Below are 112,275 nucleotides of genomic sequence, written 5' to 3' on the forward strand. Positions count from 1 at the left end.
CTGACAGGGCTAGGGGCCCCACCAGGTTACCAACCCCTTTCAAACTCCGAATGCCGGTAAATGATGTGTGGCAGTCAGGCTATGGGTGCGAAGGCCCGTGGCCGAAAGGGAAACAGCCCAGACCAACAGCTAAGGTCTCCAAATCAATGCTAAGTGGGAAAGGTGGTGGAGTTGCTGATACATCCAGGAGGTTGGCTTAGAAGCAGCCATCCTTTAAAGAAAGCGTAATAGCTCACTGGCCTAGCGATTCTGCGCCGAAAATGTAACGGGGCTAAGCATTGTACCGAAGCTTTGGGTTCACAGCTTGCTGTGAGCGGTAGGAGAGCGTTCTCAGATGGGATGAAGGTATACCGTGAGGTGTGCTGGACTAATGAGAAGTGAATATGCTGGCATGAGTAACGATAAAATAAGTGAGAAACTTATTCGCCGTAAACCTAAGGTTTCCTGGGTAAAGCTAATCTTCCCAGGGTAAGTCGGCCCCTAAGGCGAGGCAGAAATGCGTAGTCGATGGGAAACAGGTTAATATTCCTGTACATGTATACGTGTGCGAAGGAGGGACGCAGGAGGATAGACGGTCCGGGTGTTGGATATCCCGGTGCAAGCGTGTAGGGTTGAGTTGCAGGCAAATCCGCAGCTCTGTGAGCCTGAGACGTGATGCCGTGTCATTAAACTGACTGAAGCCGTTAATTCCATGCTGCCAAGAAAATCTTCTAAGTTTAGCGTATGCATACCGTACCGCAAACCAACACAGGTAGGTGGGTCGAGCAGACCAAGGCGCTTGAGAGAACTCTGGTTAAGGAACTCGGCAAAATGACCCCGTAAGTTCGCGATAAGGGGTGCTCGATTCCGTGACCATTTAGCTATGTGAGCGGATTTGAGACGCAGGAATCGGGGGGGGCGACTGTTTACTAAAAACATAGGTCTCTGCTAAGTCGTAAGACGATGTATAGGGACTGACGCCTGCCCGGTGCTGGAAGGTTAAGAGGTGGGGTTAGCGTAAGCGAAGCTCTAAATCGAAGCCCCAGTAAACGGCGGCCGTAACTATAACGGTCCTAAGGTAGCGAAATTCCTTGTCGGGTAAGTTCCGACCTGCACGAATGGCGTAACGATCTCCCCGCTGTCTCAACCAGAGACTCAGTGAAATTGAATTACCGGTGAAAATGCCGGTTACCCGCGGAAGGACGGAAAGACCCTGTGCACCTTTACTGCAGCTTGACATTGGTATTTGATTAATAACGTGTAGGATAGGTGGGAGACTTTGAAGCGTGTACGCCAGTATGCGTGGAGTCGCCCTTGAAATACCACCCTTTATTACTTAGGTATCTAATCCATGACCGTGATCCGGTGTGGAGACAGTGTCTGGTGGGTAGTTTGACTGGGGCGGTCGCCTCCCAAATAGTAACGGAGGCTTGCAAAGGTTCCCTCAGGCTGATTGGAAACCAGCCGTTGAGTGCAAAGGCATAAGGGAGCTTGACTGTGAGAGAGACATCTCGAGCAGGAACGAAAGTTGGTCTTAGTGATCCGGTGGTTCCGAATGGAAGGGCCATCGCTCATAGGATAAAAGGTACGCCGGGGATAACAGGCTGATCGCGTCCAAGAGTTCACATCGACGACGCGGTTTGGCACCTCGATGTCGGCTCATCACATCCTGGGGCTGAAGCAGGTCCCAAGGGTACGGCTGTTCGCCGTTTAAAGTGGTACGCGAGCTGGGTTTAAAACGTCGTGAGACAGTTTGGTCCCTATCCTCCGTGGGCGTAGGAGAATTGAAAAGGGTCTGCCCCTAGTACGAGAGGACCGGGGTGGACGAACCTATGGTGTTCCTGTTGTCGCGCCAGCGGCATTGCAGGGTAGCTAAGTTCGGAAAGGATAACCGCTGAAAGCATCTAAGCGGGAAGCCCGCCTTAAGATAAGTTCTCCCTGGACGCAAGTCCCTAAAGATCCCTTGAAGACTACAAGGTAGATAGGCCGGAGGTGTAAGCAACGCGAGTTGTTCAGCTGACCGGTACTAATAGATCGTGCGGCTTATTTAACAAAATTAGGAATTCTCTCTTCCCCTATTGACTATATATTTGAACACCAAGTTCGCCAAATTTTCTTGGTGGCCAAGGAGGAGGGGGTACACCCGGTCCCATTCCGAACCCGGAAGTTAAGCCCTCCATCGCCGATGATACTGCATGGTAGCGTGTGGGAAAGTAGGTCGCCGCCAAGGAATATTTCAGCCCCCGGTCTTTTTGATCGGGGGCTTTCTTATGCGGCCCCATGTCAAGGACTCCCTATTTACTCGATTTCCCTATTTCTTAGGCCAGACTCCACCCTCACCATAACGGCTATTAGTTTGTATTCCTTTTCTTATTCGTGCTCTACGGCACCAAGTACCTATTCGGTACGTAAATCAGTTTAAGATCGCCATTTCTATTTTCGTGGTCTACGCCACCAAAGCCCCGCCGCGATCTTTGTTCACGACTGCGTTACAGGTAAGCTGAGCTTCCACAAAAGCGCGGCCAATTTACGAGCAAGCGCAGCTATTGCTTTTTGTGCCACACCATGTCGGCTATAAATTCGGTTGTAGAACTCCCTGGCCCACTCATCTCGCTGCTTCCACACCCAAGCTGCTTCAATCAGTAAACTTCGTAATCGCTTTTGACCGACCGGGCGAAGTGTTGCCTTACCCTTGCTGCCTCCACTTTGCCGCATCACTGGCGCAAGGCCCAGGTAAGCTGTCACCTCTTCGCTGCGATTGAAACGTTCCGGGCGGTAAACCTCTGCCGCAAAAGTCGTGGCCACGACTTCGCCAACGCCGGGAACGGACCTCATGGCGGCAATACGTCTTGCCTCGTCTTGTTCCCGGATGCTTATTCGCAAACGCTGATCCACTTTGCGTTGTGCACAAGCGAAGTACTCCAGTTCATCGAGCAAGCTTTCAAGAGTCTCTTTTGCCCCCGAAGGAAGTTCCACCTGATGAAGTGTGAGTATGGCAGCCTTGCTCCAATGGTCCAGATCGGCAGGCTCCTGCGCTCCAAGATAAAGAAGAAGTGAACGAATCCGTTGTTTAGCTCGACGAAGAGAGTCGGTGAGCTGATGCCTTCGACGCTCAAGAGCACGGAAGGCTTCAGCTTCAACGGAAGGAATGGCGATTGGTCTGATCAGGCCGGAGGCTGCCAGCTCTGCCAGTTTGCGGCAGTCCAGGCTGTCGGTCTTGTTGGTAGCGGTAATGGGGCGCGGGATTCGGCTTGGCGCAGCAACGACAACCGTAACACCTTCTGCTTCGAGGCTCCTGGCCAACTCAAAGCCAGTCGGTCCAGATTCATAGCAAACCGCGCCAACCTCAACAGGTAATGACATGACAAGCCGGGTGAGTGCTGTTGCATCAGCCGGACAAGTCCAGTCCTTCACGGCACCATCAGGTCTGAGCAAAGCCACGCTGAAACTCAGCTTATGGACGTCCACTCCTATCCATACCTTCTCGCCGGAAAACGCTTCAACAAACCGATGAACAGATGATACTTTGAGCTTTGCCATGTCGGCCTCCCTTGGTTTTGGGGTTCACTGGTACTGTTACCAGCAAAACTTGGGAGTGCCGACATGGTTTTATTGCCCAACCCCCGGCCTCCACAACCCCTCCCTCTTTTGTCCGTTCAAAGCCGCTCGCCCCGGCCAACACAATACGGTTTTGTTGATGGCCGCCAGCAGCGGGATAGATGTAAACTCACTCATCCATGGTGCTGGTAGCCCAACGTAGTCTCCCGTCGCCTCGGTGCATGACCCGGCGTGCCTTCCCTCTATTCCCTTTCCAACACACGATTAAACAATTTCCCCCTTGGCTCATACGCAAGCGTATGCCGGTTCCTAGCGTGTGCGAAAGCACACCAAGTCAGGCTGCACCGACTGGAGACAAAAGAGAGGCTTAAGAACGCTTGGAGGTGGATCGTGAGGCAGACGCTATCGGGCATGCCCCGCCAAGGAGAGCGTGCGCGGCGCGATGGCGGCCGCACACGCGCGTAGGTTTCGCGAGGCTAGAAGAAGAAAGGGGGGGCGCCGGCTAGAGGGGGGATGAACTGCGGAAGGAGATAATTCCCGCCGGGGAAAGATCAGTCATGTATGGCCCGGGTTTTGTGTGAGCGGAGCTGGCTGTCTCCGCTTTCGTCTAGGACGGATGTATTGGTCCGCGCATCGTTTGCATGTGCCATGGCGTGCGCGATTGGTGAAATGGCTATACGTTGGGAATGTTCTTGCGGGTGTGGTTAGGGTTTGAGATAGTATATTTAACCCAGATTCAGACTTGAAGGAGGGGCCGTGGCGAAGTTGAAGGCCGTACCCAAGGTCATACCCATCCGAAATAAGGAAATCACCAAGGAGAAGTTGGTCAAGGCCGTGGGAAAGGTCCTGGCCGAGGTGGGATTTCAGCGTTTGGGGGTGAACATGGTAGCCCGTGAGGCCGGTGTGGATAAGAAACTGATTTACCGCTATTACCACGGGTTGGAAGGGCTTGTCGCCGAGTACGGCCGAACGGTCGAGTTTTGGCCCACGGCTGAAGAACTGCTCGGTGGAGACGCTGAACGTATTCGGCAAATGGCTCCCCATGAGATTATGTCTCTATTTTTCAAACGGTATTTGCGGGCTATCCTGCACAGACCGCAGACTCTGGAAATATTGGCCTGGGAAGGGGTGGTGCGTAACGATCTGACCAAGGGGTTGGAAGACGTTCGAGTCAGGACGGCATTGGAATTCTTCGAACTGATGCAGACTGATCCGCCAGAGGAAGTGGATTTGACCGCGTTGGTCATGATTATGGCCGCCGCAGTCAATTTTCTCGCTGTCAGGTCTCGTATGCACGATAGTCTGGGGGGCGTGGATGTTCGTTCCGAGGCTGGCTGGAAGAGGATCGAGAATACGCTCGACTTGTTGCTTGAGCGGACGCTGCAACAATGACAAAGGCCCAGGTTACACAACCTGGGCCTTTATGCCGACGAGCCTATTTGGATTTGCCGCGCTTTGTCCAGAGCTTCATTTCCTTCATCTTCTTGCGGCGTTCGCGTTGCAGCGATTTGCAAACCAGGGGCAGTTTCTTTTTATAGCCGTACTGTTCGCGGTACTCTTCGGGAGTCATGCCGTGGGTAGCCAGATGTTTCTTGGTCAGTACCTTGAAGGATTTTCCACAGGCACAGCAGAGAATGGATTTCTCGCGGATGGCTTTTTGCGGATCCACGGCTGCCGGGGCTGCGCTGTCGACGGCCTCACCTTCGGCGATGGCTTTGATGCCGGCGGCCAGTTTCTGTACCATGGATGTGATTTCTTCCTCGGTCATGGTCCGAACGCTGGCCTGTGCCTTCACGATTTCCAACGCTTCTTGCAAATAATCTTCCATGGGAATCTCCTTAATTGTTCGGACCATCGGAAGAGGAGTGAATCCAGATATCGTTCCGCGTCCAATGTTATAATGCAAAACTTCACCGCAATTAAATTCTATTAAACATATGCTGTTCTGTGTCAAGATATTATAATTCAGCATACTGAGATGAATAATTGAGTCATGAATCAAATCACTCAAGAAGGTTCGGGACCAGTCGTTTATTCTCTATGGTCTTGATTCCTCAGCTTGTGTGAAGTATACGAAACAGTGTTGAGACGTTGTTTTTGAATAAAGTACAATCAATGGAGAGATGAATGAGTTCGGATGGCAATAAAATCCACAAGTTAGAGGCTGTGCACACTGAGAAGAGTGCCAATGATTCCGACGCGGAGCAGCCGGTGGCTCCCTCCGTGGCCGCCAATACCACCAGTCGCGACATGAGCAAGGTGGCGGTCATTGTTTCCCTGCTCGTCGTTGTTCTGTTGGTGATTTTCTTTTTTGGCATGAATCGTAACATCGCCGGACTGACTGAAGAGGTGAAGAGTTTGGGCGTGCTGCGACAGGATGTCACCAAGTTGGATGAGCGGATGCTGCAGATGGAGGAGGGGCTCCCCTCACAGATGAAGCGGATGCTCGCTCACGACATGGTCAACGAGATGGCCATGAAGGCTGCTTATCTTGGCAATACGCTTGAGGACCAAGCTCTTCGCGACAAGATGCAGGACATCATGCAGTCTCTCAAAGAGGTCCGCGGGGAATTGGAGAAGTAGTTTCCGTCTCGGACAGGAATGTGATCGGAGGTGTGGCAACTTGTTTGCCATACCTCTTTTTTTGAGCGTTGCATTGAACATGGTTGATCGTTAATGGTCAAAATTACCTTGACATTTCAATATATATTTAGTTTTGTCTAGTAGATTGATCAAATGCCAACAAGCGGTTGCAAGATGGGAAGGAAGTTTATCAGTTTGCGCGAAGTCGGGAGGCGGTTGGATATACCGCCGTCGACTGTCGTGTATTATAAGGATAAATTTGAAAAATTCATTCCGGTTGAGGGTGGGGATGGGCGCCGGGCGCGGTATCCAGTCGAGGTCTTGGAAATCTTCAGGAGGATTCGAAAGATGTTCAACGACAATTGGTCAACTGAACAAATAGAGCGAGAATTAGCCTTGAAGTTCGGTGTATTGATGGATGATTCTCGGTTTGATCAACCAATTGAACAAAATGTGTCCTCTCGTGTTGTGCAGGAGTTCGCCGGGGTGTTGTCCGGAATGGGCGATTTGTTGAACGATCAGTCGTTGTTTCGGAGCGAGATTCGTTCCCTTCGAGATGAGGTTGCGGCTCTTCGCGCGGAACGTGATGCTGATGCGGCCAAGCAGGAAGAGGCTGTCCGCTCGTTGCGTGAGGAGATCGCGTCGCTCAAACGCAGGTTGTCGGCTCGGGAGCGTGGCGGAACCATTAATTTCCCGTCAGCCGAATTCCTGTCCAGCCCGCTGGTCATCGCGTCCGGCGGCGAATACCTTGGTGTGCAGGGGAAGGGGCATAAACATTTTTCACTTGAGGATTTTGTTCAGCTCATAGAGCGCAAGGAGTCGGATACCGTGGCGGTGGAAACGTCCTGGAAACGGCAGGATGACCACTGGACGTTGGATGTTCGCACAGAGGATTCCGGCAGCGGGAGGGAGCAGAATATCGTACTGGAGGCGAGGAAGACGGTCACGCCGAGCCGGAACACGGTAACGGAGATAATTCGGCTTAATATAGACGGCAACGATGCACCCGACGCGCTTCTGCTGACGTTATTTCGCCAGTTGAAGTCTGTTTTCAATGGGTAACGAGCGTAATTGTTATAATCTTCTTCTAGAAAAACTCTTGATTGATTCGGTCGTTTCAATTATATAGCTACTGCCGAATATATTGTCAGGCACCAAGTTTCGCCGGTTCATGTGGAGGAGACGGTATGCCCCAGGTCGCTGCAAGAATTACTCATGATCAGGAAAAGTGGCTCAAGGACTATTTCAAGACCAAGAGTGCTGGAGCCGAATTTATCCTGCCCTGGGCAGTCGACGTCTTTTTCAAGTCCATTCGCAATGTTTCCAGTGATTTTTCCGTTGCCGAACTGAAGACGATTCTGGAATCCCACCGGGAAGTGAAGCTGTTGCCCAATCAGTCCAAGCAGGCGTACCTGCTGCTTCGGGTCGAGGAGGCGTGCGACGAGCACAACATCCACATCCAGCATGGGGCGAGCAAGAGCAACCTTGAGGTCAAGCTTCGCCGCCTAACCGATCTTCAGGCTACGGCCCTGATGATCTGGGCCACTGCATATTGGGTCAGCAAGGCCTGGAACGGCGTCTCTGTCGAAGACTACGTTAAGCTGTCCTGCGGTTGATCGGCGGCTTCAAGCCGCTTCCTTTTTTTTGCGATTGTCGGTTGTGGGTGATCTTACCCGCCGATGATCGTTGTTTTTTTGGAGGTTGAACCATGGAAAGACTTCCCTGCGTCCTGACCATCGCCGGTTCCGATTCCGGCGGGGGGGCTGGCATTCAGGCTGATCTTAAAGCCATAACCATGCTCGGCGGGTTCGGGGCGAGCGTTATCACCGCGCTGACTGCCCAGAATACCGCAGCCGTGACCGGCATTCATGCCCCTTCGGCCAGGTTTGTGGCTCTGCAACTCAAGACCGTGCTCGATGATATTCGGGTGGACGCGGCCAAAACGGGAATGCTCTTTTCCGCTCCGATCATCGAAGCCGTGGCGGACGGGTTGAAGAACAAGACTTTTCCCCTGGTGGTTGACCCGGTTTGCGTGGCTACAGCGGGCGGCAAGCTCCTGCAGGATGATGCCGTGGAGGCCATGGTGGACCGGATGTTTCCTCTTGCGGACCTGCTTACCCCGAACATACCCGAGGCCGAATTGTTCACGGGCATGAAGCTCAAGAGCAGGGAGGATGTCTTTCTGGCTGGAAGGCGACTGCTCGATATGGGGCCGAAGTCGGTGCTCATCAAGGGCGGACATGCCGATTCCCTGGCCGTGACCGACTGGTTCATGCGGCCGGGGGCCGAGCCGATTCCCTTCATGCAGCGGCGGGTCGACACGGATTGCACCCATGGTACAGGCTGTACCCTGTCCGCATCCATCGCCACCGGACTGGCCCGGGGACTGGATATGGAGGCGGCCATCCTGCGGGCCCAGGAGTATCTGAATCTGGCCTTGCGGGCCGGTTACCGGCTTGGAGAAGGGGGCGGCCCGCCCAACCATCTCGCGCCGAGGATAAAGGAGCGGGCCAGGGAGACTGTTTTGGCCGCGGTGGATGACCTGGGCAGACGGCTGGCGGCTGTTCCCGGGTTCGAAGCATTGTTGCCGCGCGGCAGGACCAATGTGGCCGTTGCCGTGCCTTTTGCTGATTCTTTTCGCGACGTGGCGGGTTTTTCCGGCGGGTTCATCGCCTTGGCGCGCGGTGGCGTGGATGTGATCGGATATCCCGATTTCGGAGCGCCTGAGCGTGCCTCGGCGTTGCTGCTGTCCGCTCGGATGGTGCTGCCGGAGGTTCAATGCGCCATGACACTGCGGGGCGGCGAGGGTGTCCGCGATGTTCTCGCCGAGCTTGGCATGGAGGTCGCCTGGATGGATTGGGAAGGGCGGCCCGAGTACGTCGACGGCGAAGGTCACGGGTTCGAGGAGTGGGGCGGATTGGAAGCCCTCAAGTCGCATCCGGTGCCGGGGGATGTCAGGGTGCTGGGCGATCCGGGCGGCACTGGCAGGGAGCCTGCCATTCACGTGCTGGCCGAAAACGTGGACGAGTTGCTGGTCGTTTTGCGCAAAATCACCGACAAGCTGGTCGGAAACGTCGATGAAATGTAGATTTCCGTCGCCGTACCGCCCCTATAGGTTGACATATGCGCGAGAGCTTGCTTAAACAGCACGTTCTTTTTGCGGGCGTGGCGGAATTGGTAAACGCGCCAGATTTAGGATCTGGTACCTCACGGTTTGGGGGTTCGAGTCCCTCCGCCCGCACCACAAAATGCCATATTTACGCGCCTGCCCAGGCGTTTGAGGAGGATACGTCTCATGGAATACAATGTTGAAGAACTTTCCCCGGTGAAACGCAAAATCACCGTGGATGTCCCTGCCGAAGAGGTCAATGCCGCTCTCTCCGCCACCGTTGCCCTGTATCGTATGCAGGCCGACGTCAAGGGCTTCCGCAAGGGCAAGGTGCCGTCCTCGGTCGTCGAGTCCAAGTACCACAAGCAGGTCTATGGCGAAGCGACCACCGATCTGATCAACTACCAGATCAACGAAATTCTGAGCGGCCTGGCCCTGCAACCCATGTCCCGCCTCGACGTGGATGCCGCGGAGCTGGTTCGGGACGAGGATTTCAGCTACTCCATCGAGTTCGAGGTCGCGCCCAAGCTTGACCTGCCCAAGTACAAGGGCCTTCAGGTCGACGAAGTGGACGTTGAAGTCTCTGACGACGAGGTCGCCGAAGTCGAGGAGCGCATCCTCGAAAACAACGCCGAAGTGAAGGTCATCGAGGACGTCCGCGCCCCGAAGGACGGCGAGGTTGCCTCCGTCAGCTTCGGCGCCTACCAGGATGGCAAAATCGTTGAGGGCATTCAGGCCGAGAATTTCGATCTGGTCCTGGGCCAGAATCAGGCCCTGCCTGAGTTCGAGGAGCTTATCAAGACCCTGACTCCCGGCGAAGGCGGCGAGACGGACATCACCTTCCCGGCCGACTTCATCAATGAGAATCTGGCTGGCCGGACCGTGACCATGAAGGCCAAGTTGCACGCGGTCAAGGAGCGCATCAAGCCCGAGATGACCGACGAAGTGGCCAAGAAGGCCGGTTTCAAGGATGTTGAGACCATGCGCAAGGGCATTCGCGAGTCCTATGCCTCCCAGCGCAAGCAGATGAGCAAGTCCGCCGCCCAGAGCGAGCTTCTGACTTCCATCATCGACGGCATCGATGAATTTCCCCTGCCGCCGGCCATGGTCGAGGATCGTATCGACCGTCTGCTGAAGGATCTGGAATACCGCCTGGATCGTCAGGGCAAGGGCTTCCAGTCTCTGGGCAAGACCCCCGAGGAGCTGCGTGAGGGCTTCCGCACCGAAGCCGAGGGCTCCGTGAAGACCGAAATTCTGCTGCTAGCCGTTGCCGCTGAGGAAGGACTGGAAATCTCCCCCGAGGAGATCGACGCCACACTGTCCCATCTGGCCATGCAATCCCGTCAGCCCCTGCACGAGCTGAAGAAGTACTATGAGGACAACAACCTCATCGTTCCTCTCAAGGACCGTCTGTTGTGCGACAAGGCTTCCGAGCTGATTTACGATTCTGCCGAGGTCAAGCTGATCGCTGCGCCCACCGAGGGTGCGGCCGCCAAGACCGAGACCGCTTCCGAGTCCGACGCGGACGGCGAGGCGAAGTCCGGCGGCATCCAGTTCAAGGACAAGGCCGAGGCTGTCGAGTGGGCCGTGAACACCTTGGGTCTCAAGGAATCCACCGCCAAGAGCTACTCCCTGTCCAAGCTCCAGGAGCGTGCCGACAAGTACGAGGCCGAACAGGCCTAAGCTTTCGGAAACGAAACAAGACGAGCGGCGGTCCGGGAACTTCCGGGCCGCCGTTTTTTTCAGCCGCTCTTGACCTTGCCTCGCGGATGCCTATTTGGTTCCGTGAGCGTGGGAAGTTTCCCCTTGTCCTCACAGGGGAAATATCTCATAATCAATGTCGTAAAACTGAGTGGATACGGGCCTTGGTCGCCCGTTTCGAGATAGCCGGAGAGCAATGATTTCCCTTCCGGCTTCCGATAAACCGCCCAATATCCTTCAAGGAGACATACATGGTCGCCATTCCGATGGTCATCGAAACAACCGGCCGCACCGAACGTGCGTACGATATCTATTCCCGGCTCCTCAAAGACCGGATCATCCTGCTCGGCAGCGCTATCGACGATCACGTGGCCAGCCTCATTTGCGCTCAGCTCCTGTTTCTGGAGTCCGAAGATCCGGAAAAGGAAATTTATATGTATATCAACTCGCCGGGCGGCGTCGTGACCGCCGGCATGGCCATCTACGACACCATGCAGTACATCTCCGCCCCGGTGGCCACCTTGTGCCTCGGCCAGGCGGCCAGCATGGGCTCGCTGTTGCTCGCGGCTGGCGAGAAGGGGATGCGTTACGCATTGCCGCACAGCCGAATTCTGATTCACCAGCCGCTGGGCGGCGCGCAGGGCCAGGCGTCGGATATTTCCATCCATGCCAAGGAAATTCTGCGCATGAAGGACGAGCTTAACGGCATCCTGGCCCATCATACCGGGCAGTCCCTGGAAAAGATCACTGCGGACACGGACCGCGATTATTTCATGTCGTCCGAGGAAGCCCTCGAATACGGACTCATCGACAAGGTCATGAAGTCCAGGGCGGACGTGGACGAAAGCATTAAGGGTTAACCGTCATGACGACTGAAAAGAAGAATAATTCACCGGATCTGTGCTGCTCGTTCTGCCGTAAGACGCAGGCGAAGGTGCAGCGGCTTATCGCCGGGCCGGACGTATACATCTGCGACGAGTGCGTCGCCCTGTGCAACGACATCATGGCTCAGGAGACCATCAGCGAGGAATTCGAGGATGGCCGCCTGCTCCCCCCGCAGGAGATCAAGGACCTGCTGGATCAGTATGTCATCGGTCAGGACCAGGCCAAGAAGATTCTGGCCGTGGCCGTGCACAACCACTACAAGCGTGTGCTGTATGCTTCGGCCAACACGGCTGCCGACGATGTCGAGATAGACAAGTCCAACATCCTGCTCATCGGGCCTACCGGCTCGGGCAAGACGCTGTTGGCCCAAACCCTGGCCCGGGTCCTCAAGGTCCCGTTCGCCATCGCCGACGCCACCACCCTGACCGAGGCCGGTTATGTGGGCGAGGACGTGGAGAACATCCTGGTGCAGTTGCTCCAGAATGCCGACTACGACATCGACGCGGCTTCCCGGGGCATCATCTACATAGACGAGATCGACAAGGTCGCCCGCAAGGGTGATTCCCCGTCCATCACCCGGGACGTTTCGGGCGAGGGCGTGCAGCAGGCTTTGCTCAAGATCATCGAAGGCACCGAGGCCAATATCCCGCCCAAGGGAGGCCGCAAGCACCCCCAGCAGGAGTTCATCCGCATGGACACCTCGAACATCCTGTTCATCCTGGGTGGCGCGTTCATTGGCCTGGACAAGATCGTGCAGCAGCGCAGGCAGGGCTCCGGAATGGGGTTCGGCGCCAAGGTCGAGGCCAAGAAGGAAATGGCTTTGGGCGAGCTTTTCGCCATGGCTGAGCCCATGGACCTCACCAAGTTCGGCCTGATTCCTGAGTTTGTGGGCCGTATCCCGGTTCAGACCGCTCTGGAGGAGTTGACCGAGGACGACCTGGTGCGCATCCTGACCGAGCCGAAGAATGCGCTCGTCAAGCAGTACCGAAAGCTTTTCGAGCTGGACAAGGTGGAGTTGACCTTCACCGAGAACGCGTTGCGGGCCATCGCCAAGAAGGCCATCGAGCGCAAGACCGGCGCGCGCGGTCTGCGCAACGTGCTGGAAAAGACCATGCTCGACATCATGTACAAGCTTCCGGCCATGCCCGACGTGCGCGAGTGCGTAATCAACACGGCCGTGGTCGAAAAGGACATGGATCCGCTGCTCCTGTATCATCAGGAAGTTAAGTCCGCATAGGACGCTTCGGATTGACATTCCGCCCGCGGGCCTTACTTTCACTGCATCGGCGGTAGCCCCCTTTTCGGGGGCGCACGCCTTATTTTAACCCTCGGAGGAATTAATGCCGACTTTCAGTTTCGACGGCAAGAAATCCCCTGATGCCATGACCCTCCCGATGATGTCGTTGAGGGAAGTGGTTATGTTTCCGAAATCCATCGTTCCGCTTTTCGTGGGACGTGAGGCCTCCATCAAGGCCATAGAGACCGCGGTAGCAGACTTCGGCAAGCAGATTTTCCTGGTCACCCAGAAAAGCCCTGAGAAGGAACACCCCGAAGCGGGTGACCTGTATCGGGTCGGTACGGTCAGCAAGATTTTGCAGATGCTCCGTCTGCCCGACGGCACCATCAAGGTGTTGTTCGAGGGCGTGTCCCGCGCTGAGTGGGACCCGGAAATCGACATGATCCCTTATGCCGAAGAGGAGGGCGACTACCCCAAGGCCCGGTTCCGGACCCTGGATGACGCCGGTGTGGATTCGGCCGAAGCCGACGCGCTTATCCGCGTGGTCCAGGATTCCCTGGAAGAGTTCGGCAAGGTCAACAAGAAGGTGGCCCCCGAGGCCATTCTGGCCATGTCCACCATCAAGGACGCGGGGCAGCTCGCCGACCAGATCATGCCGCACCTCAAGATCGATTTCTCTCGGAAGCAGGAGATTCTTGAAGAGCTGGATCCCAACCGCCGTCTGGAGCGCGTGTATGAGCTCCTGCTCGGCGAGATCGAGATCGTCTCCATCGAGAAGCGCGTCAAGGGACGCGTCAAGGAACAGATGGAGAAGAACCAGCGGGAGTATTATCTCAACGAGCAGGTCAAGGCCATCAACAAGGAGATGGGCCGAGAAGACGATCCTCAGGCCGAGGCGCAGGAGCTGGAGGCCCAGCTTGACGCCAAGCCCATGTCCGAGGAGAACCGCGAGCGGGTCCGCAAGGAAATCAAGAAGATGCGGACCATGCAGTCGTCGAGTGCGGAGTACACCGTGGTCCGCAACTATATCGACTGGGTGCTCGACCTCCCCTGGGACAATATCAAGGACGACAAGGATGTGGACATCTCCAGGGCCCGGGCCATCCTCGATGAGGATCACTATGGCCTGGAAAAGCCCAAGGAGCGCATCCTCGAATATCTGGCCGTGCAGACCCTGGTGGAGACCATGAAAGGTCCCATCCTCTGTTTCGTCGGCCCTCCGGGCGTGGGCAAGACCTCCATCGCCCGTTCCATCGCTCGTTCCATGGACCGCGAGTTCCTTCGCCTGTCTCTGGGCGGCGTGCGCGACGAGGCCGAGATTCGCGGCCATCGCCGGACCTATGTGGGCGCCATGCCCGGCAAGATCATCCAGTCGCTGAAGCGGGTGAAGTACAACAACCCGGTCATCTGCCTGGATGAGGTGGACAAGATGTCCGCCGATTTTCGTGGCGATCCGTCCGCAGCCCTGCTCGAAGTGCTGGACCCGGAGCAGAACTACGCCTTCAACGATCACTATCTTGATCTGGATTACGACCTGTCCAAGGTGTTCTTCATCACCACGGCCAACAATCTGGAAGGCATTCCGCTGCCGTTGCAGGACCGCATGGAGATCATCCGGCTGCCCGGCTACCTGGAAACCGAGAAGATGGAGATCGCCAAGGGCTTCCTTCTGCCCAAGCAGATCAAGCAGCACGGTCTCGGCTCCGAGAATCTCAAGATATCGGACAACGCCGTTCTGGACGTGATTCGCTACTACACGAAGGAAGCGGGCGTCCGTAACCTGGAGCGCGAGATCGCCTCCATCTGCCGGAAGACCGCCATGAAGATCGTGGATTCCCATGATCGCGACAAGTCCGTCACCGTATCCAAGCAGAGCCTGCAGAAGATGCTCGGCGTGACCAAGTATACCTACGGCGAGCGCGAGGAGGAATCCCAGGTCGGCGTGTGCAACGGTCTGGCCTGGACCCAGCTTGGCGGCGAGATGCTGCTCGTGGAAGTGGTACTTATGCCCGGCAAGGGCAAGGTGGAGATCACCGGCAAGCTTGGTGACGTGATGAAGGAATCCGCGAGAGCGGCAGTTTCCTACATCCGGTCCCGGTCTGACCTGTTGGGGCTCAAGCCCGACTTCTACAAGTTGGTGGATATCCACATCCACGTGCCCGACGGAGCCACTCCCAAGGACGGCCCGTCCGCAGGTATCACCCTGACCACGGCGCTTGTCTCCGCGTTGTTGAACATTCCGGTTCGCCACGACCTGGCCATGACCGGCGAGATCACCTTGCGCGGCCGCGTTCTGCCCATCGGCGGACTGCGCGAGAAGCTCCTGGCGGCCCATCGCGGGCTTATCAAGACCGTGCTCATTCCCGCGGAGAACGAAAAGAACCTCCAGGATGTGCCCAAGGAAATCCTCAAGGACCTTGAGGTGATCCCGGTCAAGACAATGGATCAGGTCATCGATAAGGCCCTGAAAGGGAGTTCCCGGAACGTCTGGGTTCGAAACCATGGCGAAGCGCCGGTAGCGGCCGGACTCCTCAAGGAGGAGTTCCAGCGGCCCGCACGCCAGTAAGCTTCCGCATCATTGTTTGAAATTAAAGCCCGACGGTTTTGCCGTCGGGCTTTTTCGTGTAGGCTGAAGAGAACATGGAGGTTTGTAATGAGCGAACTTACGAGAAAAGAACGCGCCATGGGCGCGATAGTCGGCATGTACGTCGGAGACGCCCTCGGGCTGGGACCGCATTGGTATTACGATCTCAACGAGTTGCGAGCCGCTTATGGCGATTGGATCACCGACTACATGCCGCCCAAGCCTGGGTGGTACCATGACGGATGCCTGGCAGGGGATGTTTCCCAGACCGGGCAGGTGTCCATGCTCCTGCTCGCTTCATTGGCTGAGCGCGGTGAATACGACGAGGCCGATTTCACAGGGCGTCTGGATGAATTCCTCGACACTCTGGACGGCACTCCTCATGGCGGACGGTATACGGATATCGCCATGCGCGAGGTCTGGCAGGCCCGCAAGGGGGGCGTGCCGTGGGCCGAGGCAGGCGGTTTGTCGGATTCGGGCGAGGCTGCCGTGCGCGGAGTCATGCTCGCCGCGCGTTACGCAGCTGATCCTCGCGGGCTGGCCGCTCATGCCATGTCCAACATTCATCTGACCCATGCGGAGCCCTTTGTGGCCGCTCAGTCGCTGGCCTTCATTCTGGCCGTTTGCAGGCTGATTCGGGGCAAGACGCTGGAAAATTCCGGCAAGTCGCTTATGGGGTGGGCGCAGAAGGAAGTGGACAGGGCGCTCATCGATGTGTTCCTGCAACCCGGACTGGTCCATCAGGCGGCGACCGATCCCGCAATCACGGTGGAACCGCCGGAGCGAATCGCCCAGATATACGGTCTGGCCTGTCAGCTCGGCTTCATGGTTCCTGCGGCGTACTGGCTTTCCAGCCGGTTTGCCGATTTCGAGACCGCTGTGCTTACGGCTGTGAACGGAGGCGGCAACAACATGGCTCGCGCCTGTCTGACCGGTGCTCTCTCCGGCGCGCTGGTCGGAATCGGCGGCATCCCGCAACGGTTCATCGACGGCTTGCGCGATCGGGACGAGATACTGGCTAACGCGGAAAAAGTTGCGTCTGTCCTGGAGTAGCTAGCCGGAAAGAGCCTGTCCCAGGTTGAGGGCGCTGATGGAGGTGAGCAGGGCGTTGTTCCTGAGCATCTGCATCCCCGGATTATCGCCTTTGGTGGTTGTCGAATTGTTGTTGTGCATCGCTTCCTTGGGATCGATGCCTCTCGGCTGGTAACCTTTTTCCCTTTCCTCTTCCTCTTTCTTGTCCGTTTTCCCGGGCATTTTGTCGGTCATTGCGGAGAGGTGGGATTTGGTCTTAACGCCCGTGATCTTTTCGAGTTCCTTCTCGATGTCGCGGATGCGTTCCTTTTGCTCGTCCGTGGGATTGCCTTCGGCCATGGCCATGGTCTGGGCCAGGAGGTTTTGCAGGAAGATTACCCGGCTCTGTTCTTCCGGGGTAAGCTCCTTCTTGAAAGAAAGGGCGGAGCCGGACGTTTCGTCCGCCTCTGCCTTGCCCGCTTCTTCTCCCACGGGCGATATGTTTCGCGATTGTCCTATCAGTCTGGCCGAGGCCTCCGGCCAGACGGTGGACATGTCCATTGATATCTGCATCTGTTCTCCTTGGGGGAAAGATATTCCGCCCACGGAGAAAATGCAGGAATCGTTCCGGAAAAATGCTCCTAAAAAAAACGCGGCCCGCTTGAAGCGGGCCGCGTTTTTTTAGGGAGTTAACGAATTTTCGATGTGATGTTGTGCTTGATCCAGGTGCCGTCCCACCATTCGATCGGTTGGGTGGGGATGCCCGCCACGATGATGCCGTAGTGGAGGTGATCGCCGCCTGCCAGACCGGTCGCTCCGGTGTGGGCGATGATCTGTCCTCTGGTGACCATGTCGCCGGGATGCACTTCGATGGATGAGAGGTGGGCGTAGAGGGACTGGAGCCCGAGACCGTGATCGAGGACCACCACGTTGCCGTAGATGCCCAGGAAGTCGGCGTAGACCACACGTCCGTCGTTGCCCGCCGGAACAGGGGCGTGCTTGACGCTGGCCAAGTCCAGGCCGAGGTGGGTCTGGTGGTCAACCTTTTTGCCTTTGTACATGTAGTCGCGCGCGTCGGCGAACCGGGCGCGGTTGGCGGCGTTGGGCAGCCGGACGAACGGGCCGGACCAGAGCATGGTCGGGCTGGTCTGGCGGCTGAACTCCACGAGCTTGGCGCGGTTTTCCCCTCGGATGGTGTTGTTGATGTAAAGGTATTGATCGAGCAGGGAGCCCTGGTTGGGAACCAGTCCCTGGAATTCCGGGATGGTCTGCTCCATGAAGTTGTCGGACAGGTTGATGCGGTCATGCCGGAAGGCACGCGGGTTGGTGTGGTAGTTGAAGGACCGCTTCGCGCTGTTGCCGGCTGCGTCCGAGGCGACGATGAACGGCTGGAAATCCTTGACCGCCGTGTCCCAGGGATGGGCGAACAGGCAGTAGTAAAGGAACCTGCCTTCGCCGCCGGGCTGCAAATGGCCCGGGAAGAAACGTTCGCCGACCTGAATGCCGGTGTTGGTCGCTTCCTCGCTCAGCGCGTAGACCATCAGCCCGGCTCCGCCCTGATTCAGGTTGTTGGTGGGGGACTCCACATAGATGCGCGGCGGGGTCAGGTCCAGGGAGTAGACTTTGCCGATTTTGGTCACGCCGGCTTCGCCAAAGGGATACAGGGAGGCGTCCCTGGCTGTGACTTCAATGGAGAATTGCCCCTCCGTGAGGGTACCTGCGCTCAGGGGAATGTCTTCCCGGACCTGCATGATGCCGCCGGGATAGCTCTTGGCGGCCAGAGGAACGCGCTTGTCGCCCTGGACAGCGTAAATTTCCAGGGATTTCAGCCCGCTGCCCGGATCGTCTATCTGGACGCTCAGGATGGATTCCTTGCCCAGTTGCGCCGCGTCGGGGGTGATGGATACCACCGGAGGAGTGGTGTCGCGGAAAATCATGAAGAGCCCGGCCGCAGTGGCCAGGAGGATGATGATGGCGAGAAGGCCGCCCAGGGGCAGCTTGCCGCCGCTTTTCTTTTTGGTCAATCTGGTATCTTTGCTCATGGTGCAATCCTAATGTAATTAATTCTAGACTATTTCTATAATAGAGAAGGAGAGGAGACAAGGGAAGAAGGTCGAAATTCGAAATGGGGGTGACAACCTGTCGGAATATGAAGAAAAAGCCGCACCTTGGAGTGCGGCTTCGTTTTGCCCGGTCCGACGCCTCAGGCGTCTTGCTCCAGTCCCTCCATGAGATTGATGGTCAGGCGCAAAAAGTCGGCTTCGGTGACGATGCCCACCAGTCCGCTGTTTTCGACGACGGGCAGACAGCCGTACTTGTTGTTGAGCAGGAGACGCGCGGCGTCCTTCAACGAGGTTTCGGGCTCCACCGAAACGATGTCCGCCCGCATGATCTCGCGGATGGGGATGCCGGAATCTATCTCCTTTTGCGTCTCCGGGTCGAGCCCCGCCAGTTTGGAGATGGTCGCGGACAGGATGTCCCGGTGGGTGATGAGCCCTGTGAAGGCGTTGTCCACCGTGACGATGGGGATGTGGCGGATGCGTTGCAGGTCCATGAGCTCCCGTGCGGTGTGCAGGGAGTCGTTCTCCTTGAGGGAGAAGACCGGCGACGACATGAGGTCCTTCACCTTCAGCATAGCTCCTCCTGGGTCTTAGGACATCCTCGGCCAAGGAAGGAAATGTGTCAAGATTTCTGCTCCCTTTTCGGGCATTCTTCGTCCCCCGAGTTGACTTGGCTGGTAAAATCTGTTCAGCATCCCGCAGGTGTTTCCGTTCATGGCGCACCGTATCCCCAGGAGAGACGATGGTTGACCCGGTAAGGCTCAGGGAGCGCATGGTGCGCGACCAGATTCAGGCGCGCGGCGTGACGGACAAGCGCGTGTTGGCGGCCATGCGCGAACTGCCGCGCCATACGTTCGTCGAAGAGGCTTTGGCCTACAAAGCCTATAGCGACGGGCCGTTGCCCATTGGCGAGGGGCAGACCATCTCCCAGCCGTACATTGTGGCGCTCATGTCCGAATTACTACAGGTGGAGCCGGGCATGAAAGTATTGGAGATCGGCACCGGTTCCGGCTATCAGGCCGCGGTTCTGGCGCATATGGGGGCCGACGTCTACACCGTGGAGCGCATCAAGAAGCTTTTTCACACCGCCCGCAAGCGGTTCATGGACATGCGCATGTTCTCGGTCAAGCTCAAGCTCGACGACGGGACGATGGGATGGCCCGAGGAGGCCCCTTTCGACCGGATCATCGTCACAGCGGGCGGCCCCGAGGTGCCTGAGCCGCTGGTGGATCAACTGGCCGATCCGGGCCGAATGCTCATCCCCGTGGGCGGGGCGCGCCGGAATCAGACCTTGATTCTGGTGGAGAAGAAGGACGGCCAAGTCACCCGCGAGGACAAGGGCGGCGTCGCCTTCGTGGACCTGGTGGGGAGCCACGGCTGGTAGGGGAGCGGAATATGGTCGGAAATCAGGCGAATCTCAGGACGGCCTTCATGGCCAGCCCCGGCCCGCGCAACCTGCGCGAGGCGGTTCTGCTGTGTCTCAAGGGCGTCTGCATGGGCGGAGCCGACATCATTCCCGGCGTGTCGGGCGGGACTATCGCCTTCATCACCGGCATCTACACCCAATTGGTGGACGCCATCCGTTCCGTGGACGCGCTTTTCGTCCGGCGGCTGCTGCGCCTGGATTTCACGGGAGCCCTGGCCGAGGTGCATTTTCGCTTTCTGGCCTGTCTGCTTTTCGGCATCCTGACCGCCGTGGTCAGCATGGCCGGGGTCATGAACTACATGCTCAACGTTCATCCCGTGGAGATATGGTCTCTGTTCTTCGGGCTCATCTTGGCCTCTATCTTCGTGGTCGGAAAGGAAATCAAGCCCCTCAACGCGGGCAACTGCGTCCTGATCCTGCTTGGCGCGGCGGGCTGCTATTTTCTGGTGGGCATGATTCCCGTGTCCACTCCCGAAACGTTGTCCTTTATTTTTCTGTGCGGGTCGATCGCCATCTGCGCCATGATTCTGCCGGGCATCAGCGGGGCGTTCCTGCTGCTCATGCTGGGCAAGTACGAATATGTGACGAGAACTCTCAAGAATCCGTTTTTGTGGGATAATTTTGTTATTCTCGTGGTGTTTGCCGCGGGAGCAGTGGTGGGCATTGTCCTGTTTTCAAGGGTGTTGCATTTTCTGCTGCATCGTTGGCACGCGGCCACGGTGTCCGTGCTGACCGGGTTCATGATCGGGGCTTTGCGAAAGGTTTGGCCCTGGAAAGAAGTCTTGGAATCGACGGTCATTCGTGAAAAGATACATATCCTGCGCACGCAGAATGTCCTCCCCGACGCTTTCGACGGGGGAGTGGCCCTCGCCATAGGGCTGTTCGCGGTGGGCGTGCTCGTCGTGATCGTCCTGGAGCGGTTGTCCAATCGCGCAAATTGAATAGGGTCTCCTTTGCGGGAGAAAGCAATAAAGAGAGAAGAGAATATGAGTGAGTGCAGTTCGGGCTCCTGCGGAGGCGGGGGCGACGGCAAGATCAGCGCCAAGATGAAAATTCAGGATGAGATGATCCGGTCCACCCTGGAGAAGATCAAGTACAAGCTGTTCATCATGAGCGGCAAGGGCGGGGTGGGTAAGAGCTCCGTTTCCGTCAACGTCGCCGCGGCGCTGGCCGCCCGGGGCTTCAAGGTCGGTCTTTTGGACGTGGACATCCACGGTCCTTCGGTTCCGACCCTGTTGGGCATCTCCGGCACCCTTGATATTGACCGAGGCTCCCTGATCGTTCCCAAGGAATACAACGAAAATCTCCACGTGGTCTCCATGGAGTCCCTGCTCAAGGACCCGGATCAGGCTGTGCTTTGGCGCGGTCCCATGAAGACTTCCGCCATCCGCCAGTTCATTTCCGACGTGCAGTGGGGCGCGCTTGACTTTTTGGTGGTCGATTCCCCTCCGGGCACCGGCGACGAGCCCATGACCGTGCTCAAGACCATTCCCGACGCCTTGTCGGTCGTGGTCACGACGCCGCAGGAGGTCTCCCTGTCCGATGTGCGCAAGTCCATCAACTTCCTGCAGTACGCCAAGGCTCCGATTCTCGGGGTGGTGGAGAATATGAGCGGGCTGATCTGCCCTCATTGCCACCAGGCCATCGACCTGTTCAAGAAGGGCGGCGGCAAGGACCTGGCCGAGAAGTACGGCCTGGATTTCCTCGGCGCCATTCCCCTGGACCCGGCCACTGTCGTGGCGGGCGATCTGGGGACCCCCGTGGTTTTGCTTGAAGAAGAGTCCTTCGCCAAGAACGCGTTCCTCAAGTTGGCGGACACCATCGCGGCGGCCGCCCAGAACAGCTTAGAGGCTGCCTCGACCTCAAACACATAAGGCGGGTGCGATGAATAAGAAGAACGTTTTCAACCTTCCGAACTGCCTGACCATGGCCCGAATCCTGGCGGCGCCCTTCATCGTGCTGCTGCTGTATTTCGAGATGTGGTTTCAGTCCCGTTTCGGCTCATACTTCGCCTTCGCCCTGTTTTTCCTGGCTTGCGTCACGGATTACTTCGACGGCAAGATCGCCCGCGGGCAGAACACCATCACCAACTTGGGCAAGTTTCTCGACCCTCTGGCCGACAAGCTGCTCATTGGCTCGGCCCTGATCATGTTGGTCAGGCTCGGGCCGGGGTGGGGCGTGCCTGCCTGGGTGGTGATAATCATCATCTGCCGGGAACTGGCGGTTACGGGAATGCGCGCCATCGCTGCGGAAATGGGCGAGGTTGTTGCCGCTGACAGGTTGGGCAAGGCCAAGACGCTGACCCAGTCCCTGGCCGTTGGCTTTTTGATCTTCCATTATCCCTTCTTCGGATGGGACCCCCGGTTTACGGGCGAGGTACTGCTGTATATCGCCCTTGCGCTGACCGTGGTGTCGGGCGGCCACTACCTGTACGATTTCTACAGGAAGTGGATCGTTTCTTCGGAAGAGGTCTGATCGGCCGAAAATGGCAGGAGCAGGGCGGTTCGGGCGAGTCTAGAATAAATCGAGAATCGTCCGCGCCGCCGATCAGCGTGCACATAACTCGTTGCCGTCCCGGGGGAAATTCCCTAATGACAGGGCAACGGTAACATGGTAGTTTTCAGTACGGCATAATTGTTCAAGATTCCGAAAAAAGGGTTAATACGCGAAGAGAGAAATATTAGAGATGCTTATGTCGGATTCCAGCTCGGTCAAACATCTTGTCCGCATAACCAACTGCCTCCAGACCATTCTCGATCTCGAGTCACAGCTGGAGCAGTTGGAAAACGGCCATTCCCTCCTGGACGAATTCGCCGTGCTCAAGTCGTTTCTCGAAAAGATCGACGAAGTTGAGCTGAGCGAATCGGATGTGGAGAGAATCGAGAGTGCGACATCGAATTTTCTCAAGGAATTGCAGGGGCCTTTGTCTCGTCGGCAATCCCGGGCCAGGGCGGAGCGCAGGCTCCAGTAGTCATGCGCGGCAGACTGATCTTTGCGGCGGTGCTGGTCTGTATCAACCTTTTTCTGTTTACCCGGTTGATATGGAGCGACCAGGGGGTTTTCGCCTACCTGGAGCTTAAGAACCGGTACGAGGTCCTGCGACAAAAGATCGAGTCCGTGGACGCCAGGAGTCTGGATCTCAGTCAGGAGATTCGTAAGCTCAAGTCGGACAAGGGGTACCAGGAGAAAGTCATTCGAGAGAGAATGAATTTTATCAAGAAAGACGAGCTGTTGTACATATTCCCGGACGAGAAGGACCAACCCCGCGGAGAAGGTGCCGATGTGCAAGAAAATTGAATGGTATCAGGAAGTTCTCTCCTTGGAGCCCGGCTCGCGGGTTTTTTTCCCTTTGGCCAAATTGTTTGTGGAGAACGGCCAGCCCGAGGACGCGGTCAAGACACTGCGCCAGGGGTTGGACAGGCATCCCGATTATCTCGAAGCGCGTATGCTCCTCGTGGAACTCCTGACCGAACTGGGGCGCGAGGACGAGGTGCTCGAACAGTTGGAACGGGTTATCAATCCCTTGCGGGATTATCCCGCGTTCTGGCGCGGCTGGGCCAGGAGTCTGCCCCCTGAGCAGCGCGACCTGGCTGTTTATCTTATGCTGGTGGCTTCCAATCTTTCCGGCGACATCATCAAATGGACCGATGTGGTCTTCGAGGGCATAGGCGCTTTGGCCGACCGCCTTGTGGGTGCGCCGCTGCCGCCTCCTGTCGACGCTCCGCCTCCCTTCACGCTGCCCGAATTGATCCGTCCCGGCTTTGACGACGACGGCGAGACTCGGGATTTCAGGCCGGGCACCGGCTCGTTCAGGACCAAGACCATGGCTGACCTGCTCGCGTCTCAGGGGGATGTCGAGGGCGCACTTGAAATCTATCGCGATTTGTTGCAATCAACCGTGTCCGACGAACGGCGTGCGGAATTGCAGGACAGGATCGTGCAATTGGAGCGTCGCCGGGACGGCCGAGGGCCGGACGGGGAAGGGGACGACGCCTTCGGCGCACAGGCCAAGGATCGATTGATAAGCACCCTTGAGACTCTGGCCGCCAGGTTCGAGGCCCGGATTCAGGGCTAGGCGAAACAGTAAGGGACGCCCGCCGCGTAACGGTGCGGAACGTCCATGCATGAAAGCGGGAATATGCGATATTTTATTTTGATTCTCCTGGCCGCCGCGTTGTTGCTCGGCGGTTGCGGCATGTGGGACACCACTGCCGAGTATACCAAGGAAACCTGGCAGACCACGCGCGATTTCGTGGACCCTCCGCCGACCATCGACACCGACAGCTATCAGTTCACCAATCCCAACCAGGAAAAGTTGGCCAAGCTCATTTCCCCTGTGGACGGGCCGCTGACTTCCCTGATCCGGTTCGTGAACGATACCGATACGCTGCCCGGCATTGACTGGCTTGATCTGCTCATGGCCCGCTTCCCATGGGTCGACCGGGTGCTGGTCACGGACGAGGAAGGGACCATTATCTTCATGCAGCCCGATCTGCCTGTGAAGCGCATCAGCAAGCCCCTTGTTTTCGAAGGGGTGTGGCGACAGGTTTCCCTGCTTACCGTGGTCGATTATTCCGACTTCGGGCCGGAAATGTATATCGGGCGGCCTTACTTTGAGGATACTCGGTTCAGCGGGCTGATCGGCGTGGGTTTTGATCCCAGGTCCCTCATGCGTCTGAGCCCGGATCCCAAGTCGCTGATTATCATTCACCCTGGGCACAATGTCTGGTCCCTGGGCGCCGATGTGGACAAGCAAGCCATGCTGGCCGTGGACTGGGAGGACATTCTCAAGAATGATGTCCATGGTCAGGTACAGGTGGGCAACCGTTATTATTCCTGGCTGACCCGTTATGTTGGTGAGGATCAATACGTCTACGTCACTGAGAGCGTGGACCCCAACGCAGAGGGAAGCTGGTGGCCGTTTTAGAGGCGCATAACAATCGAGGGGGCAAACAGATGTCGCAACAGGTAACCGTCACCGAGCATATCCTTCTGCATCAGAAGATGGTGCCGGGGGCAACCGGCCAGTTTACGCGACTTTTCAATGAACTCGTCCTGTCGGCGAAGATCATCGGCCGCGCCGTGAACAAGGCCGGTCTCGTTGATATCCTCGGGTTCACGGGCGACATCAACGTCCAGGGCGAAGAGGTCAAGAAGCTTGACGAGTACGCCAACCGCATACTCATCCACAGGCTGGCCCGGTCCGGCGTGCTTTGCGCCATGGCCTCGGAAGAGAACGCGGACATCATCGAGGTGCCCGAGTCTCTGCCGCGTGGTGATTATATCATTATTTTCGATCCCCTGGACGGTTCTTCCAATATCGACGTCAACGTCAATATCGGAACGATCTTTTCCATTTTCAAGCGCAAGAGCGATCCTGACGCTGCGCTGATGTCCAGCGACGTGCTCCAGAAGGGCAGCGAGCAGGTGGCCGCGGGCTACGTGCTCTACGGCTCCTCCACCATGTTGGTCTTCACCTGTGGCGACGGCGTTCACGGCTTCACCCTCGACCCGAGCGTGGGCGAGTTCCTGCTCTCGCATCCGAACATCCGCATTCCGGAGCAGGGCAAGATTTATTCCGTTAACGAGGGGTACGAGCGGTATTGGGATCGCCACACCAAAAAGGCGCTGGCCTATTTCAAGTCGCCCAAGAACGCTTTGCGTAAACCGTACTCCGGCCGGTACATCGGCTCCCTGGTGGCGGATTTCCATCGAAATCTGCTCTATGGCGGTATCTTCATGTATCCCGCCGACCTGCGCGATCCCAAGAAACCCACGGGCAAGCTCCGGCTGACCTGCGAGTGCAACCCCATGGCCTTCCTCGCCGAACAGGCGGGCGGCATGGCCGTGGATGGCGTCAACCGGGTCATGGATATCGAGCCGGATCACCTGCATCAGCGAATTCCCTTCTTCTGCGGCTCGCGCAACGATGTCCAGGTGGTGCAGGAAATCTTCGAATCCGAGTCCCGGAGAAAGAAGAACCGGTAATGCTCATCCTTGGAATCGAGACCTCCTGCGACGAAACCGCCGTGGCCCTGGTCGAGGACGGCTGCCTGCTGGGTCAAAAGCTGGCGACCCAGGTGGATACGCACGCCCTGTTCGGCGGCGTTGTCCCGGAGATAGCCTCACGGGAGCATCTGCGCGTTCTGCCCCGGCTCTATAAGGAGCTCTTGCGCGAGACCGGCGTGGCCGCCGAGAATCTCGACGGCGTGGCCGTTGCGCGAGGCCCGGGACTGCTCGGCAGTCTGTTGGTGGGAGTGAGTTTCGCCAAGGGGCTCAGTTTGGCGTTCGACACGAATTTGATCGGGGTCAACCACCTTTGGGCGCATTTGCTCGCGCCGGGCCTGGAAGGGGGCCTGCGGTTCCCGGCTCTGGGGCTGCTCGTCTCGGGTGGACACACCCACATCTACCTGATCTCGTCTCCGACGGAGTTCGAGCTGTTGGGCCGGACTTTGGACGACGCCGCCGGAGAAGCGTTCGACAAGACGGCGAAAATGTTGAATTTCCCTTATCCCGGCGGCCGCTTTATCGACGACCTTGCGCAGGAAGCAGAGCCTGATACCGAGCTGTTTCCCCGACCGTACATAGACAATCCGACCCTGGATTTCAGCTTCAGCGGTCTCAAGACGGCCGTGGCCAACCATGTGGCTGCTCATCCTGAGCTGGTGTTCGAGACCATGGCCGGTTCCGAGGCCGTTGAAAAGTTGCCTGCGGAGCGGCGTAAAGCCCTGGCGAAAGTCTGCGCCTCGTTCAACTGGAGCGTGGCCGATACCTTGCGTATCAAGGTGGAGCGGGCCCTGAAGAGGGTGGACCATGTTGAGAGCCTGATCGTGGCCGGGGGGGTGGCCGCCAACACCGGTGTGCGCGCGGCCATGGCCGGAGTGGCCGAGGCCAACGGACTTCGGCTGACTCTGCCCGGACTTTCCCTGTGCACGGACAACGGGGCCATGATCGCCTATGCGGGCTGGCAGCTCGCCAAGGCCGGTTTCCGGCACGGGTTGGACCTCGAAGCCATACCCCGGGGGCGTATTGTCCCGCTTGATTGGGAGAGGGTGGCTCCGGCCCCCCGGTAGGGGTGAAAATTCCCGGCACTCCTTGACAGTAGGGTACATGCGGACCTATTTTAAATAAATTGCAAAAACAATTGCGGCATTGCGCCGCACCGGCCCTGCCGGTGGATGGAATACAACGGCCGACGGCCGAGCAAAAAAAGGAGATCTTCATGGCGAATCAGATTACCGACGGTACTTTTGAGCAGGACGTTCTGCAGAGCGACATCCCGGTTCTTATCGATTTCTGGGCGCCTTGGTGCGGACCCTGCCGTGCCATGGGTCCCGTCATCGACGAGCTGGCCGAGGAATTTGAGGGCCAGGTCAAGATCGTCAAGATGAACGTTGACGAGAACTCCGCAACTCCCGGCAAATATGGCATTCGCGCCATCCCGACCTTGATCCTGTTCAAGGGCGGCGAAGTCGTCGACCAGTCTACTGGTGCCGTTTCCAAGAGCAGCATCAAGGAAATGATCACGAAAAAGGCGCTGTAATTTATGGAATCTTATGACGCCGTAGTCATAGGGGGCGGCCCGGCAGGAATGACGGCTGCCCTTTATCTTTTACGGGCCGGAGTGAAGACCGCCATGGTCGAGAAGCTGTCCCCCGGCGGACAGGTTCTGATGACCTCCGAGATCGAGAACTATCCCGGCTTCCCGAAGGGGCTTCAGGGATGGGAGTTGGCGGACAAGTTCGCCAACCATCTTGAAGAGTACGACCTCCATCGCATCAACGACGAGGTCCGTTCCATCAAGGTGGGCTCCCCCTGGCATACCATCGTGACCGCCGAGGGGGAGGTGCGCGCCAAGGCCGTCGTGCTGGCTACCGGTTCCCGGTACCGCAAGCTCAACGTGCCCGGCGAGGAACGGCTGATCGGACGGGGCGTCTCCTATTGTGCTCTTTGCGACGGCAACTTCTTCCGGGATCGGGATGTGGCCGTGATAGGAGGGGGCAACTCCGCTCTTGAGGAGGCCCTGTATCTGGCCCGTCTGGTGAACAAGGTTCACCTCATTCACCGGCGTCAGGATTTCCGTGGCCAGGCCTGCTATCAGGACAAGTGCTTCACGCACGAGAAGATTCAGATCATTCGCAACACTGTTGTGGACGAGATCGTTGGTGAAAGCGACGTGGAAGCCCTGGCTTTGCGAAACGTCGAGAATGGCGAGCTGTCCAGGCTTGAACTCGACGGGGTATTCATCTTCATCGGTTTCGAGCCGATCATCGACTTCGTTCCCGAAGACATCAAAATGGAGCGCAACGGCGTCATCACCGACGTGGAGATGCGCACGAACGTTCCTGGCATCTTCGCCGCCGGCGACATCCGATCCAAGATGTGCCGCCAGGTGGCTTCCGCCGTGGGCGACGGGGCGACCGCCGCTACCGCCGCTTTTTCCTACCTTGAGCAATTGGACTAGGAGTCCCCATGCGTCGAATATTGGCCCCCGTCCTTGTCGTCGTCCTGTTGTCCCTTGCGGGGTGCATCTGGATCGACAGCTATTTCCTGCCTCCGCCCGAGGATACGGCTCAAGAGCTGTACGAAGCGGGCATGGCGGCCATGGATGAGAAGGACTACGGCGACGCCCAGGAGTACTTTTCGAAACTCAAGGACCGTTTCCCGTTCAGTCCATACTCCCTCAAGGGCGAGTTGTCCTTGGGCGACGCCTACTTTCTGGACGAGGAATATACGCTTGCTCTCGAAGCCTACAAGGAATTCGAGGCCCTGCATCCCAGCAATGAGGAAATTCCCTATGTGCTCTACCAGGTCGCCAATGCGAACGTGAGCATGTTCAAGACCATCGACAGGCGGCAGGAGAACATCAAGGAAGCTCTGGAGTATCTCTACCGGCTGGTGGAGACCTATCCCGAGTCCCAGTATGCCGATGCGGCCAAGACGATGATTCTCAAAAGCCGTCGCATTCTGGCCGAACATGAAATCTTCGTGGCCGATTTTTTCTGGCGCACGGAGCAGTTCGGTCCGGCCTGGCACCGCTACCAGTACGTTGTGGAGAATTTTTCGGATATCCCCGATCTTCGCGATTACGCCGTGAAACGGGCCGAATATTCCTACTTCGAATATCAGAAAACTTTGTCCGAGGAAGAGCGCGAGCGCATCCAGGGAAGTTGGAAGCGCTGGCTCAAGAAGTGGCTCTAGGCCGCCGCCAACCCTTCAGCAACTGGCTGCTCCCATGTCTGACCCGGTGTTTTCCCTTTCCGACCTGATTGGCGAGTCCTTGGTTGACGATTCTCTTTTCGCGGAGGCCTACGGGCTTTCCGCGGACGGGGAGCGCGCCCTGATGAAGACCTGCATCGCACGGCTGTACGACTGGTACGGCCCGCGCAAGGACGCGGCCGGACAGGTCTCCATGCGCTGGCGGAGTGGAATGGAGTCGGTCAGGCGGTTCAGCCCCGTGGATTTCGCCCTGGTTCTGTTCGACGGCTCCTTTGTTGCGCCGGCCCGGCTGCTCGCCGCCCTTGTTCCCGCCATCGCCTGCGGGGTCGGGAACGTTCTGGCGGTGCGTCTGGACGGGCAGGGGGATTGGCCTCATCCGCTGCTTACGGCCATGGAATTGGCTGGTCAGGAGTTGGCCGCCGATCTTTCGTCGGAGGATGTGGCCGGGTTGCTCCGCGATCTGGCCGGGACAGGCGCCTCAGGCGTGGTTATTGATCTGGCCGGAAGGCCGGATGTCTGCTCCGATTTGAGCCGACTGGCCGTGTACAGGCCTCTTTTCGACTGTAGCGGCTCGATTTTTCTGGACAGGGAAGAGGATTTCGATCTTGAAGCCCTGTCCTTCGCCCAACCCGACACTGCATTTACGGTATTCGGGGCCGATTCTTCCCTGCCCGAAGGGTTCGCCCGTGGCGGGACGGACTTTGCGGCTTTTCTGGAGAATCTCCGGGATTTGGCCGTGGCGCCCGCGAACAGGATCGGCGACGCCCTCGGCAAGGCCCGGCTGGTGCTGGGCCCGGGGCAGGAAGGGTGCTGGGTCTGGCCTGACCTGCATCCCGAGTTTTTCCTTTTTCATCGCACCGCCTGGACACTCGGAGACTGAACGTGAGCAAGAGCAACGCCCCCTCGGCGAAGGTTCTCGGCAACCTCCGCAATATTGGCATTATCGCGCATATCGACGCCGGAAAGACCACGTTGTCGGAACGGATTCTCTATTATTCCGGAAAAATCCACCGCATCGGCGAAGTCCATGAGGGCACGGCCACCATGGATTACATGCCCGAGGAGCAGGAGCGCGGCATCACCATCACCTCGGCCGTGACTTCCTGCCGATGGGACCCGTGCATGGTAAACATCATAGACACGCCGGGCCATGTGGATTTCACCATTGAGGTGGAACGTTCCCTGCGCGTGCTTGATGGGGCCGTGGGCGTATTTTGCGGTGTCAGCGGCGTGGAGCCCCAGTCCGAGACCGTCTGGCGGCAATCCGAGTCCTACAGCGTGCCCAAGCTCGCCTTCGTCAACAAGATGGATCGTCTGGGCGCGAATTTCGAAGGCGTGCTCGATTCCATGGTCCGCAAGCTGCGGTCCAACCCAGTGGCCATTCAGTACCCTGACGGCGAGGGACAGGAATTTTCCGGTGTGTTCGATCTCGTGACCATGGAGCGGCTGGAGTTCGATCAGTCCACCAACGGGATCGAATACTCGCGGCGTGCCATGACCGAGGAAGAGGCCGATCGCCTTTCGGTCTGGCGGGAGAAGCTCATTGAGGCTGCGGCCGAGGAGGACGAGGAGATTCTCGATCTTTACCTGTCCGGCGAGGATGTGCCCGTGGACAGGATGCACGCGGCCCTGCGCAAAGGCACTTTGTTCAGGCGGTTTGTGCCCGTGCTGGTCGGTTCCGCGCTCAAGAACATCGGCGTTCAGCCCGTGCTGGATGCGATCTGTCGCTATCTCCCCAGTCCGTTCGATGTGCCGCCCGCCATCGGAGTGGATCCGGTCACACACGCGAAGAAGCATTTCGAAGTCGCGCCCAAGGAGCCTTTGTCCGCTCTGGTCTTCAAGGTGGCCATGGATTCCGGACGCAAGCTCGCCATGATGCGCATCTATTCAGGTCGTATCGACGCGGGCGGGACCGTCTACAATGTTACCCAGGACCAGGACGAGCGCGTGGCCAGGCTGTTCCGGCTGCACGCGGGTCGCAAGGAAAAGATCGATTCCGCATTCGCGGGCGATATGGTGGCCGCCGCCGGCATGAAGTTCGCCCGCACGGGCGATACCTTGTGCGACAGGCAGTCGCCGATTATCCTTGAACAGATTGCCAACTATAAGCCGGTCATCTCCCTGGCCATTGAGCCGCGCAACACCGAGGAGGGCGAAAAGCTCGACGAGGTGCTGGAAAAGTATCTTCTGGAAGACCCGACCCTGGACCTCAAGCATGATGAGGACACGGGGCAGATCATTCTGTCCGGCATGGGCGAGCTGCATCTGGAGGTCATTCTGGAGCGGCTCCGCCGCGAATACCGTCTTGAACCGCGCGCGGGCAGGCCGCAGGTCGTCTATCAGGAGACCATCGCGGGCAAGGCTTCGGGCAGGGGCGAATTCAACCGCGAGTTGGGCGAAGTCATGCATTTCGGCGCGGTTGAGCTTTCCGTGGAGCCGCTGGAGCGCGGCAAGGAGCGGACGATCTCTTTCGAGGTGGACACCGAGGCGTGGCCCGCAGCCTGGCTCGAAGCTGTGGAGGACGGCATTGCCGACGCCCTCCAGAGCGGCGTGATCCGGGGATACCCCGTGCAGAACGTTCGCGTGCGGGTTCTCGGCATGGAGCGGCGGGATGGCGAGTCCAGCCCGGTGGGCTATCGCATGGCGTCGGCCATGGCCTTGAAAGAGGCGTTGGCCCAGGCCGATCCCAAGCTCATGGAGCCCATCATGTGGGTGGAGATCGGCGTGCCCGAGGAATTCGTGGGCGACGTGGTCGGCCTGCTCGGTTCCAAGGGAGCAAAGATCGAGAACATGATCGATCGGGCCGGACTCAAGGTAGTGCAGGGGCTCGCCCCGCTCGGCAAGCTGTTCGGTTTTTCCACGGACCTTCGCTCGGCCACTCAGGGAAGGGCCGGGTTCATGATGAAATTTTCACGTTTTGACGTTCTGGAGTAAACCTTGACTCAGAGGAACCTCCGCCGGACGCCCTCCACTGACAAGCCGCCCAGGAAGTCTTTTCGCGAGCGGTGGAACGGCAGCAAGCGCTGGATGCGGTATTGGTACTTGCGTCTCATGCGTCAGAATTCGTCGCCCAAGAATTTGGCCGCTGCCTGCGCGCTCGGCATGTTTATCGGTGCGATGCCCATCATGCCGTTCCAGTCCGTGGTCGTCATCGCCTTGGCTTTTGTCCTGCGGGTCAACAAGCTGGCCGCGTGGCTGGCCACCTGTTATTCGAATGCGGCCACCATGGTCCCGTTTTATTATTTTCTCTTCGAGGTGGGCAAGTTCGTCATGCCGTTCGAGAACGTGTCCTTCGATCCCGCCAAGCTCAAGATGGTCGAGATGATCCATGCGGGTTGGCAACTGTTCGGGGTTATGTTCGCGGGCGGATTGGTCTTCGGCATCCCGGCTACCATCGTTACATATTTCGTCTCCTTGTTCGCCATCCGGCGTTATCGCAAACGCCGGGCAATTCGCGTGCTGCGCAAGCGCGAGGGATAGCCGGGCGCACCCCGTTCATTTCGGTTTGCCAGGAATCGTTACACCGTTTTCCGCCAGGCCCCGTTTCGGGCATGGAGGGTCTTGTTCGGCGCGCGGTTGCGGCGGGCGACTTCCCGTAACGCGGCGACACCTTTCCGCTCTAGAGCCGAATCATCTTTTCGGAAAGAATATAATGGTCTATTCCGTGCTTTCCGGGTGATATACTTTCAGTGCGACGCCAGGGGCCATCCATCCGGCTCATGCCGGTTTCGAATTCGAGTTTGACGCGAGGAGAGTTACGGGATGTCGGGAGACGACCTGAACAGGCAGATATTCAAGGAAGAAGCCTACGATCTCCTGATCGAGCTTGAAGGAGCCCTTCTCGAACTTGAGGAGGCCCCCGAAGACATGGACCTGGTCAATCGGGTTTTCCGGGCGTTGCATACCATCAAAGGGTCCGGCTCCATGTTTGGCTTTGAGGAGATCGCCGCGTTCACCCATGAGGTGGAGACGGTCTTCGACATGGTGCGCAACGGTGGCGTGCAGGTCACGCCTGTTCTGTGCGGCCTGGCCTTGCGCTCCCGGGACCAGATCAGGGCCATGCTCGACGCCGAGGATGACGAGCCCGTGGCCCCGGAGACCATGCGGGATATTCTCGATGGGGTGCGGGCGTTTGTTGAGGGGGATAACGGGGCCGAATCCAGCGGGGAAAGTCCGTCCATTGAGCCTGCGTCCGATTCCGGCGTTTCGGAGAACGAACCTTCGACCGAGGAAGGGTTTTTGTTCGACGCGGGAGCTTCCGAGGCGGTTCATCGTTATGCCGTCACGCTCCGCCCTGTCGGAGCAGAGGTCGACGTCGATGCCGTTGAAGGCTTTTTCGAAGAGTTGGAGCGTCTGGGAACCCTCAAGGTCGAATCCGGCCATCGTGATACCGGCAACGGTTGGGAATTGAGCCTTGAGACCGAAGCGTCCAGGGACGATGTCCTGGATGTCTTTTTCTTTTTGGACGCGAACTTGAAGATCGAGGTCGCCGAGGACGTCGCGGACGCCGTGGGCCCGGAGCCCGACTTGACCGAAGCCGAGCCTTTTTTTTCGGATGAAGATGATTCTGTGCACATTCCCATGCTCGGCGAGATGCTCGTGCAGAGCGGTGATCTGACCTATGCGGACGTGGCCGAGGCGCTGAATACGCAGATGGACGGGCTGGACAAGCCCATTGGCATGATCCTGACCGAGTCGGGCAAGGTAGCCCCGGAAAAGGTCGACATGGCGGTCAAGCGGCAGGGCGAGGCTCGCGACAGAGCGGTAGGGAAGAAGCGCACCGAAGCGCTTGGCAGCATCCGGGTGGCGGCGGAAAAGCTTGATTACCTTGTGGACCTCGTGGGTGAACTGGTCATCGTGCAGGCGCAGATAACCCAGGTCGTCAGCGAACGGCATGACTCCGTCCTGACGCTTCTGGCCGAGGAATTGGAGCGGCTGAGCGACGAGTTGCGCGATTCTACCTTGGGCATCCGCATGTTGCCCATCGGCACATCCTTCAGCAAGTTCCGGCGGCTGGTGCGCGATCTGTCGGCCGATCTGGGCAAGCAGATATCCCTGTCCACCTGTGGTGCGGAAACCGAGCTGGACAAAACGGTCATCGAACGACTCGGCGATCCGCTGGTGCATCTCCTGCGCAATTCCATCGACCACGGCATTGAGCTTCCGGATGAGCGCGTAGCCAAAGGCAAGCCGCCGCAGGGCAACATTACGCTCTCCGCCGAGCATTCCGGCGGCGAGGTGCTGATCCGCATTGTCGATGACGGCAGGGGCATGAGCAGCGAGATGATCCGCGAGAAGGGGATTGAGCGCGGATTGATTTCCAAGGATGCCGAGCTTACCGGGAAGGAACTGCTCAAGCTTATTTTCGAGCCCGGCTTCTCCACGGCCGAGGCCGTGACCAGCGTGTCCGGCCGGGGCGTGGGAATGGACGTTGTGAAACGGGCCATCGACTCCCTGCGCGGAATCATCGACATCGATTCCAAGCCGGACGTGGGCACTACCATCACTATTCGGCTGCCCCTGACTCTGGCCATCATAGACGGCCTCCAGGTTCGGGTGGAGGACGAGTACTACGTTATTCCTCTGTCTCTCGTGGAGGAGTGCGTGGAGCTGTCCCGCAGCGAGGTGGAGGAATCCGGTTCCGGACAGCGCATCCTGTATCTGCGGGGCGAAATCGTTCCGTACATCCATATCCGCGAATGGTTCAATGTGGAGGGCGAGAACCCGCCCATTGAGCAAATAGTCATCACCGGCGTGGAGGGAAGCCGCGTCGGCATCGTGGTGGATACCGTCATCGGCGAGCACCAGACGGTCATCAAGAGTCTCGGCCGCGTGTACAAGGACGTGGAAGGCATTTCCGGCGCGACCATCAAGGGGGATGGTTCCATTGCGCTCATTCTGGATGTGCCAAGCCTGGTTCGCAGGGTCGTCGCCGAATCCCGGTAGTATTTTCGAGAGGTGCACATGAAGAAGATCCGCGTTCTCATCGTCGACGACTCCGCCGTCGTTCGCCAGACTCTTGAGGACATCCTTTCCTCGGACTCTCAGATCGAGGTCATGGGCACGGCCGTGGACCCCTACGCGGCCGCCGAGCGGTTGAAAAAGGAAGTTCCCGACGTCATGACCCTTGATATCGAGATGCCCCGCATGGACGGGTTGACCTTTTTACGCAAGATCATGCAGCAGCGGCCCATTCCGGTGGTCATCTGCTCGTCGGTGGCCGGAGAGGGCACCGCCACCGCCTTGAAGGCATTGGAATACGGGGCTGTGGAGATTATCACCAAGCCCAAGGTCGGCACCAAGAAATTTCTCGAAGAGTCGCGAATCCGGCTCATTGATAAGGTCAAGGCCGCGGCTCTGGCCGGGGCCCGCCGCAGTCGGTCCGTGCCCATGTCAGTTGAGGTCAAGCCGAAACTCAGCGCGGACGCGGTTCTTCCCAAGGGCAGGCCCGCCACCCTGTCGTCCACCGAAAAGATATGCCTCGTGGGCGCTTCCACCGGCGGCACAGAGGCCCTGCGGGTTTTTCTGGAAGCGCAGCCCGTGGGGTGTCCGCCCATCGCCATAGTCCAGCACATGCCCGAGCATTTCACCGCGGCGTTCGCCAATCGGCTGAACTCGCTTTGCCGGATCAACGTCAGGGAGGCCCGTGACGGGGACGCCATGATGCGCGGTCAGGCGCTCATCGCCCCCGGCGACAGGCACATGCTCCTCAAACGGTCGGGCGCTAGGTATTATGTGGAGGTTCGGGAGGGCCCGCTCGTCTCCAGACATCGGCCTTCGGTGGACGTGCTGTTCCGTTCGGGTGCGCGATACGGCGGACCGAACGTCGTGGCCGCCATTATGACCGGCATGGGCGACGACGGGGCCAAGGGCATGAAGGAGCTCAAGGACGCCGGGGCCTACACCATTGCCCAGGACGAAGCGAGCTGCGTGGTTTTCGGTATGCCCCAGGAAGCCATCAAGCAGGGCGGCGTCGACAAGGTGCTGTCCCTGGAAAAGATCGCGCCTGAGATGGTTCGGGCCTGCGGATAAGGCCCGGGAAGGGATTGGTCTCTTGCGCCCCTGTGGGAAGGTTTCCCGCAGGGGCCATTTGCTCTCTAGCTGTGGCGATAGGCGATGACGTCGACAGGCTCGCGGGTGACCATGCCTTCATTGAGCATGGCGTCGAGCTTGTCGAGGAGGGGAGCGAGCCTGTCCGGATGGTCCACGATTTCCACCACCACGGGCAGGTCCTCGGACAGGCGCAGGATGCGGCTGGTGTGGATCAGGCTGTTGGCTCCGAAGCCCATCAGTCCCCGAAAGACCGTGGCTCCGGCCAGACCGAGCTCGCGTGCTTCGCGGACGATGACGTCGGCCAGGGGCTGGCCTTCGAACTTGTCGTCCTCGCCGATGTAGATTCGGATGCGTTCCGCATTTTCAAGTAATTTCATGGAGTCCCCCATGTGTGGATCAGAGCAGGCGGCCCAGGGCTATGCCGGTCAGAACCAGGGCAAGCCCGGCCACTGATTGGCCGACGACGTTGACCATGGCCATGGCCATTTGTCCGGACTTGACCAGCGTGCCGGTCTCGAACATGTAGGTGGAGAAGGTGGTGAACGCGCCCATGAAACCGGTGAGGATCAGAAGCCGGACTTCGCTGCCGGGCAACAGGCGGTTTTCGAAAATTCCCCAGACCGTGCCGAAAAGCAGGCAGCCTGCCAGGTTGACGGCGAAGGTGCCCGCCGGGAATGATCCGCCCGCCAGACGTTGCACCACGCCGGACAAAAAGTAGCGCGACAAGGTGCCGGCGGCTCCGCCCAGAGAAAGATAGAGAATTTTGGTCGGCATTTGGATATCCTTGAGCCGAGCTATACCAACACAACCGGAGAAAGCCAATGCCCCTTGAGTGCGAATTGAAATATCTGGAGGCCGACCTCAACGATCTGGCCGCGAAACTTGCCGCCGCCGGGGCCGAGACTTCGGGCCGGTACTTTGAGTCCAACATCGTCTTCGACCGGCCCGACCGCTCCCTCAAGGCTGCGGGCGTACTGCTGCGTCTGCGAGAAAGGCAGGGCCGGGGGGTGCTCACCGTCAAGCGCTTGCCCGAGAACCCGGAGCCTTCGGCACTCAAGATTTTCGAGGAGATCCAGACCGGGGTGGATGATCCAGGGGCCATGAGTGAGGCCCTTGCGGCCGTGGGCTTTGTCCCGGCTTTCCGCTACGAGAAGGTTAGGGAGAAGTGGCGGCACATGGGGTGCGTCGTGTGTCTGGACCACCTGCCTTTCGGCGATTTCGTGGAGATAGAGGGAGAAGAGGCCAAGGTCCTCGCATGCGCCGCCGACCTTGGCCTGGATTCCGCCTGCACTACCAAGGCCACCTACCACGGCCTGAATCTCGAATACAGGTTGGCCAAGGGGCTTGAACCAGACGAGAATTTCGTCTTCGAGCCCGGCAGACGGGCATCTTTGGTGGATCAAATCGAGAATCTTTGACCCTCTTCCCTCGACAGTGAGCTAAAACGAATTTATATTGTGAGTCAGGAAATACAAAGGATTGGTGGAGCAGAAACACTATGAGCGACCCTTTTACCGGGGACCGGTTCGATTCGGAGCTTCTTGGTCAACACCAAGTCAAGGAGCCGAAAAAGTACAAGGTCCTGCTGCATAACGACGATTACACGACCATGGATTTCGTGGTCGAGATACTGGTGCGCGTCTTTCGCCGGACAGAGGCGCAGGCGACGGCCATCATGCTTTCCGTGCACAACCAGGGGTACGGAATATGCGGCGTCTACACCGCCGAAGTGGCCGAAACCAAGGTGGACCTGGTGCACCGTCTGGCCAAAAGCGCGGGTTTCCCGCTCAAGTGCAGCATGGAAGGTGAATAGAATATGACGATGCTGAGCAAGGAACTGGAAAGTGCGTTGACCTCCGCCGTCAACGAAGTGAAGCGAAGGAACCACGAGTTCCTGACGCTCGAACATCTGCTGTACGCCATCTCCATTGAGGAGCAGGGCGAGGAAATCCTCGAAGCCTGCGGCGCGGAGATGGATCGGCTCAGGGATCAGCTTGGACGGTTCTTCGTCGAGAATATGGAAACCCTGCCCGAAGGCACCGAGTCCGAGGTCATTCAGACCCTGGGCGTGCGCCGCGTGCTGCAGCGCGCCGTGTGGCAGAAAAAGGCTTCGGGCAAGAACACCGTCGAGGTGGGCGATGTCCTGGCCGCCATGTTTGACGAGGAGGACTCCTACGCGGTCTATTTTCTGCGTACCCACGACGTGTCCAGGCTCGATATTTTGGAGTTTATCTCCCACGGCATGTCCATGCACGACGACTGGAGCGACATGGGCGACGAGCCGCTGTCCAAGCCCGACGGTCTGGATGGCCGTCCGGGAGAGAAGAAAAGTCCGCTCAAGGAATTCACGGTCAACCTGACCGACCGGGCCGCCCAGGGGCTCATTGATCCGCTCATCGGCCGCAGCGCAGAATTGGAGCGGACCATCCAGGTCCTTTCCCGTCGCCGCAAGAACAATCCCATTTTCGTGGGCGATCCGGGCGTGGGCAAGACCGCCATGGCCGAAGGGCTGGCCCTGATGATCGTGGAGGGCCGGGTTCCCAAGGAATTCATCAACGCCGAAGTCTATAGCCTGGACATGGGGTCGCTTTTGGCGGGCACCAAGTACCGGGGCGACTTCGAGGCGCGGCTCAAGGGCGTTCTTGGCGAGCTGAAGCAGAACCGCGACGCCATCCTGTTCGTGGACGAAATTCATACCATCGTGGGCGCGGGGTCGGTCTCCGGCGGCTCCATGGACGCTTCCAACATCCTCAAGCCTCTGTTGCAGTCCGGCGAAATCCGTTGCATCGGCTCGACCACCTTTGAGGAATACAAGAACCATTTCGAGAAGGACCGCGCCTTGTCGCGCCGGTTCCAGAAGATTGAGATAAGCGAGCCCACCGTGGAGGAGACCATCGCCATCCTCAAGGGATTGCAGTCCCACTACGAGGAGTTTCACGGCGTCAACTATACCCACTTCGCCCTCAAGGCGGCGGCCGAGCTGTCCGAACGGCACATTACGGATCGCTATCTGCCGGACAAGGCTATTGACGTCATGGATGAAGTCGGTGCGCTGTACAAGCTCTCCGGCCGTCCCCGCAAGGGCGACCGCATCAAGGTGTCGGACGTGGAGAAGGTCGTGGCCCGCATGGCCCGTATCCCCGCACGGCGGCTGACCATGTCAGACCGCGAGCGGCTGAAGAGTCTGGAGAGCGATCTCAAGTCCGTGGTTTTCGGCCAGGACGAGGCCGTGGCGGCCTTGGCCAAGTCCATCAAGCGTTCCCGCGCGGGTATGCGCCAGATTGGCCGCCCGGTGGGCAGTTTCCTGCTGACCGGCCCGACCGGCGTGGGCAAGACCGAGCTGGCCCGTCAACTGGCCCAGGTGCTCGGCATCGGGTTCCTGCGTTTCGACATGTCCGAGTACATGGAAAAACATGCCGTGGCGCGGCTCATCGGCGCGCCTCCGGGCTATGTCGGGTTCGACCAGGGCGGGCTGCTGACCGAAGGCGTGCGCAAGAAGCCGCACTGCGTGGTCCTGTTCGACGAGATCGAGAAGGCTCACCCCGACGTTTTCAATATCCTGCTCCAGGTCATGGACTACGCCACCCTGACCGACAACAATGGGCGCAAGGCGGACTTCCGCCATGTCATCCTGCTGATGACCTCGAACGCGGGCGCGCGTGAAATGTCCAAGGGCGCCATCGGGTTCAAGCGCGACGAGAACGCCGATCGCCAAGGCGAGGCCATGAAGGCGCTGGAACGGCTCTTCAGCCCCGAGTTCCGCAACCGTCTGGACTCCATCGTGACCTTCCGGTCACTGGAACAGCCGGTCATGGAGCAGATCGTGAACAAGTTCATCAAGGAGCTCAACGACCAGTTGCAGGATCGCCGCGTAGTGATAGCCCTGACCGACGCGGCCCGGGCGCGGCTGGCCGAACTCGGCCACGACGCCACCATGGGCGCGCGTCCCATGGGTCGGGTCATCCAGACCGAGATCAAGGACGTTATCGCGGACGAGCTGCTCTTCGGCGCGCTGACCAAGGGCGGCGTTGTCTCCGTGGATGTAGTTGGAAAGGGTAAGAAATCGAAGAAGCTGCCACTTGTCGGCGAGTCCGGGGAGTTTATGTTCTCCTTCGACGCCGCTGGTGCGAAACGATAGAGCAAATATCGGGGGCGGCTTCCGCCGCCCCCCTTTATTCCCGTCATGACCATCTACCGCCTGTTTGACGAACCCGTCTTCCCCGACCCTGAAGAGGCCGAGCCGGACGGTTTGCTCGCCGTGGGCGGCGATCTCTCTCCTGAACGGCTGCTCACGGCCTATGCAAATGGCATATTCCCTTGGTATTGTGAGGAATCACCTATACTTTGGTGGTCAACCAACCCCCGGCTTGCGCTTATCCCCGAAGAACTCCACGTGCCGCGCAGTCTGCGTCGGACGATCAACAGGGAAACCTTCACTTTCACACTGGATACGCATTTCGAAACGGTCATTCGGCGGTGCGCCTGTTGCCCCAGGCCGGGGCAGGAAGGCACCTGGATCGTGGACGAGATGATCGAGGCGTACAGCCTTCTGCATCGCCTGGGTTACGCCCACAGCGTGGAGGCGTGGCAGGGGGATGCGCTGGTGGGCGGACTGTATGGGGTGTCCCTCGGGTCGGTGTTCTTCGGCGAATCCATGTTCTACAGCGTGCCGGACGCCTCCAAGGCGGCCTTTGCCGTGTTCGTGGAGCAGTTGCGGAAGTGGCGGTTCACCCTCATCGATTGCCAACAGACCACCAAGCATCTCCTGCGTTTCGGCGCGCGGGAGTTGCAACGGTTCCGTTTCCTCGCCAAGCTCCGCGAGGGTATGGATGCGCCCACCCGCGAAGGGGTGTGGCGTTTCGACGACCGGGAGTGATCTCCGGTTAGTCCTCGTCTTCCGCCAGGGGTGGGTGCTGGCTCAGATCGAAGTATCCCTTGAGAGGGAACGCCAAGGGATAACTCGGGATTTTCTCGAATTCGATGAACCCGGCGTCCTTGCCCGGCTGGACCTCGGTGAATCCGGCCAACCCTGCCGGAACCGGGAAGGCCAGGGGGTTGGATCTGATGGCCGTAAGCCTTGTGGAATATTGTTCTTTCAGGTAATTAACGATGAGATCGCGTTCATCCGTTGTAAAGGATTCGAGGATGACCCTTCGGCTTTCCGGGACGCAGTCTTCCGTGGCTGGATTATGTTCGACCAGTCCGGTGAAGTCCGTCTCCGATTCCTCCTCGGGGTTCCAGCGGGCGCGAAAAAGATGCACTTCCACGTCGCGCCTCCCCTTGAAGCTCCTGATGACCATGGACAGGGAGTAGGCCCGCTCGCAGGGCGGGGGAGAGGCGGGAGTGTTGATGGTGATATCCATAGCTCTGACTCCGGAACGGGGTTGCAGGGTTTTTCTTGATTCTTACGTGTTTTGACGGGCTAGCTCAAGCCCGGGTGTAGAAGAATGCCGGATTTCAAACTCGTCAGCGAATATACTCTCAAGGGCGATCAGCCCCAGGCCGTTGCCGAACTCGTCGCGGGCCTGGGGGCGGGCGTCAGGGATCAGGTCCTGCTCGGCGCCACGGGCACGGGCAAAACCTTCACCATGGCCAATGTGGTGGCCGAGCTTAACCGTCCGGCTCTGGTTCTGGCTCCCAACAAGACCTTGGCGGCGCAGCTCTACACCGAGTTCCGGGCTCTTTTCCCGGACAATGCTGTCGAATATTTCGTCAGTTATTACGATTACTACCAGCCTGAAGCCTACCTGCCGCACTCGGACGTCTACATCGAGAAGGATTCGTCCATCAACGACGATATCGACAAGCTGCGTCATGCGGCCACCCATGCGCTCCTGACCCGCAAGGATGTGCTCATCGTGGCCTCGGTCTCCTGCATTTATGGATTGGGCTCGCCTGATTTCTACGCCAAGATGGTCATTCCCGTGGAGGAGGGCCAGACCATGGCCATGGAGTCCCTGCTCGAACGATTGGTGGAAATTCACTACGAGCGCAACGACTACGATTTCCATCGCGGCACCTTCCGGGTGCGGGGCGACGTGGTCGAGATCATCCCCGCCTACAGCCGGGAAAAGGCGTTGCGCATCGAATTTTTCGGCGATGAGATTGATTCCATCTCCGAGACCGATCCGCTCACGGGCGAGGTCAAGGACCGGCTGCGGAAGACCGTCATCTACCCCGGCTCCCACTTCGTTTCGGACCGCGACAACCTGGACCGGGCCGTGGCCGATATCCGCGACGAGTTGCAGTCCCGCCTGTCTTTTCTCCAGAGGAACAGTAAGTTGGTGGAGGCCCAGCGTCTGGAACAGCGGACCATGTACGACCTGGAGACCATTGAGGAACTGGGCTACTGCAACGGCATCGAGAACTATTCGCGCCACCTGGACGGCCGCGTCGAGGGGCAGCCTCCCGCGACCCTGCTCGACTATTTCCCGGACGATTTTATCCTGTTCGTGGACGAGTCTCATATCGCCCTGCCGCAGGTGGGGGGCATGTATCGCGGCGACCGCTCGCGCAAAACCACGCTCGTGGATTTCGGTTTCCGTCTGCCGTCCGCGCTCGACAACCGGCCTTTGAATTACGAGGAGTTTCAGGAGCGCATTCATCAGGCCGTGTACGTTTCGGCCACGCCCGGCCCGCTTGAGCTCGACTTGGCTCAGGGCGTTGTGGTGGAGCAGATCATCCGACCAACGGGGCTGCTCGATCCGCAGTTGGAGGTCAGGAAGACGCAGGGACAGATTGACGATTTGCTGGCGGAGTGCAAAAAAAGGCAGACGAAGGACGAGCGTGTCCTGGTGACCACGCTGACCAAGCGCATGGCCGAGGACCTGAACGATTATCTGAATCAGATGGGCGTTCAGTCCCGGTACCTGCATTCGGATATCGACACGCTGGAACGCATGGCCATCATTCAGGCGCTTCGGGCCGGTGAGTTTTTCGTCCTGGTGGGCATCAACCTTCTGCGCGAGGGGCTGGACATCCCCGAGGTGTCCCTGGTGGCCATTCTGGATGGTGACAAGGAAGGGTTCCTGCGCTCCACGCGTTCGCTCATCCAGACTTTCGGGCGGGCCGCCCGGAACTCGGAGGGGCGGGTTATCCTGTACGCGGACAAGGTCACCGATTCCATGGCCGAGGCCATGGGCGAGACCGAGCGCAGGCGGGCCAGGCAGGAGGAGTACAACCTGGAGCACGGCATCACGCCGACCACCATCCGCAAGAAGGTGGAGAACCTCTTCGGTGAACTTTCAGGCGGCGGCGACCGGAGCGGGGCCGTGGCCATGGCCGCCGAGGACGGCGTGTACTACGGGGCGGACCAGAAGACCCTGAACAAGACGGTCAAGCGGCTGGAGCGGGAAATGCGCGAGGCCGCCAAGGAACTGGAGTTCGAGCGGGCGGCGGAGCTTAGGGACCGCATCGCCCGACTTCGCGAGCGCATGTTGGAATTGGGGTAAGGGATGAAAGGCAATTTTCATCGACGGATGTTGCGTCTGCGCGCCCGGCTGGGCTCCTTCTGGAGCATTCTGCTCGGCGTGGTTTATCTCTGCATGATTTTCATGCTCGGCATCGGTTTCTATATGATTTACGAGCATTGGGACCTGGCCAGCTCATTCTACATGGTGGTCATCACTCTCTCCACCGTGGGGTTCATGGAGGTCAACCAGCTTTCTCCGGAAGGGCGCGTATTTACGGCTTTCCTGATTATGCTCGGCGTGGGCGGTTTCGTGTATATCGCGGGCGCGTTCGCCCAAGTGCTCATAGACGGGCGATTGCAAATACTGTGGGGTAAGCACAGAATGATGAAGATGATCAGCAAGTTGAGAAACCATTTCATCGTTTGCGGCCACGGCCGCATCGGCAGCATCGTGGTCCAGGAGATCATGGCCGACGGCCACGACGTGGTGGTCATCGAGAACGACCCGGCCCTCATCGACAAGATGGAACAGGACGGCATCCTGTGCATCGAAGGCGACGCTACCAGCGACGCGGTGCTTCTGAGCGCAGGGCTGCCCTATGCCAAGTCTCTCATTTCGGCCGTGACCAGCGAGGCGGCCAACGTCTACGTCACCCTGACGGCGCGGCAGCTCAACCCATCCATAATCATTGTGGCCCGGGCAGGGGACAAGTCACACATCTCCCGGCTGGAACTGGCGGGGGCGGACCGCGTGGTCATGCCGCATTTTATCGGCGGATTGCGTATGGCTCAGAACGTCCTGCGGCCCACCGTGACCAACTTCATCGAGCTGGCCGTACGCGGCGGCATTGATCTCCAGATGGAGGAACTGCCCGTATCGCCTGATTCCGAATTGGTTGGGAAGGACCTGATCGACTCCAAGATCCGGGCCAATTTCAATCTCATCATCATCGCCATCAAGAAGGAATCCGGGGAGATGGTCTTCAACCCCGGCCCCAAGGAGGTCATCAGGGCGAACGATACCCTGCTGGCCGTGGGCAAGAAGACCAACCTGGCTGAACTTCTAGAAATTTTGTAATAATATTCAGACAGAAGGAATACATGGTTTCCCAAAGCGTTGTCGAGCGCGTGGCATTTCTGCGCGAAAAAATCGAGTATCACAACCACTGTTACTACGTCCTGGACGCCCCCGAGATATCGGACCAGGAGTTTGACGAGCTGTTCCGCGAGCTGGCCGCACTTGAGGCGGAGTACCCGGAGTTGGATGATCCCAATTCGCCTACCAAACGGGTGGGCGGCGAACCTGCCGAGGGGTTCACCCCCTACGAGCACGCCCTGCGGCTTTATTCCCTGGACAACGCCATGGACCTGGATGCCTGGTACGCCTTTGCCGAGCGCGTGGCCAAAGGCGTGGACCGGTCCGACGTGGCCTACTGGGCCGATCCGAAGATGGACGGCCTGGCTCTTGAGGTCATCTACGAAGGCGGGCGATTCGTGCGCGCCGCCACCCGCGGCGATGGCCTGGTGGGCGAGGATGTGACCGCCAACATGCGCACGGTCATGAATCTGCCTCTGACCCTGCGCGGCGACAACGTTCCCGAACTGCTTGAGGTGCGCGGAGAGGTCGTCATGGCCAACAAGGATTTTGCGGCCCTCAATGCGCGTCAGGCCGAAAAGGGCGAAAAGGTCTTCGCCAATCCGCGTAACGCGGCCGCCGGAACCATCCGCCAGCTCGACCCCAAGGTGGCCGCTTCCCGGCCGCTGCGCTTCATGGCCTACGGCGTGGGCCGGGTGGAGCGGAGCGAAGCGGACGTCGAATGGGCCACCCAGCAGGAACTTATGGAAGGGCTGCGCGCCCTTGGGTTTGCCATTCCCTCCCAGGTCAAGCTCTGCCGTTCCGCACGGGAAGTGGGCGAGTACTTTCAGGAGTTGATGGATATGCGGGATACGCTGCCTTTTGAGATCGACGGCATGGTAGCCAAGGTCAACGACCGCGAGATGCAGGATGCGCTTGGCTACACCTCCCGCGCGCCGCGTTGGGCGTTGGCGCTGAAATTTCCGGCTCACCAGACCAAGACCCGGCTCAACGCCATCCGCATTCAGGTGGGGCGCACCGGTGTGCTCACCCCGGTGGCCGAGCTTGAGCCCGTCGAGTTGGCCGGGGTCGTGGTCTCCAACGCCACCCTGCACAACAAGGGGTATATTGAGGAGCGGGATTTTCGCGTTGGCGACACGGTCCTTATCCAGCGGGCGGGCGACGTTATTCCGCAGGTCCTTTCCGTGGCCCTGGAAGCGCGGCCGGAACATGCCGAATCCTTTGCCTTCCCCATGGTCTGTCCGGTTTGCGAGAGCAAGGCGGTGGAGGACGGAGAGCGAGTGGTCTGCACCAATCCCGCCTGTCCGGCCAAGACCGTGCAGCGGCTTATCCATTTTGTCTCCAAAGCGGGTATGGATATGGAAGGCGTGGGCAAGTCCTGGGTCCGCAAGCTGGCCGAGGACGGCGTTTTGAATAGTCCGGCCGATCTCTTTACCTTGAAGAAGACCGATCTGCTCAAGTACGGGGGCATGGGCGACAAATCGGCTGAGAATTTCATCGCCGCCATCGAGAAAGCCAAGACGGCGGCCCCTTTGTGGCGGCTTGTCGCCGGGCTGGGCATCCGCCATATAGGCGAACAGGCCGCCCGTACCCTGGCCGGCCGGTTCAAGGACCTCGACGAGATGTTCGGGGCCACTCTTGAAGACCTGACCGAGCTGGACGGAGTGGGCGAAAAAATGGCCGAATCCGTTCTGGATTTTCGGGTCGATCCCGCAAACCGCCGGATGGTTGAGCAGTTCCGTGAACTGGGCGTCTGGCCCCAAGGCGGGGAGGGCGCTGCCGCCGCCGAGCCGTCGGAAGGACATTCCCTGGCGGGCAAGGTCTTCATCTTTACCGGCACTCTGCCCGTGAAGCGCGATGAGGCCCAGGCCATGGTCGAGGCCCTGGGCGGCGTTTCGGTCAAGTCCATCTCGAAGAAGGTGGACTATGTGGTGGCTGGTGAAAAGGCCGGGTCCAAGGTCGCCAAGGCCGAGGCCCTGGGGCTGGAAGTCATTGACTTCGACGCCTTCCAGGCATTACTCGGAGGCAAGACCGCGAACAAGCCGAAGTCTCTTCTGGACTTCTAGCCATACAAACTTTCAACACGCAAGGAGTGACACCATGACAGTCGATGTCGTCATCCTGGGTGCCAAGGGCCGCATGGGCAACACCCTTATCAACATGGCCCTGGCCGACGAGGAACTGAATCTGGTGGGCGCGTGCGAGCGCAAGGGCAACACGGACGGGCTGGTCTACGAGAACTGCCAGGTCTCCGACAGTCTGGAAGACCTGCTGCCCAAGGTCCCGGGCGCGGTGATCGTCGATTTCACTGCCCCCGAAGCCTCTGTCGCGATGGCCAAGACCGCCGCCCGGTTCGGCAATCCCGCAGTGGTCGGCACCACGGGCCTGAATCCCGAGCAACAGGCCGAGTTGGCCGAAGCCGCCAAGCAGGTCCCGCTCTTCTGGGCACCAAATATGTCCGTGGGCATCAATGTCCTGCTCAAGGTCCTTCCTCAGCTCGTCCAGGCTTTGGGCGAAGACTACGACATGGAGATGGTCGAGACCCATCACAGGATGAAGAAGGATTCTCCGAGCGGCACCGCCTTGAAGCTGGCCCAATGCCTGGCCGAAGCGCGTGGCTGGGATTACGACGAGGTCAAGAAGCACTGCCGCGACGGCATCATCGGCGAGCGGCCCAAAAAAGAGATCGGCGTGCAGACCCTGCGCGGCGGCGACGTGGTCGGCGATCACACCATGTTCTTCTTCGGTCCCGGCGAGCGTATCGAAATCACCCACCGTGCCCACTCGCGTGAAACATTCGCCTCCGGCGCGTTGCGCGCCGCCAAGTGGCTGGCACGACAGAAACCCGGCAAGCTCTACGCCATGGCCGACATATTCTAGGCCGGAAGCGGCAATCGATCATTCAGGGGAGTCTCGAACGAGGCTCCCCTTTTTTGGTGTTTGCGGGAATGGCGGGTTGTTGGGGGCGTCGGCAGGTAATGCCGCCGTTCATTCCTACAGAATGGGCGACAACAGACGGGCGAAGCGGATGACGGTCTGTCGGACGAGGTCTTTTCCGTCGTATTCGCTGGGGCCGGTTTCGGTGCAATGGTTGAAGTCGTTGCGGAACATGGCTTCGACGGTCTTGGCGAAGGCGGGGTCCTTCACCAGCATGGTGAGTTCGAAATTGAGCCTGAATGAGCGGTTGTCGAGGTTCGCGGTGCCCACGGCCGACAAGGTGTCGTCGGCCAGGAAGACTTTCTGGTGGAGGAAACCCTCGTCGTAGCGGAAGACGCGGATGCCGGGCAGGGCCAGTTCCTTCAGACAGGCGTAGGCCGCGAGATGGACCAGGATGTGGTCCGGTTTTCTGGGGAGCATGATCCGCACGTCCACGCCGCGCATGGCGGCCATTTGCAAGGCTTTCATGACCGAGCTGTCGGGTACGAAGTAGGGGCTGGCGATCCAGAACCGCTCCTTGGCCGAGTCGATGGCCTGGATAAACATGAGCGAGCAGTTTTCCCGCGCGTCCACCGGGCCGGTGGGCAGGGCCAGTATTTGGGCTTGGCCTCGCTGGGGGGACATGGTCAGGTCGATGTCCGGCACCTCGCTGGTGGCCCAGTACCAGTCCTTGCCGAAGCAGACCTGGATCGGGAGCACGGCCGGACCGGAAATCCGGGCATGGGTGTCGCGCCAGCCTCCGTAGCCGTTATCCTTACCCCCGAGGTATTCGACGCCCACGTTGTGTCCGCCGACATAGGCAGTGTGCCCGTCTATGACGACGATCTTGCGGTGATTGCGGAAGTTGAGCTGGAACCTGTTGCCCGCACCACGCGTGGTATGGAAGGGAAATGCCTTGATCCCGGCGGCCTGCATGGCCTCCCAGTATGCTGACGGGGTTTTGTAGCTGCCCAGTTCGTCATAAAGGAAGAGGACGCGGACGCCTTCGCGGGCCTTGCGGATGAGCAGGTCCCCGAGCTGTTTGCCGAGCGCGTCGTCGCGGACGATGTAGAACTGTATGAGGACGTACTGTTCGGCCGCCTCGATCCCCGCGAAAAGGGCCTTGAAGGTGTCTGGGCCGTTCACCAGAAGTTCCACGTCGTTGCCGTCGAGAAAGGGCGATTCGGCCAGGGTCTCGAAAACCGTGTCCGGCGAATGGCGGCGTTTGCGTTCGGCAAGGGGAGGAAGGGAAGGCACTTGGTGCCGAGTGCCGATGTGCCGTTGAAACTCCGCCCGGCCGGAGCGCATGGCGTCCACGTAGCCGTGGAATTTGGACCGGCCGAAGATCCAGTAGAGAGGAAGGGAAAGGATCGGGAGGGTAACAAGGGATATGGCCCAGGCGACGGCGCCTTGCGGGGTACGCGTTTCGCGCACGGCGATGATGGCCGTGACGATGGCCGTTATCTCCATGAGGGTATAGAAAAGGCTAACCAAGCCCAGGAGGAAAGATGCTTCCAGTGATTCCATGGGGATTATGAATAGCAGAAAAGCGTTCGAAAGGGAAAGCTTCGCTTGTCTTTACGGTGGGTTTGTGTTGTGGAACGGCCTTACAGGAGGAAACGCGGTGCTGGACGGCGCGGACGAATCGAAACAACGACATCCCTTTTTGGACCGGCCCAATCGGACGCTGCTTCGCATGGCCGTTCCCGTTCTCTTTTCTTTGGTGGCGGAACCCCTGACGGGGCTGGCCGATACCGCCTTCGTGGCCCGGCTTCCCGGTTCGGAGCCCGTGGCCGCCCTGGGGGTGGGAACCATGGCCTTTTCGGCCATCTTCTGGGCCTTCGCCTTTCTCGGCATCGCCACCCAGACCGAGGTGGCCCACAGCGTGGGCAGGGGCGACCACGGCCGCGCGGTCAAGGTCATCTCCCTGGCGTGCCTGCTCGCGGCATCCATCGGTTTGGCCCTCCTGGCCATTTCTGTCTGGTTTCTGGTCCCCATCGCGGCTGTTTTCGGGGCCGAGGGGCTGGTCAACGATCTCGCCCGCGAATATATGCTATATCGGCTTCTCGGCGCGCCCGCCGTGCTGGTCTCCCTGGCCTGTTTCGGTGGATTGCGGGGGGCGCAGGATATGCGTACGCCCCTCTACGTGGCCGTGGGCGTCAATGCGGTCAACATACTGCTCGACTGGGCGTTTGTTTTTGGCGTCGGCTCGATTCCGGGCATGGGCGTGGCCGGGGCGGCGATCGCCAGCACGGTCAGCCAGTGGGTCGGGGCGTTCTGGTGTCTGGCCGTTGTCCACCGTACCCTCGGCCTGACCTGGCGTATGCGCGGCGCGGGCATGGCGCGGCTCATGCGCGTTGGCGGCGATCTGTTTCTGCGCACCGGCGGGGTACTGGTCTTTCTGACTCTTTGCACCCGCACCGCCAACAAGTTCGGAGCCGACCAGGGCGCGGCTTTTCAGGCCATTCGGCAGTTCTTTATCTTTTCGGCTCTGTTCCTCGACGCTTTCGCCATCACCGGGCAGAGTCTCGTGGGGTATTTCCTGGGCGCGGACGACAAGCTTGCGGCGCGTAAAGTCGCCAGGCTGGTCTGCTGGTGGAGCTTTTGTACGGGCGTTGTCTTGTGTCTGGCCATGCTTCTCGGCACTGATTTTGTGGCATGGTTGTTGGTTCCCCCCGCGGCCTACGCGGTCTTCGGACCGGGCTGGGTCGTGGTTTCCCTGTCCCAACCCATCGGTTCGTTGTCGTTCGCCACAGACGGTATTCATTGGGGCACCGGGGATTTCGCCTATCTGCGCAACAGTATGCTTCTGGCTTCGGCGGTGGGCGCTGCGTGTATTCTGGCTGTCGAGGCGGTTCGCCCCGATCATGTGCTGGTGTATATCTGGCTGGTTTCGGCCTTGTGGACCTTTATCAGGGCCGGGCTGGGGCTGATCCGTATCTGGCCCGGCATCGGCCACGCGCCCCTCAAGGCGTAGGCCGCAAAAAAGGCCCGCCGGGAATGCCGACGGGCCTTCGATGGGGCGCTACCGTCCGTTTAGTTTTCGGCCAGATAATTGAACATGAATTCGTAGGCTTGGCGCATTTCCTCTTCGAGTTCATCCATGAGGGTCAAGGCCGTACTCAAGTCGCCCGCCTTGCAGGCATTCTCCAGTTGCAGGCAGCATTCACGTACCCGCTCCACGCCGATGGTGGCGGCCCCGCCCTTGAGGGAGTGGGCCAGATGGCGGAGTTTCTCCACGTCGCCGGACTTCAGGGCATCCTTGATATTTTGGATTCTCTTGGGTTCCTGAGAGATGAACACGGTAAACATCCGTTTCATGAATGGACGACGATCCGCCATTGATTCCAAGAATTTACTGTCAATAACGTCCTTTTCCACCTTAGTCACCGCCTTTACGAAAACACCGATCCAGGCGATCGGCTTCTACACGTATACTTGGCGCGGGCCTTTTCAGCAACAGGTTTGCGGACAAATGCGGATTGTCGTCAGGACGGGTGGTGAAAGAACTGTCCAAGGCCGGTCGTGAAGACCACGCAGCCGTAAGCGGCGTGTTCCAGCGACGCCAGGAACAGCGATCCGGTCCGGCGATAGGTCCGGGCGAATATGTATCCGGCCGGAATCGTGAGGGTTACGGCCACCCAGCCTCCGAATACGATGTGGAGAAAGGAGAAGGCGAGAACGCTGGCCCAGGTGCGGGCGGTTTCGGTCTTCAGGATGGGAACGTAGCGGTGGAAGAGGAAGGCGCGGTAGACGATTTCCTGCGGGAAGGCGGACAGGAGCGGATAGAGGAACATGACGGCCAGCCACAGGAGAGGGCGGGCGCGGGGGAAGCCGAAGAGCTGGTCCGGGAGGCAGACCGTCACCGTCAGGGTGGAAAGCAGCGCCACGGCCAGGGTTCTAAAGGCTATGGTGCGCAATGCTCGTTTGCTTTCGCGCATTAATACGAAAATGTCCGTTTTTCGAAGAAATCCGTTTACGGCGAGATAGATGAAACACACGCTCGCAATGGCCAGGAGCAATGGGATTTTGGGAACGGGGAGCCAGCCGAGCGCGTAGAGCAGCGGGGTCAGGCCGAACAGGGCCAGGAATTCGAGCCAGAGGAATAGGCCGGTCATATCCCAATTATACGCGTGGTTGCAGGACTGGTCCATAGGGGCGAGGCATTGTCATGCAAACGTTGCAACGGGCCTTGCTCCCGTTCTTCACAGGTGATGTCGAGTATTGTTTCTGGGCGATTCAAGGTGTGGATAAAATGTGGAGAGCTTGGAAAACACTTCAAGCTTCGGTTTAACCCTCGCTTCTTTTGGGATACTGATTCGCATTCCTGATATCTCTTTTATACATCCTCAAAGGAGCTTTCATTGTCTTTCCAGTGTGTTAGATGGGTGTTGACGTCGGCGTTACTGCTTGTGACGAGTGTCTATTCCTCTTGTCCGGCGCAGGCCTGCGACTCCGTGACTTTTGCTCAGTTCTCCCGGGGGTGGCCGCCGTTCGAAATGATGGCCGACGGGAAACCCATGGGGGCGGCTCTGGATATTGTCAGGGCCTCCATGCCCAAAGGGGTGAAAGTCAGGGTACAAATGATTCCTGCTTCACGCTGCGTGTTGCGGGTTCCGGGCGATACCGTCTATACGCGGCTGGAGTCCATGGAGTGGGTTGAAAACAGCGCCCTCTATCTGTGGAGTGAACCCGTGCTGGATTTGAAGACTATTCTTTTTTCCAGGAAGGACAAGCCGTTGGAGTATGAGGATTTGTCCAGCCTGATGGGCATGACGATTGGCTGCATCAAGTCTTTCAGCTATCCCGAAGTGGAGTCCCTGTTCAGGAGCGGAAAGGCCAGCCGCTATGATGTGAACAGCGACGTGGTTCTGCTGCGGATGCTCAAGGCCGGACGGGTTGATGCGGCTCTGTTCGATCAGTACACGGCCCGCTGGATCATCCGCCGGTCCCCGGAGTTGAGCCTGGGGAATTTCCATGAATCATTGCGCGCACTGGGCAGTACGGAACTGCGTCTGGCCTTCAACCTGCATTCCGATTGGGAAGACCGTCTGCCTGAGGTCAATGAGCTTATTCGCCGGAATCGGGCGCGTGGGGTCTATGAAAAGATAATGGACGGCTATTGAGTTTCGGTTCTGGTGGGGGAACGAAAAAAGGGTGAGGGCTTGACGCCTTCACCCTTTTTTTCGCGATGTTGCGCGGGCTACATAGTGTAGAGCTTGTCGCCGGGAATGATGGTGATGTTGTTTTTGCTGAGCAGTTCGATGCCCTGGTCCGTGCGGTCGAAACGGAAAATGAGGACCGCGGAGTTTCCGGACTGCTGGACGAAGGCGTACATGTATTCCACGTTGATGCCCGCTGCCTGGAGCATCCCCAGGATGTTGTGCAGGCCGCCCGGCTGATCGTTGACCTCAACGGCCACAACCGAGGTGCGCCCCACGGTAAAGCCCGCCGCCTTCAGCTTGTCCTTGGCCTTCTCGAAGTCCGAGACGATGAGGCGCAGAATGCCGAAATCCGATGTGTCGGCCAGGGACAGGGCGCGGATGTTCACACCCGCTTCGGAAAGAATCTGGGTGACCTCGGCCAGGCGTCCGGCCCGGTTTTCCAGAAATATGGAGAGTTGATCGACTTTCATGGTGTGCTCCTTGGCTTGTCGGGTTAGCCCTTGTTGCGGTTGTCGATGATTCGCTTGGCCTTGCCCAGGGAACGTTCGATGCTCTTGGGCTCGACGAGCTTGACCTTGGCGGTGACGCCGAGGAATTCTTTAATGTTCTTCATTACCTTTGATTCCACACGCTGTAAACTCTTGATCTCGTCGGAGAACAGGGCTTCATTGACTTCCACGCGGACTTCAAGGGTGTCGAGGTTGCCCTGCCGCTCAACGATGAGCTGGTAGTGCGGCGTGAGTCCCTCGGTATCAATAAGGATGGATTCGATTTGGGATGGGAACACGTTGACGCCTCGGATGATGAGCATGTCGTCGGAACGGCCGGTCACCCGCTTCATGCGGGCGGTGGTGCGGCCGCATTTGCAGGGAGTGGTGTTCAGGACGGTCAGGTCGCGGGTGCGGTAGCGGATGAGCGGGATGCCTTCCTTGGTCAAGGTGGTGAAGACAAGCTCGCCTTCCTCGCCCGGTGCGACAGGTTCGCCGGTCACGGGGTTGATGGTCTCGGCCAGGAAGTGGTCTTCCTGGATATGCAGGCCGTCTTGGGCGGCCGCGCATTCGATGGCGACGCCGGGGCCCATGACCTCGGACAGGCCGTAGATGTCGATGGCCGTGATGCCGAGCTTCTTCTCGATCTCCACGCGCATTTCGTTGGTCCAGGGCTCTGCGCCGAAGATGCCGATGCGCAGGGGCAGCTCGCGGATGTCGATGCCCAGTTCAAGGCCGGTCTCGGCCAGGAACAGGGCGTAGGAGGGGGTGCAGCAGATGACGTTCGGAGCGAAATCCTTGAGCAGGGTGACCTGTCTGCGGGTGGAGCCGCCGGACATGGGGACCACGGTGGCGCCCAACGTCTCGGCGCCGTAGTGCGCGCCCAGGCCGCCGGTGAAGAGGCCGTATCCGTAGGCGTTGTGGACTGTGTCCGAGGCCGAGGCCCCTGCGGCCATCAGGCACCGGGCGACAAGTTTGCCCCAGTTTTCGATGTCCCGTTTGGTGTAGCCGACCACGGTGGCCGTGCCGGTGGTGCCGGAGGAGGAATGGATGCGGACGATCTGGTCCTTGGGTACGGCGAACAGCCCGAAGGGGTACTGGTCGCGGAGGTCCTGCTTGATGGTGAACGGCAGCAGCCTGACGTCTTTCAGGGTTTTGATGTCCTGAGGCTTGACCCCTTTTTCATCGAATTTTTTCTTGTAGAACGGAACATTGGCGTACACCCGTTCACATAAAGCCTGGAGCCTGCGCAATTGGAGGGCTTCCAGCTCCTCCCTGGGCAGAGTCTCATTCTTAACATCGTAGATCATCCCTTCATCCTCCTTGGCGGCCTTGAATCGGCCCTGGTGTCCACATGAAAAAAACCACGGTCTGATACAGCCCGTGGTTCGCATTAGCGCCTTTCTTGCGTCGCTTCAAAAGCCACGAGCTCCCTACAAGGAGTTCGTAAACTGGAAAAAGCGAGCAAATAGGAAATTCCGCATAGGTCGAACAGTGCCTCATGTTCAGATTACCGTCAAGAATTTTGTGCTTGCAGGCGGTCCATATGGTCGGCGGGGGAGCGCGATTGTTGCGGACCGTTCCAAAGTGCATTACACAATCCGAGGTTAACAACCAACATGGGAGCCGTCATGACATTCAGGAAATTGGTGGAACGCAACCGGACCCGGCGGAAGTTCGACGAGAACAGGCCCATACGCGCGGACGAGTTGGTCGAACTGGTCGATCTTGTCCGGTTCATGCCTTCGGGCCGGAACATGCAGCCGCTCAAGTACATCGTCACCGCCGACCCGGAGCAGTGCGCCCGGGTGTTTCCGCTTCTGGGCTGGGCAGGCTATCTCAAGGACTGGCGAGGTCCGGCCGAGGGTGAGCGGCCCACGGGGTACATCGTCATGCTCCTGGACAGGGACGTGGCCGATTCGCCCGGCTGCGACCACGGCATAGCCTGCCAGACCCTCATGCTGGGGGCCGTGGACAAGGGATACGGCGGCTGTATCATCGCCACTGTCAACCGGCCCCGGCTGGCCGAGATTTTCGATCTCCCAGACCGGTATGAGATTTTGATGGTTCTGGCTTTGGGCGTTCCTGCCCAGGAAGTCGTTGTGGAACCGCTTCCCTCCGACGGCAGTATAAAGTATTGGACCGGCGAGGACGGGAAGCATCATGTGCCCAAACGCGGGCTCGATGAGCTGCTGGTGGGGCGTTTCCCCGAAAAATGATGCCGTCAGACGGCAAACATTAAGGATATAATTAGTTGAATAAAGAAAAGAAATTCGTAGAGATGGCAAGCGTGGACAAGGCCCGTAGCGTGGCCGGATGGCTTGACGACAAGCAGGGCGAGCGGATTACCCTCATCGATGTGTCTGGCCTCAGTTCGGTCACGGACATGATTCTGGTTGTTTCGGCCAGGGGCGTGAAGCACGCGCAGGCGCTGGCTTCCCACGTCCTGGACAAGGCCGCCGAGGAAAACATGGAGTTCCTGAGCATGGAAGGCCACAAGACCGGCGAATGGGTCCTGATCGACCTCAACGATGTGCTGGTTCACGTCTTCCTCGATGATCTGCGGGAGTTCTACAACATCGAAGGCATGTGGACCGAGGCTCCCCGCGTGGGGCTGCAGGCGTGACGGACAAGGACATGGCCGAACCCAAGAAGACGCTTTTACTGATACTGGATGGCTGGGGCATCGCCCCGGAAGGCGCGGGCAACTGTGTGCGCAATGCCGCCACTCCGAATATCGATCGGCTCCTGGCCGACTATCCCTCCACCCGCCTGACCTGCTCGGGCCGTGCCGTGGGGTTGCCCGACGGTTTCATGGGCAACTCCGAGGTGGGGCATATGAACATCGGCGGCGGGCGGATCATCTATCAGGACATGACCCGTATCGACATGGCCATTGAGGACGGCTCCTTTTTCGGGAACTCCGTCCTCAAGGAGCTGATGGACAAGACCAAGGCCGCTTCAGGACGGCTTCATCTCATGGGGCTGCTCTCGGACGGCGGGGTGCATTCCCATCTGCGCCATCTGTACGCCCTGCTGGAAATGGCCAAGGCGGAGCGCGTTCCCGAGGTCTATATCCATGTGTTCATGGACGGCCGCGACACGGCGCAGAAGGGCGGGCTCGCCTATATGCGCACCCTTCAGGCCAAGCTCGCCGAGCTCGGCGTGGGTAAGATTGCCACCCTGTCCGGCCGGTTTTGGGCCATGGATCGAGACAAGCGGTTCGAACGAGTGGAAGTGGCCTACAGGGCTTTGGTGGACGGCCAGGGCGTCGAGATCGACGATCCCGTTGCGGCCATTGAGGCCTCCTATGCGGCGGGTGAGTTCGACGAGTTCATTAAGCCGAGCGTGGTGAGCGGCGTGGACGGCCGCATCGGGGACGGCGACGGTCTGTTCTTCTTCAATTTCCGGGCGGACCGCGCCAGGGAGATCAGCCGGGCTATCTTCGACAAGGATTTTAGTGAATTCGATCGCCCCAACGCGCCCGAGCCAGCCGTCTTTGCGACCATGACCCAATACGAATCCAGCTTTCCCATGAAAACGGCTTTTCCGCCCGAGAATTATGAAGGCACCCTGGGCGAGTTCGCTTCGGGCCGGGGCATGAAGCAATTGCGCATCGCCGAGACCGAGAAGTACGCCCATGTGACCTATTTCCTCAATTGCGGGCGTGAGGAGCCGTTCCCCGGCGAGGACCGGATCATGATCCCGTCCCCGCGCGAGGTGGCTACCTACGACCTCAAGCCGCAGATGAGCGCGGACGAGGTGGCGGACACCCTGATCGGAAAGTGGGGTGAATACGACCTCTGCGTCTGCAACCTGGCCAACCTGGACATGGTCGGGCACACGGGCGTCATGGCGGCCGCCGAAAAGGCGTGCGTGGCCGTGGACGGCTGCGTGGGTCGCATTGTGGACACGGTGCTTGAAAGCGGCGGCCGGGTGCTGATGACTGCGGACCACGGCAACGCCGAGCAGATGCTCGATGCCGAGGGCGCGCCGCACACGGCTCATTCCACCAATCCTGTGCCCCTTGTCTATATGGAAAAGGGACACGAGGACGCGGTGCTTGAAGAGGGCATCCTTGGCGACATCGCCCCTACGATCATCGGTCTGTGGGACATGGAGCCGCCCGCCGGGATGACCGGCAAGAACCTGGTACAAAAGGGATAAGCATGGCTGAAAGCAAGAAACCCATGACCCCGGTGAAGCCTGCGGCCATGGAACTGATCTTCCTCTACCCCTGTCCGCATTGCGGCCGCGAGGTCCCTCTTATCGCTCCGTCCAGGCCTGCCATGGCCCAGTGCGACGCCTGCCGCGAGAACTTCCCGATCGTGCCTGTGGACGATCGGACCATCCGTTACCTCAAGCTTGTTCTGGCAGGGGGCAAGGCTGGGATTGATCCCGATTTCCTCTGATTCGGCATCGGGCCGACGATATGACCGCAAGGGCCGGTCGAGGTGGATACGCCTCGACCGGCCTTTTCGGTTTCTTGATAGACAGCCTCAGGTCGAACCGTGGCTCGGCTCTTGCTTATATTCCGCATCAATTTGTTGTTTGAATCCGGTGGAGAAGGAATACGATGCGAGAAATGAGCATGTTTATGGCGGTCCTGGCGGTGTTTTCTACAGTCTTCGGTGTTTCGGCCGCGAACGGCACGGCGTTGGCGGCGGGCGGCGAGGTGACAATTCTGTCGGGGCTTTCCGGCGGTTCGGCCTGGGGGGTGGTGGTCCTGATAGCCCTCACCGTGGCGGCCTGCGTGTCGTGCGGTTTGATGGCGGCCAAGGCGATTCACAATAAATATAGTGAATTGGCGCAAATGTCAGAACGAATTGCAAAGGGTATCCCCGATGTGGAGGCGTTTCTTGGGGGGAATAACGTTTTTGACAAATTTTCTGGGAATCTGAACCATATTGTTAATTACATTGGTGAGTTGGAATCTCAGGTGGAAAAGAGCGAAATTGTAGCCAGGGAGGCCGAGTCCCGCGCGCGGGAGGCCCTGGTCCAGGCCGAGCAGGCGCGCAGGCAGGGCGAGGCCGCCAGATGTGAAGGGCTTTTGTCCGCCGCCGGGACTCTTGAGCGTTCAGTACAGTCCATTCGCGACCACTCGGCCATTCTGGGCGCGGCCTCGGGCAAGGCTCGGGACGGCGCGGCGGAGCAGCAGCGGCTGATGGGCGAGGCCGCCTCGGCCATGGAGGAGATGAACGCGGCCGTGGGCGAGACCGCCGCCGGAGCGAGCGCGGCCGCTTCGGAAGCGGACATGGTCATGGAGCGCGCGGAGGCTGGTTCGGCCGTGGTCGCCAGGACTCTGGATTCCATCAGCGAGGTTTCGCGCAATTCCCAAACCCTGGTCGAGAGCGTGGCCGGGCTCGGCTCCCAGGCCGAGGACGTCGGGGCTATCATGGGCGTGATTTCGGACATCGCGGACCAGACCAATTTGCTGGCTCTCAACGCCGCCATCGAAGCCGCCAGGGCGGGCGAGGCCGGGCGCGGTTTCGCTGTGGTGGCCGACGAGGTGCGCAAGCTTGCCGAGAAAACCATGGAAGCGACCCGCGACGTCGGCGTCGCCATCCAGGGCATTCAGGCGCAGGTGGCCCGGACCATAGATGGAGTCAAGGGTATGGCCGGGCTGGCGGACGAAGCCGCAGGCATGGCCGGGGAGTCCGGCACTGCTTTGGAGGAGATCGTGTCCCACTCCGGCACCAGCGCCGAACGCATTGGCGCCATAGCCGCGGCTTCGGCCCAGCAGTCGGTGTCGAGCGAAGAGGTCACGCGGACCATTTCCGCAGTGCACGATATTTCCTCGGCCACGGACCAGGGTATGGCCGAAGCTGCCGAGGCCGTGGAAAACCTGTCGGCCCGCGTGGAGGAACTGTCCGTCATGACCGGGGTGTTCCGGCTGGTGGGCAGCGGCAGGGTGCAGGAGATACTCGGCGTTCTGGCCGGTTCCGAGGCGATCCGGTCCGGAGGGCGAGAGTCCCTGGAGCGGGTCATGCGCGAGGCCTTGCGGGAGAATGATTTTCTTGAACTCATGTATGTCACGGACGCACAGGGGCGACAAACGGTCAGCAACATGGGCGGCAAGGTCTCCGGTTTCGCCGAGGACCCTGAGGCCTTCGGCGCGGACTGGAGCGGACGTCCCTGGTTCCGGGGCGCGATGGACAACCGCACCTTTCAGATTTCCGACGTGTACACATCCTCGGCCTCGGGAGGAGAGTGCATCACCGTGTCCGGGCCATACTTCGGCCGCGACGGGCAGGTCCTCGGCGTCATTGCCGCAGATGTCAGTGTCTAGGGGGGCGGCGTTCGATAGCGGCGTGCCGCATTTCTCTTCTTCGATCGGCGTCAGGCGCGCTTCTTGGGCTTGTACTGCATAAGGGCGTTGCCCGCGATGATGAAGGCAAGGCCCGCCACTGTGGCTGGGTGGATGGTTTCGCCCACCAGGAAATGGATGAAGACCAGGGACAGGAAGGGCGAGAGAAAAATGAGATTGGCCACGCGGGCGGTGCCGCCGCCGGTCGGCTTGGCTGCGTATTTCATGGCCGTGAGCCAGAGGGCGAAGGTGATGCCCATTTCGAAGAGGCCCACATAGGAGGCGGCCAGGATTTGGCCGGTTTCGAGGGACGGCAGTTCGGAAAAGAGCAGCGTGGCCGCCAGGATGAGGGGAAAGCCCGTCATGAAGCTGAGGAGCAGGCCGGCGATGGGGTCGGCTTTGCTCCTGGTGTTGAATATCCAGTAGACGGCCCAGATGACCGTGCTGCCCAGGGCCAGGCCCACGCCGGGCAGGCTGGAGAAGCTCATGGAGAACGGATCGCCGTGGGTGGAGATGACCACCACGCCGAGGTAGCTGAGAATGATCGCGCCCAAGTCCTTGAGGGAGAGCCTCTGGCCGAGCAAGGGCACGGACAGCAGCGACAGCGTCACGGCCCAGGTGTAGTTGATGGGCTGGGCCTCCTGGGCGGGCAGCAGGTCGTACGCCTTGAACAGGATGGTGTAGTAGAGGAACGGGTTGAGCGCGCCGAGCAGGGCGCAACGCATGGTCCCCCTGCGCCCCATCCGTCGGATTTCGCCAAGTTTTCCCTGAACGATCAGGATCAGCGCAAGGGCCGCGATGGAAATTGCGCAGGCGCAGAGCAGGAGTTGCAGCGGGTCCAGCCCGCGTAGGGCGATCTTGAAGGCCGAGGCCACGGTGGACCAGATGGTCACCGTGGCCAGGCCGAAGAGAAGGGCTTTCCTGTTGTCGGTCACGTGGGAATTAAACGATGACGTGCTTGCGGATGTGGCTGACCACTTCGTTTACGTCGTCCGTGACGATGAACAGTTCGAGGTCTTCGGCCTTGCAGAAGCCGTTGGACACCATCTGGTCTCTGAACCAGTCGATGAGACCCGCCCAGAACTCGGTGCCGAAGAGCACAATGGGGAACGGCTTGATGCGGTGGGTCTGGATGAGCACCAGCGCCTCGGACAGCTCGTCCAGGGTACCGTACCCGCCGGGCAGGGCCACGTAGGCCAGCGCGTATTTGATGAACATGAGCTTGCGGATGAAGAAGTAGCGAAATTCGCTTTTGACGTTCAGGAACTGGTTGCTTTTTTGTTCCATGGGCAGGTGGATATGCAGGCCGATGGATTCGCCGTCGTTCTCGAACGCGCCTTTGTTTCCGGCCTCCATGAGGCCGGGGCCGCCGCCGGTTATAACGGAAAATCCGGCCAGGGACAGGGCCTTGGACAGCTGTTCGGTCTTCTGGTAGAGCGGTTCGTCCGGTTTGACCCTGGCCGAGCCGAACACGGATACGGCCGGGCCGATCTCGGACAGGTTTTCGAAACCGTCGACAATTTCGGACATGATTTTGAAGAGCCGCCAAGACTCGTGAATGGACAAATCGTCGATGAGATATTGCTTGGAACGATGTATCATTGGTTCTCCTGTGTTTCCGTGGCAAGGTTGCCTGGATACGGTTTATAAGGCATGTAGTCCGGGCGGCGGATGCAGGTTTCCGCTGACTGCTTCATTACACTGATTTTGTCCCGTTCGGAAGGGCTATTACCTTGTGGCGGGATGGAATGCCAACACGAGGACAACGTATGAAAGTCACCTTCATGGGCGCTGCCCGTACCGTTAGCGGTTCTTGTTTCATCCTCGAATGCGGCGGCAAGCGCTTCGCCGTGGACTGTGGAATGCATCAGGGCAACCGCGAGATAGAAAAGCGCAACTGGAACATAGACGCGTACGGTCCCAAGAAGCTGGACTTCATATTGATAACCCACGCCCACATCGATCATACGGGGCTTTTACCCGCCCTGGTGGCCAAGGGGTATCGCAACCCCATCTACTGCACCGAGCCCACCCGCGATCTGCTGGAAATCATGCTTTTGGACTCAGCGCATATCCAGGAAATGGAGGCGGAGTGGGGCAACCGCAAACAGCGCCGGACGGGCGGAGACATGATAAATCCGCTCTATACCATCGCCGATGCGGAGCGGACCACGCCTTTGTTCGCGCCCATAGAATATTCCAAGACTTTCGAGCCCGCGCCCGGTATCAGGGTGACCTACAAGGACGCCGGGCATATCCTCGGTTCGGCCTTCATCGAGATCGAGTACGAGGAAGAAGGCAAGCTGACCAAGGTGGTCTTTTCCGGTGATCTCGGCAGGCCCGAGCAGCTTATCGTCAACAACCCCTCGGACATGGAGTGCGCCGACTACTTGTTCATGGAGTCCACCTACGGTAATCGCAACCATGTGGACGCGGAGGGCAGCCTGGACGAGCTGGCCGAGGCCATCGCCTACAGCTACGGCAACGGCGAAAAAGTGGTGATTCCCGCCTTTGCCGTGGAGCGGTCCCAGCAGATCATCTACTCCCTGTTCCTGCTTCGCAAACAGGGGAAGCTGCCTGCCGACATGCCCGTATATCTGGATAGCCCGTTGGCCATCAGGGCCACGGAGATTTTTCGCAAGCATCCGGAATATTACGACGAGGAGACGCAGAAATATATTGAGGCCGGGGAAAATCCTCTGGACCTGCCCAATCTGCACTTCACCCAGAGCCGCGAACAGTCCCAGGCCATCAACGAGTCCCAGGGCCCGGCCATCATCATCTCGGCCAGCGGCATGGCCAATGCGGGCCGCGTCAAGCACCACCTCAAGCACAACCTGTGGCGGCCCGGGGCCAGCGTGGTCTTCGTGGGCTGGCAGGGCGTGGGCACGCCGGGACGCAAGATCGTCAACGGGGCCGAAAAGATAACCATTTTCGGTGAAGAAGTCCTGGTCAAGGCCAAGGTCTTCACCATCAACGGCTTTTCGGGTCATGCCGGACAGGACGAACTCATGGACTGGCTCGGCACCATGCAGGGCAAGCCCATCAAGATTCTGCTCGTGCACGGCGAGGCCGAGGTCCAGAAGGAGTTCGCCAAGCTCATCAAGGAGAAGTTCGGTTTCACGGTGCATATTCCCGAATACATGGAAGTGCTTGAGCTTGAGCCGGGCAAGGATTTGCAACCCCTGGTGGACATGGACTTGGCGCGGCCGCGCGTGGATTGGAATTTCCTGCTGGCCGACTCCGAGAATCTTTACCGGGAGCTGCGCAACCGTATCCGGGACGTGGAGAAGCGTCCCTGGGTCGATCAGGCGGAGCTGCGCGACAAGCTTCTTGACATCAACCGAAATATTGTGGAGCTCGTCTCCGAGATGTAGCCGATGCGGATTATTGGTGGACAATACAAAGGGCGCAGGATTTTGACCTGCGAGGGACCAGGCTACCGGCCCGCCACCATGAAGGTGCGCGAATCGGTCTTTTCCATGCTCATGGCCAGGGGCGTCGACTTCAGCCATGCTCGGGTCATCGACATGTTTGCCGGGTCCGGCTCATTGGCGCTCGAATGCCTCAGTCGGGGCGCGTCAACGGCCTGGTTTGTGGAGAAGAGCCCCAAGGCCGCGGCCCTCATCCGTCGCAACTTGGCGGACCTCAAAGTTGATAAAAGGCATTTCAGAGTGGTCTGCAAGGACCTTTTCAATGTACTGTCCGGAAGTCCGGACCAGCCCTTCGACCTGGTCTTCATCGACCCGCCCTATGGCCGCGACCTCCTTGTTCCGGCTCTTGAGAAGGCGATTGAAAACGGCTGGATCGCGCAGGGAGCGTTGGTCCTGGCCGAGGTGGAGAACTCCGTCGAAGCCCCGCAGGACGGTCCTGTAGGGGATATGGAATTGTTAACCGACCGTGAATACGGTCAAACCAGGATTTTGATATGGCGAAAATGAACCCCAGGCTGGCCGTGTACCCCGGCACCTTCGATCCTTTGACCATGGGCCACGTGAGCTTGACCCGCCGGGGGCTGAATGTCTTCGATAATATTATTCTCGCTGTGGCGGAAAGCACGCCCAAGAAGACGCTGTTGACCGTGGGTGAGCGGGTGGCCCTCGCCAAGGACGTGTTTCGCAACGAGCCGAGGGTTTCGGTGGAGTCTTTTGACTGCCTGCTTATCGATTACGTGGAGGGCAGGGGCGCGGGGTCCATTATGCGCGGGCTGCGCGCGGTTTCCGATTTCGAATACGAGTTTCAGATGGCGCTCATGAACCGCAAGCTCAAGGGAGAGATCGAGACCGTGTTCATGATGACCGACTTCAAGTGGATGTATCTGAGTTCCACCATCGTCAAGGAAGTGGCCCAGTACGGCGGCGACATCCGCGGCCTGGTGCCCGGCCCGGTTGCCACGGCTCTGTCCGTCAAGTACGGCGTCAAGCCCCAGGACTGGGGACAAAACCACTACATATGAACCGCAAGCCTCCCATAGTCTGTCTGCTCGGGCCGACCGGCACGGGCAAGACCGCGGCGGCCATCGCCATTGCCGGACGTCTGCCCGCCGCCGTAATCAATTTCGATTCCCGCCAGGTGTATCGGGACTTCCCGATTATCACGGCTCAGCCCGATGAGAAGGAGCGTGGCGCTTGCCCGCACCTTCTTTACGGTTTCCTGCCGACGGAAGAAAAAATGAACGCGGCGCGGTTCGTGGAGCTGGCCGTGGACAAGATCGAGACGGTGCGCGGAGAGGGGCGGCTGCCCATTCTGGTGGGCGGCACGGGGCTCTATCTCCGCTCGCTCCTGTCCGGCATCGCGCCCATCCCGGAGATTCCGGCTGAAATTCGCCGGGAGGTCCTCGACCGCATTGCTGTGGAGGGACCGCAAGTCCTGCACGCCGAATTGACGCGCATCGACCCGGACTATGCGGCCAGGATTCACCCCAACGACACCCAGCGCAACGCCCGGGCCGCCGAGGTGTATCTGGCCACAGGCCGAACCATGACCTGGTGGCATACCGAGAGCGAGCATTCCCCGGCGCCCTACGACGCCCTCAAGGTGGGAATGCGTATCGCCCTGAACGACCTGGAGCCGCATCTGGCGAGACGTATCGACGTCATGCTTGAGCTGGGAGCGCTGGACGAGGCGCAGGCCGCTTTCGAGCGTTGTCCGGACCCGGACGCGCCGGGCTGGACCGGCATCGGTTGCGCCGAGCTTCTCGCCTTTTTGCGGGGCGGCTCCACCATGGTCCAGGCGCGCGAGCAGTGGGTGCGGAACACCAGGGCGTATGCCAAACGGCAGATTACCTGGTTCAACAAGGAAGAGGACATCCACTGGTTCGCGCCCGGCGACGGTGAGAGCGTTGCCGACCTTGTGGAATCGTGGCTGTCCGAACGGAGTTGATCAGCTTCCGGCAAGAACGGCCAGTTGCGTCGGGGTCATTGTCCAGTTCAGGGTCCCGGCGGCTTGGCCCGGCTCAAGGGCGATCTGCATGAGTCCGCCGTTTTCCACGCGGATATCCACCCCCTTGGCGGGCGACAGGATGGCCGAGGCCAGAAGGGCCAGGGAAGGCAGGTGGCCAGCGATGAAGATCGAGTCCAGCCCAACGTATTCATTGATGAATCTCAATGTTTCCGAGGTCTGGGCCATGGCTTTGACCGCGTCCGTGACAACGATGTGCGAGGGCGGGTAGCCGGTTTGTTCCGCCATGATTTCAGCGGTCTGGAAGGAGCGGAGTTTGGGGCTTGCCACCACCAGTTGGAAGCGCAGGCCGAGGATAGCCGCGGACCGGGCGGATTTCTCCACCTGTTCCCGGCCCACCGGGCTCAGGGGCTGGTTCGGGTTGACTTCCTTGGGAAGGCAGGCTCCGTGCTGCATGAGATGGATAAGCATGTCTGGCTCCGCTGTTTGGTTTCCGTATCCGGAACAGGCTAGCACCGGACCCGCCAGGCGGCAAGCGGCTTGCGGAAAACCGGCAAGCGCGATACATGGATAATGCCTTGGCCATTCCGGCCGCCCGAGGCCATGAACACTTCAGGACAGTTGCCAAATGCCGCTTCGTATATTTATTCCCATCCTATTGTCGTTTTTATTTCTTTCGCCGCCATCTCATGCCTTTGACGGGCTTGTGCAGCCTGTCGGGACCAATGGAACCATCGTCTGGGGAACCGGCGAGGTCGTCGTGGTGCGTGGCGTAGAGGGCGCGTCGTCGGACGAGTCCAACGCGACATTGTCGCCGTTGGCCCTGCGTACGGCCGTTACCCAGGCGCGCAAACAGCTTCTGGATATGGTCATGTCCGTGCGCATTGACGGCCGCCAGACCGTGCGGGCGTTTCTGTCCGGCGACAGCGATGCCGCCGCCCTGGTGCGCGGCATTATTCAGAACTCCCTGTATCGGGGGCCGGGGCCGTATGACGGGGCGGGCACTGTGCGCGTTTCCGAACGGCTTCGCGGTCAATTGGCCGAACTCATTTTGCCCACTACCATTCAGTTTCAGAGCGGCATTCCGCCCAGGCTCTCCACGGCGAGAGGACAGGATGCGGAGATGATCGGCGATGCGCCTGAAGCGGTCGGCGGCGGCACGCGCGGCTATACCGGCGTGGTCGTCGACGCGCGTGGACTTGGAATCACCCCGGCGCTGGCCCCGGTCATCTTCGGTCAGGACGGTTACGGAGCCTACGGTTATTTCGGCGTCAGCCGGAACAGCGTGGTGCAGAAGGGCATGGTCGCCTACTCGGTCAGCGACAACCCCAAGGTTCTGGCCGAGCGTGTCGGCGACAGGCCGCTGATGGTCCGGGGATTGAGCGCCTACGGCTCCTGGCGGACTGACGTGGTTATCGCGGCCGACGAAGCCCGGCTTGTCCGGGCAGTGACCAAGGCCGGTCCCGTCGCGGACGGATGCAGGGTGGTCATTCTGGTGGACCGTCCGGATAATACCCGGGAGAGCGGGGATGCGGCTCAGGCCGCCAAGGGAGATGGTGATGCGTAGGTTGTTGTTTGTTTTTTCTGTTGCTTGCTGTCTGCTGATCGCATGGTCCGCGGCTTTTGCGGGACAGGTGCAGGTATTTGAACCCGCTGCGGAGGGCGTGTCCCAACCCGAGTTGCGCGAAAAGGCACGCTCGCAGGGGTTTGCCCAGGCCGTGCTCGACGAGGCTGATGTCATGCTTTCGGGCAAGCTCTCCAAGGAGCGCACCGTTCTGTTCAGGGAGTACCTCACGGGACACGCCGAACCGTTCATCCAGGGCTACAAGGTCGTCTCCTTCCAGGATTTTCCGGAAGGACTGAGCCTGACCATGGACGTGCGGGTGGATCGGCGGACCCTGCGCAACAGCCTCGGCTCCATGGGGTTCTTCGCCACCCTGTCCCAGCCCCAGCCCGCCACAGTGGTCTGGCCCGGCGACCTCACCGACGAGGAGTTGCTGGCCCTGCATCATCTCATTTCTCTGACCGGCATAGCTCCCGTCGAGGGAGCCTCTCCGGTATTCACCCTGGAGCGGGGGGACGAGAAGGGAATCTATCGGTGCCGTCTCTCTTACGACGGCGAGGAATGGCTGGCCGTCAACGGCGATATGGCACAGGCTTGGTTCACCCTCTGGCCGAGGTTCTTCAACCGTCCCGTGGCCAAGGCCGCGCGGGCGGGCGGCGAATCCCTGACCGTTTCCGGCTGGTTTTCCGCAGACGGCGTGCTGGAATTCGACCGCGTGCTGCACGGCTGGGACGCTGCCGTGCAAAACGCGCAGCTTGTGGAGATGGACATGCAGCCTTCCGGAGCCGGAGCTACCTGGACCCTCTCCGTGGTTAATCGCAAGCGTTTGGAAACACAGCTCAACGCCTTTTTGCCTCAGCGCGGCTTGAGCTTCCATCTGACCGACGAAAGCAGGGATTAGCCTGGAAAGGGGAAGGGCATCGTGTCGCGTGACGCCATTTGGACGGTCCCGAATATCCTGACCGTCGTTCGCATATTGTTGACGCCGCTTTTCGTCGTGGCCTACGTGGGCGAGAATTTCAATCTCGCCTGGATGTTGTTCGCCGTGGCCGGTCTGACCGACGCCTTTGACGGCTTCCTGGCCCGGATATGGGACCAGCGCACGCAACTGGGGGCCGTTCTGGATCCCCTGGCCGACAAGGCGTTGCTGGTGACTTCCTTCATCTGTCTGGCGGTCAAGGGGTGGATTCCCTTCTGGTTTGCCGTCCTGGTGGTCAGCCGCGATCTGATTATCGTCGGCGGTCTGGCCGTGCTCGCCTTCCTCGGCGTGGACGTCAAGGAGCGCATCAAGCCTATCTGGATCAGCAAGTTCAACACGGCCGCCCAGATTATTTTTGTCGTGTCGGTAATGATCCACCGCACCTTCAAGCTGGACTACGGCTTCATTATCAACACCCTGCTGACCGTTACCGCCATTTCCACCGTTTTCTCCGGCATCGCCTATGTCCGTCGCGGATTCAAAATCTTTTCCGAAGAGGGCGAAGTCTGACGAGTGGGCTGGCTATTGGGGGAAGGAAAGAGGGAGCGCGTTTGCGCTTCCTTTTTTTATGTGTTGCGCGACTCCATATACGAGAGGGACTGGCACAGCACGATATGATTCCCGCGTTTGCCCAAGTGGTTTTACGCGGTTGGCAGTGCGGCAAGATGTTTCGGAAGAAATGAGGGAAAGGCCGGGGAATGCAAAAAAGGCCCGGCTGCGTTGGCGGCCGGGCCTGAAAGACTTAGTGCGACGGGCAGCGTTTAGCTGTCCTTTTTCTCTTCTTCGGAGGGGGTGGATTTGGGGGTTACGTCGATTTCGTCAGGCTCGCTGGTGGCCTTTTTGAAGTTGCTGATGGCCTTGCCGATGCCGCCACCGATCTCCGGCAGTTTCTTGGCGCCGAAAATGACCAGGACAATAACGAGAATAATCAAGAGTTCCCAAACGCCGAATCCGCCAATCATATATAGCCTCCAATTGCGTGAATGACTTCGCGATTATTTGTGTTAGGGCTATACACCCGCCACTTTGCCCAGTCAAGGACGGCGGATCATTTCCCCTGATGCGGGTTGGCCTCGTTCCGGCCGGGAAAAGGGCGGTTTGACTTTACAATTGAATGCTCGGGCCTTACATCATCCCAATTGGCACAGGAAGACCGGCCGGTCACGGCTCCGACGATTTCGCACGCACTGAAGCAAGGGTACGGATGAGTAAAATTTCCCGGTTGCCGGGTACGGACTGTCGGCATCACCTCAATGGCCGCTGCCTCTACGAGGAGTGGCTCAATCCCGGATACACGAAGTCATGGCGCTGCCAGGTCACGGCCCGGTGGGAGTCTTCCTTCGACGACTTTTTGCGGCGCGCCGAGTTTTTCGGCGTGGCCGAGGACGCTGCCCCCGACCTTTGGGGACGCCAGTTCCAGCGAATGGCCCGCGAAACGTTCCACTGCGGGATGTACAAGTACAGGCCGGGCGCGCCCGTGCCGGGTTGCGGCCATCATCTGGACGGGGTCTGCGTCATGGGGCTGCCCCGATGTAGCGGGCGGTGCCGCCATTATAGCCTGAACACCGACGAACAGAGCTAAGGAGATTGCGTATCATGCTGTTGGCTTTTCCCTACATGCATCCCGAACTGTGGTCGGGCGACGACCTCGACGGGTTGACCTTTTTCGATCCCGGCCTGACCGACGAGCCCGATCATCACGCCTTTCGGCCTGGAGGACTGCCCCTTGATCCGAAGACCGCGCGGTCGCTCATCAAGGACTGCATCAATTTCGGAGAGCAGTTCAAGGACCCCGGCGAGATGGCCTATTTCGGAGCCATGACAGCCGACGACTTCTACGAAGGCTCCTCCATGTCCATCCAGGCCCAGTTGACCCGCCAGTTCGATGACGGACAAGGCTCGAAACAGGAACGTGAAGAGCGCGAGGCCCGTTCCAAGGCCCAGTTCGTGCTGCTTTTGGCCTGGTCCTTCGAAGAGCGCATTCTGGAATTGGTCAGCCTGGAAGAGGGCGTCAAGGACAGTTGGGACGACATGGACCGGACCATCGGCGTGGACGAGGAGGACAGCCTGGGCGAGCGGGAGACCGCTCTGGGCGAGACCTTGAGCCATACCGGGGGCGCGTCCGACGGCCAGGAAGTCCAATTGCCCTGGCAGAGGGTGATCGAGGCGTTGCCCGCTTTCATCCCCGAGGACACCGAACTGGTCTGCGCCGACCCCGAGATATTCGAGGTGTGGGAAGAGTTCGGCATCGCCTTCGAGGAAAGGGAGGACGGACTCTTGCGGGCCACGGCTCCGGCCTGGCGGTTTGGCTGCCGACGCGGCGAGCCCAAAGGAATGCCCGTGGCCATGAAAGAACTGACTGTCGCAATCCTCAAATAGATTTCGGAGTGATACATGGCGATAGCCAATCTGTTGATGAACCCCTGCCTGATCGAGGGCGTCAAGACCGTTGTTTTCGACAACGACGGCGTGCTGATCGATTCCTACGAGGCCAACATGGTCTATTACGGCACCATCCGGCGTGAGTTGGGGCTGCCGCCCATGACCGATGCCGAGAGGTATTACGTTCACTCGCGCACCCACGACGAGGCCGTGCGCCATATCGTTCCCGCAGACAAGCTGGAGCGGGCCTTTCAGGTCGGGGCGACTATGGATCAGGCGTCATTGGCCCCGTACTTCAAGCGTTCGGAGGGCATCCGCGAGTTCTTGTGCTGGCTGCGTTCCGCCGGGTTCGGCCTGGCCGTGAACACCAGCCGGGGCACATCCATGGATCTGGTCCTTAAGCTTACGGATTTGGAGGGTTTTTTTCATCCGATCATCACCTCCTGCAAGGTGAGCAAGCCCAAGCCGCATCCCGAGGGGTTGTATCGGATCATGCGCGAACATGGTGTGCGGCCGGACGAGGTCGCCTACATCGGCGACTCCGTGGTGGACCAGCGGGCCGCGCAGGCGGCCGGGGTGCGTTTTTGGGCATATCGTGACCAGGCTCTTGAGGCCGATGTGCACATTGAGGATTTCTGGGCCATCCGGGCGGCGATGCAACGCTGCTATAAAGGGTGCGCTCCCGCGTTTTAGGACTTGATTCTTGCATTCCCGTATGCGAAATTACCAACATTGATACTAATCACCGGTGCTTGGCACCGCGTCGTTTGGAGGCCTCATGGACTTGATTGTCCAAGCAATTGCTACCGTTCTCGATATCGTTCTCTCTGCCTATTTCTGGGTCGTCATCATTTCCGCGCTCCTGTCTTGGGTGAATCCGGACCCGTACAACCCTGTTGTGCGATTCTTGCGCGGCGTGACCGAACCTGTTTTCTACAAGATTCGCAGTTGGATTCCGTTCGCCGTTGTAGGCGGTTTCGATCTCTCTCCCATCGTGGTGCTGCTGGCCATCAAGGTCTGCCAGATCGTGGTGGTGGGGAACCTCATGCGATTGGCCTATTCCATGGGCTCCGGGATGTCCATGTAGCCCTTTGACCAAGGAGGACTGTGGTGACGGTTTCCAAGATCGATTTGCTCAACAAACAGTTCTCGCGGGGCCTGTTCGGCTATTCGCGCGCGGAGGTCGACCAGTTCATGCTTGAACTGGCCGAAGTTCTGGGCGATGCGGCCGACATGCAGAAGGCCATGCGCAAGAAGATCAAGCGGCTGGAAAAGTCCCTCAAGGAATACCGTCAGCGCGACGAGACCCTGCGCGACACGCTCATGTCCACCCAGAAGATGGTCGACGACCTCAAGGTCGCGGCCGGACGCGAGGCCCGGCTCATTTTGGACGAGGCGCGCGCCAAGGCGGACGAGACCGTACGCAAGGGGCATAATCGTCTGGCTCATATCCATGAGGAAATTGAATCCCTGAAGCGGACTCGCACCCAGTTCGAGGTTCAGCTCAAGGGAATGCTCAATGCGCATCTTGAAATGCTTGAGCGCAGCGATCCTGAACGGGACAAGGTCGAGGAGATCGAGTCCAAGCTCAAGTACCTGAAGAAGGTCGAATAGGGAGAAGCGTATTTCCAGGCCGGAGTTCGTTTCAAGGCGGGAGTCGGGGTGGTCCCTCGACGTGTGGGCCCAGCCGGGCGCCAGAAAGGACGAGATTGCCGGCGTGTACCAGGGGTGCCTGAAGGTTCGCCTCAGGGCACCGGCGGTGGACAACAAGGCCAACAAGGGGTTGGTCGCGTTTATCGCCAGGTTGTTGCGGTTGAAAAAAAGTCAGGTGGAGATCGCCTCCGGCCACTCCAGCCGGAAAAAGCACCTGGCACTTAATATTGCGGGAGAGCCGGACTGGGGAAGTCTTCTTCCAGGCGAGTCACCGCGTTAACCTGTAAAAAGGAGCAACACATGGAAGCCAATGACCTTGAACTCATTGAGAAGTACGGGGCCGAAGATTCGCAACTCAAGGCTCTGTGGGATCAACATATCAACTACGAAAAAATGCTGGATAAGCTTGAGTCCAAGGCCTACCTTTCTCCTACGGAATTGCAGGAAGTGAAGGAACTTAAGAAGAAGAAGCTGGCGGGTAAGACGACCCTGTTGGCATTGCTCGACAAATATCGCAAGTTGGAGGCATAGCCGATGAAGTTAACCGGGGCCCAGATTCTGCTGAAGTGTCTGGAAGAGGAAGGTGTTGATGTCATGTTTGGTTTCCCCGGGGGAGCCGTAATCGACATATATGACGAGATTCCCAATTCGTCCGTGGAGCATATTCTAGTGCGCCACGAGCAGGGCGCCATTCATGCCGCCGACGGATATGCCCGCGCCACTGGCCGGGTAGGGGTATGCCTAGTCACCTCCGGCCCCGGCGCGACCAATACTGTAACCGGAATTGCCACGGCATACGCCGATTCCATTCCGGTCGTCATTTTTACCGGTCAGGTGCCCCGGGCCCTGATCGGCAATGACGCGTTCCAGGAAGTGGACATCGTCGGGATCACCCGGCCCTGCACAAAACACAATTATCTGGTTCAGGACATCAAGGATCTGGCCCGGACCGTCAAGCAGGCCTTCTATCTGGCCCGCTCCGGACGTCCCGGCCCGGTGCTGGTGGACCTGCCCAAGGACATACAGCAGCAGGTGACCGAGTTCGAATACCCGGACAGCGTGTCCATGCGCAGCTACAAGCCGACCCGGAAGCCGCATATCGGCCAGATCCGCAAGGTGGTCAAGTTGCTCAAGAAGGCCAAGCGGCCGCTGATCTATTCCGGCGGCGGCGTGATAACCTCCGGCTCCCACGAAGACCTCACTTGGCTGGGACAGACACTTCGTATCCCGGTGACGTCCACCCTCATGGGGCTGGGCGCGTTCCCCGGCGACGATGAGCTCTTTCTCGGTATGCTCGGTATGCACGGCACCTATGCGGCCAACATGGCCGTGAACAACTGCGACCTGCTCCTGGCCGTTGGTGCTCGCTTCGACGACCGCGTTACCGGCAAGGTGGACACCTTCGCGCCGAACGCGACCATCGTGCATATCGATGTCGATCCGACCTCCATTCAGAAAAACGTCTCGGTCCATGTGCCTTTGGTGGCGGACTGCAAGCCCGCTCTGGCTTCCCTTAAGGCAGAGACCGAGGGGACGCTTGACGAATTCGACTGGGCCGCCGACCACAAGCCCTGGGTGGAAATGGTACAGGGCTGGGCCAAGGAGCATCCACTGACCTACAAGGATGACTCCGAAAACATCAAGCCGCAGTTCGTGGTCGAAAAGATTTATGAAATAACCAAGGGCGACGCCATCATCGCCACGGAAGTGGGCCAGAACCAGATGTGGGCGGCCCAGTTCTACAAGTACGCCCGGCCCAACACGCTGTTGACCTCCGGTGGCCTCGGCACCATGGGATACGGTTTTCCGGCGGCCTTGGGCGCTCAGCGGGCCTTTCCCGACAAGCTGGTCCTCGACATCGCGGGTGACGGCTCCATACAGATGTGTATCCAGGAAATGATGACCGCCGTGTGCAACAAGCTGCCGGTCAAGATCATCATTCTCAACAACGGCTATCTCGGCATGGTTCGGCAGTGGCAGGAGCTCTTCTACGACAAGAATTACTGCGCCACCTGTATGGATGCGCAGCCCGACTTCGTCAAGCTGGCCGAGGCCTATGGCGCCGCAGGCTACCGCGTGACCGAAAAGAAGGACGTCGAGAAGACCTTGCGCGAGGCCTTCGCGGTGGACAAGCCGGTCATTGTGGACATCCGCGTGGAAAAGGAAGAAAACGTCTACCCCATGGTCCCGGCCGGAGCGTCGCTGACCGAGATGCTGCTGGTTTAGGAGGCCGTGATGAGCAAACACACACTTTCCGTGATGGTTGAAAACGAGCCGGGCGTCCTGTCCCGCGTGGCCGGACTTTTTTCCGGACGCGGCTTCAACATCTATTCCTTGAATGTCGCCCCCACCCTGGAGAAGGGGGTTTCCCTCATGACCATCGTGGCCGAGGGCGATGACGGCATCGTCGAGCAGATCGTCAAACAACTGCGAAAATTGGTCCCGACCATTAAAGTGAAGGATCTTACTGAACTGCAGTCCGTCGAGCGCGAGATGGTCCTGCTCAAGGTCAATGCCGAGGATTCAAAACGGGCCGAGATCCTGCGTATTGTTGACATCTTCAGGTGCAAGGTTGTAGACGTGAGCGTCGACGAACTGACCATAGAGGTCACGGGAGACCAGGGAAAGATCGGTGCGATCATTAACCTGCTCAACCGTTTCGGTATCAAGGAAATCGCCCGCACCGGCAACGTCGCAATGCGACGCTCCATGCAGATCGAGCTATAATTTGCAATCAGGCGAGTCACCGGGCCAGGAGTTCGCTCCTTGCCCGGTCTTTTGCATGTTTATATAATTCAAGCTGTTGCGCCCTCAACGGGGGCAAATAATATCGAGGAGAAACTCCCATGAAAGTGTATTACGAGAAAGATGCGGACTTGAGCCTTCTGAAAGACAAAACCGTAGCCGTCGTGGGCTACGGCAGCCAGGGTCATGCCCATGCGCAGAACCTGCGCGACTCCGGCGTAAATGTCATCGTTGCCCAGCGTCCCGGTGGCCCGAACTACGATCTGGCCAAGGAGCACGGCTTCGAGCCCATGTCCGTTGCCGACGCCGCCAAGCAGGCCGACATGATTATGATCCTGCTGCCCGACCAGTATCAGGCCGAGGTCTTCAAGAAGGATATTCTCCCGTATCTCGAAGAAGGCAACATCATCGCCTTCGGTCATGGCTTCAACGTCCATTATCAGCAGATCACTCCGCCCAAGGGCGTGGATTGCGTCATGATCGCCCCCAAGGGACCGGGTCATCTGGTTCGCCGCACCTACACCGAGGGCGGCGGCGTGCCGTGCCTGGTGGCCGTGGCTGCCGATGCTTCCGGCAACGCCACTGAAATCGCTCTGGCCTACGCCAAGGGCATCGGCGGCGCTCGTTCCGGCGTCATCAAGACCACCTTCAAGGAAGAGACCGAAACCGACCTGTTCGGCGAGCAGGCCGTTCTTTGCGGCGGTCTGACCGCTCTGTGCAAGGCCGGATTCGACACCCTGGTCGAGGCCGGTTACCAGCCCGAGATGGCCTACTTCGAATGCATGCATGAGCTCAAGCTCATCATCGACCTCATGTACGAGGGCGGTCTGGCCAACATGCGTTATTCGATCTCCGACACCGCCGAGTACGGCGACTACGTCACCGGCCCGCGCATCATCACGGACGAGACCCGCGAGGAAATGCGCCGCGTGCTGAAGGACATTCAGTCCGGCAAGTTCGCCCGCGACTTCATCCTGGACAACCAGGCCGGTCAGGTGGGCCTCAAGACCATGCGCCGCATCGAAGCCGAAACCGAGCTTGAAGAAGTCGGTGGCCGCCTGCGCAAAATGATGAGCTGGCTCAAGAAATAGCGCTCTTTCGTTTGTGACATAATAAAGGCTCCCGCACGGAAGTGCGGGGGCCTTTTCTTATGCGGCCCCATGTCAAGGACTCCCTATTTACTCGATTTCCCTATTTCTTAGGCCAGACTCCACCCTCACCATAACGGCTATTGGTTTGTATTCCTTTTCTTATTCGTGCTCTACGGCACCAAGTACCTATTCGGTACGTAAATCAGTTTAAGATCGCCATTTCTATTTTCGTGGTCTACGCCACCAAAGCCCCGCCGCGATCTTTGTTCACGACTGCGTTACAGGTAAGCTGAGCTTCCACAAAAGCGCGGCCAATTTACGAGCAAGCGCAGCTATTGCTTTTTGTGCCACACCATGTCGGCTATAAATTCGGTTGTAGAACTCCCTGGCCCACTCATCTCGCTGCTTCCACACCCAAGCTGCTTCAATCAGTAAACTTCGTAATCGCTTTTGACCGACCGGGCGAAGTGTTGCCTTACCCTTGCTGCCTCCACTTTGCCGCATCACTGGCGCAAGGCCCAGGTAAGCTGTCACCTCTTCGCTGCGATTGAAACGTTCCGGGCGGTAAACCTCTGCCGCAAAAGTCGTGGCCACGACTTCGCCAACGCCGGGAACGGACCTCATGGCGGCAATACGTCTTGCCTCGTCTTGTTCCCGGATGCTTATTCGCAAACGCTGATCCACTTTGCGTTGTGCACAAGCGAAGTACTCCAGTTCATCGAGCAAGCTTTCAAGAGTCTCTTTTGCCCCCGAAGGAAGTTCCACCTGATGAAGTGTGAGTATGGCAGCCTTGCTCCAATGGTCCAGATCGGCAGGCTCCTGCGCTCCAAGATAAAGAAGAAGTGAACGAATCCGTTGTTTAGCTCGACGAAGAGAGTCGGTGAGCTGATGCCTTCGACGCTCAAGAGCACGGAAGGCTTCAGCTTCAACGGAAGGAATGGCGATTGGTCTGATCAGGCCGGAGGCTGCCAGTTCGGCCAGTTTGCGGCAGTCCAGGCTGTCGGTCTTGTTGGTAGCGGTGATGGGGCGCGGGATTCGGCTTGGCGCAGCAACGACAACCGTAACACCTTCTGCTTCGAGGCTCCTGGCCAACTCAAAGCCAGTCGGTCCAGATTCATAGCAAACCGCGCCAACCTCAACAGGTAATGACATGACAAGCCGGGTGAGTGCTGTTGCATCAGCCGGACAAGTCCAGTCCTTCACGGCACCATCAGGTCTGAGCAAAGCCACGCTGAAACTCAGCTTATGGACGTCCACTCCTATCCATACCTTCTCGCCGGAAAACGCTTCAACAAACCGATGAACAGATGATACTTTGAGCTTTGCCATGTCGGCCTCCCTTGGTTTTGGGGTTCACTGGTACTGTTACCAGCAAAACTTGGGAGTGCCGACATGGTATTTCTTTTGTCCGGCCAGGTGCTCTTTCAATCTTCACGGTCAGTTGGCGAATCCAAAGAAAGAGGGTGGCGGGCATCGCCGGAAATCGCGCCCAATGGGCCTGGAACCTCTGTTTGTTACATTGTTTCCGACTGCGTTTTTTTCGCTTGACGCAGTGGATAATCGCTTTTAGAGGACGCTCTCCATTTTTCTTTGAGGGGTGAAAAACATGTCTTTGGATGTCCTGTTTCTCGGGGGGCTCGTCTTCCTTGCCGAAGTGCTGGTGCTGACCATCGGCACGGTTCGCACCATGGTCACCGTGCTGGGGGAATCCAGGGCGGCGTTTTATCTTGGTTGCCTGGAGATGACCCTGTGGGTGTTCGGGACTTCGGCCGTCATGCTTAAGGTCGGTGACGAGCCGATCTTGGGCGTATGCTACGCCGTCGGGTTCGCTTGCGGCAACGTGGTGGGCATCATGGCCGAGAAAAAGCTGGCTCTGGGCAATGTGGTCGTGCGTCTCATCAGCGCGGGTGGAGGGGCGGAGATCGCCCATGCGGTTCGCCGGGCCGGTTTCATGATTACCACGGTGGCCGGAGAAGGCTGCCATGGGGCGGTCTCGGTTCAGTTCGTGGTCTGCAAGCGCAAGGACATGAAGCGGGTATTGGCCGAGGCGCGCAGGATCGACCCCGATTTATTCTATACCTTCGAGACCGCGGGCGGCGCCAGCGAGGTGCCGAGTCCGACAGCTAGCCGCATGGACAGGTTCCTGCGGCCCATCCGTCGTCTGGTTCCCCAGTTCTGATCCTCGGTTACGCGACGCGGGCCGCATTACCGTTATGGCGGTGCAGGGCAGCTCCGAGCGCGCCCATGTGGTCTGGGTTGTCCGGAATGAGGATGTCCCGTCCGATTTCGCCATTTACGGCTTGGGCGAGCAGCCTGAGCACACAGGGGTTGTTTGCCACGCCTCCGGTGAAGACCATGGGAAATTTGAGCCCCACCCGGCGGAGCATGTTGGCGGTGCGCTTGACGATGGCCTTGTGCAGGCCAAGCGCGATGGCTTCGGGGCTTTCACCGCGAGCCATGAGCGAGGTAGCCTCGGTTTCGGCGAAGACCGTGCAGATGGAGCTTATTTCGGGTGGATTTTCCCCTTTGAGGGCGTAGGGCCCGAACTCCTCCACCGGAATCTGGAAGACCCCGGCCGTGTATTCCAGGAATTTGCCCGTCCCGGCCGCGCATCGATCGTTCATCTCGAATTTCAGCACCCGGCCATCCACCAGGGACATGGCCTTTGTGTCCTGTCCGCCTATGTCGAGCACGGTACCCGCTTCGGGAAAGAGGTGCGCCGCGCCCAAGGCATGGGCCTTGATCTCGGTGATGGTCGAGCATTCACAATCCAGGGCCAGCCGCTGGATGAGATTGCGCCCGTAGCCGGTCCCGACCAAGGAGGCGGGGCGCAATCCATCCAGTAGTCTGGAACATTGATCCAGGGGGGAGAAGGTAGTGGGGAGTTTCCTCGACAACACCACCTCACCGCCGATCAGGCCGACCAGCTCAATGGAGCGCGACCCGATGTCCAATCCCAATATCATGCAAGGGTCTCCACGAACGCCTCCACGCGCGTCTTGAGCTGTTCCACGTCTTCCATGGAGTAATCCGTTTCGATGGAAAGCATGGGAATCCCCGCGGCCTGCAACGCCTTGTCTACCTTGAGGGCTTCGTGGGTGTAGGGCTGGCAGAAGAGCAGGCTGTAATGGATGACGCCGTCCGCATTCAGCCTTTTGGCCAGGTCCTCGATGTTGTCCAGGCGCTCGTCGTTGGGGGTGAAGCAGGCACAGTCGATCTTCATGTATCGGTCGGCAATGGCGTCGATCATCGCTTCCAGGGTTTCGCCCGATTCGTCCACCAGATCCCGTGAATTGCGGGTGCCGATGCAGGATTCCTCTCCAACGATGACCGCGCCCGAGCTTTCCACCACGTAGGGAAGCTTCCAGTTGGGTACGGCCATGGGACAGCCGGAAAGCAGGAGCCTGGGCGTGTCGGCCGGAGCCACGCCGCCGCCCGCCGCAATGCGTTCCTCCAGCTCGTCGCACAGTTCGTTGATCTTTGCCGTGAATCGGACCGGGTCGTCGTAGAAGCTGATTTGATTTACCAGCAGGGCGTCGCGTCCGGAAATGGGGGCGGGGGAGGCCGCGCGCAGGGCCGTGAGCCGTTGCAGGGCGCGCCGTTTGCCGTTGGCGATCAGGATGCCTTCCTTGAGCTTCTCGGCGGTGATGGTGCACCCGGTCATTTCCTCGACAGCCTTCATGTAGCGGACGACCTCGGCTTTCCAGAGGTCGCGGGCCGCCGTCGATTTGGTCTGCGGCACTTCCATCACATAGGTTGGCGCGATCTCGTTGAACGCCTCGTAGGCCTTTTTCTTGCCGTCGCAGGTGGTCTCGCCGACGATCATGTCCGAGGATTCGATGTAGGGGCACAGTTTGGCCATTTTGAAGCCGATGAACGATTTGATGAGGGCGCAGGTGTTGCGCGGTACGAGCTGCTCGGCCAGATCGCTGCCCGCTTCGGCCCCGGCGCAAAGTCCCACGTGAATGGCGTCTGCGGCCAAGGTTATTTCTTCCGGTACGAATACGCAGAAGGAGCCGATTACCTTGCGTCCCTCCGCCTTGGCGTCCTGAAGCTCGCGGATGCGCAGTCCATGTACCTCGGAGAGAACGAAATCAAGATACTCCGCCCCTGTCAACCTGTTCTCCTGGGACAGGAAAATGTCGCCGTAGAATTTGCCGAGTACTTCGAGGAGGCCGTCGTGGGCTTCCAGGTCCATATTCAGTTTTTCCCACATTGCGTGGTGGCCGGTATCTGACATGACCGTCTCCATTGGCTGGATGTTGATTTTTGGGGTGACTAGCTATTGAGAAGGTAAATTTATTACAGTGTAATTTTCTATCGATAGAAAGATAGTTGCGACAGAAAAACATACTGTACAAAGATTTGGCACCATTATTTTCAATAAACAACAGAATTATGGTTTCTTTCTAACTGGATGAATTAGCTGGGAAATTGTTTTCGCAGTGGTATTCTTGAGATGTTTTTGAATTTTATCTGAAAAATTAAATTTGTTATTTTGGGTGGTTATCTGGTAGACGGTGTCAAATCTTTGTGCAGTCGCATTTTTGTTGTGAGGGGAACGTGAGTCTCTTAGGTTGAGTTATGTCTTGTCGAGCATAATAGCGAGTAGGGAGATTCTTGAAAATTGGTTGTTTTCAAGGCCCGCTTCCGACATGCCCCGCCTTGGCGCTTCGCGTCAAAGCCGGGGAATGGACCGGCGCAATCCGATGCGGTTCATGTCGCCGGACACCGATCGCCTCAACGCTCGCAGGGGGGGGAGTCCATGCTTGATGCCGGAACGATAAAAAACAACGATGGAAAGAGCAATCCCATCATGCGGATGCATTTGTGGTTCGAGACCGAGGACGGAGTCCTCTTTGGCCTGGGCCGCCTGCAATTGCTTAAATGCGTGGAGGAGCGGGGTTCTCTCAAGGCGGCCGCCGAAGCTTTGGGCATGTCCTATCGCGGGGCCTGGGGCAAGATCAAGACCACCGAGGAATTGATAGGCCAAAAACTTATCGAACGGGCCTCCAACCGACGGGCCGGATACCACCTGACAACCTACGGAAGATCCATCGCCAAGTGCTATGACAAGTGGTTTCGGGAGGTCGAAGCCTTCGCACTCTCCAAAAGCCATGAATTATTGCCTTTTTCCCTTGATCAGTACAAATGAGCGGAATCTTGTATCTTTCAATGTGCTAAATATAACATATTGAATTAATTGGACTTTATGCTATTGTGACGGTACCTGGGCATTTCGCGCGGGGAAGCAACTGCCGGGCAGGTCTACGGATTCCGGCATAGATCTAAGGAGGCCATTAGGTATGAAACTCGACCGCCGAAGCTTCATGAAGCTCGCAGGCTCCGGAGCGGCGTGTCTCACCCTCGGGCAGCTCGGTGTCAGCCTGACGCCGATCAAGGCCTACGCAGCGGAGATCAAGATATCCGGTGCTAAAGAGGTTGTGACGGTCTGTCCGTTCTGTTCGGTGAGCTGTCACGTCATCGGGTACGTCAAGGACGGAAAGCTCGTTAACGCCGAGGGCGACCCTGACTACCCCATCAACGAAGGAGCACTGTGCGCCAAGGGCGCGGCCATGTTCAGCATGACCACGAGCCACCATCGGTTGCAGAAGCCTCTGTACCGCGCTCCGTTCAGCGACAAGTGGGAAGAAAAGAGCTGGGACTGGATGCTGGACCGCATCGCGCGCCGCATCAAGGACACCCGCGACAAGGATCTCATTCTCAAAAACGGCAAGGGCGAAACGGTTAATCGCCTGGAATCCATGTTCCTGCTGGGCACCTCCCATGCGGGCAACGAGGAATGTGCCATCGCGCATCAAGCCATGCGCGGCCTGGGTGTCGTCCATATGGACCACCAGGCACGTATCTGACACAGCGCCACAGTTGCGGCTCTGGGAGAGTCGTTCGGACGCGGTGCGATGACCAACCACTGGATCGACATCAAGAATGCCGATTCAATCCTCATAATGGGCAGTAATGCTGCCGAACATCATCCGATTTCGTTCAAGTGGGTGTTGCAGGCCAAGGACAAGGGCGCCACTGTCATGCATGTGGACCCGAAGTTCTCCCGCACTTCCGCGCGGTCGGATTTCCATGTCCCCCTCAGGTCCGGCACGGATATCGCCTTCCTGGGCGGCATGATCAAGTACATCGTCGACAATGAGAAGTACTTCAAGGAGTACGTGGCGAATTACACCAACGCCGCTCTGGTCGTGGGCAAGGACTACGGGTTCAAGGACGGCCTCTTCACCGGCTATGACGAGAAGACCCGATCCTATGACAAGAGCAAGTGGGGCTTTGCGACTGACAAGAACGGCGTTCCCGTTCGCGACACCAGCATGAAGAATCCCCGTTGCGTGTTCCAGCTTCTCAAACAACATTATTCCCGCTACGACCTGGATACCGTCTCCGCCACCACCGGCGTGTCCAAGGAAAATCTGCTCAAGGTGTACGAGGCCTTTGCGGCCACCGGCAAGCCCGACAAGGCCGGAACCGTTATGTACGCTCTGGGTTGGACGCAGCACACTGTCGGCGTGCAGAACATTCGTTCCGCAGCCATCATCCAGTTGCTGCTCGGCAATATCGGCGTCGCGGGCGGCGGCATCAACGCCTTGCGCGGCGAACCGAACGTCCAGGGTTCCACCGACCACACCCTGCTGTACCACATCATCCCGGGTTACATGGCCATGCCGCACAGCGGTTGGCAGACCTACGATCAATACATCAAGGGCAACACCCCGGTGAGCAATGATCCCATGTCCGCCAACTGGTGGCAGCACAAGCCCAAGTACTTCGCCAGCCTGCTCAAGGCCTGGTACGGCGATCACGCCAGCAAGGAAAACGGCTTCTGTTACGAACTGCTTCCGAAGATCGAAAAGGGCGAGGACTATTCCTACATGTTCCTCTTCGACCGGATGTACCAGGGCAAGATTCGGGGCGGCATCATTATCGGCCTGAACCCCATGAACTCCGTGCCCAACACCAACAAGGTCCGCAAGGCCCTGGACAACCTGGAATGGCTGGTTACTTCGGAGCTTCATCACTCCGAGACCACTGACAACTGGCACCGTCCGGGCGTGGACCCCAAGACGGTCAAAACGGAAGTATTCCTCCTGCCTTCGGCCCACCGGCTGGAGAAGGAAGGTTCGGTGACCAACTCCGGCCGCTGGATGCTCTGGCACTACCAGGCCGTCAAACCCGCCTTTGAAGCGCGTCCCTTCGGCGACATGTTCTGCGGATTCATGTCCCGGTTACAGGCCCTGTATGCGAAGGAGGGCGGCAAGCTGCCCGAGTCCGTGACTTGGCTTGATTACCCCAAGACCTACGATCCGGACGACCTGTGCGCCCGCATCAACGGCCGTTTCACCCAGGACGCCAAGGTCGGCAACAAGCAGTACAAGAAGGGCCAGCAGGTGCCTTCCTTCACCGCGCTCAAGGATGACGGCTCGACCATGAGTCTGAACTGGTTGTACGCGGGCAGCTACACCGAGGAGGACGGCAACAAGGCCAAGCGCCGCAGCACCAAGCAGACCCAGATGCAGGCGAAGATCGGCCTGTTCCCCAACTGGGCCTGGTGTTGGCCGGTCAACCGCCGCATCCTGTACAACCGTGCCTCCGTCGACCTGAACGGCAAGCCGTACAACCCGGCCAAGGCCGTCATCGAGTGGAAGGACGGCAAGTGGATCGGCGACATCCCCGATGGCGGATGGCCGCCCGTTTCCTCCGGCAAGGGCCGCTACCCGTTCATCATGTCCAAGCACGGTTTCGGCCAGATCTACGGCCCCGGCCGTCAGGACGGTCCGTTCTCCGAGCACTACGAGCCGGTCGAGACCCCGGTGGATTCGAACAAGTTCTCCAAGCAGTTGAACAGCCCGGTGTACAAGTTCGTCTCCTCCAACATGGACAAGCTGGCCAAGCCCGCCGATCCCAACTATCCGATCGTGCTGACCACCTACAGCCTGACCGAGCACTGGTGCGGCGGCGGCGAGACCCGGAACATCCCGAACCTGCTTGAGGCCGAGCCCCAGCAGTACGTCGAGATGAGCCCGGAGCTGGCGCAGGAAAAGGGCATCAAGAACGGCGACGGCGTAATCATCGAATCCGTCCGCGGAAAGGTCGAGGCCATCGCGATGGTCACGATCCGCATGAGGCCGCTCAAGGTCCATGGACGCATCATCCATGAAATCGGTATGCCGTTCTGCTTTGGCTGGACGACTCCGGGCAGTGGTGACGCCACCAACAGGCTGACGCCTTCGGTGGGTGATCCGAACACCACCATTCCCGAGTACAAAGCCTGCTGCGTGAACATTCGCAAGGCCGACAAGCTCACAGAGCTGGCAACTTAAGGAGATGCGACATGCCTAAGTCATTCTTGATAGACACTTCCCGCTGCACCGCGTGCCGCGGCTGTCAGATAGCCTGCAAGGAGTGGCATGAACTGCCCGCCAACAAGACGACCCAGTATCATTGGGGCAGTCATCAGAACCCGCAGGACCTGAATCCCAACAACTACAAACTTGTTCGCTTCAGCGAACACCTCGAAGACGGCGTGGTCCGTTGGAACTTCTTCCCGGATCAGTGCCGCCACTGCGAAGTCCCTCCGTGCAAGGAACTGGGCGACGTGTACATCGAGGAGGCCATCGTCAAGGACGAGAAGACCGGCGCGGTCCTTTTCACCGAAAAGACCAAGGGCTTCTCCAAGGAACAGGCCGAAGAGGTCCGCGAGGCGTGCCCGTACAACATCCCCCGGCGCAACGAGACGACCGGGATGCTGTCCAAGTGCACCATGTGCAACGACCGCGTCCATGCGGGGATGCTCCCTGCGTGCGTCAAGGTCTGTCCCACCGGGACCATGAACTTCGGCGAACGTGAGGAGATGCTCGCTCTCGGCAAGCAGCGCCTCGCCGCCCTGAAGAAGAAATGGCCCAAGGCCATGCTGGCCGACCCCGAAGACGTCAACGTCATCTACCTGCTCACCGACGAGCCCGCGAACTATCATGACTTCGCGGTTGCCGAGGCCAATGTCGGCCCCATGTCGAAGAAGCAGTTCCTTGCCACGCTGGCAAGACCCTTCAAGGCCATGAAGGCTTAACCTGAAACAACCTCTCCGCAGAGGCCGGGACGTCCGCCTATGGACGTCCCGGCCCGAAGCGGGGCGGAGTATGGAGCGCTCCATGAAAACGGTTTCCGACCAGAAGGCTGTGGCGACGACTCTCGATGCCATCAAGAAACGCGTGCCCGCGTATATCGAGCTGGCCGATACATTCGGTCCGCTTTTTGTGGAAAAGGCCCGGTTGCGCGAGGAATTCGCCTCCACGGGGCAGGTCGTGCCCGTGATCGATACGGCACGCGCCAATCAGGGCGTGCCCATTCTGGTCGACGCTGATTTCTCCCCCTGGGCTGAAAGCTTGAAGAAGTCGGCGGCGGCTCTGTTGCCCCTGCTTTTCGACGTGTTCAAGCCGGATGAGAAGGCGTGGAGCAATCTCGAAGCCTTCATGGGTGATCCCGACAAGATTGCAGGGCTTGCCCAGGCTCGGATCGAAGGTAATTGGAAACACTTTGAGAATACCTCCGTACAGCTCGACATAACACCGTATACCACGCTGCTGTATATTTCAGAGACCGTTTTCTCGCCTGTTTTGTGTGCGTTGACCGATGCCTTGGGCGAGCCCCTTTCCAAACTCTCCTGGGACGAAGGTTATTGTCCCGTCTGCGGCTCCGCGCCCTCCATTTCCCAACTTTCCCCCAAGGAAGTCACCGAACTGGATCAATTGGTCGGCGGCGGGGGCAAGAAGTTCCTGCATTGTTCGCTGTGCGGCCACGACTGGCGCTACAAGCGCAACGCCTGCCCGTCCTGCGGCAATGACGAGAACGAGTCGCGTGAAGTGTTTTATATGGACGACGTGAAGTACGAGCGCATCGAGGCGTGTCATAAGTGCGGCAAGTACTGTCTGAATATCGATATGCGCGAGTGCGATCCCAAGCCGGATCTGGACGCTGTTCAGATCGGGCTCATTCATCTGGACATCTTTGCCCGTGAGCATGATCTGAGCCCCATTACCTCGACCCTGTGGAACAGTCTGGAGTAGGTGCATGACCGCGTCCACCTCGCACCTCAGGGCCGTGAGCGGCCCGGCCGAAACCGAGCGGCCCGTCCGCGAGACCGGCAATCGGCCCATACAGTTGGCCTGCCCGGTGACCATCCAGCGGTATGCCGACGGTGAGCTGGCCTTCAAAAAGGACAGCATCGCCGAGGAAGCGGACATCCGGCTGACCGTCAACGGACAGCAGGAGGCCGTTCTGGCCCGGACGCCCGGGGACGACATGAACCTTGTGGCGGGCTATCTGTTCTCCCGGGCCATGGTCATGTGCCCGGAGGATATTCTGAGCATCGCCTTCTCTTACCACGGGACGGCGCGGGTGGATGTGGTCCTCAATACGCCGAGCGTCGTGCGGCGTATCTATCCGTCGCCCAGGCCCGTGCATATCGCGCCCGAACTGCTCTTTAGGCTGAAGGAGGTCTTCGAACGGCGGCAGAGCCTGTTCAAGAACACCGGGTCCACCCATGCTGCGGCCCTGTTCTCCAAAGATGGGGAGTTGATTTCCTACGGAGAGGACGTCGGGCGTCACAACGCTTTCGACAAGGCCGTGGGGCGGTCCCTGAACGAAGGGACCCTGGAGACCGTGACCATTGCCATGCTCTCGTCCAGGTTGGCCCTGGAGCTGGCCATGAAGGCAACCACGGCCAACATCCCTGTATTGTGCGGGTTCTCCGCCGCCACCAGTTCGGCCATTACCTTTGCCGAGCGCAACAACCTGAGCCTGGTGGGGCGCATCAAGGGGAATTCGTTCAACGTCTACGCCAACGGGTGGCGTTTTTGCTGACGGTTACTTCTCGCCGAGGATTTGCCGTTTGAAGGATGCCCCGGGGCCGGGCTTCGGGCCGATCCAGGTGGACAGGATGGCGTCGGCGAAGTCCTTGCCCGGGATGGTCCCTGTGACCTGTCCCGCAACCATGACGTCTGTGCCGACGGCGTTGGTGTAGATGAAGCGCATCTCCTGGCCTTCCTTCATGTCGGTCATCATGCCGGCCAGTTCATCGAATTTCTTCCTGAGTTCCGGGGCGGCGTTTTCGACGTTGGCCTCAAGACCTTCGATCCAGGCTTCGTTTATGGCCTGGGCGTCTACATCGCGCAGGAATCGCATAACCATTACTCTTGACTCATCGTTGTTGAGAATGGCCTCGGGGGCGTTCGATTTCTCGGGCAGGTACAGCCCGGCGACATAGACGTCGACAAAGAATTTCTCGCGCAGGGCGATGCCGTTGAGGACAAGTTCCCGCGCATTTGCGTTCTCGGTGTCGGGCAGGGTCACTCCGGCCAATTCGGCCGCAAAGGACGGGCTCAGGCAAAGCAGGACCGCGACCAGGACGGCGGCGGAAACAAGATGTCTCATGGGCGTCTCCTCAAGCGTCCAGGGTCTCCAGGAACCGGGACACGGTCAGGTTGAATTCTTCGGGCTGTTCATAGAACGGCATGTGCCCACTTCTGTCCAGGATGACGAAGCGCGATCCGGGCAGGGAACCCGCCACGAACCGGCCGGTGGAAAGCCCGCAGCACATATGCAGGGAGCGGCCGTAGACCACCATCGCGGGCAGAGTCACCGTGGGCAGCAGGGGGGTGGTGTCCCGTCTGGCGTAATCTTCATAAATGGCGGCGGCCGTTTCGGGGTCGGTCTTGAGTTGTTCGGCGGTCATCCAGTGCAAGGCGTGTTCCGGGGCCTGTCCCGACAGGAACATGGCGTTGATGAACCTGGCGGCGAATCCCTTTCGGTCCGCCTTCATGGCGGCAAGGTCCCGGCGCATGGCCTCTTCGTTGTGGTCCCGGCACTTGTGCACGTTCCATGGCGCGGCAGACATGGGATACGGGCCGGTTTCCACCAGCCCGAGGCCGGACAACCTGTCCGCGCCGTATTGCCGCCAATAGTCGAGGGCCACTGAGCCGCCCATGGACCAGCCCAGAAGCACGGCCCTGTTCAGGCCCAGCGCGAAGGCGACTTCGCGCACATCCATGGCGTAGCGCGGTACGTTGTGGCCGCGCGGCGTTGTCTGGGAGCGGCCGTGGCCGCGAAAGTCGATGGTCACCACCTGGCAGGACTCGGCCAGTTGGGCCTGGCGACGCCAGAACAGGGAGCTCATTGTCCAGCCGTGGAGCAGAATCACGGGACGTCCCGTGCCTCTGATTTCCACCCACAGGCGCACTCCATCGGTGGTGCGGACCCATCCGCCCACCTGGTTCTCGCCGGTGGTCTCAACGGCCTCGAACAAGTCCATGTCGCTATCTGCCCTTCGGCTTCGGCTTGATGTCGATGACCGGAGTGCCGTCGATGGCCTCAAGCGGTTCCACTACCAGGGTCAGGGGAGCTTCGATGGCCACCAGGGTCACGCGGTGCAGGCCGATGGGATTGGGCCGGGCCGGGGAACGGGTGGCGAAGACGCCGCGCAGGGGGCGTTCCTTGATGCCACGGGGATGAACCTTGAGGACCGATCTGTCGGATTTGTGGAACCAAGTGAAGATTTCAAGCGCCGCGCCGGGTTCGAGCCCGTCCAGTCCCTCAGCATATGCCGGGTCCATGATAATGCGGGCACGCACGGCTCCGGCCTCGTCCTCCATCTTGGGGGCCGAGGCGATGTCCTTGATCTCCGATTGAATGGTGCCGATGACGGCGAGCTCTTTGTCCATGTCGTCTCCGTTTATTGGCTGAAGTGGTCGAATCCCGGGTTGACGAACGGCTTTCCGTTGAGGATCAGGCCAGGCTCTTTGGTCACGGTGCCGATTTCCATGAAGCCGGGCATAGTCCTGGCCTTGTCCGCCTCGAAGGGGGAGACCGCGCCGAGCAGGGCATAGTCTTCGCCGCCGAGCACGGCGAATTCCATCGGGTCCAGATCGGCGGCATCGCACCATGAGAGCACGTCGCGGTTCAACGCCTCCGGGGCGATGGTCAGATTCGCGCCGAGGTCCGGGCCGAGGAGTCGGGGCAGGTCGCGGGCCAACCCGTCGGACAGGTCCATGAGGCTCGTTACCCCTGCGACGTTGAGCAGGGTGCCGATCATGACCTTGGGCCGGGGCCGCAGGTGGGCCATGACCGCGGCGGGCAGGGTTTCGCGGGCCTTGATTCCCTCGGCTTCGAGGGCCATGAGCCCGGTTCGTGCCAGCCCTATGTCGCCCACGGTGAACAGGATGTCGCCGAAGGCGCAGTTGCCGCGCCGGATGAATCCGGTGGAGCCGGGCGCGCCGAATACCGAGATGGACACGCCGAGGCGTCTGGAGCGGCTCAGGTCGCCGCCCGCCAGGACCATGTCGTTCTGTCTGGCCAGTCCGGCCATGGACTTGAGGAATTCGTCCCAGAATTCGTCCGGCAGGTCCGCCGGGGCCATCAGATCCATGGTGAAGGCCACGGGCTTGGCGCCCATTGCGGCGATGTCGCTGATGTTCACGGCCAGGGCCTTGTAGCCGATGTCGGCGGCAGAGAAGTAATCGCGCCGGAAGTGTTCGTCTTCAAGAAAGAGGTCCGAGGAAACGCAGTAATCGGTTCCGCCTTTGAGCACGGCGCAGTCGTCGCCCCGGCCCAGGGCGATGAAATCGTGCTCGCGGGGGAAATGATGGTCGATCAGTTCCAGAAAGTGTTCTTCGCTTCGCATATGCTGTTCATACTCCATCAGAGGAATTCAAGGTAGTCCCCGATAATGACCTTGAGGCCGAAGCCGGGGAAGTTGACCCTGTATTTGTTCGATTCCAGTTTGGCGACGAGTTTGCCCTTGCCGAAAATCTTGTGTTTGCAGAAACCGAGCTTGGACGGAGCGACCTTGGGGCTCGACGTTTCGGCGGCTTTGGGCGTCGTTCCGGAAACCGTGGAGGCGGAGGCCGAGTGGGCGCTTTTGCGGCGCGTTTCCAGTCCGCCGCCATAGGATTCGTTGACCCGTTCGAAGACCGTGTCGGGCAGCTCCAGCACGAAGGGGCTCGGCAGGGTCGGATCGGACATGCCGCTGGCCCTGTTGTAGACCGAGCCCGGCACAAACAGCTTGAGCTCTTCCTTGGCCCGCGTGCAGGCCACGTACATGAGACGACGTTCCTCCTCCAGGTCCTCGGCCCGTTGCATGGCCTTGCGCGACGGGAAGCGGTCTTCCACCAGGTCGATGATGATTACCGCCGCCCATTCCAGCCCTTTGGCCGAATGGACCGTGGACAGGACCACGGCGTTCTCCTTGCGCTTCTCCTCGTCCGGGTCGCCGTCCAGGGAAAGGTCGCCGATGAACTGCTCCATGTCCTTGTAGCCCGCCGCGATCTGGCTGAGCTGTTCGAGTCCGGCCTGTCGTTTGGGATAGTCGTCCGGGTATTTCTCGATGAGAATGGGCTGATAGAAGGCGAGTACCGCCTCCAGCACGGCGGGAGGCCGCCGCTCGCCGGCGCGCAGTCTGTCGAGTTCGGTGAGCAGTTCTTTCAACTGTTCATGCTTCTTGACCATCTTGGCCATGTACTTGCTGTCGCCGGAGTGCATCGCCTGGTATATCTTGGCCACGGTTTTGGGGCCGACGCCCTTGATGTGTTCCATGGCGCGTTGCCAGGCCAGGAGGTCGTGGGGATTGAGCACCAGACGGATGAAGGAGAGCACGTCCTTGACGTGGGCGGCCTCGTGGAAGCGGATGCCTCCGAACTTCTGGTAGTCGATGCCGATACGCGTCAGGGCCACTTCCAGCGGATAGGACTGGTAGCCCGCGCGGAAGAGCACGGCCACGTCGTGCAGCATGTGCTTGCGGCCCAGTTGGAGTATCTGGTCCACCACAAGGCGCGCCTGGGTCTGGTCGCTCAAGGGGTGGACGACCTGCGGCAGGCGTTCGCTTTTGAGGTCCGAGTAGAGGTGTTTTTCGAATTTGGTGGTCGCGCCTTTGAGAATTTCGTTGGTCAGGTCCAGGATGGGCTGTACGGAACGGTAGTTTTTTTCCAGCCGGATGATCTTGGTGCCTTCGAAGATGTTGGGAAATTCCAATATATTGGCTACATTGGCTCCGCGAAATGCGTAGATGGACTGGGCGTCGTCGCCCACGGCCATGACGTTGCCGCGCGTCCCGGCCAGGTGCTTGACGATGCGTGCCTGAACAAGATTGGTGTCCTGGTATTCGTCCACCATGATGTAGCGGTAGCGGGACTGGAGCTGATTCCTCAACGGCTCGTTGGAGGCGAGCAGCTCGTCCAGCAGGAAGAGCAGGTCGTCGTAGTCCGCCAGGGCGTGCTCGCGCTTGAATTTGGCGTAGCCGTCGGCGATCCGCTGGATGTCTTCAAGGTAGGGGCTCAGATGGTACGCTTCGCGCTCCATGATTCCCTCGATGGTCAGCTCCTTGTTGCGGGACTTGGTTATCATGTCCAGGAGGGTGGCCTTCTTGGGATACGAGCGGTCCCCCTTGCCGAGCTTGAGGGTTTCCTTGACCTCTTTGCAGACATTCTCGCTATCCGCCCGGTCCATGAGGGTGAACCCGTTGTCGAAGCCGATATCCGCCGCGTTGCGGCGCAGGGTGGCGTAGGCGAAGGAGTGGAAGGTGCCGCCGGCGGTCCCGTGCAGGGAGCGGCCGAGGATGGTCTCGGCGCGGGCCAGCATTTCCTGCGCGGCCTTGCGGGTGAAGGTCAGGAGGAGGATTTGGGCCGGGTCCACGCCCTGGCTGACCAGGTTGGCCAGTCGGTAGACGATGGTGCGGGTCTTGCCCGATCCGGCTCCGGCGATGACCAGCACCGGTCCTTCGGTGGTGGTCACGGCCTCGCGTTGGGCCTCGTTCAGTTCATGTTCGAAGTCGATGCTCATTTATTCTGTGATGTCGAAATGTTGTAGGATGATGCGTCCGACGTCCCTCATACGGTCGGGGCGTGCCCCGTGCGAGTCGGCGAAGATGGCTCCGTCCACCGTATGTGTCCCGGTGCGTCCATGCAAACCAAAAATTTCCCGGCGGTCGAATTTGGCCTTGAGGTCGAATCCGGGGCGGGTTTCGCAGATCAGGTCCGGGCATTGGTCGGAGGTCGCTCCCGGATAGAGATCACGGCTTCGATGCACGGCCCGCAGGACGGGCGTTCCTTCGTGTTCGAGCTTCATGAGACCGTCGGCGATACGTTGGAGCAGCCCTTCACGTTCCTGCGGGGCAACCTTTCCGCGCGAGAACCTGTTTCGGTCGTGGAGATAGATGCGGCCGGGGTCCAGGGCGAATGCCTTGGATTCGGGAGTGATCTTCGAGGCGTCCCATTCGTCGTGCGGCGGGCCGGACAAAGAGAGCAGACCGGCGCGCATGAGCCAGGTGTTCAGACAGACCTCGGTTTTCAGTTCGGTAAAGCCGTGGTCCGCCAGGACCAGCAGCCGTTTGGGGCTGGAGAGGGCGTCGTAGCGCGCCAGGAATTCGCCCAGGGCGTGATCCCAGTCGGCCAGGAACCGTATGCACTCCATATGGTCAGGGTGGTTGGCGTGGAGCACCGCATCCATGAAAAAGTGAAAGAGCCTGTCGGTTTCGGTGAAGACATGGACGAACAGGTCCCACGACAGGTCGGGCCAGAGCATGTCCAGGGCGTTCAGGCGGGACTTGAGGGTGGCGCGCAATTCGTTTAGCAGGTGCGCGAGGTCGCTGCGGCCTCGGTTGGTGTCCGCTTCGAGCCTGTACCCGGCGTCGGCCAGTCTGCCCGCGAGGAATGGCGGATAGGCCGCTCCCCGGAGTTCCGGGGCCACGAACCCGGCAACGAGCATCCCGCGCAGGGGGCGGGCCGGATAGGTATTGGGCAGGTTGACCACCCGCGAGACCAGGCCGTGTTCCCCGAGGCGGTCGAAGACCGTGGGCGCGGTCACGTCCGTGGCCTGATTGACGCGAAGCTCGTAGCTCCTCGGGTCCATGTGGGAGAACCCGAAGATTCCGTGCGACTCCGGGCCTTCCCCGGTGTAGAAGCTCGTCCAGTTGACCGGGGATAGCTCGGGCAGTTCGGCCCTGACCGTGCACGCGTTCTCCGCCAGCCGACGCACGTTGGGCAGTGAAGCGCCCAGGGTTCGGGCAAGGCTCAGGGGCAGGCCGTCGAGACCCAGGACGACCAGTCGGGAACGCGGCGTGGAGGACAGGAAAAGAGACATGGGCTAGAGCAGCTCGGCCTCGAATTTCTTCAGGAAGAATGACGGATTGTACGACATCTTCGCCTTGCGCAGGCCCGGGTCGCCCAGGTCCTGTTCGCGGTTGACGTTGGTGAACTCCGCACCATCGTTTTCCAGGAACATCTGGTTGATGGCCTGGTACACGCCCTTATAGCGGATGTCCCCCTTTTCGAAGTGGATGACCAGGGAATCTTCGCACAGCGGCTCGGCCACGGTGTAGGCGATGACTTTTCCCTCCACGCGGATGGTCGCACCCATCAACCCCTTGATCTGGTCGATGTGCTGGAGCACGCGGGTGATGGCGTGGTTCTCGGCCTTGAGCGCCTCGGACGGGTTGTTTTCCTCGTACCACTTGAACCATTCGTCCTGCATCTCCAGCACCTCTTCCACGCACTCGGGGGCCATGGATTCGTAGGTGTAGAGGTAGCTCTTTTTGAACTGGTTGAGCAGGTTCTTCTTTTTGTGGAACGCTTTTCCCTTGAGGGCGATGAGCTCTTCAACCGAGTAGACGTAGTCCCAATGGTCGCGGCTCTCGGAGATGGTAATCTTGTTGCCGTAGGCGATGGACCACAGCCTGGTCAGGGCTTCGGGTACGCGGACGAACCGTTTCCCTTCGGTCATGGCCTGGCAATTGGCCCAGTCGTATTCCTCCCAGGGACCCACCGGGGCCCAGCAGACGGGTTCGGGCTTGGTCTGGCGGATGAAGCACAGCTTGTCGTGGAAGGCCCATTCCAGTCCGTAGTGTTCCGCCCAGCCGAAGACGTTGGCAAAGGAGAAGTCGCTGGTCATGAGTTGGGGACAGCCCGTCAGGGCTTCATGGTATTCGTCCTGCCGGTCCAGGGAAATGGGTTCGAATTGCAGGGTCATATACGTTCCTTATCCTTTATGGCCGTTCCGATTCCGGATCATGGCGAAACGTTGCCAGTTCTTGAAATTGTAGAAGTAGAGCAGGGTGGAGGATTGGACGATCTGCGAGCAGAACATGGCGATCCAGATGCCTTCGGCCTCGTTCATGACCTGGTGACCCAGGATGTATGCCAACGGCAGCCTGAGACCCCAGGTGGCAGCACCCATGATGAGCATGTTGTACAGGGTTGCGCCCGCGCCGTTGAAGGCCCCGGCCAGTATCATGCTGGACAGGGTGAAGGGAATGGCCAGCAGGTTCCATTTAAGGTAGCTGACCGCCTGCGCGGCCACGGCTCCGTCGCGGGTGAGCAGGTCCACCCATGGATTGATGAATTGCCAGACCACCAGGGCGAAAATGGAAATGGACACCAGCCCGATGGCGAGAATGCGGAAGCCGAACCGTTTGGCCTCCTCGGGTTGGCGCGCCCCGAGATAATGGCCCACCAGGATGGATGCGGTCATGTTGAAGGCCATGGCCGGCATGAACAAAAGCGACTCGATGCGCAGGCCGATGGACATGCCCGCCAGGGCGTTGACCGCGCCGCCGGGCAGGCTCGCGGTGATGGCGTAAAGCACCAGGTAGCCGGACTGCCAGACGATCTGCATGAGCCCGGACGGCCAGGCGACCTTGACCAGGTACGGCGTGGCCCGCTTCATCCAGCGCCAGGGCGCGAAGCAGGCGGGCCGCAACTGGCCCTGTCCCGCGAGGATGGCCAGGTTGAAGATTGCGCCGCAGGTGACCGAGCCGAAGGTGGCCCAGGCCAACCCCTTGTATCCGATGTTCGGCAGGCCGAACCAGCCGAGGCCGAGGCCCAGGTCGAGCACGGTGTTGAGCGCCGTGACGATTATCATGCAGTACAGGGGGTAGAGCACCTGTTTGCGCGCCCGAAAGATGGCGTTGGTGATGAGCAGAATATAGTAGGGCGGGAGCAGGAGCAGGAACACGGTCAGGAAATACTGCGTCACCGGCCGCATGGACACCGGCACCTGCAATGCGTTCAAGAGGAGATTCTTGAGCGGCAGCCCCAGGACCAGGAACACCGCGCCGAGCAGGCAGGCGAGAATCAGGCACAATCCCACGTACCGTCTGGCCCGTTTCTCCAGCCCGGCCCCTATGGACTGGCTGATGGCCGCAACCGCGCCGTTGGCAACGGCCATGGCCACCACCAGCAGGAAGAAGAGGGACTGGGTGATAATGCCGAGCGACGCCTGTACCTCGCGGGAGATGTATCCCGCCACCCATACGTCCGTCATGCCGATGAGCACGTGGAACATGGTCATGATGAGCTGGGGCCACGCCAGTTTCCAGATGGTTCTGGAGGGGGAGTGCGACATCTGTGCTGTGAGATCGTTATTCGGCATCGTGGGGCGGTTCGTCTCGGACCCGACGGATTTGACGGGCCTGTGCTTCATAATAGGTTTTTATTTTGCGTTGCCAAGGGGAGAGGCGCAATTTGACGTGCCCGGTGGCGGGCGATTTTCGTGCAGCTTCACCCCGGCGGGGAACGGCTCAGTGCTGATGGGGGATGTCCCCTTCCTCATGCACGTGGATGTGGCTGTGCGGCTTGAGTTCGCCGTGACCGATTTGGCCGTTGCGCATGGCCAGCAGCCGGTCCGTGGTGGCGGCCAGGAAGTCCATGTCGTGGGAGACCACCAGACGGGCCATGTCCAGTCCGTCGAGGATGGCCACCAGCCGTTCCTTGGCTTCGGGGGAGAGGCCAGTCGTGGGCTCGTCCAGGACCAGGACCTCGGGCCGCATGGACAGGACTGTGGCCAGGGCGACCAGTTTTTTTTCGCCGCCCGAGAGCCTGTGCGGGACGCGGTCTTCGAATCCTTCCAGGCCGACGGTTGTAAGCGCCTCCCTGGCCCGTTCCGCCGCCTCTTCGCGCGTGAGGCCCTGGTTGAGGGGGCCGAAGGCCACGTCGTCGAGGACCGTGGGGCAGAAGAGTTGATCGTCCGAGTGCTGGAACAGGAAGCCTATTCTCGTTCGGACGGCTCCGAACGCGCTGTCGTCGGTCATGGGGACGCCGAATAGCTCCACCTCGCCCTTGTCCGGGGCGATAAGCCCCATGAGAATGTGCAGCATGGTGGACTTGCCCGCGCCGTTCGGCCCGAACAGGCCGAGCTTCTCGCCGGGGTGCAGATGGAAGGTCAGCCCCTTGAGGGTGTCGCCCCGGCCGGGGAAGGCGTAGAAGATGTCCTTCAGTTGTATGATGGCGTGGCTCACGACAGTCCCCCTTGTATGAAGCCCATATATACGAGGCCCGTGCTCAATGCGGCGCAGGCGGCGAGAAACAGATAGTCCGAGGGCCGGGTTCTGAATGCGGCCAGACTGTAGAAGCGCCCCCGAAAGCCCCGGCAGCGCATGGCGCCCTGGACCCGTTCCGCGCGGTCCCAGCTCTTGACCAGGAGCATCCCGACGAGCCAGGCGAAGGTGCGGTAGGTGTGCCGGTCGGTGCGTGGCTTGAACCCGCGCGCCCGCATGGCCTGCCGCATGGTCGTGTACTCCTGATATATGGAGAAGACATAGCGGTGGGTGAAGAGCAGGATGTGGCACAGCTTGTCGGGAACGCCCAGTTGTTGCAGGGCCGGACCCAGGTTCTGGATAGAAATTGTTCCGAGCAGGGCCATCAGGCTGATGACTACGGCGTTCGATTTGACCGTGATGAGCAGGGCGCGGTCGATGCCCTGGGCCGTGGCGTGCAGAGGGCCGAGGTCGAAGACCGGCTCGCCGGGCACGGAGAAGGGCAGGAAGAACCACAGGAACGCGATGAAGAAGTTGACTACCAGCAGCCTCTTCAGCACCATCAGCGGGTCGAGCCGGGCCATCTTTATCAGGATCAGCCCGGCGGCCAGCGCGAGCCAGGCGGGCCGGGACGCGGGCAACAGAGCCACGGGCACGCTCAGGACCAGCGCGGCGACGAGTCGGATGCGCGGATCCATGCGATGCAGAAAGGAGTCGCCCGTGGCGAACGGCTCGGTCAGTGCGGCCACTCAACCTCCTGTTTGTCAAGCATATCCGGGGAATTCAATCCGACGCTTCGGCCGGTTCACAGGAGTAATATAAAACCCGTGCCCGCGCAACCGGCGCTAGTCGGCGGCCAGTCCCACCTCGGGTGCAATGGCCGTCACGGAGTCGATGGCGATTTGCAGGAATTCGCCGAGTTCCACGCCGATCTTTTCGCATTCCCGGATGCAGTCCCGGTTGACGCTTGCCGCGAACGCCTTGTCCTTCATCTTTTTCTTGAGGCTTTTTGGCTTCATGCCGTCGATTCGGGTGGGGCGAACCAGGGCTCCGGCGTGCACCATGCCGGTGACGGTCTCGCCACAGCGCAGGGCGTAGTCGAATTCGGCCTCCGGTCCCTCGGCTCCGTTCATCTCGGCGGCGTGGCGGCGGATGGCGGCCAGCGCCTCGTCGGGCAGCTTCTCCGCCAGCATTTCGACGGTGTCCAGGCCGTGACGGTTCGGAACTTCCTTGGTCGTGGCGTAGTCGAGGTCGTGGAGCAGCCCGGTGAGTCCCCACAACTCCTCGTCCCTGCCAAGTTTGCGGGCCAGACCGCGCATGACGGCCTCGGATTCCAAGGCGTGGTGGATCAGATTGGCTTCGGTGTTGTGTTCCTTGAGCAGGGCGACGGCTTCGTCTCGGGTTATCATGTCCACTCCTAAATAATTTGATTTCGGGAAGGATGCCCCAATGTTCCCGTTTGGTCCAGGTACAGATGGGCCGGGAAGGGGACGGTACAGTTACAGACTGTCGTGGAGCCAGCAGGCCGTGCGCACTCCGTCGGGTTGATCCATGAGTTCCGGGCGTTCCTTCCTGCATTTGTCGAAGGCTTCCGGGCAGCGGGGGTGGAAGGGGCAGCCCTTGGGCGGGTCCATGGGGCTTGGCAGGTCGCCCGTGAGGGCGATGCGTTCGGGCCGCACGGACGGATCGGGTCGCAGCACGGCGGACAGCAGGGCCTTGGTGTACGGGTGCCTGGGGGCGTTGAACAGAATTTCGCTCGGACCGATTTCCATTATCCGCCCGAGGTACATGACCGCCACTCTGTCGCAGATGTGGCTGACCACGGACAGGTCGTGCGAGATGAATACGTAGGTCAGGTTCAACCGTTTTTGCAGGTCCTTGAGCAGGCCGAGGACCTGGGCCTGCACGGACACGTCCAGAGCGGACACCGGCTCGTCGCAGACCACCAGGGTCGGGGCCAGGGCCAGGGCGCGGGCAACGGCCACACGCTGGCGTTGGCCTCCGGAAAATTCGTGGGGATAGCGCTGGCCGTGTTCGGGCCGCAGGCCGACCAATTTCAGGAGTTCGGCGACTTTTTCGCGCCGTTCGTCCCTGGTGCCGATATCGTGGATGTCGAGCCCCTCACGGATGATGGAGCCTATTTTCTGGCGCGGATTGAGTGAGGAGTATGGGTCCTGGAAAATCATCTGCATCTTCGAGCGCAGCTTCTTCTCGTCCCAGGCGTTGATGGAACGGTTTCCGAAGACGACTTCGCCGGAGGTGATCGGTTCAAGCCCCATGATGCATTTGGCGAGGGTGGACTTGCCGCATCCCGATTCCCCCACCAGCCCGAGGGTTTCGCCCCGGTCCACGCTAAGGTTCACGCCGTCCACGGCTCGCACCGTGCCGGTAGTGAGTCCGAGCATTCCGCCGGAGACCTTGTAGTGCTTGGTCACGTTTATCAGTTCGAGCAGAGCCATGGCCTAGTCCTCGTAAAGCCAGCAGCGGACCTTGCGGCCGGGCTCGGGTTCGAACAGCGGGGGGAGCAGGAGCGAGCATTTCTTGTACGCCTCGGGACATCGGGGGTGGAAACGGCATCCTTGGGGCAGGTCGAAAATGCCCGGTACAATGCCCGGGATGGGATTGAGCTCGCGGGTTTCGCCCAGCGACGGCATGGAGGCGAGCAGGCCCTTGGTGTAGGGGTGCAGCGGTTCGGCGTAGAGCTCGTCCACACCGGAAAGCTCGACGATTTTACCCGAGTACATGACGGCCACGCGCCGGGCCATGCGGGCCACCACGCCGAGGTCGTGGGTGATGAGCATGAGCGAGCCGTTCATCCGCGCTCTGAGATCATTCATCAAATCCAGAATCTGCGCCTGGATGGTCACGTCCAGTGCTGTGGTTGGTTCGTCGGCGATGAGAATGTCGGGGTTGCAGGCCAGGGCCATGGCGATCATGACCCGCTGGCGCATTCCGCCGGACAGTTCGTGCGGATAGGACCGGGCGACTTTGGCCGGGTTCGGGATACCCACCAGCTTGAGCGCGTCCACGGCTTTTTCCAGGGCGTCTCGTTTGTCGAATCCCTGATGCAGCCGCAACGGCTCGGCGATCTGGTCGTCGATGCGGAAGACCGGGTTGAGGGCGGTCATGGGCTCCTGAAAGATCATGGAGATGGCGTTTCCCCGGATGTGCCTGAGTTCGCTCTCGGGCATGTCGAGGAGGTCCTTGCCCCGGTACAGGATGCTCCCGTCCGTGACGCGGCCCGGCGGATCGGGTATGAGTCCGAGGATGGAAAGAGCGAGCACGGTCTTGCCGCAGCCTGACTCGCCGACGACGGCCAGGGTTTCTCCTTGCATAAAGGAAAGGCTGACGTTATCCACCGCCTTGGCAATGCCCTGGGGCGAGGAAAAGCAGGTGGTCAGCTCGCGTATGTCCAGTAATGGTTTTGTCATAAGAAATTCCGCTGGTTCGCAGTCAGGCCACCTATACGGCATATTGCGGCGGACGTAAACGATACCCGGGAGGGGAAATGGCACATGTGGTGATCGTGGGCGGCGGCCTGGCCGGGTGCGACTGTGCCTGGCAACTGGCTGGCGCCGGGGTTTCGGTGACCCTTTTCGAGATGAAGCCCGAAAAACGTTCCGAGGCTCACACCGAGGACGGACTGGCCGAGCTGGTCTGCTCCAACTCCTTTCGCGCCACAGGCCCTGCGGCGGCCATAGGCCTGCTCAAGGATGAAATGGAGGCCCTGGGCAGTCTGGTCATGGAGGCGGCCTTTGCCACACGGGTCCCGGCGGGCGGAGCGCTGGCCGTGGACCGGTCCCTGTTCTCCGAATACATTACCGAAAAGATCGAGGACCATGAGCTTATCACCGTGGTTCGCCGGGAAATAGCCTCTTTGGACGACGATGCGCTCAAGGGATGCGACGCGGTGGTCATCGCCGCCGGTCCCCTGGCCAGTCCCGACCTGACCGAAAGCCTCATGTCCGCCGTGGGCGACGCGCGGCTCTATTTCTATGACGCCATCGCGCCCATCATTTCGCGCGACTCCGTGGATTTTGACAAGGCGTTCTGGGGATCGCGCTGGAAGCCCGAGGATGACGACTATCTCAACTGCCCCATGAGCGAGGACGAATACAAGGCGTTCGTAGCTGCGTTGCTGGAGGGCGAGAAGGTAAAACCCCGCGAGTTCGAGAAGGAAGTCCATTTCGAGGCGTGCCTGCCTGTCGAGGCCATGGCCGAGCGCGGCGAGATGACGCTCGCCTTCGGCCCGCTCAAGCCTGTTGGGTTCGTGGACCCCAGGACCGGTGAGCGGCCCTTCGCCATTGTTCAGCTTCGCACCGAGAACGCGGACAAGACCGCCTTCAATCTGGTCGGGTTTCAGACCAAGCTCAAGTACCCGGAGCAAAAGCGCATCTTCCGCATGATTCCCGGCCTGGAAAACGCCGAGTTCCTGCGGCTCGGGTCCATTCACCGCAACACCTACGTCAATGCGCCCGAGGTCATGGACGAAACCCTGCAACTTCGGAATCGGCCCGGCGTCTATCTGGCGGGGCAGATTACCGGGGTGGAGGGATATCTGGAGTCGGCGGCCTGCGGGTTGTGGCTCGGCCTGTCCCTGGGAAGACGGTTCAACGGGGGCGAGGTCGTCGATCCGCCCGTGGAAACCGCGCTCGGTGCGCTCATGAATCATCTGCGGACCCGGCCCGACAAGCGGTTCCAGCCGTCCAACGTCAATTTCGGCCTCATGCCCGGACTTGAAGGCCGGATAAAGAAGAAGTTCCGCAAGGAAGCTTATGGCAAGCGCGCCCAGGAGGCCTTCGCCGTCTGGATTGAGTCGGCCGGTCTGAAGGGCTGATTCCAGCCGCGCAGGTTTGCGGCTGGTATCTTTCGTTGATCGCCGTTTGGGCGAAATGCGGAGTGTGTCGGCGCGGCAGCAGGGGATGGCTGTGGTTTATGCGTGTTTTCGTGTGCGGGAATTTGTTCCTGTCCCGCCGCCGGTTATGGAGTCGATAATGAATCGCTATGCGTTCGCCCTTGCCAACCCGGGGGCGAAGGCGCATTTTATTGGGCAACGGGCGTGTTTTCGCCCAGACCAAGGAGACATACCATGACCGACAGACAATACGGGCCTCAGACCGTGGCCCTTCACGCGGGGCATACCCCGGACGAGACCGGCTCGCGGGCCGTGCCCATATACCAGACCACCGCGTATCTGTTCCGCGACACCAAGCACGCCGCTGACGTGTTCTCTCTCAAGGAACCCGGCTACATCTACACCCGGCTGAACAACCCCACCACAGACGTGCTGGAGAAACGGCTGGCCGCCCTGCACGGCGGGGCCGGAGCCATTGCCACGGCCAGCGGCATGGCCGCTATCTTTTACGCGGTCACGACCATCGCCTCAGCGGGCCAGAACATCGTCACCGGCTCCAATCTGTACGGCGGGACCCAGACCCTGTTCGAGCATACCCTCAAGCGGTTCGGCATTGAGGCGCGTTTCGTGGATTCCTCCGATCCGGCGAATTTCGAAGCGGCCATCGATGAGAATACTCGTCTGGTCTACAGCGAGGCCATCGGCAACCCGCGCTGCAACGTGGACGACCTGTCCGGCATCGCCAAGGTGGCCCATGCCCACGGGGTGCCGTTCATCCTCGACGCCACAGTGGCTCCGCCGCCCATTTTCAATCCTTTCGACTTTGGCTGCGATATCGTGGTCTACTCCCTGACCAAGATCGTGGGCGGCCACGGCGTCGCCATGGGCGGGGCCATCGTGGAGAAGGGCGATTTCGATTGGGCCGCCGGGGATCGGTATCCCGAGCTGTGCGCACCGGACCCGACCTACCATGGCATGAACCTGTGGGAGGTTCTGGGCGGACCGTCCGGCGAACCGTGTCCCGTGTTCACCACCAAGGTGCGCATCGGGCTTTTGCGCGATACGGGCGCGGCCCTGTCCCCGCATAACAGCTTTCTGATTCTGCAGGGCATGGAAACCCTGCCCCTGCGCGCGCGGCAGCATTGCGAGAACGCACGCAAGGTCGCGGAATTCCTGGAAGGGCATTATGCCGTGGAGTGGGTCAATTACGCGGGCCTGCCGAGCCATCCCGACTATGACCGGGCCAAGAACACCTTCCCCCTGGGGCCGGGCGCGGTTTTCGGTTTCGGGGTCAAGGGCGGCTTGGAGGCGGGACGGAAATTTATCGAGTCCGTCGAGCTTTGCTCGCATCTGGCCAATATCCTCGACGCCAAAACCCTGGTTATTCATCCGGCGTCCACCACTCATGGTCAGTCTACTCCCGAGGAGCAACAGGCGGCGGGCGTTCCCGAGGACCTCGTGCGCATCTCCGTAGGCATCGAGGATGCGGACGACATCATCGACGATCTCGATCGCGCGCTGTCCATGTCCCAGCGGTAACGCAATACTTCGAATCCATTTTAGAAAGCCCTGCTCGCAGGGCTTTTTTTTGCAGTCTTCGCCTTGCTCTCGATATTGATTTGGCGTATTCCAATGCGGCCGCTCAAATCCCTGAAAAAGAGCGGGACGGCCCACGGATGTGGCCGTCATTCCTTGAAGAAAAGTAGTGAGGTTTGCATGTGCCGTAAGTTGCCCGTCTTGATCCTGTTGATTCTGTCCTGTTTGCTGCTCTCATCCTGCAACGTGAAGCAGGGCGGCTCCGCCTCGGTTTCCAATGACTCTCCTGCGGCGATGACGGCCGCATTGCTCGACCAAGGGCAGATCGACAAGGCCGCCGGGGTGGTCGTGGCCAATGAAGCCTATTTCTCCGGTGCCATGGGTGGTGCCGAAGTGACGTCCACCATGGACCGTTTGGCCAAGGGGCTGGAGTTCAAGTATTCTCCCTTGATTGCCGAGCTCGCTGATGAAGCCGAGGCCGTGCGGTGGCCGGTGGATCGGAATCGCTGGGCCGAGGTCCGGGAGGCCATGGACGCGCTTGTCGAGAAAGAGAACCGCCTGAAACAGGTGGAAATTTTCAAATATCCCCAATTCAGGCCGACTGGATACGACCAGGCCCTCAAAGCCGTGGCTGCCCGGGATGAGGCCATTCGCGCGGACGCCGCAGGCAATTTCGCGACCTTTCCCCTGGGCGGCGGACAAAACTTCTTTGACGCATACCCCGTGAAGCTCGACGAGACGGAGTTCCTTTCGGCGAATCAGGCCGTGTGGAGCAAGGCCGTCGGCTCCATGTCCCGGGAGCAGTCTACGGCGTTCCTCGCCGATTACGGTAAGTTCCTGCCGGAATCATCTCGGGAGCGGTTGGCGCAGGAGTATTTCAAGTCTCTGTGTCCCAATCCTGCCAAGGCCGACCTCAAGGACATCCTTGCCGCCTACGAGCAGTGCCGGGACGCGGGGCTGGAGTTGAGGACTATCCCCGGCATCAAGATCGCCTTTCTCCAGGTGACCAGCCCCGATCTGATTCGGGACAAGGCCATCGATTTCGGCCTGGACATCAAGTTGGATATGCCGTTCGAGGCATCCAGGGCGTCCATGCGCAAGGCGTTTCAGAGCGAGGCCGTGCAGGAGGCGGATATCCTTGTCCTGGTGGGCATCGCAACGGCCAAGGCCCGACGGGTGGTGGCCAGGGAGGAGACCGTTCAGTCGACCTATGTGGCTTCCTTTGTACGCGAGGACAATCCCGAATACGAGATTGCCAAGGCGGAGATGGAGGCGGCGACCAGGGAGCATGAGACGGCCGCGAACAAGGATACCACCCATTGGCTCGTGGATCCGATCATCCACTACATAGAAGAGGGAGAAAAAGACGATCTCATGGCCGAGACCGACAAGCGTCTCTCTCAGGCCAGGGAGAAGCTCAGGAGCACGCCCAAGTTTATTCAGGTGGCCGATTATCAGCCGTATCCCGTGACCAAGGCGTACATGGACATCTACAAGCTCGGTACGGTCAACTATTACGTGGTGGACAAGCGGCGGAAACGGATTTTCCGGGACACCTTCGACATCAGCGAGAAGTCCTTCTTCACCGTGTGTTACGCCTTGCAGGACAGCGATCCGGCGCGGACGAAGTTCCTGCAGGAATCCGTGTTGGAGGATGATGTGGTCCGTTACGAACTCGAACCGGCGGTCGTCAACCTGTCGGATTTGCTGGATCAGTATGCAACGCGTTCCTCTGAAGTGAAGAAATATAAGAACATGGGCGATGTGCAGCGCATATTTACCGCCGACCGCAGCACCGCGCAGCTCAAGCGCAAGAGTGAGACGTACGGGTTCGACAAATACTCGGACAAGCGGTTCGACAGCGTGGTGCTGGTGCGCAACACCGGGTCCGGCATCGGCACCGGCTTCTACGTCACCGACGACATGGTCATCACCAACTACCACGTCGTGGAAGAGGCGAACTACGTCCAGCTCAAGCTGTTTGACGAGCGCGAGACCATGGGGCGCGTCATAGCCCGCGACGCGCGTCTCGACCTGGCCCTGATCCAGGCGGATATCCGGGGCAAGGCGGTCTGCTTCTACGACAAGCGGGAATTGCCTCTGGGCGAGACCCTGGAGATCATCGGGCATCCGCAGGGATTGGAGTTCTCCATCACCCGGGGCGTCATCAGCTCCATACGGGAGACTCCGCCCATCAATTACATGTCGTCCAACAGCAAGGTTCTGTACATCCAGACCGATGCCGCCACCAACGGCGGCAATTCCGGCGGGCCGGTTTTCTACGGCAAGTATGTGGTCGGCGTGCATGACTGGGGCGTCAAGAAAGCGGGGTCCGGCGTGGCCACGGAAGGACTCAATTTCTCGATCCATTACAAGGAAGTGTTCGATTTCCTCGATCACAACGGAATCAGCGTATGCAAGGGGAGCAAGTAATGAAGAATATGATGAAAAGCGTGATGGTGCTGATCGGGGCGTTGTTCCTGCTGGCCTCCTGCGTGGAGCGGCAACAGAACTCGTATCGGTTGGTAAAGGACGAGGCCTCGGGCTATTCCTACGGAGCCACCAAGAGCGGCGAGTTCGTCACCGATCCCGCCATGTTTCGGAACAGCAGGCTCAAACTCCGGATTCGCAATACCACGGGCGATTCCAGCCTGGATCTCTATAATTTCCGCGACCAGCTTGAGGCGGCATACGAAAGCCTCGGCTATGAGGTTACCCACGGGGACGATTTCGGCATCCTGCTCGACATCAACATCCGTTATTTTGGTCAGGCCACCGAGATGCTGCCCGCAGAGTACACATTCCTCGGCGCGGCGGCGGGCGGCGTGGCCGGGGCCGCACCCGGCATTCAGGGAGGGCGTATGGCTGACACCGTGACCGGGGCCGCCGCAGGCTCCGTGGTCGGGGCCGCTCTTTCAGAGATCATTCGCAATTACGCCACGGAGGAGACGTTCGCCATCGTTTCTTCCGTGACCATGGGGACGGTCATGCCCGAACATATCGAGGACGAGAGAACCATCTCCTTCGTCACCGGCAAGAAGATCAGGGAGAAAAAGACCAACTTCAAGGGGTTCCGTTCCCGGGAAACTCTTGAGCTGGCGGTTTACGCGGGCGGCTTTCGGGCGAACAAGTCGGACATCATCAACGAAGTCCGCTCCCGCTACCTGCGCATCCTCAAGGACATCATCTAGGGATCGACCGGCGGTTCAGCCGAAAAAACAAAGCCCCCGGCTCCAGCGAGCCGGGGGCTTTTGTTTGTTTCTCCGTCGACCCCGTGGCCGGGCCGGGGAGAGCACCGCTACATGGCGGCGGCTTTCCTCATGAGGCGCAGCAACTGGTTGGTGAAACCGGCCTCGTTGTCGTACCAGGCGATGACCTTGACCTGGGTGCCGCCCATAACGCGGGTCAGGGAGCTGTCGACCACGCCGCCGAAGGTGGAGCCTGTGAAATCCACGGAGACGAGCGGTTCGTCGGTGTAGCCCATGGAATCGTTGGCCGCAGCCCGGAGGGCCGCGTTGACTTCCTCGACGGTGGTTTGCGTCTTCAGTTCGCAGACCAGGTCAACCAGGGAAACGTTGGGGGTGGGCACGCGGATGGACATGCCGTCCAGCAGGCCGTTGAGCTCGGGGATGACCAGGCCGACGGCCTTGGCCGCGCCGGTGGTGGTGGGGACCATATTCATGGCGCAGGCGCGGGCGCGGCGCATGTCCTTGTGAGAGCCGTCCAGGATGCGCTGGCTCATGGTGTAGGAGTGCACGGTGGTCATGATGCCGTGCTTGATGCCGAAAGTCTCGTGGATGACCTTGGCCACCGGAGCCAGGCAGTTGGTGGTGCAGGAGGCATTGGAAATGATTTTGTGCTCGGGCTTGAGCTCCTCGTCATTCACGCCGATGACCACGGTTACGTCGGCATTCTTGCCGGGCGCGGAGATGATGACCTTCTTGGCGCCACAGGCCAGATGCTTTTCGCAGCTCTCGCGGTCGGTGAACTTGCCGGTGGATTCGATCACCAGGTCGCAGCCGAGTTCGCCCCAGGTCCATTCGCCGGGTGCGTTGCGGGTCACCTTCACCGGCTTTCCGGCCATGATGAAGCCATCCTCGGTGGGCTGCACATCCAGGAAACGACCGTGCACGGAGTCGTATTTGAGCAGGTGGGCGAGATCCTCATTCGAGGCGCGTGCGTTGACGGCCACCAATTCCAGATCGTTTTCCTCCGCCAGCAGCCGAGCCAGATACCGGCCGATGCGTCCAAATCCGTTCAAGCCTATTTTCGTCGCCATGCCGAGTCCTCCTGTGGGTATGCGATTATGTCTGAATTACGTTTTATCGGACAACAATCATACTGTGCCGATGTTTTTCCGTCAACGGGGGTTACGAAACGGTGCGCCTGAGCATGTCCATGGTTTCCCGGTCCGTGAAATCGAAATGCAGCGGGGTCAGGGTTATGTGTCCCGAAGTCAGCAGGGCGCGGTCCCGGTCCGGGCTGATCCGCTCGGGCGGGATGGCTCCGGTGAGCCAGTAGTACGGCCTGCCGCGCGGGTCCTGTCTGGTGTCGTAGACGTCGTCGTAGGACGCCCTGGTGTGCGGGCAGAGAATCATTTCCCGGGCCTCTTCAATGGGCCGGTTGGGAAAATTGAGGTTGAGCACACATTTGCGCGGCAGCTCATCCCATGGGATTCGGGGCAGCAGGTCGGCGCAGTATCGCGCCTGGCCGCTCAAATCCTCGGGATTGAAGTTGTCCATGGAAACGGCCATGGACGGAATTTCCATGAGCGCGCCTTCGGTTGCGGCCGACACCGTGCCGGAGTAAAGGATGTCCACGCCCACGTTGGCTCCGGCGTTGATGCCGGACAGGACCAGGTCGGGCTTTTCGTCCAGCAGGGTGGACAGGCCGAGCTTGACGCAGTCCACGGGCGTGCCGTAGACGCCTTGTCCCACGAAGCCGTTTTCCCGGAATTGTTTGACCCGGATGGGCATGGCCAGAGTCACGGCGTGTCCCACTGCGGATTGCTCCGTGACCGGCGCGACCACATGGACGTCGTGGCCCGCCTCCTTGAGGGCGAAATACAGGGCGCGCAGCCCGATGGCCTGGATGCCGTCGTCATTGGCGAGCAGTATGTTCATCGTTTTTCCGCCTGCAAGCTAGGATTTGACAATACGTGTGAAATCAGGTTCATAACCCAGAGCGGCCGCGCGACATTCACGCAGGGCCGTTTCTCGCCGATACACATACAATACGCGTACGGGCGGGGTACCTCAACATCTATCCAATGGCAAGATCAGTGGGCAAAAAGTCGCAATATATCCAGTCACTGTCACCGGGGCAATCCGTTGACGATATTTTTCTTCTGGCCGTGGCCAATCAGGCTCAGTCCAAGAACGGGCCTTACTGGAATCTTTCCTTCCAGGACGCCACCGGGGCCGTCGACGGCAAGATTTGGAGTCCGAAAAGTCTTGAATATCCGGCTCTTGAACCGGGAACCTTCGTTCGCGTAAGGGGCTTCGTGGAAAGCTACCGCGACAAGAATCAGCTCAAGGTGGATCAAATGGAATTGCTGGATGGGAACGCGTTGGGCGTGGACCTTTCGGATTTCCTGCCCGCATCCAAGGTTCCGCCCGAGGAGATGATGGAGGCCATTGAGGACCTGATTACCGAGCACATGAAGCACAAGCCGTGGAAAACCTTTTGCCGCAAGGTGTTGAGCAGCGAGAGCATCCGGTCCAGGTTTTTGACCGCTCCGGGCGCCAAGACCGTGCATCACGCATATGTGGGCGGCCTGCTTGAGCACACGCTGGGCGTGGCCCGGGCGTGCATGGCGTTGTGCGATGTTTACCCGCACCTCGACCGCCAGACGTTGCTGGCCGGGGCCATCTTTCACGATTTGGGCAAAGCCTGGGAATTGTCCGGCGGCCTGACCAACGACTACACCGACGAAGGGCGGCTCTTCGGTCACATCCAGATCGGTGTGGAAAAATTGGAGCCGTTTCTGGCCCGCGCGCCCCGTCTTGAAGAAGGGCTCAAGCTGCATCTCAAGCACCTGATTACGAGCCATCACGGGGAGCACGAGTTCGGCTCTCCGGTGCGCCCCAAGACCCCGGAAGCGTTCATCCTGCATTTTGCGGACAACATGGACGCCAAGCTGAACATCATCGATCAGGCCTATACCGAAATGGACAAGACCGGAGCGGACTGGTCTCCCTACATGCGGTTTCTTGAGCGCAACGTGTTCCGGCCCGAGCAAACCCCCGACAGCGCCAAAAAACAGAACGGGAAAGCGGAGAATCAATGTTTATTACCTTTGAAGGCATAGAGGGGACCGGGAAATCCACGCAGATCGCCAGGGTTCGGGAATATTTCGAGCGGCAGGGCAGGGAGGTCCTCTTGACCCTGGAGCCCGGCGGCAGCCGCGTTGGTACTGCATTGCGCAAGATGCTCCTGCATGTGGACAACAAGGACATCACGCCCATCACCGAGCTTTTCCTCTATCTGGCGGACCGCGCGCAACATGTGGCCCAGGTCATACGGCCCGAGCTTGAAGCGGGTAAAGTGGTCCTCTGCGATCGATTCGCGGATTCGACCATAGTCTATCAGGGGTACGGGCGAGGCCTCGACACCACCATGCTCAAAGAGCTTAACGAGGTGGCCGTTGACGGTCTGTGGCCCGACTTGACCCTCGTTCTGGATATAGACCCCGAGGTGGGGTTGAAGCGGGCCACCCTTCGCAATCTTGAGGAAGGCAAAGCCAAGGCGGAAGGGCGGTTCGAAGCCGAACATCTCTCTTTCCACAACCGTATCCGGCAAGGGTACCTGACCTGGGCAGCCTTCAACCGGGAGCGCATACGCGTGATTGACGCCTCCGGTACGCCCGACGAGGTTTTCGCGCAGATCAAGGCCGCCATTGAAATGGGCGGTCCCGGAGAGGACTGATTCGCATCCGGTCCTTTTTTGCACAACGGTGCCTGGATTCTTCCGGGTTTTGTGCTATGCTTCACTCGGATTGGTGGTAGTTCCTATTCTTAATTTTAAACATCCCGGAGAGCATGTCGGCTGAATTACATCCCAAGCGATCAGGAGTCTTGTCCCTTTCCGTCCTGGCGGATACGTCCAAGACCCTTTTGCTCCTGATCGGCGTTGTCTGGTTGCTTGTTTTGGGCTCCCAGCGGCTGGGTTACAACTGGCAGTGGTACCGCATTCCGCAGTACCTCTGGCACGTCTCCGATCAGGGTTTCACCTGGGGGCCGCTTATGGAAGGGCTCTGGGTGACCTTCAAGATAACGGGCATCAGCCTGGCGCTCATGCTCGTCATCGGCCTGGCCACGGCATTGATGCGCATGTCTTCGTCCTGGGCGGCGCGAGGCGTGGCTCGCGGATATATGGAGATGATCCGCAATACCCCATTGCTCATTCAGATTTTCTTTATTTATTTCGTCATCGCACCCATTCTGGACATCTCCGCATTCAATTCCGCGGTCATCGCCCTGAGTCTGTTCGAGGGGGCCTATGCCTCGGAGATATTCCGGGCTGGCATCACTTCCATCGACAAGGGGCAGTGGGAGGCCGCCAAGAGCCTCGGCATGGGGCCGTATGCCATGTACCGCCACATTATTCTGCCCCAGGCCGTGCGGCGCGTGCTGCCGCCCCTGACCAGTCAGGCAGTCTCTCTGGTCAAGGATTCGGCCCTGGTCAGCACCATCGCCATCCTGGATTTGACCCAGCGGGGGCGCATGATCGACGCGGAAACGTTTTTGACTTTCGAGATATGGTTCACCGTCGCGGCCATCTACCTTGTGGTCACCCTGGCTCTGTCCGGGGTGGTCTGGTTGTTGGAGAGACGGTTCAACGGCCTCAGGCCATAACCTCCAGGGAGTTCGGCATGACCATTTGGAGAGCCATGAAGACTGGCGGCGTCATAATGATCGCCATCCTCGGCGTGTCTCATGTCACCTTTGCCCAGGAATCCTGCAAGTAACCTTTTGACGCGGCATTGACGCCGACCAAGGAGAAGCTCATGAAAACCTTCCGCCTCCAAGCCATTGCATTACTTTTCATTCTGCTTGCATCCGCCTTGGGATGCAGCCAGCAACCTTCGCAACAAAAGGCGGGGAAAGACAATCCGGCCGCAACCGGAACGGCTTCCGGGTCGGGCAGCCAGCTCGACGCCATTCTTGAGCGCGGCGTGATCCGGGTTGGGTTCGACACTTTCAAGCCCTGGGCCATGAAGGACAAGAACGGCGAATACATTGGTTTCGAAATCGAGGTGGCCCGTCGGCTGGCCGAGGACATGGGCGTCGAGGTCGAGTTCGTGCCCACCAAATGGTCCGGCATCATCCCGGCCTTGTTGACCGGCAAGTTCGACATCATCATCGGGGGCATGTCCATCACGCCCCAGCGCAACCTCAAGGTGAATTTCTCCCAGCCCTACGAGTATTCCGGCATGTCCATCGTGGCCAGCAGGAAGCTCGCCGGAGACCGCTCGTCCATTGAGCAATTCAACAATTCGGACACGACCATCGCCGTGCGGCTCGGCACCACTGCGGCCGAAGCGGCCAAGAACTTCCTGCCCAAGGCCAACCTCCTTTTCTTCGACGAGGAATCGCAGACCATCCAGGAACTGCTCAACGAGCGCGTGCAGGCCGTGGTCGCTTCCAATCCGCTTCCCTTGAATCTGTCCGAGGAGTATGCGGATCAATTCTACCTGCCTCTCTCAGAGGACTTCAGCCGTGAACCCATCGCCTTTGCCGTCCGGAAGGGCGATCTCGACTTCCTGAACTGGCTCGACAACTGGGTCCGCGTGACCATGAGCAAGGGGTGGTTGCAAAACCGGTACGAGTACTGGTTCTTCTCCCACGAGTGGGAAAGCCAGATTCAGTAGCCGGGAAGTTTCATTGTTTTTAACAACCAGCAAACGTCCGAAGACAACCCTGCTCGACGTCGTCATCCTGGCGGCGTTGGCAGGGGGCTTCGGCTATATTCTTTTCAAGGCCGCCACCGGGCTGAATTATCACTGGAAATGGGACCTCATTCCGCAATTTCTGGTGCGCATTGATCCGAAGACGGGATTCCCGGTTCCCGGCCTTCTGGTTCAGGGGTTGTTCACGACCATCCGTCTGTCCGTGTGGGCCGGTATCCTGTCCATGGGGCTAGGGATTGTCATGGGATTGTTCAGGGTCAGTCCGAGCCTGTTCAAGCGGCAGGTGGGAATGGTCTACGTGGGCCTTATCCGCAACACGCCGCCTCTGGTGCTCATCTTCGTCTTCTATTTCTTCATCGGCGATCAGATCATGTCCCTGCTCGGGGTGGACCATTTCGTCTACGCTTTGTCCGATGGAGCCAAGGAGGTCCTGAGCTGGTTCTTCGGCCCCATGAACCGTTTCCCCCGGTTCCTGTCCGCGCTCATCACTTTGGCATTGTTCGAGGCGGCCTATATCGCCGAGATCGTTCGGGCGGGCATCGAGTCCGTGGAGCCGGGGCAGTGGGAAGCGTCCGCATCCCTCGGCATGACCCGCATCCAGTCCCTGCGTCTCGTCATCCTTCCGCAGGCCCTGCAACGGATGTTGCCAGCCTTGGCAGGACAGTTTATATCAATAATCAAGGACTCGGCCATCGTCTCGGTCATATCCATTGAGGAGCTGACCTTTCAGGCTCAGCAGCTCATGACCACAACGTACCGGAGTTTCGAAATCTGGACCTTGGTCCTGGTTATGTATTTCGTGCTCACGTTTCTTTGCTCTCTGGCTGTTCGTAAACTGGAACTGGCCGTGAACAGGTGATGCAGCATGTTTAAGTCGCTGAAGAAGATTTTGAAGAAGAAAAACGACGGAATGCCCGAACCCGATGCACCCGCCAAATCGTTCGACATGGAGGCGTTTCACATGAACGACATCAAGGTCTATGCCCTATCAACCTGCATCCATTGCAGAAATGCCAAGAAATATCTCGACGAGTGCGGCGTGAAGTAC

General features: G+C 59.5%; 112 protein-coding genes, 1 tRNA gene and 2 rRNA genes (2 of these 115 only partly in view). 79 read left to right on the forward strand and 36 right to left on the reverse strand.

Translation table 11 applies throughout. The features are described from left to right. Both LF599_RS07805 and rrf read left to right on the forward strand, forming a co-directional pair. Positions 1 to 2,030 (forward strand): 23S ribosomal RNA (locus LF599_RS07805) (it extends 908 nt beyond the left edge of the window). Positions 2,031 to 2,094: 64 nt separating this feature from the next. Then, positions 2,095 to 2,209 (forward strand): 5S ribosomal RNA (gene rrf, locus LF599_RS07810). Positions 2,210 to 2,457: 248 nt separating this feature from the next. On the opposite strand, the gene LF599_RS07815 is transcribed toward rrf, so the two are convergent. Further along, complete coding sequence (locus tag LF599_RS07815; protein ID WP_269942321.1) at positions 2,458 to 3,519, reverse strand: IS110 family RNA-guided transposase; 1,062 nt, start codon at positions 3,517 to 3,519, stop codon at positions 2,458 to 2,460. A gap of 774 nt (positions 3,520 to 4,293) precedes the next feature. Between LF599_RS07815 and LF599_RS07820 the strand changes: the two genes are divergently transcribed. Then, positions 4,294 to 4,929, forward strand: a complete 636-nt coding sequence (locus LF599_RS07820; protein WP_279522898.1) for a TetR/AcrR family transcriptional regulator — start codon at positions 4,294 to 4,296, stop codon at positions 4,927 to 4,929. Positions 4,930 to 4,972: 43 nt separating this feature from the next. Here the strand turns inward: LF599_RS07820 and LF599_RS07825 are convergent, their stop codons facing one another. Further along, positions 4,973 to 5,365: a MucR family transcriptional regulator gene (locus LF599_RS07825; protein WP_269943145.1), complete on the reverse strand. Its 393-nt coding sequence runs from the start codon at positions 5,363 to 5,365 to the stop codon at positions 4,973 to 4,975. A gap of 299 nt (positions 5,366 to 5,664) precedes the next feature. Here LF599_RS07825 and LF599_RS07830 point away from each other — a divergent pair, with 299 nt between their 5' ends. The 10 genes from LF599_RS07830 (at position 5,665) to LF599_RS07875 (ending at position 16,689) form a co-directional block, all read left to right on the forward strand. Further along, on the forward strand, positions 5,665 to 6,120 hold the full coding sequence (locus LF599_RS07830) for a hypothetical protein (RefSeq protein WP_279522899.1): 456 nt from the start codon (positions 5,665 to 5,667) through the stop codon (positions 6,118 to 6,120). 174 nt (positions 6,121 to 6,294) lie between these two features. Further along, positions 6,295 to 7,182 carry a MerR family transcriptional regulator gene (locus LF599_RS07835; protein ID WP_269943148.1) on the forward strand — a complete coding sequence of 296 codons (888 nt, stop codon included), beginning with the start codon at positions 6,295 to 6,297 and terminating at the stop codon, positions 7,180 to 7,182. Between the two features lie 125 nt (positions 7,183 to 7,307). Beyond that, positions 7,308 to 7,736, forward strand: coding sequence for a hypothetical protein (locus LF599_RS07840; protein ID WP_269943149.1), 429 nt, complete (start codon positions 7,308 to 7,310; stop codon positions 7,734 to 7,736). A 92-nt stretch (positions 7,737 to 7,828) separates the two neighbouring features. Continuing rightward, a complete protein-coding gene (gene thiD / locus LF599_RS07845) occupies positions 7,829 to 9,208 on the forward strand; it encodes a bifunctional hydroxymethylpyrimidine kinase/phosphomethylpyrimidine kinase (protein WP_279522900.1) in 1,380 nt (459 codons plus the stop codon). Positions 9,209 to 9,279: 71 nt separating this feature from the next. Then, positions 9,280 to 9,364, forward strand: a tRNA-Leu gene (locus LF599_RS07850). 51 nt (positions 9,365 to 9,415) lie between these two features. After that, positions 9,416 to 10,912 carry a trigger factor gene (gene tig, locus LF599_RS07855; RefSeq protein ID WP_279522901.1) on the forward strand — a complete coding sequence of 499 codons (1,497 nt, stop codon included), beginning with the start codon at positions 9,416 to 9,418 and terminating at the stop codon, positions 10,910 to 10,912. A gap of 269 nt (positions 10,913 to 11,181) precedes the next feature. After that, a complete protein-coding gene (clpP, locus tag LF599_RS07860) occupies positions 11,182 to 11,790 on the forward strand; it encodes an ATP-dependent Clp endopeptidase proteolytic subunit ClpP (protein WP_279522902.1) in 609 nt (202 codons plus the stop codon). A gap of 5 nt (positions 11,791 to 11,795) precedes the next feature. Continuing rightward, a complete protein-coding gene (gene clpX, locus LF599_RS07865; protein ID WP_279522903.1) occupies positions 11,796 to 13,052 on the forward strand; it encodes an ATP-dependent Clp protease ATP-binding subunit ClpX in 1,257 nt (418 codons plus the stop codon). A 103-nt stretch (positions 13,053 to 13,155) separates the two neighbouring features. Next, complete coding sequence (gene lon, locus LF599_RS07870; RefSeq protein WP_279522904.1) at positions 13,156 to 15,618, forward strand: endopeptidase La; 2,463 nt, start codon at positions 13,156 to 13,158, stop codon at positions 15,616 to 15,618. A gap of 87 nt (positions 15,619 to 15,705) precedes the next feature. Then, on the forward strand, positions 15,706 to 16,689 hold the full coding sequence (locus LF599_RS07875) for an ADP-ribosylglycohydrolase family protein (protein ID WP_279522905.1): 984 nt from the start codon (positions 15,706 to 15,708) through the stop codon (positions 16,687 to 16,689). Here the strand turns inward: LF599_RS07875 and LF599_RS07880 are convergent, their stop codons facing one another. The 3 genes from LF599_RS07880 to LF599_RS07890 all read right to left on the reverse strand — a co-directional run bounded on the left by LF599_RS07880 (position 16,690) and on the right by LF599_RS07890 (position 19,282). Continuing rightward, the gene (locus LF599_RS07880; protein WP_269943152.1) at positions 16,690 to 17,220 is read right to left on the reverse strand and encodes a hypothetical protein; all 531 of its coding nucleotides are present in this window, start codon (positions 17,218 to 17,220) and stop codon (positions 16,690 to 16,692) included. 116 nt (positions 17,221 to 17,336) lie between these two features. Beyond that, positions 17,337 to 18,689, reverse strand: coding sequence for a M23 family metallopeptidase (locus LF599_RS07885; protein ID WP_279522906.1), 1,353 nt, complete (start codon positions 18,687 to 18,689; stop codon positions 17,337 to 17,339). Between the two features lie 161 nt (positions 18,690 to 18,850). Next, complete coding sequence (locus LF599_RS07890) at positions 18,851 to 19,282, reverse strand: CBS domain-containing protein (protein ID WP_279522907.1); 432 nt, start codon at positions 19,280 to 19,282, stop codon at positions 18,851 to 18,853. Between the two features lie 167 nt (positions 19,283 to 19,449). Here LF599_RS07890 and LF599_RS07895 point away from each other — a divergent pair, with 167 nt between their 5' ends. The 18 genes from LF599_RS07895 (at position 19,450) to LF599_RS07980 (ending at position 36,384) form a co-directional block, all read left to right on the forward strand. After that, positions 19,450 to 20,091: a protein-L-isoaspartate(D-aspartate) O-methyltransferase gene (locus LF599_RS07895; protein ID WP_279522908.1), complete on the forward strand. Its 642-nt coding sequence runs from the start codon at positions 19,450 to 19,452 to the stop codon at positions 20,089 to 20,091. Positions 20,092 to 20,102: 11 nt separating this feature from the next. Next, positions 20,103 to 21,074, forward strand: a complete 972-nt coding sequence (locus tag LF599_RS07900; RefSeq protein WP_279522909.1) for a DUF368 domain-containing protein — start codon at positions 20,103 to 20,105, stop codon at positions 21,072 to 21,074. Positions 21,075 to 21,119: 45 nt separating this feature from the next. Further along, positions 21,120 to 22,007 carry an Mrp/NBP35 family ATP-binding protein gene (locus tag LF599_RS07905; protein ID WP_279522910.1) on the forward strand — a complete coding sequence of 296 codons (888 nt, stop codon included), beginning with the start codon at positions 21,120 to 21,122 and terminating at the stop codon, positions 22,005 to 22,007. Between the two features lie 10 nt (positions 22,008 to 22,017). After that, the gene (pgsA, locus tag LF599_RS07910; protein ID WP_279522911.1) at positions 22,018 to 22,608 is read left to right on the forward strand and encodes a CDP-diacylglycerol--glycerol-3-phosphate 3-phosphatidyltransferase; all 591 of its coding nucleotides are present in this window, start codon (positions 22,018 to 22,020) and stop codon (positions 22,606 to 22,608) included. Positions 22,609 to 22,825: 217 nt separating this feature from the next. Further along, complete coding sequence (locus LF599_RS07915; protein ID WP_269943322.1) at positions 22,826 to 23,104, forward strand: hypothetical protein; 279 nt, start codon at positions 22,826 to 22,828, stop codon at positions 23,102 to 23,104. A gap of 2 nt (positions 23,105 to 23,106) precedes the next feature. After that, the gene (locus LF599_RS07920; RefSeq protein ID WP_279522912.1) at positions 23,107 to 23,430 is read left to right on the forward strand and encodes an FtsB family cell division protein; all 324 of its coding nucleotides are present in this window, start codon (positions 23,107 to 23,109) and stop codon (positions 23,428 to 23,430) included. Beyond that, entirely contained in the window at positions 23,414 to 24,208 is a 795-nt protein-coding gene (locus LF599_RS07925) for a tetratricopeptide repeat protein (RefSeq protein WP_279522913.1), read from the forward strand. The genes LF599_RS07920 and LF599_RS07925 overlap by 17 nt, the downstream gene beginning before the upstream one ends. Positions 24,209 to 24,271: 63 nt before the next feature. Next, the gene (locus LF599_RS07930) at positions 24,272 to 25,060 is read left to right on the forward strand and encodes a hypothetical protein (protein ID WP_279522914.1); all 789 of its coding nucleotides are present in this window, start codon (positions 24,272 to 24,274) and stop codon (positions 25,058 to 25,060) included. A 29-nt stretch (positions 25,061 to 25,089) separates the two neighbouring features. After that, complete coding sequence (gene fbp, locus LF599_RS07935) at positions 25,090 to 26,121, forward strand: class 1 fructose-bisphosphatase (protein ID WP_279522915.1); 1,032 nt, start codon at positions 25,090 to 25,092, stop codon at positions 26,119 to 26,121. After that, the gene (gene tsaD, locus LF599_RS07940; protein WP_279522916.1) at positions 26,121 to 27,206 is read left to right on the forward strand and encodes a tRNA (adenosine(37)-N6)-threonylcarbamoyltransferase complex transferase subunit TsaD; all 1,086 of its coding nucleotides are present in this window, start codon (positions 26,121 to 26,123) and stop codon (positions 27,204 to 27,206) included. The genes fbp and tsaD overlap by 1 nt, the downstream gene beginning before the upstream one ends. A gap of 149 nt (positions 27,207 to 27,355) precedes the next feature. Further along, positions 27,356 to 27,676 (forward strand): thioredoxin, encoded by a 321-nt coding sequence (gene trxA / locus LF599_RS07945; RefSeq protein WP_269943162.1) that lies wholly within the window; start codon positions 27,356 to 27,358, stop codon positions 27,674 to 27,676. Positions 27,677 to 27,679: 3 nt separating this feature from the next. Beyond that, the gene (gene trxB / locus LF599_RS07950) at positions 27,680 to 28,597 is read left to right on the forward strand and encodes a thioredoxin-disulfide reductase (protein ID WP_279522917.1); all 918 of its coding nucleotides are present in this window, start codon (positions 27,680 to 27,682) and stop codon (positions 28,595 to 28,597) included. 8 nt (positions 28,598 to 28,605) lie between these two features. Further along, positions 28,606 to 29,334, forward strand: a complete 729-nt coding sequence (locus tag LF599_RS07955) for an outer membrane protein assembly factor BamD (protein WP_279522918.1) — start codon at positions 28,606 to 28,608, stop codon at positions 29,332 to 29,334. A gap of 34 nt (positions 29,335 to 29,368) precedes the next feature. Then, complete coding sequence (locus tag LF599_RS07960; RefSeq protein WP_279522919.1) at positions 29,369 to 30,232, forward strand: hypothetical protein; 864 nt, start codon at positions 29,369 to 29,371, stop codon at positions 30,230 to 30,232. A 2-nt stretch (positions 30,233 to 30,234) separates the two neighbouring features. Then, positions 30,235 to 32,286, forward strand: a complete 2,052-nt coding sequence (gene fusA / locus LF599_RS07965; RefSeq protein WP_279522920.1) for an elongation factor G — start codon at positions 30,235 to 30,237, stop codon at positions 32,284 to 32,286. Between the two features lie 3 nt (positions 32,287 to 32,289). Next, entirely contained in the window at positions 32,290 to 32,832 is a 543-nt protein-coding gene (locus LF599_RS07970) for a DUF2062 domain-containing protein (RefSeq protein ID WP_269943164.1), read from the forward strand. Positions 32,833 to 33,114: 282 nt separating this feature from the next. Further along, positions 33,115 to 35,298, forward strand: a complete 2,184-nt coding sequence (locus LF599_RS07975; RefSeq protein WP_279522921.1) for a chemotaxis protein CheA — start codon at positions 33,115 to 33,117, stop codon at positions 35,296 to 35,298. 18 nt (positions 35,299 to 35,316) lie between these two features. After that, positions 35,317 to 36,384 (forward strand): protein-glutamate methylesterase/protein-glutamine glutaminase, encoded by a 1,068-nt coding sequence (locus LF599_RS07980; RefSeq protein WP_279522922.1) that lies wholly within the window; start codon positions 35,317 to 35,319, stop codon positions 36,382 to 36,384. A gap of 65 nt (positions 36,385 to 36,449) precedes the next feature. Here LF599_RS07980 and LF599_RS07985 read toward each other — a convergent pair whose 3' ends face one another. Continuing rightward, positions 36,450 to 36,782: a DUF190 domain-containing protein gene (locus LF599_RS07985; protein WP_279522923.1), complete on the reverse strand. Its 333-nt coding sequence runs from the start codon at positions 36,780 to 36,782 to the stop codon at positions 36,450 to 36,452. A 19-nt stretch (positions 36,783 to 36,801) separates the two neighbouring features. Next, positions 36,802 to 37,179: a fluoride efflux transporter CrcB gene (crcB, locus tag LF599_RS07990; RefSeq protein ID WP_279522924.1), complete on the reverse strand. Its 378-nt coding sequence runs from the start codon at positions 37,177 to 37,179 to the stop codon at positions 36,802 to 36,804. A gap of 47 nt (positions 37,180 to 37,226) precedes the next feature. Between crcB and LF599_RS07995 the strand changes: the two genes are divergently transcribed. The 4 genes from LF599_RS07995 (at position 37,227) to aat (ending at position 41,281) form a co-directional block, all read left to right on the forward strand. Continuing rightward, positions 37,227 to 37,823, forward strand: a complete 597-nt coding sequence (locus LF599_RS07995) for a class IV adenylate cyclase (RefSeq protein WP_279522925.1) — start codon at positions 37,227 to 37,229, stop codon at positions 37,821 to 37,823. A gap of 80 nt (positions 37,824 to 37,903) precedes the next feature. Beyond that, positions 37,904 to 38,218, forward strand: a complete 315-nt coding sequence (clpS, locus tag LF599_RS08000; RefSeq protein WP_279522926.1) for an ATP-dependent Clp protease adapter ClpS — start codon at positions 37,904 to 37,906, stop codon at positions 38,216 to 38,218. 9 nt (positions 38,219 to 38,227) lie between these two features. Beyond that, positions 38,228 to 40,543 (forward strand): ATP-dependent Clp protease ATP-binding subunit ClpA, encoded by a 2,316-nt coding sequence (gene clpA, locus LF599_RS08005; RefSeq protein ID WP_279523088.1) that lies wholly within the window; start codon positions 38,228 to 38,230, stop codon positions 40,541 to 40,543. Between the two features lie 45 nt (positions 40,544 to 40,588). After that, on the forward strand, positions 40,589 to 41,281 hold the full coding sequence (gene aat, locus LF599_RS08010; protein WP_279522927.1) for a leucyl/phenylalanyl-tRNA--protein transferase: 693 nt from the start codon (positions 40,589 to 40,591) through the stop codon (positions 41,279 to 41,281). Between the two features lie 7 nt (positions 41,282 to 41,288). Here the strand turns inward: aat and LF599_RS08015 are convergent, their stop codons facing one another. After that, positions 41,289 to 41,768 (reverse strand): hypothetical protein, encoded by a 480-nt coding sequence (locus LF599_RS08015; RefSeq protein ID WP_279522928.1) that lies wholly within the window; start codon positions 41,766 to 41,768, stop codon positions 41,289 to 41,291. Positions 41,769 to 41,852: 84 nt separating this feature from the next. On the opposite strand from LF599_RS08015, the gene uvrB reads away from it, so the two are divergent. From uvrB to dapB, 4 genes are read left to right on the forward strand one after another with little or no spacing between them, the layout of a single operon-like run. Continuing rightward, entirely contained in the window at positions 41,853 to 43,856 is a 2,004-nt protein-coding gene (uvrB, locus tag LF599_RS08020; RefSeq protein ID WP_279522929.1) for an excinuclease ABC subunit UvrB, read from the forward strand. A 3-nt stretch (positions 43,857 to 43,859) separates the two neighbouring features. Next, entirely contained in the window at positions 43,860 to 44,894 is a 1,035-nt protein-coding gene (locus LF599_RS08025) for a potassium channel family protein (RefSeq protein WP_279522930.1), read from the forward strand. A gap of 23 nt (positions 44,895 to 44,917) precedes the next feature. Further along, complete coding sequence (ligA, locus tag LF599_RS08030; RefSeq protein ID WP_279522931.1) at positions 44,918 to 46,978, forward strand: NAD-dependent DNA ligase LigA; 2,061 nt, start codon at positions 44,918 to 44,920, stop codon at positions 46,976 to 46,978. Positions 46,979 to 47,012: 34 nt separating this feature from the next. Next, the gene (gene dapB / locus LF599_RS08035) at positions 47,013 to 47,792 is read left to right on the forward strand and encodes a 4-hydroxy-tetrahydrodipicolinate reductase (protein WP_279522932.1); all 780 of its coding nucleotides are present in this window, start codon (positions 47,013 to 47,015) and stop codon (positions 47,790 to 47,792) included. Between the two features lie 114 nt (positions 47,793 to 47,906). Here the strand turns inward: dapB and cls are convergent, their stop codons facing one another. Further along, positions 47,907 to 49,322 (reverse strand): cardiolipin synthase, encoded by a 1,416-nt coding sequence (gene cls, locus LF599_RS08040; protein ID WP_279522933.1) that lies wholly within the window; start codon positions 49,320 to 49,322, stop codon positions 47,907 to 47,909. 130 nt (positions 49,323 to 49,452) lie between these two features. Between cls and LF599_RS08045 the strand changes: the two genes are divergently transcribed. Beyond that, entirely contained in the window at positions 49,453 to 50,805 is a 1,353-nt protein-coding gene (locus LF599_RS08045; protein ID WP_319023436.1) for an MATE family efflux transporter, read from the forward strand. Between the two features lie 59 nt (positions 50,806 to 50,864). On the opposite strand, the gene LF599_RS08050 is transcribed toward LF599_RS08045, so the two are convergent. Both LF599_RS08050 and LF599_RS08055 read right to left on the reverse strand, forming a co-directional pair. Next, entirely contained in the window at positions 50,865 to 51,149 is a 285-nt protein-coding gene (locus LF599_RS08050; protein ID WP_269943173.1) for an Hpt domain-containing protein, read from the reverse strand. Positions 51,150 to 51,316: 167 nt separating this feature from the next. Continuing rightward, positions 51,317 to 51,946, reverse strand: coding sequence for a CPBP family intramembrane glutamic endopeptidase (locus LF599_RS08055; protein ID WP_279522934.1), 630 nt, complete (start codon positions 51,944 to 51,946; stop codon positions 51,317 to 51,319). Positions 51,947 to 52,327: 381 nt separating this feature from the next. Here LF599_RS08055 and LF599_RS08060 point away from each other — a divergent pair, with 381 nt between their 5' ends. Further along, on the forward strand, positions 52,328 to 52,954 hold the full coding sequence (locus tag LF599_RS08060) for a substrate-binding periplasmic protein (RefSeq protein ID WP_404823744.1): 627 nt from the start codon (positions 52,328 to 52,330) through the stop codon (positions 52,952 to 52,954). 77 nt (positions 52,955 to 53,031) lie between these two features. Here the strand turns inward: LF599_RS08060 and LF599_RS08065 are convergent, their stop codons facing one another. Further along, on the reverse strand, positions 53,032 to 53,463 hold the full coding sequence (locus LF599_RS08065) for an ACT domain-containing protein (RefSeq protein WP_269943176.1): 432 nt from the start codon (positions 53,461 to 53,463) through the stop codon (positions 53,032 to 53,034). A 23-nt stretch (positions 53,464 to 53,486) separates the two neighbouring features. Continuing rightward, the gene (locus LF599_RS08070) at positions 53,487 to 54,791 is read right to left on the reverse strand and encodes a phenylacetate--CoA ligase family protein (RefSeq protein WP_279522935.1); all 1,305 of its coding nucleotides are present in this window, start codon (positions 54,789 to 54,791) and stop codon (positions 53,487 to 53,489) included. Positions 54,792 to 55,112: 321 nt separating this feature from the next. On the opposite strand from LF599_RS08070, the gene LF599_RS08075 reads away from it, so the two are divergent. The 4 genes from LF599_RS08075 to LF599_RS08090 are packed head-to-tail and all read left to right on the forward strand — an operon-like array spanning position 55,113 to position 57,893. Next, the gene (locus LF599_RS08075; RefSeq protein ID WP_279522936.1) at positions 55,113 to 55,700 is read left to right on the forward strand and encodes a nitroreductase family protein; all 588 of its coding nucleotides are present in this window, start codon (positions 55,113 to 55,115) and stop codon (positions 55,698 to 55,700) included. 35 nt (positions 55,701 to 55,735) lie between these two features. Beyond that, entirely contained in the window at positions 55,736 to 56,107 is a 372-nt protein-coding gene (gene rsfS / locus LF599_RS08080; RefSeq protein WP_269943178.1) for a ribosome silencing factor, read from the forward strand. An 11-nt stretch (positions 56,108 to 56,118) separates the two neighbouring features. After that, positions 56,119 to 57,648, forward strand: a complete 1,530-nt coding sequence (gene gpmI, locus LF599_RS08085) for a 2,3-bisphosphoglycerate-independent phosphoglycerate mutase (protein ID WP_269943179.1) — start codon at positions 56,119 to 56,121, stop codon at positions 57,646 to 57,648. Positions 57,649 to 57,650: 2 nt separating this feature from the next. Continuing rightward, positions 57,651 to 57,893, forward strand: a complete 243-nt coding sequence (locus tag LF599_RS08090) for a hypothetical protein (protein ID WP_269943180.1) — start codon at positions 57,651 to 57,653, stop codon at positions 57,891 to 57,893. A 127-nt stretch (positions 57,894 to 58,020) separates the two neighbouring features. Here the strand turns inward: LF599_RS08090 and LF599_RS08095 are convergent, their stop codons facing one another. Further along, positions 58,021 to 58,260 carry a hypothetical protein gene (locus LF599_RS08095; protein WP_279522937.1) on the reverse strand — a complete coding sequence of 80 codons (240 nt, stop codon included), beginning with the start codon at positions 58,258 to 58,260 and terminating at the stop codon, positions 58,021 to 58,023. 160 nt (positions 58,261 to 58,420) lie between these two features. Between LF599_RS08095 and LF599_RS08100 the strand changes: the two genes are divergently transcribed. Continuing rightward, positions 58,421 to 59,770 (forward strand): methyl-accepting chemotaxis protein, encoded by a 1,350-nt coding sequence (locus LF599_RS08100; protein ID WP_269943182.1) that lies wholly within the window; start codon positions 58,421 to 58,423, stop codon positions 59,768 to 59,770. Positions 59,771 to 59,820: 50 nt separating this feature from the next. On the opposite strand, the gene LF599_RS08105 is transcribed toward LF599_RS08100, so the two are convergent. Further along, positions 59,821 to 60,723: a DMT family transporter gene (locus tag LF599_RS08105; protein ID WP_279522938.1), complete on the reverse strand. Its 903-nt coding sequence runs from the start codon at positions 60,721 to 60,723 to the stop codon at positions 59,821 to 59,823. A 7-nt stretch (positions 60,724 to 60,730) separates the two neighbouring features. Further along, positions 60,731 to 61,387 (reverse strand): LOG family protein, encoded by a 657-nt coding sequence (locus tag LF599_RS08110; protein WP_279523091.1) that lies wholly within the window; start codon positions 61,385 to 61,387, stop codon positions 60,731 to 60,733. A gap of 170 nt (positions 61,388 to 61,557) precedes the next feature. Between LF599_RS08110 and LF599_RS08115 the strand changes: the two genes are divergently transcribed. Genes LF599_RS08115 through miaA form a run of 4 tightly spaced genes read left to right on the forward strand, consistent with a single transcriptional unit; the run spans position 61,558 to position 65,170 of the window. Continuing rightward, positions 61,558 to 63,165, forward strand: a complete 1,608-nt coding sequence (locus tag LF599_RS08115) for an MBL fold metallo-hydrolase (RefSeq protein WP_279522939.1) — start codon at positions 61,558 to 61,560, stop codon at positions 63,163 to 63,165. 3 nt (positions 63,166 to 63,168) lie between these two features. Then, positions 63,169 to 63,729, forward strand: coding sequence for a 16S rRNA (guanine(966)-N(2))-methyltransferase RsmD (gene rsmD, locus LF599_RS08120; RefSeq protein ID WP_269943183.1), 561 nt, complete (start codon positions 63,169 to 63,171; stop codon positions 63,727 to 63,729). Beyond that, entirely contained in the window at positions 63,717 to 64,244 is a 528-nt protein-coding gene (gene coaD / locus LF599_RS08125) for a pantetheine-phosphate adenylyltransferase (protein ID WP_269943184.1), read from the forward strand. The genes rsmD and coaD overlap by 13 nt, the downstream gene beginning before the upstream one ends. Continuing rightward, positions 64,241 to 65,170 carry a tRNA (adenosine(37)-N6)-dimethylallyltransferase MiaA gene (gene miaA / locus LF599_RS08130; protein WP_279522940.1) on the forward strand — a complete coding sequence of 310 codons (930 nt, stop codon included), beginning with the start codon at positions 64,241 to 64,243 and terminating at the stop codon, positions 65,168 to 65,170. The genes coaD and miaA overlap by 4 nt, the downstream gene beginning before the upstream one ends. On the opposite strand, the gene LF599_RS08135 is transcribed toward miaA, so the two are convergent. Next, positions 65,171 to 65,659 (reverse strand): SixA phosphatase family protein, encoded by a 489-nt coding sequence (locus LF599_RS08135; protein ID WP_269943185.1) that lies wholly within the window; start codon positions 65,657 to 65,659, stop codon positions 65,171 to 65,173. A 235-nt stretch (positions 65,660 to 65,894) separates the two neighbouring features. Here LF599_RS08135 and LF599_RS08140 point away from each other — a divergent pair, with 235 nt between their 5' ends. Genes LF599_RS08140 through pgsA (LF599_RS08150) form a run of 3 tightly spaced genes read left to right on the forward strand, consistent with a single transcriptional unit; the run spans position 65,895 to position 68,241 of the window. Further along, positions 65,895 to 66,755 carry a hypothetical protein gene (locus LF599_RS08140; RefSeq protein ID WP_269943186.1) on the forward strand — a complete coding sequence of 287 codons (861 nt, stop codon included), beginning with the start codon at positions 65,895 to 65,897 and terminating at the stop codon, positions 66,753 to 66,755. Next, positions 66,748 to 67,653 carry a hypothetical protein gene (locus LF599_RS08145; protein WP_279522941.1) on the forward strand — a complete coding sequence of 302 codons (906 nt, stop codon included), beginning with the start codon at positions 66,748 to 66,750 and terminating at the stop codon, positions 67,651 to 67,653. The genes LF599_RS08140 and LF599_RS08145 overlap by 8 nt, the downstream gene beginning before the upstream one ends. A gap of 21 nt (positions 67,654 to 67,674) precedes the next feature. Next, positions 67,675 to 68,241 carry a CDP-diacylglycerol--glycerol-3-phosphate 3-phosphatidyltransferase gene (gene pgsA, locus LF599_RS08150; RefSeq protein ID WP_269943188.1) on the forward strand — a complete coding sequence of 189 codons (567 nt, stop codon included), beginning with the start codon at positions 67,675 to 67,677 and terminating at the stop codon, positions 68,239 to 68,241. Between the two features lie 251 nt (positions 68,242 to 68,492). On the opposite strand, the gene LF599_RS08155 is transcribed toward pgsA (LF599_RS08150), so the two are convergent. Beyond that, on the reverse strand, positions 68,493 to 68,693 hold the full coding sequence (locus LF599_RS08155) for a twin-arginine translocase TatA/TatE family subunit (protein WP_279522942.1): 201 nt from the start codon (positions 68,691 to 68,693) through the stop codon (positions 68,493 to 68,495). Positions 68,694 to 68,935: 242 nt separating this feature from the next. On the opposite strand from LF599_RS08155, the gene LF599_RS08160 reads away from it, so the two are divergent. From LF599_RS08160 to ilvC, 10 genes are all read left to right on the forward strand, one after another. Then, positions 68,936 to 69,313, forward strand: a complete 378-nt coding sequence (locus LF599_RS08160; RefSeq protein WP_279522943.1) for a hypothetical protein — start codon at positions 68,936 to 68,938, stop codon at positions 69,311 to 69,313. A 14-nt stretch (positions 69,314 to 69,327) separates the two neighbouring features. Next, positions 69,328 to 70,110 carry a hypothetical protein gene (locus LF599_RS08165; protein ID WP_279522944.1) on the forward strand — a complete coding sequence of 261 codons (783 nt, stop codon included), beginning with the start codon at positions 69,328 to 69,330 and terminating at the stop codon, positions 70,108 to 70,110. 15 nt (positions 70,111 to 70,125) lie between these two features. Further along, positions 70,126 to 70,806 (forward strand): HAD family hydrolase, encoded by a 681-nt coding sequence (locus LF599_RS08170; protein ID WP_279522945.1) that lies wholly within the window; start codon positions 70,126 to 70,128, stop codon positions 70,804 to 70,806. 85 nt (positions 70,807 to 70,891) lie between these two features. Beyond that, complete coding sequence (locus LF599_RS08175; RefSeq protein ID WP_269943193.1) at positions 70,892 to 71,200, forward strand: YggT family protein; 309 nt, start codon at positions 70,892 to 70,894, stop codon at positions 71,198 to 71,200. Positions 71,201 to 71,223: 23 nt separating this feature from the next. Then, a complete protein-coding gene (locus tag LF599_RS08180) occupies positions 71,224 to 71,727 on the forward strand; it encodes a DivIVA domain-containing protein (RefSeq protein ID WP_269943326.1) in 504 nt (167 codons plus the stop codon). A gap of 61 nt (positions 71,728 to 71,788) precedes the next feature. Continuing rightward, positions 71,789 to 72,046 (forward strand): DUF167 domain-containing protein, encoded by a 258-nt coding sequence (locus LF599_RS08185; RefSeq protein ID WP_319023437.1) that lies wholly within the window; start codon positions 71,789 to 71,791, stop codon positions 72,044 to 72,046. Positions 72,047 to 72,066: 20 nt separating this feature from the next. Continuing rightward, positions 72,067 to 72,297, forward strand: coding sequence for a DUF465 domain-containing protein (locus tag LF599_RS08190; RefSeq protein WP_269943194.1), 231 nt, complete (start codon positions 72,067 to 72,069; stop codon positions 72,295 to 72,297). Between the two features lie 3 nt (positions 72,298 to 72,300). Beyond that, entirely contained in the window at positions 72,301 to 73,992 is a 1,692-nt protein-coding gene (gene ilvB / locus LF599_RS08195) for a biosynthetic-type acetolactate synthase large subunit (RefSeq protein WP_279522946.1), read from the forward strand. A gap of 9 nt (positions 73,993 to 74,001) precedes the next feature. After that, a complete protein-coding gene (gene ilvN, locus LF599_RS08200; protein ID WP_279522947.1) occupies positions 74,002 to 74,493 on the forward strand; it encodes an acetolactate synthase small subunit in 492 nt (163 codons plus the stop codon). 119 nt (positions 74,494 to 74,612) lie between these two features. After that, positions 74,613 to 75,602: a ketol-acid reductoisomerase gene (gene ilvC, locus LF599_RS08205; RefSeq protein WP_269943195.1), complete on the forward strand. Its 990-nt coding sequence runs from the start codon at positions 74,613 to 74,615 to the stop codon at positions 75,600 to 75,602. A 267-nt stretch (positions 75,603 to 75,869) separates the two neighbouring features. On the opposite strand, the gene LF599_RS08210 is transcribed toward ilvC, so the two are convergent. After that, positions 75,870 to 76,931 carry an IS110 family RNA-guided transposase gene (locus LF599_RS08210; protein ID WP_269942321.1) on the reverse strand — a complete coding sequence of 354 codons (1,062 nt, stop codon included), beginning with the start codon at positions 76,929 to 76,931 and terminating at the stop codon, positions 75,870 to 75,872. A gap of 277 nt (positions 76,932 to 77,208) precedes the next feature. On the opposite strand from LF599_RS08210, the gene LF599_RS08215 reads away from it, so the two are divergent. Then, positions 77,209 to 77,781, forward strand: a complete 573-nt coding sequence (locus tag LF599_RS08215; protein ID WP_279522948.1) for a DUF2179 domain-containing protein — start codon at positions 77,209 to 77,211, stop codon at positions 77,779 to 77,781. A gap of 7 nt (positions 77,782 to 77,788) precedes the next feature. Here LF599_RS08215 and LF599_RS08220 read toward each other — a convergent pair whose 3' ends face one another. Continuing rightward, the gene (locus tag LF599_RS08220; protein WP_279522949.1) at positions 77,789 to 78,568 is read right to left on the reverse strand and encodes an acyl-CoA dehydratase activase; all 780 of its coding nucleotides are present in this window, start codon (positions 78,566 to 78,568) and stop codon (positions 77,789 to 77,791) included. Continuing rightward, positions 78,565 to 79,842 carry a double-cubane-cluster-containing anaerobic reductase gene (locus LF599_RS08225; protein ID WP_279522950.1) on the reverse strand — a complete coding sequence of 426 codons (1,278 nt, stop codon included), beginning with the start codon at positions 79,840 to 79,842 and terminating at the stop codon, positions 78,565 to 78,567. The genes LF599_RS08220 and LF599_RS08225 overlap by 4 nt, the downstream gene beginning before the upstream one ends. A gap of 525 nt (positions 79,843 to 80,367) precedes the next feature. On the opposite strand from LF599_RS08225, the gene LF599_RS08230 reads away from it, so the two are divergent. The 5 genes from LF599_RS08230 to LF599_RS08250 all read left to right on the forward strand — a co-directional run bounded on the left by LF599_RS08230 (position 80,368) and on the right by LF599_RS08250 (position 86,489). Further along, positions 80,368 to 80,757 (forward strand): winged helix-turn-helix domain-containing protein, encoded by a 390-nt coding sequence (locus tag LF599_RS08230; RefSeq protein ID WP_279522951.1) that lies wholly within the window; start codon positions 80,368 to 80,370, stop codon positions 80,755 to 80,757. A 151-nt stretch (positions 80,758 to 80,908) separates the two neighbouring features. After that, positions 80,909 to 83,950, forward strand: a complete 3,042-nt coding sequence (gene fdnG, locus LF599_RS08235) for a formate dehydrogenase-N subunit alpha (protein ID WP_279522952.1) — start codon at positions 80,909 to 80,911, stop codon at positions 83,948 to 83,950. Positions 83,951 to 83,961: 11 nt separating this feature from the next. After that, positions 83,962 to 84,696, forward strand: coding sequence for a 4Fe-4S dicluster domain-containing protein (locus LF599_RS08240; protein WP_269943198.1), 735 nt, complete (start codon positions 83,962 to 83,964; stop codon positions 84,694 to 84,696). Between the two features lie 82 nt (positions 84,697 to 84,778). Continuing rightward, positions 84,779 to 85,693, forward strand: coding sequence for a formate dehydrogenase accessory protein FdhE (locus tag LF599_RS08245; RefSeq protein WP_279522953.1), 915 nt, complete (start codon positions 84,779 to 84,781; stop codon positions 85,691 to 85,693). Between the two features lie 4 nt (positions 85,694 to 85,697). Continuing rightward, complete coding sequence (locus tag LF599_RS08250) at positions 85,698 to 86,489, forward strand: formate dehydrogenase accessory sulfurtransferase FdhD (RefSeq protein ID WP_269943199.1); 792 nt, start codon at positions 85,698 to 85,700, stop codon at positions 86,487 to 86,489. Positions 86,490 to 86,492: 3 nt separating this feature from the next. On the opposite strand, the gene LF599_RS08255 is transcribed toward LF599_RS08250, so the two are convergent. The 13 genes from LF599_RS08255 to LF599_RS08315 form a co-directional block, all read right to left on the reverse strand. Next, on the reverse strand, positions 86,493 to 87,059 hold the full coding sequence (locus LF599_RS08255; RefSeq protein WP_269943200.1) for a chalcone isomerase family protein: 567 nt from the start codon (positions 87,057 to 87,059) through the stop codon (positions 86,493 to 86,495). A 10-nt stretch (positions 87,060 to 87,069) separates the two neighbouring features. Then, positions 87,070 to 87,936: an alpha/beta fold hydrolase gene (locus tag LF599_RS08260; protein ID WP_279522954.1), complete on the reverse strand. Its 867-nt coding sequence runs from the start codon at positions 87,934 to 87,936 to the stop codon at positions 87,070 to 87,072. Between the two features lie 4 nt (positions 87,937 to 87,940). Continuing rightward, complete coding sequence (gene tsaA, locus LF599_RS08265; protein ID WP_269943203.1) at positions 87,941 to 88,345, reverse strand: tRNA (N6-threonylcarbamoyladenosine(37)-N6)-methyltransferase TrmO; 405 nt, start codon at positions 88,343 to 88,345, stop codon at positions 87,941 to 87,943. Between the two features lie 11 nt (positions 88,346 to 88,356). Continuing rightward, on the reverse strand, positions 88,357 to 89,304 hold the full coding sequence (thiL, locus tag LF599_RS08270; protein ID WP_279522955.1) for a thiamine-phosphate kinase: 948 nt from the start codon (positions 89,302 to 89,304) through the stop codon (positions 88,357 to 88,359). 17 nt (positions 89,305 to 89,321) lie between these two features. Then, positions 89,322 to 91,457 carry an ATP-dependent helicase gene (locus LF599_RS08275; RefSeq protein ID WP_279522956.1) on the reverse strand — a complete coding sequence of 712 codons (2,136 nt, stop codon included), beginning with the start codon at positions 91,455 to 91,457 and terminating at the stop codon, positions 89,322 to 89,324. Beyond that, positions 91,458 to 92,756: an alkaline phosphatase family protein gene (locus tag LF599_RS08280; RefSeq protein ID WP_279522957.1), complete on the reverse strand. Its 1,299-nt coding sequence runs from the start codon at positions 92,754 to 92,756 to the stop codon at positions 91,458 to 91,460. A gap of 3 nt (positions 92,757 to 92,759) precedes the next feature. Then, the gene (locus tag LF599_RS08285; protein ID WP_279522958.1) at positions 92,760 to 93,641 is read right to left on the reverse strand and encodes a DUF2156 domain-containing protein; all 882 of its coding nucleotides are present in this window, start codon (positions 93,639 to 93,641) and stop codon (positions 92,760 to 92,762) included. A 9-nt stretch (positions 93,642 to 93,650) separates the two neighbouring features. Next, the gene (locus LF599_RS08290; protein WP_279522959.1) at positions 93,651 to 95,042 is read right to left on the reverse strand and encodes an MATE family efflux transporter; all 1,392 of its coding nucleotides are present in this window, start codon (positions 95,040 to 95,042) and stop codon (positions 93,651 to 93,653) included. A gap of 148 nt (positions 95,043 to 95,190) precedes the next feature. After that, positions 95,191 to 95,907: an energy-coupling factor ABC transporter ATP-binding protein gene (locus LF599_RS08295; RefSeq protein ID WP_279522960.1), complete on the reverse strand. Its 717-nt coding sequence runs from the start codon at positions 95,905 to 95,907 to the stop codon at positions 95,191 to 95,193. After that, positions 95,904 to 96,674: a cobalt ECF transporter T component CbiQ gene (gene cbiQ, locus LF599_RS08300; RefSeq protein ID WP_279522961.1), complete on the reverse strand. Its 771-nt coding sequence runs from the start codon at positions 96,672 to 96,674 to the stop codon at positions 95,904 to 95,906. Before cbiQ ends, LF599_RS08295 begins: the two co-directional genes overlap by 4 nt. Before the next feature lie 96 nt (positions 96,675 to 96,770). Then, positions 96,771 to 97,334, reverse strand: a complete 564-nt coding sequence (locus LF599_RS08305; protein ID WP_279522962.1) for an HDIG domain-containing metalloprotein — start codon at positions 97,332 to 97,334, stop codon at positions 96,771 to 96,773. Between the two features lie 90 nt (positions 97,335 to 97,424). Continuing rightward, complete coding sequence (locus tag LF599_RS08310) at positions 97,425 to 98,384, reverse strand: ABC transporter ATP-binding protein (protein ID WP_279522963.1); 960 nt, start codon at positions 98,382 to 98,384, stop codon at positions 97,425 to 97,427. A gap of 3 nt (positions 98,385 to 98,387) precedes the next feature. Then, a complete protein-coding gene (locus LF599_RS08315) occupies positions 98,388 to 99,356 on the reverse strand; it encodes an ABC transporter ATP-binding protein (protein ID WP_279522964.1) in 969 nt (322 codons plus the stop codon). Between the two features lie 77 nt (positions 99,357 to 99,433). Between LF599_RS08315 and trmFO the strand changes: the two genes are divergently transcribed. From trmFO to traT, 4 genes are all read left to right on the forward strand, one after another. After that, entirely contained in the window at positions 99,434 to 100,762 is a 1,329-nt protein-coding gene (gene trmFO / locus LF599_RS08320) for a methylenetetrahydrofolate--tRNA-(uracil(54)-C(5))-methyltransferase (FADH(2)-oxidizing) TrmFO (protein ID WP_279522965.1), read from the forward strand. 252 nt (positions 100,763 to 101,014) lie between these two features. Next, positions 101,015 to 102,319 (forward strand): O-acetylhomoserine aminocarboxypropyltransferase/cysteine synthase family protein, encoded by a 1,305-nt coding sequence (locus LF599_RS08325; RefSeq protein ID WP_279522966.1) that lies wholly within the window; start codon positions 101,015 to 101,017, stop codon positions 102,317 to 102,319. 177 nt (positions 102,320 to 102,496) lie between these two features. After that, on the forward strand, positions 102,497 to 104,749 hold the full coding sequence (locus LF599_RS08330) for a S1C family serine protease (RefSeq protein WP_279522967.1): 2,253 nt from the start codon (positions 102,497 to 102,499) through the stop codon (positions 104,747 to 104,749). After that, positions 104,749 to 105,507, forward strand: coding sequence for a complement resistance protein TraT (traT, locus tag LF599_RS08335; RefSeq protein WP_279522968.1), 759 nt, complete (start codon positions 104,749 to 104,751; stop codon positions 105,505 to 105,507). The genes LF599_RS08330 and traT overlap by 1 nt, the downstream gene beginning before the upstream one ends. A gap of 107 nt (positions 105,508 to 105,614) precedes the next feature. Here traT and gap read toward each other — a convergent pair whose 3' ends face one another. Then, on the reverse strand, positions 105,615 to 106,595 hold the full coding sequence (gap, locus tag LF599_RS08340; protein WP_269943211.1) for a type I glyceraldehyde-3-phosphate dehydrogenase: 981 nt from the start codon (positions 106,593 to 106,595) through the stop codon (positions 105,615 to 105,617). Between the two features lie 91 nt (positions 106,596 to 106,686). After that, positions 106,687 to 107,439, reverse strand: a complete 753-nt coding sequence (gene surE / locus LF599_RS08345; protein ID WP_269943212.1) for a 5'/3'-nucleotidase SurE — start codon at positions 107,437 to 107,439, stop codon at positions 106,687 to 106,689. A 158-nt stretch (positions 107,440 to 107,597) separates the two neighbouring features. Here surE and LF599_RS08350 point away from each other — a divergent pair, with 158 nt between their 5' ends. The 6 genes from LF599_RS08350 to LF599_RS08375 form a co-directional block, all read left to right on the forward strand. Further along, on the forward strand, positions 107,598 to 108,626 hold the full coding sequence (locus LF599_RS08350) for a 3'-5' exoribonuclease YhaM family protein (protein WP_404823745.1): 1,029 nt from the start codon (positions 107,598 to 107,600) through the stop codon (positions 108,624 to 108,626). Continuing rightward, the gene (gene tmk / locus LF599_RS08355; protein WP_279522969.1) at positions 108,602 to 109,243 is read left to right on the forward strand and encodes a dTMP kinase; all 642 of its coding nucleotides are present in this window, start codon (positions 108,602 to 108,604) and stop codon (positions 109,241 to 109,243) included. The genes LF599_RS08350 and tmk overlap by 25 nt, the downstream gene beginning before the upstream one ends. 113 nt (positions 109,244 to 109,356) lie before the next feature. Next, on the forward strand, positions 109,357 to 110,172 hold the full coding sequence (locus LF599_RS08360) for an amino acid ABC transporter permease (RefSeq protein ID WP_279522970.1): 816 nt from the start codon (positions 109,357 to 109,359) through the stop codon (positions 110,170 to 110,172). Positions 110,173 to 110,324: 152 nt separating this feature from the next. After that, a complete protein-coding gene (locus LF599_RS08365; RefSeq protein WP_279522971.1) occupies positions 110,325 to 111,188 on the forward strand; it encodes a transporter substrate-binding domain-containing protein in 864 nt (287 codons plus the stop codon). A gap of 13 nt (positions 111,189 to 111,201) precedes the next feature. Next, positions 111,202 to 112,086 carry an amino acid ABC transporter permease gene (locus tag LF599_RS08370; RefSeq protein WP_279522972.1) on the forward strand — a complete coding sequence of 295 codons (885 nt, stop codon included), beginning with the start codon at positions 111,202 to 111,204 and terminating at the stop codon, positions 112,084 to 112,086. 6 nt (positions 112,087 to 112,092) lie between these two features. Next, positions 112,093 to 112,275: the 5' portion of a glutaredoxin family protein gene (locus LF599_RS08375; RefSeq protein ID WP_319023438.1), read on the forward strand. The gene runs 165 nt beyond the window's last position; the window shows 183 of its 348 coding nt (coding positions 1-183); the start codon lies at positions 112,093 to 112,095; its stop codon lies beyond the right edge, outside the window.

Origin of the sequence: Pseudodesulfovibrio thermohalotolerans (assembly GCF_021353295.2) — a bacterium.
Taxonomy (GTDB): domain Bacteria; phylum Desulfobacterota; class Desulfovibrionia; order Desulfovibrionales; family Desulfovibrionaceae; genus Pseudodesulfovibrio; species Pseudodesulfovibrio thermohalotolerans.

What these genes read in the sequence shown, in the direction of transcription:
- LF599_RS07815 (WP_269942321.1), bottom strand. Translation starts at nt 3,519, where the DNA reads ATGGCAAAGCTCAAAGTATCATCTGTTCATCGGTTTGTTGAAGCGTTT.
- LF599_RS07825 (WP_269943145.1), bottom strand. Translation starts at nt 5,365, where the DNA reads ATGGAAGATTATTTGCAAGAAGCGTTGGAAATCGTGAAGGCACAGGCC.
- LF599_RS07830 (WP_279522899.1), top strand. Translation starts at nt 5,665, where the DNA reads ATGAGTTCGGATGGCAATAAAATCCACAAGTTAGAGGCTGTGCACACT.
- LF599_RS07835 (WP_269943148.1), top strand. Translation starts at nt 6,295, where the DNA reads ATGGGAAGGAAGTTTATCAGTTTGCGCGAAGTCGGGAGGCGGTTGGAT.
- LF599_RS07840 (WP_269943149.1), top strand. Translation starts at nt 7,308, where the DNA reads ATGCCCCAGGTCGCTGCAAGAATTACTCATGATCAGGAAAAGTGGCTC.
- thiD (WP_279522900.1), top strand. Translation starts at nt 7,829, where the DNA reads ATGGAAAGACTTCCCTGCGTCCTGACCATCGCCGGTTCCGATTCCGGC.
- tig (WP_279522901.1), top strand. Translation starts at nt 9,416, where the DNA reads ATGGAATACAATGTTGAAGAACTTTCCCCGGTGAAACGCAAAATCACC.
- clpP (WP_279522902.1), top strand. Translation starts at nt 11,182, where the DNA reads ATGGTCGCCATTCCGATGGTCATCGAAACAACCGGCCGCACCGAACGT.
- clpX (WP_279522903.1), top strand. Translation starts at nt 11,796, where the DNA reads ATGACGACTGAAAAGAAGAATAATTCACCGGATCTGTGCTGCTCGTTC.
- lon (WP_279522904.1), top strand. Translation starts at nt 13,156, where the DNA reads ATGCCGACTTTCAGTTTCGACGGCAAGAAATCCCCTGATGCCATGACC.
- LF599_RS07875 (WP_279522905.1), top strand. Translation starts at nt 15,706, where the DNA reads ATGAGCGAACTTACGAGAAAAGAACGCGCCATGGGCGCGATAGTCGGC.
- LF599_RS07880 (WP_269943152.1), bottom strand. Translation starts at nt 17,220, where the DNA reads ATGCAGATATCAATGGACATGTCCACCGTCTGGCCGGAGGCCTCGGCC.
- LF599_RS07885 (WP_279522906.1), bottom strand. Translation starts at nt 18,689, where the DNA reads ATGAGCAAAGATACCAGATTGACCAAAAAGAAAAGCGGCGGCAAGCTG.
- LF599_RS07890 (WP_279522907.1), bottom strand. Translation starts at nt 19,282, where the DNA reads ATGCTGAAGGTGAAGGACCTCATGTCGTCGCCGGTCTTCTCCCTCAAG.
- LF599_RS07895 (WP_279522908.1), top strand. Translation starts at nt 19,450, where the DNA reads ATGGTTGACCCGGTAAGGCTCAGGGAGCGCATGGTGCGCGACCAGATT.
- LF599_RS07900 (WP_279522909.1), top strand. Translation starts at nt 20,103, where the DNA reads ATGGTCGGAAATCAGGCGAATCTCAGGACGGCCTTCATGGCCAGCCCC.
- LF599_RS07905 (WP_279522910.1), top strand. Translation starts at nt 21,120, where the DNA reads ATGAGTGAGTGCAGTTCGGGCTCCTGCGGAGGCGGGGGCGACGGCAAG.
- pgsA (WP_279522911.1), top strand. Translation starts at nt 22,018, where the DNA reads ATGAATAAGAAGAACGTTTTCAACCTTCCGAACTGCCTGACCATGGCC.
- LF599_RS07915 (WP_269943322.1), top strand. Translation starts at nt 22,826, where the DNA reads ATGTCGGATTCCAGCTCGGTCAAACATCTTGTCCGCATAACCAACTGC.
- LF599_RS07920 (WP_279522912.1), top strand. Translation starts at nt 23,107, where the DNA reads ATGCGCGGCAGACTGATCTTTGCGGCGGTGCTGGTCTGTATCAACCTT.
- LF599_RS07925 (WP_279522913.1), top strand. Translation starts at nt 23,414, where the DNA reads ATGTGCAAGAAAATTGAATGGTATCAGGAAGTTCTCTCCTTGGAGCCC.
- LF599_RS07930 (WP_279522914.1), top strand. Translation starts at nt 24,272, where the DNA reads ATGCGATATTTTATTTTGATTCTCCTGGCCGCCGCGTTGTTGCTCGGC.
- fbp (WP_279522915.1), top strand. Translation starts at nt 25,090, where the DNA reads ATGTCGCAACAGGTAACCGTCACCGAGCATATCCTTCTGCATCAGAAG.
- tsaD (WP_279522916.1), top strand. Translation starts at nt 26,121, where the DNA reads ATGCTCATCCTTGGAATCGAGACCTCCTGCGACGAAACCGCCGTGGCC.
- trxA (WP_269943162.1), top strand. Translation starts at nt 27,356, where the DNA reads ATGGCGAATCAGATTACCGACGGTACTTTTGAGCAGGACGTTCTGCAG.
- trxB (WP_279522917.1), top strand. Translation starts at nt 27,680, where the DNA reads ATGGAATCTTATGACGCCGTAGTCATAGGGGGCGGCCCGGCAGGAATG.
- LF599_RS07955 (WP_279522918.1), top strand. Translation starts at nt 28,606, where the DNA reads ATGCGTCGAATATTGGCCCCCGTCCTTGTCGTCGTCCTGTTGTCCCTT.
- LF599_RS07960 (WP_279522919.1), top strand. Translation starts at nt 29,369, where the DNA reads ATGTCTGACCCGGTGTTTTCCCTTTCCGACCTGATTGGCGAGTCCTTG.
- LF599_RS07975 (WP_279522921.1), top strand. Translation starts at nt 33,115, where the DNA reads ATGTCGGGAGACGACCTGAACAGGCAGATATTCAAGGAAGAAGCCTAC.
- LF599_RS07980 (WP_279522922.1), top strand. Translation starts at nt 35,317, where the DNA reads ATGAAGAAGATCCGCGTTCTCATCGTCGACGACTCCGCCGTCGTTCGC.
- LF599_RS07985 (WP_279522923.1), bottom strand. Translation starts at nt 36,782, where the DNA reads ATGAAATTACTTGAAAATGCGGAACGCATCCGAATCTACATCGGCGAG.
- crcB (WP_279522924.1), bottom strand. Translation starts at nt 37,179, where the DNA reads ATGCCGACCAAAATTCTCTATCTTTCTCTGGGCGGAGCCGCCGGCACC.
- LF599_RS07995 (WP_279522925.1), top strand. Translation starts at nt 37,227, where the DNA reads ATGCCCCTTGAGTGCGAATTGAAATATCTGGAGGCCGACCTCAACGAT.
- clpS (WP_279522926.1), top strand. Translation starts at nt 37,904, where the DNA reads ATGAGCGACCCTTTTACCGGGGACCGGTTCGATTCGGAGCTTCTTGGT.
- clpA (WP_279523088.1), top strand. Translation starts at nt 38,228, where the DNA reads ATGCTGAGCAAGGAACTGGAAAGTGCGTTGACCTCCGCCGTCAACGAA.
- aat (WP_279522927.1), top strand. Translation starts at nt 40,589, where the DNA reads ATGACCATCTACCGCCTGTTTGACGAACCCGTCTTCCCCGACCCTGAA.
- LF599_RS08015 (WP_279522928.1), bottom strand. Translation starts at nt 41,768, where the DNA reads ATGGATATCACCATCAACACTCCCGCCTCTCCCCCGCCCTGCGAGCGG.
- uvrB (WP_279522929.1), top strand. Translation starts at nt 41,853, where the DNA reads ATGCCGGATTTCAAACTCGTCAGCGAATATACTCTCAAGGGCGATCAG.
- LF599_RS08025 (WP_279522930.1), top strand. Translation starts at nt 43,860, where the DNA reads ATGAAAGGCAATTTTCATCGACGGATGTTGCGTCTGCGCGCCCGGCTG.
- ligA (WP_279522931.1), top strand. Translation starts at nt 44,918, where the DNA reads ATGGTTTCCCAAAGCGTTGTCGAGCGCGTGGCATTTCTGCGCGAAAAA.
- dapB (WP_279522932.1), top strand. Translation starts at nt 47,013, where the DNA reads ATGACAGTCGATGTCGTCATCCTGGGTGCCAAGGGCCGCATGGGCAAC.
- LF599_RS08050 (WP_269943173.1), bottom strand. Translation starts at nt 51,149, where the DNA reads ATGAAACGGATGTTTACCGTGTTCATCTCTCAGGAACCCAAGAGAATC.
- LF599_RS08055 (WP_279522934.1), bottom strand. Translation starts at nt 51,946, where the DNA reads ATGACCGGCCTATTCCTCTGGCTCGAATTCCTGGCCCTGTTCGGCCTG.
- LF599_RS08060 (WP_404823744.1), top strand. Translation starts at nt 52,328, where the DNA reads ATGATGGCCGACGGGAAACCCATGGGGGCGGCTCTGGATATTGTCAGG.
- LF599_RS08065 (WP_269943176.1), bottom strand. Translation starts at nt 53,463, where the DNA reads ATGAAAGTCGATCAACTCTCCATATTTCTGGAAAACCGGGCCGGACGC.
- LF599_RS08070 (WP_279522935.1), bottom strand. Translation starts at nt 54,791, where the DNA reads ATGATCTACGATGTTAAGAATGAGACTCTGCCCAGGGAGGAGCTGGAA.
- LF599_RS08075 (WP_279522936.1), top strand. Translation starts at nt 55,113, where the DNA reads ATGACATTCAGGAAATTGGTGGAACGCAACCGGACCCGGCGGAAGTTC.
- gpmI (WP_269943179.1), top strand. Translation starts at nt 56,119, where the DNA reads ATGGCCGAACCCAAGAAGACGCTTTTACTGATACTGGATGGCTGGGGC.
- LF599_RS08090 (WP_269943180.1), top strand. Translation starts at nt 57,651, where the DNA reads ATGGCTGAAAGCAAGAAACCCATGACCCCGGTGAAGCCTGCGGCCATG.
- LF599_RS08115 (WP_279522939.1), top strand. Translation starts at nt 61,558, where the DNA reads ATGAAAGTCACCTTCATGGGCGCTGCCCGTACCGTTAGCGGTTCTTGT.
- rsmD (WP_269943183.1), top strand. Translation starts at nt 63,169, where the DNA reads ATGCGGATTATTGGTGGACAATACAAAGGGCGCAGGATTTTGACCTGC.
- coaD (WP_269943184.1), top strand. Translation starts at nt 63,717, where the DNA reads ATGGCGAAAATGAACCCCAGGCTGGCCGTGTACCCCGGCACCTTCGAT.
- miaA (WP_279522940.1), top strand. Translation starts at nt 64,241, where the DNA reads ATGAACCGCAAGCCTCCCATAGTCTGTCTGCTCGGGCCGACCGGCACG.
- LF599_RS08135 (WP_269943185.1), bottom strand. Translation starts at nt 65,659, where the DNA reads ATGCTTATCCATCTCATGCAGCACGGAGCCTGCCTTCCCAAGGAAGTC.
- LF599_RS08145 (WP_279522941.1), top strand. Translation starts at nt 66,748, where the DNA reads ATGCGTAGGTTGTTGTTTGTTTTTTCTGTTGCTTGCTGTCTGCTGATC.
- LF599_RS08155 (WP_279522942.1), bottom strand. Translation starts at nt 68,693, where the DNA reads ATGATTGGCGGATTCGGCGTTTGGGAACTCTTGATTATTCTCGTTATT.
- LF599_RS08160 (WP_279522943.1), top strand. Translation starts at nt 68,936, where the DNA reads ATGAGTAAAATTTCCCGGTTGCCGGGTACGGACTGTCGGCATCACCTC.
- LF599_RS08165 (WP_279522944.1), top strand. Translation starts at nt 69,328, where the DNA reads ATGCTGTTGGCTTTTCCCTACATGCATCCCGAACTGTGGTCGGGCGAC.
- LF599_RS08170 (WP_279522945.1), top strand. Translation starts at nt 70,126, where the DNA reads ATGGCGATAGCCAATCTGTTGATGAACCCCTGCCTGATCGAGGGCGTC.
- LF599_RS08175 (WP_269943193.1), top strand. Translation starts at nt 70,892, where the DNA reads ATGGACTTGATTGTCCAAGCAATTGCTACCGTTCTCGATATCGTTCTC.
- LF599_RS08190 (WP_269943194.1), top strand. Translation starts at nt 72,067, where the DNA reads ATGGAAGCCAATGACCTTGAACTCATTGAGAAGTACGGGGCCGAAGAT.
- ilvB (WP_279522946.1), top strand. Translation starts at nt 72,301, where the DNA reads ATGAAGTTAACCGGGGCCCAGATTCTGCTGAAGTGTCTGGAAGAGGAA.
- ilvN (WP_279522947.1), top strand. Translation starts at nt 74,002, where the DNA reads ATGAGCAAACACACACTTTCCGTGATGGTTGAAAACGAGCCGGGCGTC.
- ilvC (WP_269943195.1), top strand. Translation starts at nt 74,613, where the DNA reads ATGAAAGTGTATTACGAGAAAGATGCGGACTTGAGCCTTCTGAAAGAC.
- LF599_RS08210 (WP_269942321.1), bottom strand. Translation starts at nt 76,931, where the DNA reads ATGGCAAAGCTCAAAGTATCATCTGTTCATCGGTTTGTTGAAGCGTTT.
- LF599_RS08215 (WP_279522948.1), top strand. Translation starts at nt 77,209, where the DNA reads ATGTCTTTGGATGTCCTGTTTCTCGGGGGGCTCGTCTTCCTTGCCGAA.
- LF599_RS08220 (WP_279522949.1), bottom strand. Translation starts at nt 78,568, where the DNA reads ATGATATTGGGATTGGACATCGGGTCGCGCTCCATTGAGCTGGTCGGC.
- LF599_RS08225 (WP_279522950.1), bottom strand. Translation starts at nt 79,842, where the DNA reads ATGTCAGATACCGGCCACCACGCAATGTGGGAAAAACTGAATATGGAC.
- LF599_RS08230 (WP_279522951.1), top strand. Translation starts at nt 80,368, where the DNA reads ATGCTTGATGCCGGAACGATAAAAAACAACGATGGAAAGAGCAATCCC.
- LF599_RS08240 (WP_269943198.1), top strand. Translation starts at nt 83,962, where the DNA reads ATGCCTAAGTCATTCTTGATAGACACTTCCCGCTGCACCGCGTGCCGC.
- LF599_RS08245 (WP_279522953.1), top strand. Translation starts at nt 84,779, where the DNA reads ATGAAAACGGTTTCCGACCAGAAGGCTGTGGCGACGACTCTCGATGCC.
- LF599_RS08250 (WP_269943199.1), top strand. Translation starts at nt 85,698, where the DNA reads ATGACCGCGTCCACCTCGCACCTCAGGGCCGTGAGCGGCCCGGCCGAA.
- LF599_RS08255 (WP_269943200.1), bottom strand. Translation starts at nt 87,059, where the DNA reads ATGAGACATCTTGTTTCCGCCGCCGTCCTGGTCGCGGTCCTGCTTTGC.
- LF599_RS08260 (WP_279522954.1), bottom strand. Translation starts at nt 87,936, where the DNA reads ATGGACTTGTTCGAGGCCGTTGAGACCACCGGCGAGAACCAGGTGGGC.
- tsaA (WP_269943203.1), bottom strand. Translation starts at nt 88,345, where the DNA reads ATGGACAAAGAGCTCGCCGTCATCGGCACCATTCAATCGGAGATCAAG.
- thiL (WP_279522955.1), bottom strand. Translation starts at nt 89,304, where the DNA reads ATGCGAAGCGAAGAACACTTTCTGGAACTGATCGACCATCATTTCCCC.
- LF599_RS08275 (WP_279522956.1), bottom strand. Translation starts at nt 91,457, where the DNA reads ATGAGCATCGACTTCGAACATGAACTGAACGAGGCCCAACGCGAGGCC.
- LF599_RS08280 (WP_279522957.1), bottom strand. Translation starts at nt 92,756, where the DNA reads ATGTCTCTTTTCCTGTCCTCCACGCCGCGTTCCCGACTGGTCGTCCTG.
- LF599_RS08285 (WP_279522958.1), bottom strand. Translation starts at nt 93,641, where the DNA reads ATGACCCTGCAATTCGAACCCATTTCCCTGGACCGGCAGGACGAATAC.
- LF599_RS08290 (WP_279522959.1), bottom strand. Translation starts at nt 95,042, where the DNA reads ATGCCGAATAACGATCTCACAGCACAGATGTCGCACTCCCCCTCCAGA.
- LF599_RS08305 (WP_279522962.1), bottom strand. Translation starts at nt 97,334, where the DNA reads ATGATAACCCGAGACGAAGCCGTCGCCCTGCTCAAGGAACACAACACC.
- LF599_RS08310 (WP_279522963.1), bottom strand. Translation starts at nt 98,384, where the DNA reads ATGGCTCTGCTCGAACTGATAAACGTGACCAAGCACTACAAGGTCTCC.
- LF599_RS08315 (WP_279522964.1), bottom strand. Translation starts at nt 99,356, where the DNA reads ATGACAAAACCATTACTGGACATACGCGAGCTGACCACCTGCTTTTCC.
- trmFO (WP_279522965.1), top strand. Translation starts at nt 99,434, where the DNA reads ATGGCACATGTGGTGATCGTGGGCGGCGGCCTGGCCGGGTGCGACTGT.
- LF599_RS08325 (WP_279522966.1), top strand. Translation starts at nt 101,015, where the DNA reads ATGACCGACAGACAATACGGGCCTCAGACCGTGGCCCTTCACGCGGGG.
- LF599_RS08330 (WP_279522967.1), top strand. Translation starts at nt 102,497, where the DNA reads ATGTGCCGTAAGTTGCCCGTCTTGATCCTGTTGATTCTGTCCTGTTTG.
- traT (WP_279522968.1), top strand. Translation starts at nt 104,749, where the DNA reads ATGAAGAATATGATGAAAAGCGTGATGGTGCTGATCGGGGCGTTGTTC.
- gap (WP_269943211.1), bottom strand. Translation starts at nt 106,595, where the DNA reads ATGGCGACGAAAATAGGCTTGAACGGATTTGGACGCATCGGCCGGTAT.
- surE (WP_269943212.1), bottom strand. Translation starts at nt 107,439, where the DNA reads ATGAACATACTGCTCGCCAATGACGACGGCATCCAGGCCATCGGGCTG.
- tmk (WP_279522969.1), top strand. Translation starts at nt 108,602, where the DNA reads ATGTTTATTACCTTTGAAGGCATAGAGGGGACCGGGAAATCCACGCAG.
- LF599_RS08360 (WP_279522970.1), top strand. Translation starts at nt 109,357, where the DNA reads ATGTCGGCTGAATTACATCCCAAGCGATCAGGAGTCTTGTCCCTTTCC.
- LF599_RS08365 (WP_279522971.1), top strand. Translation starts at nt 110,325, where the DNA reads ATGAAAACCTTCCGCCTCCAAGCCATTGCATTACTTTTCATTCTGCTT.